This is a genomic window from Mesorhizobium sp. B2-3-10, from assembly GCF_006442275.1.
Taxonomy (GTDB): domain Bacteria; phylum Pseudomonadota; class Alphaproteobacteria; order Rhizobiales; family Rhizobiaceae; genus Mesorhizobium; species Mesorhizobium australicum.
Genome location: NZ_VFVT01000008.1, coordinates 1 through 109,162, shown reverse-complemented (window position 1 = coordinate 109,162; position 109,162 = coordinate 1). Strand labels below are relative to the sequence as shown.

Below are 109,162 nucleotides of genomic sequence, written 5' to 3'. Positions count from 1 at the left end.
CGGTGGCATAGATAAAGGCGGAGCTTGGATGCGTATGCGCCTCCGAATAGCCGCCCGGGCCATATTCGACGAGGATGCCCTTGATGCTCTTGCCGGGGGCATTCGGCAGTTCATGCTCATAGACGAGGGTGACCTTGGCGGCCTTCTCGCCGGCGCGATGGGCCTCCTTGGCTCCAACCGGGCCGGCCAGTGCCGCCGTCAGGGCGAGCGCGATGGCGATTGACTTGATCATTCGAAAACTCCTTTGTGTGTTGAGCTACGGCGCATCCTGGCGGTCATTTCCGCGCCGCGGTGGCGAACCATTGTTCGAAGGTGATGCGGCCAAGGCGCGGATTGTTGTCGGAGACGAGCGAAGTGTCGTTCAGCCTCGCGCCGAAGTAGAGCGCCTCCGGATCAGCCACGACCTCGCGGGGATCGCCGACAGCCTTGAGGTAGCGGGCGACGAGTTCGCTCATGCGCGCACGCTCCGGACCGGAAATCTCGATCATGCCGTTGATCGGCGCGCCGAGCGCGATCCCGGCCATCACATCGGCGACGTCGTCCGATGCGATAGGCTGCACATAGGCCGGCGACAGGTGCACGGCCTCGCCGACCGTGCCTGACTTGGCGATGCTGGCCAGGAATTCCATGAACTGCGTCGAATGAACGATGGTGTAGGGGATGCCGGAGGCCTTGATCAGCTCTTCCTGGACGAGCTTGGCGCGAAAATAGCCGCAGTCCTGCAGGCGTTCGGTCCCGACAACCGAGAGCGCGATGTGGTGCCTGACCCCGGCAATTTTGCCCGCGGCGAGCAGGTTGCGGCCTGAAGTGGTGAAGAAATCCACGGCGGGCTGGTCCTCGAACGAAGGTGAATTGGCGAGGTCGATGACGACCTCGGCGCCACCCAGCGCCACCTCCAGGCCTTCGCCCGTGATGGTGTTGACGCCGGTATTCGGGGCGGCGGCAACCACCTCGCAGCCCTGCTTGCGCAGCCGTTCGACCGTCTTGGAGCCGATAAGCCCGGTGCCCCCGATGATGACGATTTTCATGATAGTCTCCGTTCGCGGCCGCGCCGCGTCGTTGCTGGTTTCGTTGAGGGAGAGGTCAGTTCAGGCCGGCCTTGTCGAGGCCGTAGAGCTTGTCCGCGGAGCCGGGCACGGTCTTGAAGGCGACGCTGACACGGTTCCAGGCGTTGATGGCCATGATCGAGAAGGTGAGGTCGGAGATTTCCTTCTCCGAAAGCTGCCCGCGCACGCGTTCATAGAGCTCGTCCGGGATACCGCCTTCGGGGAGTTTGGTGACGGCTTCGGTCCAGGCAAGGGCGGCACGTTCTCGGGGAATGAATAGGATCGATTCGCGCCAGACGGCGAGATGGTACAGCCGCAGCTCGCTCTCGCCGTGGATCTTTGCTTCCTTGACGTGCATGTCGAGGCAGAAGGCGCAGCCATTGATCTGGGATGCCCTGACGTGGACCAGATCGCGGAGCTTCTCTTCGATCGCGCCATGTGTCTCGGCCATGCTGAAATCGAGGAGCTTCTTGAAGAGTTCAGGCGATTGCTGGGCGGCGTTCAGGCGCTGCGTCATGGCTTTTCCTTTTTTGGATATCTTGTGTCCTTAAGGACAATTAATATCCACAATGACTGGACAGTAAAGCGCCACACGCCTACGATGCGAACATAAGGCTTATGTCGAAAAGTATGAGGGCGAGGATGGACGTCGTATCGGCGTTGCGAACGTTCCTGCGGGTGGCGCAGACAAAATCCTTCTCAGCGGCCGCCATCGACCTCGATCTGACGCAGCCGGCTGTATCCCGGCAGGTCTCCGCGCTGGAATCGCATCTCAAGACGCGCCTCCTGCATCGCACGACGAGCGCGCTCGCCTTGACGGCGGAGGGTGAACGGATGCTGCCGATGGCGTTGCGCGTCATCGAAGCGGTCGAAGCGCTCGGCGAAGCCAGCGGCGCCGAAGCGGCAGCCATATCCGGAAAGGTTAGGCTCAGCCTGCCGACGCCCCTCGGCTTCTTCCTCAGCGACCGTCTGGCAGGGCTGTTGGAGCGCCATCCGGCACTTCAGGTCGAACTGCTCCTTCGGGATGAACCGTCGGACGTGGTCGCGAATGCGATCGATCTAGAGGTACGCCTCGGGCCGGTCTGTGACAGCAGCCTGATCTGCCGCCGGATCGGCTGGACAACAGCCTTTCTCGTGGCCTCGCCAGCCTACATCGAGGGGCGCGACACACCGCGAACGCCGCAAGACATCAAGGATCACTCCTGCATTTGCTACAGCCGTGGCGGGGACGGCCGGTCGTGGTCGTTCTCCAGTGGAGCGGAGGAAGTGGTTCTGCGGATTGAGCCCCGCCTCGTCGCCAACAATTCGATGGCCGTCCATCGCGCGACCCTGGCGGGAGCCGGGCTTGCGGTGCTTTCCCACATCCTCGCCGGATCGGACATCGAAGCGGGCAGGCTGGTCAAGCTGATGCCGGATTTTCCGCCGACGCGCCTGCCGATCAATGTCGTCTACCCGTCCCGCCGGAATATCCCGCTGCGTGTGACAACGGTGCTCGACTTTCTTATCCAGGCCGTCCGCGGCGATGTCTTGATGGCGTCGTCGGCGCCCGTGCGGACAATTCCCGGACCCTTGACCCACACTACCGCGTCTGAAGGCTGCTATTTCTTTCCCTGCGGATAGATCGTCTCGCCGCGCTTCAGCATCGCCACGAAGGCTTCGATCTTCTTCTTGCGCCCGGCTTCGGTCTTCATGTTGTGGGTGCGGAAGGCGAGCGAGAAGCGGTTCTGCGCGCTGAGCTTTTCCAACATCGCCTTGGCCGCCGGCTCGGCATCGATCGCCGCTTGCAGATCATCGGGGATTTTCATCTCCTTGCCGCTGCCATAGGCACGTGCCCAGCGCCCGTCGGCCTTGGCCGCCTCGACCTGTTTCAGCCCGTGCTCGGTCATGCGGCCCTCCTCGATGAGCCGCGCGACATTGTCGATGTTGATCTTGCTCCAGATGCTTTTTTTGCCGCGCGGCGTGTAGCGCTGCAGGAAACTGTTCTCGTCCAGCCCCTTGCGCACGGCGTCGATCCAGCCGAAGCACAGCGCGACGTCGATGGCTTCCTTCGGTGTGATCGACTTCAGTCCCGAGCCTACCTTGTGAACCTTGATCCACACTTCGGTTTCCGTGGCGTGGTGCTGGCCGAGCCAGGTATGGAAACTGGCCGCGTCGGGAAATTCCCTGACCTTTTCGGGATCGACCTTGACCGGAGCCATCAGCGGGCCTGCCGGTTCAGAATTGTTGTCGCTGGGGCCCCTGTCATCTTGCCTCCGTCATCCTGCGGTCTCGGCATCATGGCATCGCCCACTGTCAATTCCCGTCAGCAGTGGAGACGCTGTCATGAAGTTGGAAACACACCATGGATTGCCGCGTTGCGGCTGAAGCGCGCCCGACCAGATGGAGGAGCACGACGCTTCCCCACCGTGCTATAGGACCACAAATGCCACGCGGGGGGATATGCCGCAATGAAATCTCTGCTCTTCGGCCTTGCCTTGTTGCTGCCGGGCGTGGCGCTGGCCGAACCGATCGAAACCCGCAAGATCATCACCGCGCTGACCGGCGACTTCAACGGCGACGGCGCTCCCGACCTTGCCATGGTGGTCGAGACCGGCCCGACCGACCCGATGGACATCCATTTCTTCCTCGGGGACAAGGAGCACAATTACCTCAAGCCTGTCGAGATCGTGCGCGAACAGATCGGTGGCGAGTGGAACGGCTACGACCGGGCGGGCTACGAAAACTCCGACGCCGAGCCGGAGCTGACAATGCTGCCCAACGGGTCGATCAAATTCCATCTGCCGGCGCCGGAGATCGGCAGCGAGCGCACCAACCAGACGCTGACCGTGGCCTACCGCAACGGCGCCTTCATCGTTGCCGGCTTCGCCTACGATTCCGATGATTACCTGCAGGAGAATGCCGCCAGCGCCTGTGACTACAATGTGCTGACCGGCAAGGGCACCAGCTCGAAGCAGCAGCCGGACGGCAGCACGAAGCACAAGACCGTGTCGGCGGAAGGCAAGACCATCGCATTCCGGGACTGGAACTCGGGCGACGCCTTCGCTGCTTGCCAGGAATAATGGCTCGCTGGGCTTCGGCCGGCATCAGGCCGGTGGCGGCATTGCCGGCGTCAGGCCGTGACGGCGCATGATCTCCATCATCGCAGCTTTGTCGGGCGGCCCGCCGGCAGCGGCGTTAAGCAGACCGAATGCCTCGCGGAAATAGTCCGGACCAATTGCCGCCGGCGTGATGACGCACAGCGTCTTGGCATCCCGGGTGCCGTTATTGTCGAAGCGGTGGACGGCGCCGCGTGGAATGCACAGCGCCTCCCCCGGCCCAACCTCGATCGGCTTGCCGTTCACGGTCCAGGTCAAAACCCCGTCAATGCCGTAGATCGTTTCCTCGTAATGGTCGTGGCTGTGCGCCGGCGCGGGCAAGCGCTGCGCGCTTGGCACCATCAGTTCGAAAGCGGCGACGCTGCCGTTCGAATTTTCGCCCGACACCAGGAAACGGACCGACAGCCCCTTGGTGCCGATGGTTTCATCGGCTGGGTTGACCCCAGGATTCATGGATGACATTGCGCAAACCCCTCCGGTAAATTACATTTACTAGTCATCAGTAAACTCAATTTACCGGATCGTCAATGGCCACCTCCACCGAAGTTCTGCAGACCAAGACCGAGGACCTTTTGATCGGCGCCCTGCTGCGCGTGCCAGCCCAGGCGATCCAGCGCCGGCTGATCAGGGAGCTCAATGCCGCCGGCTTCGACGAACTGCGTCTGCCGCATATGGCCGTGCTGCAGTTTCCCGGCCCGGACGGCGCGCGGCCCGGCACGATCGCCGAGCGTGCCGGCATGAGCAAGCAGGCCATCAACCAGCTGCTCACCAGTCTGGAAGGCTACGGTTATCTCGTCCGCTCCGACGGCGAAGGCAGCGCGCGCGTGGTGCGGTCCACCGAGCGCGGCCACGCCGCTTTCTGGAAAATGCTCGACATATTGCGCGACATCGAGGAGGACTGGCGCACCGAACTTGGGCCGAAGCGCTTCGCCGAACTTAAGGCGCTCTTGTTCGCAGTCTGGGATAGCCCGCTGGCCCGTTGAGCAAGCTCCGGCCATCGAGGCAATCGGGTTTCCAAACCGCACCGCGTCGGGACCAATCGGCATCTCCGATAGCACCATCGGTTTCTTCCGTTTCCCCTCACCGCATCGAGCTGCCAATTCCCTGCCCTTGTCCAACCAACGAAGGCAGAGCGGAATGAGCATTTCGAACCAGAGAATCCTGATCGTCGGCGGCGGATCCGGCATGGGCCTCGCGCTTGCAAGGCGCTGCCTGGCAGCCGGGGCCGAAGTCATCATCGCCGGGCGCGGCGAGAACAGGCTGCGGCAGGCGCGTGAGGCGCTGGGCAATCCCGCAGGGCTGGGGATGGCCACTGTCGATATTGCGCGGGAAGACCAGGTCGGGGCGTTGTTCGCCGGGATCGGCGGCCTCGACCATATCGTCAGCACCGCCGCCGACATCGAAGGCGCCTACCGGCTGCTGCCGGAGCTCGGTCTCGAGGCGGCGCAACGCGTGGTCGACAGCAAGCTCTTCGGCCCGCTGCTGCTTGCCAAGCATGGTGCGCCACGGCTGGCAGCGGCTGGATCGATGACCTTCGTCTCCGGCATCGCCGCCTACCGGCCGGCCGCGCGCGGCTCGGTCGTCGCCGCTGTCAATGCCGCGCTCGAAGGGCTGGTGCGGGCGTTGGCCATAGAACTCGCGCCGCTCCGCGTCAACGCGGTGTCACCCGGCTGGGTCGATACCGAAATTTGGGCGCAAGTGGCGGGCGACAGGAAGGCAGACACGCTTGCGGCGATGGCCGAGCGGCTGCCGGTCGGCAGGATCGGCCAGCCCGAGGACATCGCCGACGCGATCGCCTTCCTCATCGGCAATGGCTTTGCCACCGGCACGACGCTCCACGTCGAGGGCGGACATCGTCTCGTCTAAAACGGACGGCTCTGCGAAATGCTGTTAAAGCAGGACCTTGGAGCGGCTTGAGGATTCAGCGTCTGAACTGGCTTTCGAGGATGCCGGCGCCTGCATGTCGCTCGCGGCGGTAAGCAGGCGGCGCAATGCCGGCGGCTGGACGCGCCGGCGCCGCCAGATCATCGTCAGCGGCGCCGCCGGTTCCGGGCCAGGCCAAGGCAGTTCGATCAGCTCACGACGCTTGAGCGCGTCGCTGACCGCCAGACGTGGAATGAGGCCCAGCCCCGCGCCGGCCGCCACCAGCCGGGCAATGGCACCGATGCTGCCGACTTCGGCGGCAAGTTCAGGCGTACCAGTGCCCGCCTCGGCAAAGGCGGTGTCGAACATGTGCCGGTAGATGCATCCAGGCTCCGTTGCCACGAAGCGCAGCGCGGCAAGGGCGGCCAGGTCGCACGGAACCGGCTTCTGCCCCGGCGCGGTGACCAGCGCCAGCGGTTCGGCCAAAATCGTGCGCCTGGCGAAGCGCTGATTGGCGCCGCCGTTGAACATATCGCGGCGCTCGAAACAGAAGGCGACATCGATGTCGCCCTCCTCCAGCAGGCGCAGCAGCGCGCCGCTATCAGTCACTTTCATGCGCACGGCGATATCAGGATAACTGGCCTGGAACCCCGGCAGCCAGGGCGCCAGCCGGGCCGAGGCGATCGTCTCCAGCGCGCCGATGGTCAGCGCTCCGCTGGTCTGTCCCGCCGCCGCGAGCACCGCCGCCCGCGCTTCGGCATCGAGCCGCAGCAGTTCCTCGGCGATGGGCTTCAACGCCAGTCCCGCCGAGGTCAGTTCCAGGCCCGACTTCAAGCGCGTGAACAAGACAGCGCCCAGCTCGGCCTCCAGCGACTGGATCTGGTCGCTCACACTCGACTGGGCGAGATGAACCGTCTCGGCGGCGCGCGTGACGGTACGGCAGCGCGCCACCACGAGGAAGGTCTTGAGCAGTCTTGGATGCATCGGCTGGCCGAAATCGCCCGGCCTACTGCAGCTGCGGCTTTTTCAGGAAACTGCCGCGGTCGGCGGATTTCACACGCAGCCACGTTTCGCGGCCATCGCGCACCACCCGCATCGGGATCTCGGCACCGGCCGAACCGCTTTCCCACAGCTTGCGATAGAAATCGGCGAGCCCGTCGACCGCGCCGTCACGGACCTCGGAGATGACGTCCCCTTCGCGCAGGCCGGCCTTGGCGGCCGGGCCGCCCTCGGTCACGCTCATCACCACCACCTTACCGTCGCTTTCGGCCGACAGCGCCCCGAGCCACGGGCGCGGCGGCTTGGCCACCTGGCCACGCGTCAGCAGGTCGTCGAGGATCGGCGGCAACAGGTCGATCGGCACCACCATGTTGATATCGGCCACCTCGCCGGCGCGGCTCATCTGCAGGCGCAGCGAACCGATGCCGAGCAGTGCGCCCTCGGCGCTGAACAAGGGCGCGCCGCCCCAGGACGGATGCGCCGGCGCGATGAAGATCGCCTCGTCGAGCAGATACTCCCAATAGCCGGCGAATTCCTGCTTGGTGACGATCTTGGCCTCGACTGCCCGGCCGATGCCGTCGGCAAGCACCACCGCGTCGCCGATCCTGGCCTTGCCGGCATCGCCCAGCGCCACGGCCGGCAGGCCCGTCGGAGCCAGCGCCTGGACGAGGCCAAAGCCTGATTCCTGGTCGTAGGCCAGCGCGTGCGCGGGGATGACACGGCCGTCATGCGAGGTCAGCCAGACCTCTTCCGCCTCGGTGATGAGATAGCCGATGGTCAGCACCAGCCCGTCATCGCGGATGACGACGCCGCTGCCTTCCCTGAGCGTGCCGAGGGCCCCGGCCGTGAAGGCATCCTCCGGAACGGTCGCCCGCACGGCAACCACGGAGCGCGGATTGGGATTGATGGTCATGATTTTGTCCTGCGGTGCGAATGCCTGGCGGCTTGTTGTATAGGTATGCCACGCGGGAGAAGGCGCAAGGGGTGAGAACGGTGAGCATGGACCACGAAGCCAATCACTTGGCCTTTCGAGTTTCGAACGCCCGGCAGGGCAATGCGGCGGCCCAAGATTAACATAGTTCAACACAAGTTGAACTTCCCCCTCCACGGCCCTACCTATAAACGCCTATCCATCCTTCCCACGACAAGAGGCCGTGCAATGACTGAATACACCCCGCCGAAAGTATGGACCTGGAACAAGGCCAATGGCGGCACCTTTGCCAGCATCAACCGGCCGATCGCCGGTCCGACGCATGACAAGGACCTGCCCGTCGGCAAGCACCCGCTGCAGCTTTATTCGCTGGCGACGCCGAACGGCGTCAAGGTGACGGTGATGCTGGAGGAGCTTCTGGCGCTTGGCCACAAGGGCGCCGAATACGACGCCTGGCTGATCCGGATCAACGATGGCGACCAGTTCGGCAGCGGCTTTGTCGAGGTCAATCCCAATTCCAAGATCCCCGCCCTGATGGATCGCAGCGGCAAGACCCCGTTGCGCGTCTTCGAATCCGGCTCGATCCTGGTCTATCTCGCCGAAAAATTCGGTGAATTCCTGCCCACCGAACAGCCGGACCGGGCGGAAGTGCTGTCCTGGCTGTTTTGGCAGATGGGTTCTGCGCCGTATCTCGGCGGCGGTTTTGGCCATTTCTACGCCTATGCGCCGGAGAAGTTCGAATACGCCATCGACCGCTTCTCGATGGAGGTGAAGCGGCAGATGGACGTGCTCGACCGCCGGCTGGCCGAGGTCGAGTATCTCGGTGGCAAGGATTATTCGGTCGCCGACATGGCGGTCTGGCCCTGGTATGGCGGGCTGGCGCTCGGCCGGATGTACAATGATTCCGCCGAATTCCTGTCGGTTCAGGATTACAAGCACGTTCAGCGCTGGGCAAAGGCGATCGACGAACGGCCCGCTGTCCAGCGTGGCCGCATGGTCAACCGCGCCTTTGGCGAACCGTCCATGCAACTGCACGAACGCCATGACGCCAGCGACTTCGACACCAGGACGCAGGACAAGCTGGCCGCCGAGTAAATTCTGGAGAACTGGCGGGCGACAAACAAAAGCCCATCACCGGATTAAATCGGTGATGGGCTTTTTGCTTGATGCATGAGACGGATCAGTGAAGAACTTCCACGATCTGACGGGTGTCCGGGTCGACCAGCACGGTCTGATCGTTGATCACCGCAACGCGATACTTGACGTTGGGGACCTCGCGCAGTTCGACCTTGTCCGGCACGGACGAGCCGAGCTTGAGCTCGACGCCCAGAAGGTTCACCGACGCCAGCGGCTCCTTCTTGATGTATTCGCGAACCACCGTCTCCTGTTCCGGCTGGACCACGATCGTGTCCGCCAGGGCCGCTCCGACGCCGCCCAGCAGGACGATGGCAGCCGCGGCGCTCGTAAGATAATGCTTCATAACAACCTCCATGATTGGGTATTTCGCTCCGCCTCAGGGGAAACTCTCACGCAACTGGGAGGTTCCATCCTTGTTTGTGAAATAAATGTGGCGCGCAACCAGAAACATGCCACATTTTATTATGCACACATGTGAAGATAAGCAATGGTATGCTTTGCTTTTCTGAAGAAACTTCTTCTAATTTGCGGAAATAGCAAAAGCATCGCGCGTTGCAGCGCAAGCAATGTCGCCTCTTTCTCGGATTACCCGCTCCTTAGGAACAACTAACGTATAGCGGAGAGTGTCGTTCCAAATGCTCTACCGGGCCTCCAAAAAAGGCCCGCCCTGCCGGGAGCAGAACGGGCCTTCAACGGACCGGTGGAGGTGGCGCCTCACCGATCGCGGCAGGAAAACGCACGCATCACAGCTTCGTTCCACCGGCCGCCGCGATTTGGCGGAAGGTGCGCAACGCTCGATACCGGAGCGGGAGCTCTTCGTCAGAATCGGACGCCGTCCCGATGGAGCGGCGGCACCGGGTTGACTGCATCCGGGCTCATCGCGACGTTTTGCGCGCGCCTGTAGATCAGCCCCACGACGAGCACGAAATAGCCGACCTGCAGGACGACCAGGACCACCACTGTCCAGCCAAGCGCCACCCAGAACGAACCGGTAGCAATATAGGTCCACACTGCGACAACGATCGTGGTCGCCGACATCCCGACGAGAAAAGACCCAAAATACATCGACCATCAAGATCGCCGAACCGATTCCGGTCCGGCGACTCCCTGCCCATCTCCACACCCGCGCACAGGCTTTCATTATTTTAGCAACTACGCAAGTATGGCGTCCGCCTAGGCATCCATGTAGAAGTTTGTTGCGGGGCGGCCCCGGCAGGAGCAGTTTGATGCTCACGGACCGCGATATCAGGGAAAAGAAGTCCGGTGGGGATTGGAAATGACGCTCAAGCTTATCGGCGCCGGTTTCGGCCGCACCGGCACATGGTCGACCTTTGCAGCGCTTAACAGGCTCGGCCTGCCCTGCTATCACATGCAGGAAGTGATCATGAACAAGGCCAATAAGGGCCATCTTGATTTCTGGCGCGCGGTGGCCAACAGCCCGCCCGGCACCCAGCACGACTGGAACCGCGTGTTCGCAAGCTATACGGCCACCGTCGACAATCCAGGCTGCTGCGTCTGGAAGGAATTGATGGCTGCCTACCCCGACGCCAAGGTGCTGCTGACATTACACCCACGCGGCGCCGAGGCCTGGTATGAAAGCACCATCGACACGATCTACTTCACCGAGAACCTGTGGCAGTTCAAGGTCCTGGAATGGCTCACACCGTTCGGCCGCAAGTTCGGCGACATGTCGCGCAAGCTCATCTGGGGCCGCACATTGGCCGGCGTCATGGGTGACCGCGACAAGGCGGTTGCCCGCTACGCCAGCTATGTCGACGAAGTGAGAGCAGCCGTGCCGCCGGAAAAGCTGCTGGTGTTCAACGTCAGCGAAGGCTGGGGGCCGCTCTGCCATTTCCTCGACGTCGCCCAGCCAAACGAAACCTTCCCCAACCTGAACGACCGCGAAACGATCAAGAAGATCATCCGCGACATCATCAAAGGCTCCTACATCATGCTGGGGCTGACGATGGCCGCCATCGCGGCGGTGATCGCGGCATTGTGGTGGTGGCTGGGGTAACGGCAAGCCCAGGCAGTTCGATCCCTTGCCTGCATGGAGCGGTCAAGTTTTTCGCTCCGAAACAAACGACCTCAAGAGCTACCCGCTTTCACGCGGGCAGGCTGGCTGACAGCGGCTCTCGCCGGAATTTTGCGCTTGTCTTTGCCTGCCGGGCAGCCACCAGCCCATGCCTGTCCGAGCAGGCTACCGTTCTTGAACCTGGCGGCGAGGCCGGGTGATCATATCTCGATTGGATAAAATAGCGGAACGTCCAATGGACATTGCCGGAACCGAACGGGGCCTCTCGGACTTTCGGGCGCACGAAACAAGACCTTGGTCCTACAAGGAAAACCGATCAGTTCGATCCGCAGGCCGCAGCCCATCGAGTCAGATAGCAACGCAACGTCCCCGGTCAATCCATGGACCAGCACTTTGCCATACTGCGTTACCGCCTCGCCAGCCGCCTGGGGTTGGCCGATCATGCCCGGCTAGAATGCCGGGTCTTGCAGCCCCTGCCTATTCCGCTTTCGCGGAAGTTTCCGACGTGTGGGCGATGTGCGATGGTGTTGTTGCGGCGGTACGAGCCGCCCTGGTTGGCGCGGGCGCCGAGCACACCCCAACAATGCGCCCCCCCGTCCGCGTCGACCATGGCAAGCGCCCCGATTACTTGACCAGCGTCCATGCCCCGGCCCAGCCTCTCCAGGCACTCACCCCGGCGCCCCTGCAAACAGCACGACGCCGTCACCACCGGCCGCCGGCCAATCCCTGATGGTGCGGTCGGAGCCGCCGGTCAGCACCGTGCCATCGGCGGCGAAGGCGACTGCGTAGATCGGTCCGGTCTGGCTGTCGAACATGGCGATCTGGTTGCCGCTTGCCATGTCCCACAGCCTTGCAGTGCCGTCGAGCGATCCGGACAGCAGGTGTTTGCCGTCGGCCGATAGCACCAGCGCGTAGACCGTGCCCTCGTGGCCCTCGAAGCGCTTCACCTCGCGGCCGCTGTCGACGTCCCAGACCTTGATCGTCAGGTCGCCGCTACCGGTGATCAGATGATGCCCGTCGGCGGTGAACACGGCGCCATAGGTGCCTTGCTCATGGCCGTGCCAGCTGCGCAACTGCTTGCCGCTGTCGATGTCCCAGAGTTTCAGCGTCCCGTCGATGCTGCCCGAGAGGGCCTGCTTGCCATCGGGCGAGACGGCGACCGCGCTGATCGACCAGTCGTGGCCGGTCAGCACATGCAGCACGGACCCGTTGACGAGGTCCCAGATGATGACGTTGCCGGTGTCGTGCCCGCTGACGGCGCGCCTGCCGTCCGGGCTGATCGCCAGCTTGTTGACGCCACCGTTCTGGCCGGATTGGAAGACGTGCAGCACCGCGCCGTCGGCGAGTTTTCGCTGCACGATCTCACCATCGTCGCCGGCCGTCAGCGCGCTGGTGCCGTCGGGCATGTAGAGCGCGGTACGCGCCATGTCCTTGTGAACGCCGAGATTGCGCATCAGGTGCTTGCCGCCCATGTCCCAGAGCTTGATCGTGTGGTCGGTGCTGGCGCTCATGATCGAACGCCCATCCGGCGCCACCGCCAGCCAGACGACCGCATCGCGATGGCCGTCGGGCTGCGTTGGTGCCGCCGGCGGCGACGGCGGCAACGGCGCCACCGTCGGCGGCGGAATGACCGCGACCTCCGGCGGCATCGGGGCCGTAGACGCCGGCGGAACAGCAGGCTCGGCCACCGGCGGAGCTGGTTGCACCGGCAAAGCCGGCGGGTTTGCAGCGGCTGGCGGCGTGGCCGCCTGCTCGGACGGCAGGGCCGGCGGCAAGGGCGGTGTCCGAGCAACCGGCGACGGCGATTCCGGCTTTGGCACGGATTCCATGGGCGGCGCGCTGGCGACATGCTCGCCACCCTCATGCGGCCGCCACGAGCCGAACCCGTCGCCAAGCAGCACCAGCAAGACAACCACTGGCAGCACCAGGAAAGTTTGGCGCAGGCGTGGGCGGCCCGCCGGCTCCAATTCGGCGTCCCTGCCGAACAGCGGCACCCCGGCCGCGTGCACGGGCCGGCCGGGCAATTGACCCGCCAGGAACAGCAACGCACCGATGAAACAGGCAAGTGCCGCCGCCGAATATGCCGCCGGCCGCAGCGTGGCAACGTCGAGCCCGGCAAGGCCACGCCCGGCCAGGATGTCGATCAGCGGATAGACCTGGGCCAGACAGGCAGCCGCGACCACAGCCAGGACAAGCGCCAGCGACCTGTCAGCCAACCTGTTCATCGCGCATCCTCCTCGCCTGGCCTTCAGGTCAGACTATCAGCGTCATGGGCGTATCGCAAAATGCCGCCGGGCATCGCGTGAGACGGACGCAGACAGCCGCGGTATAAGAAGATCTGCGGCGGCCCTGCTCAAGAAAACCCAGCTTGAGGTTGATTGCGCCGCCTCCGTCGTGGCCACGATCTCCGGTTCGACCAGACGACGCCGACAAAGGTTAGTGTTCAATTTACCACGGTCGCTGCCGATAGGAACTCAGCCATCCCCGGCGAAATATTGACAGCGGACGGAGTTATGACACACTCCGCCCGGGATATAGTGGAGAGCTTGCATCATGAAGAAGATTTATGAACGGCCCGTTTTGATCAGGAAGGGCAATCTGAAATTGATCACAGCCGCGACCAACGGGCCGATTGTGATCTCGATCACGAAGTAATCAGCTGGTCAGAACCAGGTCGTCTACAACCATTTGCCAGTGGTGTTTCGTCGAAAGGCGGACACGGGTGATCTCCCTGAGCATCGGGGCGTAGCGCAGCGGCGTGAGCGCCGACAGCACCATTTCATCGCTGGCGACCAACCGGTCGCCCGACCAGCTTTCGATCAGCGCCGTTTCCCCCTCCGCCTTCAGCCAGGCAGCGCTGAGCAGCACCGAGTGGAAGACAAATGGCGTCTCGCGGCTGAACTCGGCCGGATAGCCGCTGCTGGTGTATGCCACGTGGTCGCCTGAAACATTGCCGTTGACATAGCCCTCGCTGTCCTTGGTGTGGTCATTCGCCATGGCGTTCAGGTTGCGCCAGTCGAGCCCGGCGTGGCCGCATGGGATCTTGCGGAAGCCGCGCCCGGTGACGTCGTCGAAGCCGATCGTGCGCGCCGCCGCCTCATCCACCGGCGCCCGGGGCGAAAGCAACCCGAGATCGGTGGGGTAAGGCGACAGCACCAGCCGGCGGTCGAGCCCGCCGCCGGTGATCACCACAGTGTCGGCGTCGTCGGCAAGCTCGAACCGGAAGGCCGAAGCCGGCGCCAGCGTCCGGCTCTCCGTCACCTGCCCCCGCGCCATCACCGACAGGGTCGCGCTACCGCCTGCCGCCATCCTGCCGGCCAGGCTGCGCACCGGTGCCAGCCCGACCGGCCGCGGCAGGTCCTGCGATATCAGCCCGGCGGGCGAGCCGGGTGCCAGCCGGAACTCTATCGACTGCGTGTCGTTGGCGCTTGGCGAGCGCCAGCCCGGCGGCACTGAAACGGAGAACCGGTAGGCGGCCGGCACGCGGATCGCAGCCGTCAGCGCAGATGTCGACATGGCGAAATTGGCATAACCGCCATTGTTCGTCCTCGAGGACGCGACAAAGCCACCCTGCCCGTCGAACAGCCGCACCATGATGCCGGCCATGGGCCGGTCGGCCACGCCGTAGCTGCCGTCGCGGTCGACGTCGAAATAGACGAAGGACGAGTAGTTGACGGTGCCGGTGCTGCGGCTCCAGTCGGTGCGCACGGCGTAGTCGTTGGCAGGATTGGCCCGGCGCAGCGCCCGACGGCGCAGGCGCGCCTTGCGCAACAGCTGAATGGCGGCAACCGCGGCGGCAATGATCGCGAGCGCCGCCACAAGCAGGCCGACAAGAGCGAGGTCACTCATGGCAGACCGGCTTCGGTAGCCGCTCGCCATTGTCACAAATGCAATGCATCAACTATCCCCGCCGATCCTGTCCAGCTTAGCGCGAGAGACAACCCGCGGAAAAGGGTGCGTGCGCCGCTGACGGACGTGAAATCCCTCACCCCAATTCCACCCAGACCGGCGCGTGGTCGCTGGCGCCATCTTGCCCGCGCACGTCACGATCGATGCCTGCCGCCCTGAGCTTGCGCACCAGCGTCGTCGACAACAGGATGTGGTCGAGCCGCAGGCCCGCGTTGCGTGGCCAGCGGTTCCGTCGGTAATCCCAGAAGGTGTAGAGCGTCTCCTTCGGGTATTTCTTGCGCAACGCATCGGTCCAGCCTTGTTCGAGCAGCGCGGCGAAGGCAGCGCGGCTTTCCGGCTGCACCAGCGCGTTGTCGTCATAGGAGCGTGTGGCGTAGATGTCGCGCGGTTCGGGCACGATGTTGTAGTCGCCGGCCAGCACTACCGGCAGGCCGGTGTCGATGAGCTGTTCGGCATGCGCTTCGAGCCTTGCGTGCCAGGCGAGCTTGTAGGTGAATTTCGGCCCCGGTTGCGGGTTGCCGTTGGGCGCATAAAGGCAGGCGATGACGATGCCGTTGACCGCAGCCTCGATGTAGCGGCTCTGCCGGTCGGCATCGTCGCCGGGCAACACATCGCGGGTCAGCACCGGCTCGGCACCGCGCGCGAGTATGGCGACGCCGTTCCAGGTCGGCTCGCCTTTCCACACCGCGCCATAGCCGGCATCGGCAAGCGCGGTGCGCGGAAACTGCGTGTCGCGCGCCTTCAGTTCCTGCAGGCAGACGACATCGGGTTTTGCGGAGCCGAGCCACGCCAACAGGTTGTCCAGCCGGCTGTTGATGTTGTTGATGTTGAAGCTGGCGATCTTCATTGGGATCAGGGGGCGATCCTGCCCACCCAAGCCCTCACCGTCTCCGCCAGCGTCGTCAGATGATCCGTGGTCGAGAAACCCGAAATGCTCTTGCGCGGCTTCAAATCATGGTCGCCGTCCTCCAGCCAGATCACTTCGATGGCATCGGAAAGGTTGTAGGTCGCGACCTCGTCCTTGGTGCCGAACTCGTCGCGTGTGCCTTGGAAGATCAGCGTCGGCGTCTTCAGCCCGGTGAGATGTTTTGTCCGCAATTGCTCGGGCTTGCCAGGCGGATGGAAGGGATAGCCGAGGCAGACCAGTCCTAATATTTCGCCCTTGGAAAACATCTCGTCGGCGATCATCGACGCGACCCGCCCACCCATCGACTTGCCGCCGATGATGAGCTTGCCCGTCACGCCCTTCGCCCTGAGGTCGGCGATCGCGTTGATGTATTCCGGGTTCACCGTCTCGGCACGCGGCGGCGGCTTGCGCTGGCCGTAGCGGCGCGCGGCCATATAGTGGAACTCGAAGCGCACGATCTGGAAGCCAGCGGCGGCCAGCGCCTTTGCGGTGGCTGTCATGGAGGGAGAGTCCATTGAAGCGCCGGCGCCATGGGCAAGCAGGATGGTGACGGGAGCGGTCTCGTGGCCGTCGAAGAGGAAGCTGGTCATGATGTGACACCCCGCGCGACGGCGAAGCTGCCGATCTCCCCCCACGAAGCGAGAGATCGGCTGTCATCGCGGCCTTCGCCCACCATCGTCACCCCGCCGACTTCGCCAGCTGCATGTCCACGAACTGCACACCCCTGGCAGCCACCCCTGCCCATTCCGAGACCGCGTCGAGCTCCAGGTACCGCATCCACAACCGCCGCGCCTCGAGCAGATTGCCGGCGTCAAACTCCAGCCGCGCCAGATTGAACACCGGGTCGGCATAAGTCTTGTCGAGCGCGATCGCCTTCTGCAAATGCCTTCGCGCCGAAGCGTCGCGCCCTTGCTCGCTCATCAGCCCGGCCAAGTTGAACCAGGCTTCGACGAAGGCCGGATCGAGCTTGATCGCCCTGGCATAATCATGCGCGGCTTCCGCCACGCGCCCGGACCCGCGCAAACAGTTGGCGCGGTTGAAGGCGGCGATGGCGTCGGTGGGATCGATGGCGAGGCAGCGCTGATAGAGTGCGGCGGCCCCGTCATGGTCCCCGCCCTCCTCGGCGGCTTCCGCCTCGGCGAACAAATCTTCCAGCGTGTCGTCGCCTTGTGCCGCGGCACCGAGATCGAACAGCAGCTGCCCGTCGAGCTCGCTCTGGCCGCCTTCGAGGTAGATGGCGTCGGGGCGGCCGTGCTGCGAGCCGACATTGAGCGACTTGGCGGTCAGCGAAGCCACCGGGCCGGAGCGGTGGACGGAGCGCGCGATCGCGCCCCATGTCGCGCCCCCGGCGATCAGCCCCGCATATTTGCGCGCCAGAATCAGGTCGCGGAAGGAATAGGGCTCGCCATCATGCTCGAAGGCATCAAACAGGCTGAGCCTGTCGAGATCGGCGCCGGACAGCCTTGACTGGTCGATCAGCGATTGGCGCGACAGCGAAGAGGCCTCGGGCGCCTTCATCAGCCCGAGCAGCCGCAGGAAACCGTTCTCGCTCATGAGAATGCGCCCGGCCGCGCGCTCGGCGCCAACGCGACGTTCGATCTCGCTATCGCTATTTTTGCCGAGTCCGGCCTTGGTCAGTCCCGCCTTGACCAACAATGCGCGTCCGAACACGACATGCGTGGTGCGGCGGGTGACGCCGCGCCTGAGCTGGCCGTGCTGGCGCTCCACCTCGCGTGCGGCAAGCCTGAGCGGAAACGCCGCCAGTGCGCCGATCGTGCCAAAGACAGCGCCCGGAACGGCCGGAGCCGTCATTTCTTGCTCTTGCCGACCGCCTTGAGCAGGTTGGCCTTGAGCGGATTTTCAGGCGCACCACCCGCGGCCGCCTTCTTCGCGGCGGGCTTGGCGGGCTCGTCGGCCTTGCTCTTCGACTTGGCCGGCGGCTTCGACTGAGACAGGCTGGCCTTCAGCGCATCCATCAGGTTGATGACGTTGCCGCGCTCCGGTGCCGCCGCGATGATCGGCTTGTGGCCCTTCAGCTTCTCGCGGATCATCGTCATCAGCGCGACCTCGTAGCGGTCCTCGTAATTCTTCGGATCGAAGGTGGTTTCCTTCTGCTTGATCAGCGCTTCGGCAAGCTGCAGCATTTCCGGGTCAGGCTTGCCGGCTGGAATGTTGCCGAAATATTCAGCCGTCCCACGCACTTCGTTCGGGTTCCTCAACGTGCACACGAACATCCCGTTCTCGCGCGCGCCGATCGTCACCACGCGCTCGCGGCTGGACAGCACCAGCCTGGCGATGGCGAGCTTGCCGGATTTGCGCATCGCTTCGCGCAGCACGGCGAAAGTCTCTTCCGCCATCGCCCCGTCCGGCGCCATGTAATAGGGCGCGTCCTGGTAGATGACGTCGACCTCGTCCTCATCGACGAAGGCTTCGATGTTCATCGTGTGGTTGGATTCGATGCGCACCGCGTCGAGGTCGGCATCGTCGATGATGATGTACTGCTTGTCCTCGTACTCGTAGCCCTTGACCAGATCCGCCCGCTCGACGAGCCCCAGTTCAGGGTCGACCGGCTTCATGTTGATGCGGTTGTGGGTCTTCTTGTGCAGCTGGTTGAACGAGATGCGCTCGCTGGCGCTGGTGGCGGGGTATAGCCGCACCGGACAGCTGACGAGACTGAGTTTGAGGTAACCCTTCCAACTTGCCCTGGGCGCCATGATGAACTCCTACGCGGCCATGCACTGACTGTTGCTTCGCAGCGCTTCGTCCGAAGGACGAACAACGCTGCGCGAATCCTACACCGACCCCGCACAATACCGACAAATCCCTGACGAAATCTTCCCGCCGGGGCTGCGAGAGGACCGGCGACAAGATAATTCAAATTGTCGAAAGCGTCGATGGCGTTTGAGCCGACACGCCGGCGACCACAGCGAACGCTCCACGCTTCGTCATCCTAGGGTCTTCGCGACGGAGCTTCGCTCCTGCTTCGCCCTAGGATGACGAAGTTCAGGAGCCCTGGTCGTCGAAGGATGCCTCAAAGCCCGTTTACCTTTCCCGAGACCACCGGCAAATCCCTGGCGAAGTCGTCGATCTCAGCCCACGGATCGCCCGACGTCTCCAGCAACCCCGGCAGCGACGCATAATTTAAATCCTGCGGTGCATCGATCGCCTCCAGATCGGCCCAGCTCACCGGTGTCGAGGCCGGCAGGTTGGTGCGGGCGCGCAGCGAATAGGGGGCGGCGGAGGTGTGGCCGCGCGCGTTGCGGTGATAGTCGATGAAGATGCGCCGCTTGCGGTTTTCCTTGCCCATTGTGGTGGTGAAGGTGTCGGGCGCGGTGGCCGCTAGATGCGTTGATATGGCGCTGGTTGCCTGATGCAGCTTCTTCCAGTTCTGCTTTTGCGTCACCGGCACGGTGATGTGGATACCGCTGCCGCCGGAGGTTTTTGCGAACGGCACCAGGCCAAGCCCCTCCAGCTCGCCCTTGATGTGCACGGCGGCCTCCACCACCTCGCGCCAGGAAATCCCCTCGCCCGGGTCGAGGTCGAGGACGATCTGGTCGGGCTTGTCGAGGCTCGAGCGATGCGTGCCCCAGGTGTGGAACTCGACGACGCCGAACTGCGCCAGCGCCAGGTATCCTTTCGCGCCCTCGACCGAGAGATAGGACTTGGTCTCGCCCTCGGAATTGGTCGCCTGGAACGTCACCACCGAAGGCGGCATGCCGGTGAACGCATGACGCTGGAAGAAGCAGTCCTTGGGCAGGCCGGTCGGGCAGCGCACCAGCGACACCGGGCGGCCAAGGATGTGCGGCAGCATGAAGTCGCCGACCAGCGCGTAATAGACGGCGATGTCGAGCTTGGTCGGGCCGGTCTTGCCGAACAGCCGCCGCGTCGGGTTTGTCACCCAGATGGTGGCGAGATCGGTTTCGGCGATCAGGCGCTTGCGCGTCGAGGAGACCGGCGTCGACAGGCCGACATCCCTGAGGCCCCGGAACACACCGTGGCGCAACGAATTGTCCGCGGTTCGATTGGCGTAGTGGATGCGCGCCGAAAACAGCGGCTTGACCCAGTGCATCTCGCGCATGATTTCGCGCGGCACGCCTTCCGGCGGCGTGGCGCCGGATGTGAGCGGCTCAAGCCGGGCCAGCAGGTCGGCCGCGGTCCCGGCATCGAAGCCGGTGCCGACCTTGCCGCGATAGTGCAGTTCGCCGTCCACCCACTCGGCCATGCCGAGCGCGGCCAGCCCCTCGGCCGCGTCCGAAATGGTGTAGCCGGCGATGACGAAATCGTCCTTTTCGAGCGCCTTGGTCTTGGTCCAGCTCTTGGTGCGGCCGCTCTGATAGATCGCGGTGGCGCGTTTGGAGACCACGCCCTCCAGGCCGAGTTCCGTCACCTGGTCGTAAAGCGCTTGCCCGGAACCCTCGACATGGTCGGAGAACTGGATCGCGGAGTTGGCGCCAAGCCCGCCAAGCAGTTCGGCCAACAGCGCCTTGCGCCGGATGAGCGGCACCTTCATCAGGTCCCAGCCGTCGAGATGCAGCAGGTCGAAGGCGTAGAAATGCAGCTTGCTGCCGGCGCCCGCTGCCAGCGCGTCCTGCAACAGCGCAAAGCGGGAAATGCCCTTGGCATCGAGCACGACGATCTCACCGTCGACGATCGCCTCGCGGCACGGCAGCTTGGCGAACGCATGTGGCAAGTCGCCATAGCGTCTCGTCCAGTCGATGCCACCGCGCGTGATCAGCCGCACCTCCCCGTCGGAGATATGCGCCATGGTGCGGTAGCCGTCGAATTTGATCTCGTGCAGCCAGAGCTCGTTCGTATTCTCGGCAAGGCCTTCGCCGCCCGGCGGCTTCGGCACCTGGCTCGCCAGTTGCGGCTCGATGCGGCTCAGCGCTGGCGCCTTGGCCGCGCCCGGCAGGTCGCTCGGCTTCAGCGAACCGGGCTTTGGCGCGGACTTCGCGGCCGGCTTAGGTGGCGCTGCCAGCTCCTCGATGCGCAGGCCGGATTTCACGCTTTCCGGCCGCGCTTCGAGGATATTCAGCCCCGTGTCGGCGGCGAGGTCGCGCTCCTTGAACAGCAGCCAGTTCTTCTTGTTCTCGTCTTCGCCGGGCTTTGGCTTCAGCCGGGTCAACATCCAGCCGCCATTGAGCTTTTCGCCGGCCAGCCGGAACTTGAAGGCGCCGGTGCGCAGGCTTTTGTCGACATCGTCCATCGGCGCCCAGCTGCCGGTGTCCCAGACGATCATCGGCCCGCCGCCATATTCGCCTTCGGGGATGACGCCCTCGAAATCGATGTATTCGAGCGGATGGTCCTCGGTCTCCACCGCCAGCCTTTTGTCGGCTGGGTTGAGCGATGGCCCGCGCGGCACCGCCCAGCTTTTCAAGACATCGCCAACCTGCAGGCGCAGATCGTAGTGGTCCGCCGTGGCGTGATGCTTATGGATGACGAAGCGGTTGCCGCCCCCAGTCATCAGCCCGCCGGCCGGCTCCGGCGTCTTCGAGAATTCGCGCTTGGCGCGATAGGATCCGAGCTTGGCGGGCGGCATGTCAAAAGCCGAGCCTGGCGGAAACCAACAACCGCCTCGTTCCTTCGCGCCGTGGGGCGCTATCTTGGCACCGCTCGCGATTTATCACGTGGTCTCAGTCGTCCGTCGCCGGCGTCAGCTCCAGCTCGGCCGGCGACAAACCCTGCTGCAACTGGCTCAGCCGAAACTCATCCACCCAGTAGGCCTCGCCGTCGACCAGCACGCGCGCACTGTAGGTGCCGCCTGAGAAACGCTGCGCGGTGACGTAGACCTTGTGGCGGTCAAGTGCCTTGCGCACCGCGGCGCGCTTGGAGTTCTGGCCGTTCACGGCAGTGGACATGCGCTTCGCCCTCGGTCGCCTGACACGGAACTCGGCCGCTTTTGGCGGCCCGGCGACTGGCCCCAAGGATGGCGGAGACACGCGCGCCTGTCAATTTCGCGGGCGGCGTCCTTCAGGTCTTCAACCGCCGCAAACGGCGCATCACGCCCTGCACGGCCTTGTAAAGCCGCGGCTTGGAGCGCACGAACAGCTCGGCCTTGCAGCGCAGCCTGATATAGGCGGTCGAGCCCCTGCCCTTCAGCGTCATCGCCTCGCACAGTTCGGCCAGCACCGAGTTCGAGGCGCCGATATGCTGCTTGTATCCCTGTCCGCCGACCGAGAGGTCGAAATAGCCGAGCCCTTGCGCCCGTGCCCACACCATCAGCTTGCCGATCATCGTCAGGCCCGGCGCGACGTTGGCCACCGCGTCCTGGTCGATCCCGAGCAGCAGGGCGTGCAAGGTGCCCTTCATGACCAGCACGTACATGACAGCGAGATAGGCCTGGCCGACGCGCAGCCCGAACAGCCGCACCGAGCCGTCGGAAAGCCCCTGCAGGGCGGCGTTGCGGTAGAACTCCACGATCGGCGCCTGCGTCAAAAGGTCGAAGCGCCCGAGTTCGCGAAAGCGGTTGAGCCTGAGGTCGAGCAGTCTGCCGAACTGCTCCTCGATCATCTCAGGCGTCTCGGCTTCGACCAGTGCGAGGCCTCCGAGTTGTTCGAAGCGGCGGCAGTGCTTGTTGAAATTCTTGGTGAAGGAGGATTTGCAGATACGCTTGACCAGCGTCTCCGGCTCGCCATCCATGACGAGACCCGAGGCGATCTGAATGGAGTCGCGCGCCGCCGAAAGCAGCGCCAGCGGATTGGCCACGCCGTGGATTTCCCGCGAAATCCCCGCAATATGGATGCGGTCGGCGGGCGGCAGCACGGCGCGGACCGCGGCCCAGGCGGCGTCGGCGTTTTGCCTGGTCCAAGGCCTGGCATCGGCCAGCAGCGGCGCCGAATAATCGCACACGCCGCAGCTCAGCCATTCGATCACGGAGTGGCCGAGCGCCCGGCGCCGCATCAGCGGCAGCAGCATGACATGCAGGCCCGTGGCGGCATCATTGACCTCGACGACGAGCAGATCGGCGCTTTTGGGCATCAGCCGCCCGGCGATCCCTTCCACCCAGGCAAGGCCCTGGTGACCGGTGCACAAACCGGTCTCCTCAAGACGCTGCCAGAGCTGCCTTACGGTGTCGAAGCTCGTGTGCAGCCGCGCCGTATAGCGCGCGGTGGCGCCCATGCCTGCTCTAACCGGCGAAACCGGTTGAACCGGTGCATCCGCTGTCGCGACCAACCGCACTGCCTGGCTTGCCACATGCCTCTCCCATTCGTTCGGGGGCGCATGGGCATCATCCACGCAAGCGCCGAAAACCCCGCATCGTTCCCTGGACTGCGTTGAGCAGCCTTGGGCTGGAGCGTACGAAAGCCTCGGCCCGCCTGCGGAACTCGATGGCGGTGGTCGCCACATTGCCACGCATCGTGAACCCATGGCAGAGTTCGACCAATACCGAACCCTTGGCGCCCATATGTTCCTTGTAGCTCTGGTTGCCGACCGACAGGTCGAAATATCCAAAGCCTCGTTCGCGCGCCCAGCCGATCAACCTGCCCATGATTGCAAGCCCCGGCGAGACATTGGGCACGACGCCCTGGTCCATTGCTATCAGCAGAGCATGAACAGTCCCTTGATGCACGAGCAGATATTGTACCGCGATCAGAGCCTCGCCGACGAGCAGCCCGAAAAGCCGTACAGAGCCGTCCAACAGGCCCTGAATAGCCGCGTTCCGGTAGAAATCGACGATGTTCTCCTGGGTCAGCAGATCGAAGCGACCAAGCTCGCGAAAGCGGTCGAGCCGCATCCGCACCAGTTCGCCGAAGATACGGTCAACCTCGGCCGGTGCCCCGGCTTCGACCAGTTCCACGCCGCCAAGCCGTTCGAGGCGGCGCCAGTCCTTGCCGAATTCCTTGACGAAGGATGGCCTGCAGAGACGCTTGAGCACTGTTTCGGGATCGCCGTCGATGGCGAGGCCGAAAGTGGTCTGGATGGAATCGCGTGTGGCCGACAGCAAGGCCAGCGGATTGGCGACGCCCTGGATCTGTCGCGGAATCCCCACGATGTGGACGCGGTCCGCCGGCGGCAGCGCCGAGCGCACCGCCGCCCACGCAGCCTGCGCGGATTGCCGCGTCCACGGGCTGGCATCGGCCAGCAGCGGTGCCGAATAGTCGCAGACGCCGCAGCTCAACCACTCGACCACCCAATGATGGAAGGCCCTGCGCCGCATCAGCGGCACCAGCATCCTGGGTTCGCCAGTCGTGGCGTCGCCCACCTCGACGATGAGGAGTTCGGCGCCTTCCGGCAGCAGCCGCGTGGCGATCCCTTCCGCCCAGGCGTAATTCTGGTGGCCGGTGCACACACCGCTTTCCTGGAGGCGCAGCCAGAGTGGCCTGACCGCCTCGAGGCTGGTGTGCAGTTTTGCCGTATAGGCGTCGTTCGCCGCGACGGAGGTGGGATGCGAGACCTGCCCGCCAGGCAAGTCGGTCATCGCGGCAATTTGCACTGCGTGGCCTGTCACATCCTTCTCCTATCGCTTGACCGCGGCGAACGAAACCGCCCGTCGCCAGGAGCCCAGGCGGCTGTCGCGCTGCTGGTCCGGGTGTTCGATGTTCCACATGCGGTGATGCACGAAATACCATGATGCCACGAGCACGAAGATCTCGGAGACCGCCGAACCCAGCAGCGCCCATGGCGGGGAGGCGATCGACAGCAGGATGGCGATCAACGCCAGCCCGACGATGGCGCCGCCCAGGGTGATGAAGGCGACGATGCGGAAGTCACCCATTATCTCGAGCACGATGCGGGGCATGATGTAGAGCATGATCGGAACGAAATTCGCGATCACGAAAAACCCGATGAATCCCACCGACGCGTCCTGGAGAGCCTGGGACTTTATCATCGGCAGGACGAACAGGATGGCGCATCCATAGACAACCGCGCCAAGCCCCATGACAACGGCCCACAGCTTTGCCTGCGCCCAGACACGGCGCGTTTCGTTGTTGCGCATCAGCTTGGCGAGTTCGGGCTGCGTCATGTTCACAAAGGCAAGACTGCTGATGCGCAGCGGCGCGAACAGCACCAGCACCGCCGCCAGCGGCGCATAGGCGGCCGGCCCGGCAATGCCCGCGACCAGCAGCGCCAGGCATTGCCCCTGGATGTTGGTGGTGGTGGCGCTGAATGCCGACCAGCAGAGCTGGGACCACAGCCTCGCATAGCGCCGCCGTGTCGGCATGCGGAAGCTGATGCGCATCGTGCGGCGCGCCAGCCTGACCAGGACGAAGATGCCAAACACATTGGCCGCCGCGAGCGCATAGAACACAGTCTGCAGCGCGTCCTTGGCCAGCCAGATCGCCAGGCCGGCCATGACCGTGCCGGCGATCGTGAAGGCGGCATCGCTGACGGAAACGATCACCTGCTGGCGGCGCGCGAAGAAGGCCGTGCGCATGTGGCTGCGCAGCGACCATGCGCCGACGAAACAGCCCGCGGCAATTCCGCTGGGGTCGCCCAAGAGACGCATCACGATCGCCGTGCCGACGGCCATCAGCAAGGCAACGACCAGCGCCGCCGTCCCGAAGGCAACGTCATAGGCATCGACGCCGGCGCTGTTGGTGCTCTTGCCCATCCATATCGAGGCCGGAACGGCGGTGAGCGACCTGATGTAGGACAGGCCGACGCCGCCCATCACCATGCCGATGGCAAAGAGGCCGTAGCCTTGCGCCGAAAGCATGTGCAGCAGCGCGATGTTGAGGGCGAAGTGGAAGCCGCTCTGCATCGCCTCGCCGCCGATCATCAGCACGAGACGCCGCACCAGATGGCCAGGAAGTTTCACGGCCGTGTCTCCGCCTGGCGGGCGGTTGCCGCCCGCCCCGGCCTCGCTATGGGTGTCTTCAGCTTGTCGGCGGCTATCGCCGCGATCGCCGCCGCCGCGACCGGTTCGCTGAAGACCGCCTCGTAGCGCGCCCGCCCGGCAGCGACAAAGGAGCGCCAGGCCTCGGGCCGCAGGATGATCTCCTCGAGTTTGGCTGCAAGGGCGGCGGCATCGCCGGGCGGAACATGCCAGCCGGTCTCACCGTCGCTCACCACCTCGACCAGCCCGCCGATCGCCGACACCAGCGGCGGCCGGCCGTAGGCCATCGCCTCGATGGCGACGCGGCCGAGCGATTCGGGACGCCGCGAGGGCACGGTGACGATATCGGCCCAGCGATAATGCTCGGAGGGATCGGGGATGAAGGGCAGCACGCTGACGCGTCCGCCGAGCCCCATGCTGCCGACCAGTTCGGCGAGCGCGCGTTCGCGCTCGGTACTTTCGAAGGCGCCGCCGACCAGCCGCACCTCGATCCTCGACTTGAGTTCCGCCGGCAACGAGGCGATCGCCTCCAAAAGCACTTCCTGGCCCTTGATCCTGTTGATGCGGCCAAGCAGCAGCACCTTGAGCGGCCGCTTGCCGTCATAGGTCGTCGCTTCGGCCGCGGCCGGGCCGGCAACGCCGTTATAGACCACATGGGAGCGCGCGTATCTGGGCTCGCCGAACGCGGCGCGTGTGGCGCGCGAGTTGAAGATGAGATCGGCATGGCTCCAGTGCATCAGGCCGACTAGGATCCTGCGCATGGCGCCTTCGGGAATTTCGTGGATGTGCAGCACGGCCTTGTGCGGCAGCAGGCGCGCGGCAAGCGCATAGTCGGCCACGATCGAGGTGTTGACATAGGTGAGATCGCAATCCCGGAGCCGCCGCCAGGCCCTCAGCACCGCGACCGGCAGCCGCGCCATCTCGATGGTGGCAAGGCGCGCAATCGCCTGGCGCCTCAGCACCCAGAGCGGCTCGAAGACGATCCGGGTCGCATGCGGTTCGAGGATCCGCACGATCGGTCCGCTGCGCGGCAGGACGACCTCGATATCGGCTGAAGGAAACGCGGCGCGCAACGCGGCGACGCTCTCCGCGAAGCTGCGATCGGAACCATAGAGTTCATAGCCCTGATGGACGCATGCAATCCGCATATTCCCATGCATCTTTCTGCCAGGGGTAGTTTGACGATCCCGCCGCCTGACAGAACAGGCGACTGGAGACTTCAAGCCCAACACCCCTTTGGACTTCACTTGTTGCCGGCATGGTGACGAGCGGATGTAGAACCCGGATCACCATACCAAATGCTGCACGTCCTCCGCCGGTGTGGCGCACAGAAGTCCATGAGCAAGGATCATGCCGGCCCTGATTTCTCCGTCTGCAGGTCGCCCGGTCGCGGCATTGCCTTGTTTCGATACACATACGCTGGGATAGTTGACCGATAGTGAAACAACTCCGGCCGCTGGAAGAAATATTTTACACCCCGGTGCGATGATGGCTGGAACTGAGTCTGGCACGGATATCGCTGGGCTGTGGTTTCCAGAGGGGACGGCCGCGCATTGCGGAATCGAGCGGATTTGAAAGCGCCAGCAGCCATGAAACCTGAAATGCCCACCATCCTGATCCTCGGGACGCGCGGCATTCCAGCGGCCCATGGTGGCTTTGAAACCTTCGCCGAGAAGCTGGCGCTGTTTCTTGCCGGGCGCGGCTGGAAGGTCGGCGTCTATTGCCAGGAGGAGGTCGAGCGGGTCGACCAAAGGGTGCGTGTCGACACCTGGAACGGTATCGATCTCATCCACGTCCAGGTCGCCTCGAAAGGTCCCCGCGCGACGCTGGAATTCGACTGGCAATGCGCGCTCGACGCCGCCCGGCGGCCCGGCATCTGCCTGGTGCTCGGCTATAATGGCGCGGTCTTCCTGACCTGGCTGAGGCTGATGCGGCGCAAGATCATCACCAACATGGACGGCATCGAGTGGCGCCGGCCAAAATGGGGTATGGCTGCGCGCACATGGTTCTGGCTAAACGAATGGATCGGCGCCTGGGCCTCGCACCGCCTGGTCGCCGACCATCCGGTGATCGCGGATCACCTGGCGACGCGCCGGCCGCGCAGCGCCATCGCCACCATCACCTATGGCGCCGACCCGGTGACATCGGCACCGGAGGCGCCGGTGCGCGCGCTCGGCCTTGAGCCTGGCAACTACCTGATCTCGATCGCGCGTATCGAGCCCGACAACAACATTCTGCCCATGGTCGAAGCCTTCTGCAGCCAGAAGCGCGACATGAAGCTGGTGGTCCTGGGCACGCTTTCCCCCGATATCCCTTACCATGTCGCCGTCCGCAAGGCGGCGAACGCCTCGGTGGTGCTGCCCGGCGCCATCTACGACCAGGCGGCGGTGAAGGCGCTGCGTTTTCACGCGCGCGCCTATCTGCATGGCCACACCGTCGGCGGCACCAACCCGTCGCTGGTCGAGGCGTTGGCCGCCGGCAACATGGTGATCGCCCACGACAACCCCTATAACAGATGGACCGCCGGCGCGGCCGCCATCTATTTCACCGACCGGCAGAGTTGCGCCGAGCGGATGCGGCAGGCGATGGAGGATGACGCGCTGGTCAGGACCTGCGGCGCGGCCGCGAGAGCCCGCGCCAACGAAGCTTTCCGCTGGGACGATGTCCTGCTTGCCTATGAAACCGAAGCCTACCGGCTTCTGGGCGTGAGCGCCGCCGCAGCCCAGCCGGTCGACCGTCCCTCGCCCGGCGCCGTATGACGGGCTGGTCGCGACGGCGGCTGCTGAGGACCGCGCTGTCGACGGCGCTGGTGCCCGCAACGGCAGCACTCTCGTCCGCATCGCCCGCGCTGGCCGCCACCGGCGAATGGCGTTTTCGCCGCGGCGTCAACGCCTGGCCCTGGTTCGCGCTGACGCGTGAGTTTCCCGCGCCGCGCACCGACTATGACTGGCCGCCCTTCCAGTCGCAGCGGCCGGTGCCGACACCGGACGACCTTCGCCGGCTGCGCCGGACCGGGCTCGACTTCGTCCGCCTGCCGGTCGATCCCGGCCCGTTCCTGGCCGCCGATGCCGCCACGCGCGCAAAATTGCTGGCGATGCTGGACGATGCCGTCGCGGCAGTCATCGATGCGGATCTCGGCATCATCGTCAACGTGCAGGCCAACGGCGCCACTCATTACTGGAATCCCGACCGCATGGTCTCCAGCACAGCCGCGCCCGAATTCGAAGCCTATCGCGCGCTGGTCGGCACGCTTGCCGGCAGGCTGCAGCGGTTCCCGTCGGTGGCGCTGGAGCCGGTCAACGAACCGCCGCAATCCTGCTCCTCCAACGTCTGGTCGAACGTCCAGGCGGCCCTCCTGGCGGCGGCCAGGGCGTCATCCCAGACGTTGCCGTTGGTCGTCACCGGCGGCTGCGGCTCGATGGTGAGCGGGCTTGCCGCGCTCGATCCGGAACCGCTGGCGGCCTTCGAGCCGATCCTGTTCACCTTCCATTTCTACGAACCCTATCTGTTCAGCCATCAGGGCGCACCCTGGATGCGCGAGCCGGTCTACCGCGCGCTCAACAACGTGCCATGGCCAGCCTCCGCCGGTTCGCTCGAACGGACGCTGGCCTCGGTCAGGGCCCGCATGGCCGGGGACACCGAAACCTCGGAAGCGGACAAGCAGGCCGCCTATGCCGAGACCGAACGCGTGCTGAAGGTCTATTTCGACGCCAGGCCAGATCGCTGGTTCGTCGACAAATATATCGGCCAGGCGCGCGATTGGGCCGACAGCCACGGCATCGCCCCGACGCGCGTCATCATGGGCGAATTCGGCGCGCTGCGCACCGACGCCCGCTACGTCGCCGCCCCCAATCCCGACCGCGCCCGCTACATCGCCGATGTCAGGCAGAGCGCCGAGGCATCCGGCTTCCCCTGGGCCTTCTGGGACCTGTTCGACGGCATGGGCATGATGGACGACAAAACCCGCTCGCTCGACCCGGCGATGGTGGATGCACTCGGGTTGAGGATGCCGGAATAACCGCCTTCCAAATGCGGCCGAGTTCCTTGTCGCCGTAGAGCGCTACCTCGGCACCCCTTGTGCGCCCGGACGCCCCGCCGTCCGCGCTGGCCGCACCGGCCTGTAAAGCGCCAGCGCGATCACCACGAACTTGGTCATCAGCGTCGTCTTGGACGCCAGGCTTTCGGAGGTGTTGAGCAGGATCAGCCAGCCCAGCATCGGCAGCCAGATGCCGGGATGGCAGCGGCGTGCCACTTCGTGCATGAACAGCGCGAAGCCGAAAAACAACAGCAGGGTGAAGAAGGCGCCCTGATAGAGGAGCAGGCGGATGATCGGGTTCTCGATACCCTGTTCGAGGCCGTTGATGCGGCGCAGGCTTTCGATGAGATCGATGTCGGGCCCCACGATCAGGTCGCGCAGTTCGAAATGCTTGAACAACTCGAACATTTCGACGCGGGCATTGGCGCTGCCGCTGTCCGACACGAAGCGCTCCAGCAGCGCGTCGAAGAAGCCGTAGGAGAACAGCATGACCACCACGACCGGCAGCAGCGAGGCGAGCATGACGGCAAGGGCGGCACCCGGCAGGCTGATGCGTCCTCGCCGCAGATAAGCCACGCCACTGAAAAGCAGATAGATGCCGCCGAGCGCGATCGTCGTCACCATCGCCGAGCGCCCGCCAAATACCACCAGCGCCGCGCATTGCAGGCCGATCAGCCCGAGCCGCAGCGGCATGGACAGGGATTTCGAACCGGAGAGCAGCGCCAGCACATAGATCGAGGTGATCGTGGCGTTGGACAGAGGATGGCCCTGGAGCGCCGTCGAGCGCAGGTCGTTCATGAACACCTCGCCGTCGAGCCGGTAGGGAAAGACCAGCGTCTTGGTGGCGAACTCGAACAGCGCCAGCAGCGCGTTGACCGTCATCACCGCGTGCACCACGGTTTGCATGCGGGCGAACGTCTTTTCGTCGGCCTCGGCCAGCATCATCGCCAGCAGCGCCGCCGCCACGAACGTGTCGATCATGCCGGCCATGCCGGGGCGCTGCCTGACGATGACGACGACCAGCAGCATGATCGACATGACGGCTAGCAGCGCGCTGGCAGGCCGCCTGTCGGCGATGGCCAGCGTATAGCCTACCGGGTTGCCGAACGTGCAGGCGCGCCAGGCAAACATCAGCACGAGCAGATAGGTGGAAGGATGGATCTTGGTCGCCGGATTGCCGGTCAGGCCGTCGTAATTGTAGCCCACCAGCCACAGCATGCCGCCCGAAATGCTGAACAGCAGCGCCACCACCGCGACCAGGCCGTAGCCGGTCACCCAGTCGACGGAATTGCCGGTGCGGGGCGCGGTCGGGGCTTGACCCTGGCCAGCCCAGCCGGCCGCCGGGGTGGCGGACCGGGCGGCGCCCCGGATGGCAGCCATGTCAGGCCGCCTCGTCGACCAGCAAGGCGCCAGTCGGCAACCGCCCCATGACCGAAATGGCTTGCGAGGCCGCCGTGACGTCGCGCATCGGCGTCGCGTTCAGCGTGGCGACGAGCACGATCTCGTCGACCATGGCGACCAGCGGTGAGGCGTTGAGATTGTCGGCCAGCGCGCCGCCATCGACGACGACGAGTTCGAAATTGCGGCTCGCCTGGGCCAGCATATGCTGTGTGAAATAGACGCCCTGCGCCTCGGAAAAAGCAGCCTTCGGCCGACCCTTGCCCAGAAGCGCGACGTTGCTGCCGGGCGCGTACTGGCTGAGCGCTTCGAAGGCGTATTCGCCGCGCAGCACGTCGAGGAGACCTGGCTGCGGCTCCTTCTGGCTGCCGCCGGCATTGTTGGTGTCGATGAACAGGACACGGCTGCCCCTGGCAGCCGCCGCGTTGGCCAGCAGGCGCGCCACCCGGCCCCGCTGCGCGGCGTCCTCTGGCGCCGACGTCACCAGGATCGACGGTACCAGTGGCCAGTTCGGCGGACGCCGGCTGGAGGAGAACAGGCGTCTCAACGCCAGGCCGGCGACGGCGTCCATCTTCTGTCCGGCCGGCGCGGCGGCGCCGCCGAAAGGCCACCAGCGGCGGCGCGCTGATTTTGCCGGCAGCACGCCCACCACGGGCGCGTCGATGGCCGATTGCATCTGCGCGCTGGAAAGCACCGTTGGCGATGAATATTCCGCGATCAGCGCCATGCCGGTGCCGAGCCCCAGCCCGCCGAAGAACGCGCCGAACACCAGCAGCAACAGCGGCGGCCAGCTCTTCTTCAGGGCCGGCATGGCGTCGGAGATGATGCGCGCATTGGTGCTGTCGACATTGACCTGCTCGCGCGTTTCCTGCGCCCGTTGCAGATAAGTGGCATAGACGGAGCGCACCGCCTCGAGATCGCGTTGCAGTTCGCGCAGCTTGACCGAGGCCTGGTCGGTGTCGAGCGACTTGCTCTTCATGCCCGCGACCTTCGCTTCCAGCGCCTGCTGGTTGGCCAGCGCGCGCTCGTAGTCGGTTTCGGCGGCGGCGGCGATTCGACCGAGTTCGCGCGCGATGAGCGCGCGCGTGTCGCGCAATTGCTGCTGGGCCGCCATCATCGAAGGATGGCGCGGCCCGAGCTCCGTGCCGAGCTGCGAAACCTGGTCGACAAGTGTCGCCTCCTGCGCCCGCAGGCTCGAAATCACCGCCGAGCGCATCGCTTCCGAGGTCGCGTCCGGCGCGCCGCCGGACCGGCGCAACTGGTCGACCTGCGCCTTCAGCGTCGCGGTGCGGCTCTGCGCGGCGGCGAGCTGCGTGTTGATCTCGGTCAGTTCCTGGTCGCTGACCAGATTGCCGGCGGCCATGACCATGTTGTTGGCCGACCTGTAGGCCTCGACCGCATTCTCGGCCCGCTGGACGCGCTTGCGCTGCTCGTCCAGCCGCGCCGTGATCGAGTCGGAAGCATCCGTGGCCATCTTCGCGCGCGCGCTCGCCTGATCCGCCAGGTAAGCCTGCGCGATGGCATTGGCGAGCTTCGCCGCCTTGTCGGCGCTCTTGGCGGTAACGATCACGTCGAGGACCAGCACCTTGTCGGCCCGCTTGACCGCAAGCCGCCGGCGCAGCGCATCGAGCGTCTTGCCCGCCTTGTCGGTTTCGGCCGAGCCCGAGCCCAGCACGCCGCCGAGCAGGCGGCTCAACAACCCGCCCTGCCCGTTGAATTCCGGGTCCTCGGTCAGGTTGGTCGCCGCGATTGCCCTGAGCAGCACGCCGCTCGACTGGACGACGGCAACCTGGCTTTCCACCATGGTGATGCCGCCATCAGGCGGAACGCGGCTCGGATTGACGTCGTTGGTGACCACCTGCAGGTCCTGCGGATCGACGATGATCTCCGCCACCGAGCTGTAAAGCGCCGGCGTGAACAGTCCATAGAGCAGCGCCCCGAGGGTCAGCAGCGCGGCGGTGGCGAGGATCAGGAAACGGCGGCGCACCAGAATGCGCTTCAGGTCACCCAGCTCGACGGTCGAGGACGGATAGGACGCGGCCGGCGGTGGCTCCGGCGCATATTGCATCACCTCTGGAGCGTGTTGTTGCGGCAACGAGAGCAGGGATGATTGCAAAGGTCGCTCCGACAACACTCCATGTGCCCCAAAAGCTTAAATTGCGGCTTAAGCTTAGCTATTACTCCAACTGTTAAAACACTGTTAATTATGTTGGGAGCTCTTCTGATTTTTGGCACGGAGTTTGCGTAGCAGAGGCATGGGCCGTGTTGACAGGGCGCGAGCGAGCGGGAAACGAATGGAATGGAGCAACATCTTCCTCCAGTCCGACCGTCGCCCACCGATCGTGCCTAAAAATCGAACACCGGCCAATACCGAATATCAGAATTCTAGGGGTGCGACATGCAGGTGAGCCTGCGCCTGGACAGCGACTGCCTCCGTGCCTTTCACCTGCTGCTGCTGCAGCGCCTGGCCGCGCTCGCCGAGGTCGCGGTCAGCGTCGACGCACGCCCAGCCGGGAGCGGCATTCCAGGCAGCGTCGCGGCACTGTTCCAGCTTGAAACGGTCATCCATGGCTTGCCCGCGGACGGACTGGCCAAGCGCATGCCGTTGTCGGCGCTGGCACCCTACCGCACGCAGCCCGCCGCCGCGCCCGACCTCGTGCTCGACCTCTGCGGCGATGTGCGAATGGAAGGAACACGCGTCTGGCATGTGACCTATGACGGCGCCGGCGGCGAAGCGGCCCTGCTGGCGTCGATCCTCGATGGCCGGACCCCGCGGGCCGGCATCGAGGAGAACGGCGCCGTCGTCGCCGAAGGACGCCTGGGCACCGAATATGGCGGCATCGCGCTCGCCTCGTTCCAAGACATGCTGGCGCGCACGGCAAGCCTGATCCTGGCGGCGGTGACGGGCGCGGCGCGGGGCGCCCTGCCCGCCCTGCCCGAGCCGGAGGACGGCAGGGGGCCGCCATCGCTGCCCTCGGCCGGCAAGCTCGGCGTCAGGGCGGGCAAGGCATTGGCGCGCCGCGTCGTCCAGAAGATCTACCATCTCTGCTACAACGCCCCGCACTGGAAGGTCGGCTGGCGCCAGACCGGCGGGCGGGATCTGTTCGACCTGCGCGCGCATCCGGCCTCTGGCTGGCGAGAATTGCCCGACGACGGCAGCCGCTTCTACGCCGATCCGTTCCCGATCCTTCATCAGGGACAGGTAACCCTGTTCGTCGAGGACTATATCCACCGCCTGGGCCGAGCCATCATTTCCGCCGTGCCCTTTGGTCCGTCGGGGCCAATCGGCAGTCCGGAGCCGGTGCTCGATCTGCCCTACCATCTCTCCTACCCCTTCGTCTTCGAGCGTGACGGCGAGGTTTGGATGGTTCCCGAAAGCTGCGCCAACCGGACGGTGGATCTCTACCGCGCCACGGCCTTCCCGGGCGGATGGGTCAAGGAAGCGACGCTGCTGTCCGACATCGTCGCCAGCGACGCCACCTTGGTCGAGCATGGCGGCTCGTGGTGGCTGTTCGCCACCGTCCGGGACGGTGAAGGCAGCGCCCGGGGCGGCGGCGGCGCCTTCTCGGACGCGCTGCATCTGTGGTCGGCGCCGGACTTTCGCGGCCCCTGGACGCCGCATCCCAGGAATCCGGTGCTGATCGACATCGCCTCGGCGCGGCCGGCCGGACGCATGGTCGAACGTGACGGCCAGTTGCTGCGTCCGGTACAGGACTGCCGCAGGAGCTATGGCGGCGCCCTTGGCATCGCACGCGTCACTCACCTTGATTTGAACGGCATGGAGCAGCGTGTCGAGACGATCTTAACCCCCGGCGCGCTATGGAGTGGGCGTAAGCTGCACACGCTCAACGAGGCGGGCGGCCTGGAGTTCATCGACGGCTCGGCGATCGCGCCGCGCTGGAAAAGTGGTGACGGTGGTTAACCTAAGCGTTTGTTACTACCGGCCACCCGCGCTGGTTGCTTGAGGTTGATTATGGTCCGGAAGATATTTTCCACCACGGATTGTGGAGACAGAAGATGACCAGCATGAAGGGCAGCGAAATCACCCCCGCCGACGCTGGCCCCATCGAAGTCGACGTGGCGATCGTTGGCGCCGGAATGGCCGGCACCACGCTGGCAACCGTGTTGGCAAAAGCTGGCCGCAAGGTGGCACTGATCGATCCGCACCGCGTTCATCACGACGAGTTCCGGGCCGAGAAAATCGGTACCGATCAGATACGGCTGTTCGAGAAGCTCGGCCTCGACGAAACGGTCATGCGGCTCGTCACGCCGTTTGACGACATTCATGTGTTCCGCCTTGGCCAGCTGTTCGCGCGTGAGCGCAGGCCCGAATACGCATTTTCCTATGGAGCGTTGATCAACGGGCTGCGCGATGCCCTTCCCCCGCAAGTGCCGATAACGGTCGGCAAGGTCGCCGAGGTCTCGACCGGACCGGATCGGCAGCGCCTCGTGCTGAACGACGGCAGGGTCATCACGGCTCGCCTGCTGGTGGTCGCCACCGGTCATAGCGAAGCGGTGCGGCGCGCCATCGGCGTCGAGCGGGTCGAGCAATCGAAAGCTCATTCGCTCTCGATGGGTTTCGACCTCGCCATTCCGCCGCGCGAATGCGTCTACCAGGCCGTCACCTGCTACGGCAGGCGGGCCAGCGACCGCGTCGCCTACATCACCGTCTTTCCTCTCGGCGACAAGATGCGGGCCAACATGTTCGTCTATCGCACCGTGGCCGAGCAATGGACGAGGGATTTTCGGGCCGATCCGCAGAAGATGCTTTGCGAATTGATGCCTGAAATATCGGCGCAATGCGGCAACTTCGCTGTCTCAAGTCCCGTCGAGGTGCGGCAGATCAACCTGACCACGACGCAAGGCCATCGCCGCGACGGGGTCGTCTTCATCGGTGACGCGTTCTGGACGACATGCCCGACGCCGGGCGTCGGCATAGGGCGGGTCATGATCGACGTCGATCAGCTCCATTCCGTTCACATTCCACGCTGGCTGGAAACGCCAGGCATGGCGGCGGACAAGATCGCCGCTTTCTATGACGATCCGGTCAAGCTGGCCTCCGATGAGGCCGGCATGCGTGTGAGCGTCTACGCCAGGCGGATCACCACCGAAACCGGGCTGGAATGGCGCGCGCGGCGCCTGCGCAACAACACGGCACGCAGGCTGATGATCATCGGCCGCAAGGTGCGCCATTTGGGAATGCGGAGGGAGCCGGGCATGGCGTGAGGGGTCTCCCACCCTTCATCGTCATCGTGGTTCTGTCCTGAGGGCCGTACCTCTAACCTGGCTCCACCCCTCCCGGAGAAGGAAACCGCTGGAGCGCTTCACTGGGACAGCGACATCGCGCTCAAAAAGCAGATCCAGTGCCGTTCGGTGGGAACAAGCGGCTTGCCGACAGGTTATTCCCGCAGGAGATCCTGTCATGGTCAAGAATATCGACCGCGCGTTGCAGGATGCTATTCTGGCAATGCGCATTCTTCGCAAATCCATCATTGATCATGGGCATATGGAAGCCATGGCCGAATTTGACGGCTTGATGAGCGTGACCATATCGGAGGCCGAGCGCCAACTCACCAGTTGGCAGACTGGTCACCGCGCCGAGCGGCCGGACCACGCAGAATCCTGACGCGATCTCAAAGCCCGGACCCAAGGGAACCTTGCCGACCGGCGTTGGTTTCATGGAATGCGATACGCCGCCGGAGGACAAAGTGGCCCGATTGGTCGACAAGCATAAGCTTGAGAGAGCTGATCGCGAGTCGCGGCTTATTCTCGACGCCGAACGGCAGGCCCGCGACGCAAAGACCGAGCGCCTTCGCAAGCAGCGACTGTCCGCCGAGCCGAGCGGCGAGCGACAGAAGCCCGCACCGCCGAAGCGGCGTGGGTGACGGCCTGCTCGTTCGCAAAGGCAAAAGGCGCGATCGGTCGATCGCGCCTTTGTTCGACCGGCGAATGCACTAGCCCATTCAGAGCGTGGTCGGTAACCCTGAAGATCCGCTGAGAGCAGTGACGGCCGAAAGCCGTTCGCGCTTCTGCCAGGTTGGCTTCTCGTATTTCTTCACCAGCCATCTCCCCTTGTTGGAAACCGCAGAGAAGACCGGCTTCGCCGCCAATGTCAATCGTACCAGGACGGCCGTGGTGATTGTTCGAAACGCCCCGCGCCGGGTGAATTGGTCCACCGTGCTTTCAAATCCGCCGGCACGGGATAGATTTAGGATCGAGAAAGCGCCACAAGGCGCGTGGGAGGACCTTGCCAATGTCAGACACCGCCTTGCCGCTGGTGATCAGCGCGCCCGAGCCGCGCACGCTCGAACTGATCTTCACGCCGCCGCAGCTGGCGCGCCTCAAGGCGCATTATCGCATCGTCGAGACGACGCCCGACGGCGTGGCGCGGCTGCCGGCCCAGGTGCTGGCCGAGGCCCGCTACATCGTCGGCCAGCCGCCGATCTCCCCGCGGACGCTTGAAGCGATGAAGGCGCTGCGCTGCGTCTTCAATGTCGAGAGCAACCTCCTCGACAACATGCCCTACGAAACACTGTTCGCACGGGGTATCCATGTCGTCACGACGGGCCAGGTCTTCGCCGAGCCGGTAGCCGAGCTCGGCCTGGCCATGGCGCTCAACCTTGCCCGCGGCATCGTCGATGCCGACCTTGCTTTCCGCAAAGGCGAGGAACTGTGGGGCGGCGACGGCAACCAGACGGCGCGGCTGCTTTCGGGAGCCGATGTCGGCATCATCGGCTTTGGCGATCTCGGCCGCGCCCTCAACCGCCTGCTGTTGGGCTTCCGCACCCACACGAAGGTGTTCGACCCCTGGCTGCCGCCGTCGATCCTGAGGGAAAACGGCGTCGAGCCGGCCTCGCTGGACGAGGTGCTGTCATCAAGCGACTTCGTCTTCGTCGTCGCCTCGGTAACCTCCGAGAATCAAGGGTTTCTGGGCGCCGATGCTTTTGGCAAGATGCGCAAGGGAGCCGCCTTCATCCTGCTCAGCCGTGCCGGCGTGGTCGATTTCCCCGCCTTGATGGCGGCTGTGAGGAGCGGCCACATCCTTGCCGCCAGCGATGTCTTTCCCGAGGAGCCGCTGGCAGTCGACCATCCCGTGCGTGCGCTGCCCGGCTTCCTGCGCTCCGCCCATCGCGCCGGCGCCCTCAACATCGCCTTCAAACGCATGGGCGACATGGTGCTGGAGGACATGGACCTGATCGACCGTGGCCTGCCGCCGCTGCGCTCCAAACGCGCCGAGCGCGAGACGGTGTCGAGGATGCGCTCGAAGCCGTCCGACAGGAATTGAGCAACCGCGCGGGTGTGCTCAACCGCATAGGCGGGTTTTGTACCAAACCGTACGCTGAATCCCCTTTGAGATGCACCTTCGGAGGCGTAAAAAACAACCTCAGGGAGGTAGCGATGGTTGGAAGCCATATAGACGTGGCGCGGGCAGCTATCGAAGCCAGCTTCCTGCTACGACATCGTTCCATTGCTGGAAACATCGCCTTTCGCCGCGAAATGGACCATTCCAGGCGCGCGATCGCGCAATCGCGCGAGCTTCTGAAACGCCTTCGCCAACGCCAGCGCGATGGCAACAGTCGAGCCTGGGAAGCTACAGACCCGGTTCCCTTTGCCGTCTCAGCGTTCGATGCCGACATTCTGCGCGCTGTATTTCGAGATCTGGTCTCGCAAGCGAACGTGCCCGAGTGTCAATGGCGCGATCTGGCCAAAAGCCTGGTTCACGAGTTTACCGGCTGCGAGCTGGTCGAGACCGGCTTGATAGAATGGCTCATCCACAAATAGTGACCCGCAAAGGTCCGTGAGCCCGTCTCCCAGAGATGCCCGCGCTTCCTGATGGAACGATCGCGCCGCCGGCTGGTTTTGCAAATGGCCGGGCGGTGGGAAGCCCGGCGTACTCGGAAGGCCCGTCACGAGTCGCGTCGGTGGCGGGCCTTTCCATGTCCAGCAGCGATATTGGCCGAAGGTCCCATTCGTGGCCGTGCAGTGGGCGCCCTTCTCCGAACCGGTCCTGGTCGGCCAGGCCTTCGTGCTGACCGGAGCGGGGCCGGCCTGCCTGCCGGTCATCATGCGCCAGCAAGTCGGCAGGATCAGCCTGCGCCACGCGATGCGGATGTGCGGCGTCGTCAGCCTCGACCAGCTTGTGGCCAGCCTCGCGCGCGAACGCTAGAGTGGTCAGGGCCAATGACGATTTGGCCGGGCCAGCAAGAGGATCGCGATGCTCAACACGGTCGACTATGGCGGCAAGGAAGCCGATATCGTCCATGCGCTGGAGGAAGACATCATCTTTGGCCGGCTGGCGCCCGGCACGCGGCTGGTCGAGGACGTGCTGCTGGCCCGCTTCCCGGTCTCGCGCCACACCATCCGCCAGGCCCTCTACCAGCTGGAAAGGCTTGGCGTCGCCACGCGCGAGCGCAACAAGGGCGCCACGGTGCGCCGACTCGCGCCCGAGGAAGTCCGCCAGATATACGAGGTGCGCGAGATGCTGCAGCGCCAGGCCGCGCTGATGATCCGGCTGCCGGCGAGCGAGGCGCTGATCGCCGAGCTGATCGAGATCCACCGCGTCTACAGCACCCATGTCGACGCCGGCTACCTCAGAGGCATCCATGAGGCCAACGACCGCTTCCACCTCACCATGTTCTCGGCCTGCGGCAACGCCTATCTCGTGTCCTCGATCGAGCACTATATGCGCCTCAGCCTGCCGGTACGGGCGAATTCGCTGGCCGACCGGGACAAGCTCGAAATCTCGCGCCAGCATCATCTGATGATGATCGAGGCGCTGAAGCGCAGCGACAATTGGGTGCTGGCGCAGCTCTGCGTCGACCACCTGCAGCCGAGCAAGGCGTTTTATCTGAGGGAGGTCGAGATGGGACCGGTGGGCCGCGACGCCGGCCAAGGATGACGGGCAGTGCCGGGTACAGGTGACGCGCTGCCGCGCCATTCTATCTGACCTTGATGACGACCTTGCCTTTTGCCCGTCCGGTCCCGACATAGGTCAATGCTTCGTTGGTCTGTTCGAATGGGAAGACCCGATCGACGACGGGGCGTACGGCGCCGGATTCGATGAGCGACGTGATCTTGCCCAGCTGGTCGCCCTGCGCCCACATGAACAGGAACGAATAGTCGACACCGGCGCGTTTTGCCTTGCGGCGTATGCCACGGCTCAGCAGGCCCACGATCAGCCTCAGGACGATGTTGAGGCCTTGTTTCCTGGCAAAATCGGAATCCGGGGGACCGGAGATGGAGATCAGCTTGCCGCCCGGCTTCAGAACGCGCAGCGATTTTTCGAGCGTCTTGGCGTCCTGGCTGTTCAGGACAACGTCGCAGCCCTGCAGGACGTTTTCGAAATCATCCTTCTTGTAATCGACGACGATATCGGCGCCGAGACTTTTGACCAGATCGGTGCTCGCCGCGCTCGCTGTTGTCGCGACCGTCGCGCCGAGATGCTTCGCCAGCTGGATGGCGAAGGTCCCCACCCCGCCGGAACCGGCCTGGATGAAGACTTTCTGCCCCTTCCTCAGTTTGGCTTTCTCGACCAGCACCTGCCAGGCAGTCAGGCCGACGAGCGGGATCGAGGCGGCCTCTTCCATGCTGAGGTTTTTTGGCTTCAGGGCCACGTCGGCTTCGTTCATGGCTATGGATTGCGCGAATGTCCCGATCCGGCCATCGCGCGGCCGGGCATAGACTTCGTCGCCTGGCTTGAAGCCGCGGACTTTCGATCCGACCCGCACGACGATTCCTGCCACGTCGTGGCCCAGAATGAAGGGCGGGCGATAGGGCAGGATGGGTTTGAACTCTCCGTCCCGGACTTTGGCATCCAGGAGGTTCACGGCGGCGGCATGGATCTCGACCAGGACATCATCGTCCCGCGGATCCGGCTCTGGCATTTCGGCCAGCCGCAGGGCGCCCTTCTTCTGATATTTGTCGACGACAAAGGCTTTCATCATGGTCACTTTCTGAAAATCGTTTGCTCAGGCAGGCAAGCGGAACTGCTTGCGCAAGGTCTTGTCGAACATCCCGGCGGGCGCGAAGCGACGCAGCAGGCTGACCTGCCGGGCCGCCTTGCCCGCGGTGTAGCGCCGGCGCGGCTGGCTGGCGGTCGCCGCTTTGACGACCACATCCGCCACCACTTCCGGCCGATCGGCTTTGGGCATCACATCGGCAAGCAACGCCTTGAAGCCGGCTCGCGCCCGATCGTATTCCTTCAGCACGGAATCCGGTTCTATTCCATTCTGGTCGAAGACGGTGCGCACGAATGCCGGCTCGATGACCGAGACGCGAATATTGAAGGCACGAATCTCATGATCGAGCGATTCCGAATAACCTTCGAGCGCGTGCTTGACCGCGGAGTAATGCGCCGAATATGGCGCGGGTACCAATCCCAGGATCGAGCCGATATTTATGATGCGTCCTACGCCCTGCCGCCGCATCGACGGCAACACCGCATTGGTCACGCGCATGACGCCGAACAAATTGACGTCGAACAGCGCCTGCACCTGCGAGATCGAGGATTCTTCGGCTCCTCCAAACATGCCGACGCCGGCATTGTTGACCAGCAGATCGATGCGGCCGGTCCGCGCGTGTATGGTTGAAACGAGTGCATCGATGGCCTTGTCGTCGGTCACATCGCAAACCAGCATGGTTACTCCGTTCGGGCTGTCGCCGAGCTTGCGGCGGCTTGTGCCGAACACGGTAAATCCCGCTCGCGCCAGCGCTTCCGCGCTGGCGCGGCCGATGCCCGAGGAGGCTCCCGTGACGAGCGCGGTCTTTCCCGAATTCCTGTTCATTTGGTGCTCCAAAATCATGAGGGCTAGCTTTTTCTCCTCGCTAGAATTATGATCGTAATATCATATTACACTCATAATGCAATAGAAGAAAGGAATCGCAGCCATGCGCTATGAAAAAGGCCGGAAGGACGCCTCGCGCAGCCGGATCATGGAGGTTGCCGCCAACCGTTTTCGCGGTGACGGTATCGCCGCGTCCGGGCTCGCAACCATCATGAAAGACGCCGGCCTGACCAACGGGGCCTTCTATCCGCACTTTCAATCCAAGGCGGCGCTTGTCCGTGAAACCGTGGCAGCGGCCTTGGAGGATCAGTCGGACCAGATCCGCGAAGCTTTGGCTGCCGGCGGCCTGGATATGGCCATCGACGCTTATCTGTCGACGGCACACCGGGACAATCCGGGACAGGGCTGCGCGTCCGCCGCATTGCTGCCCGAGATCGCACGCGAGCCTTCCGAAACACGTCAACTCTATACCGAGCGCTTGCTGACCCAGGTGCGCCAGGTGGCGGCGGAACTGCCGCCGCGGACCCAGAATCGGGAAAGCGTTGCGCTGGGCATCTTTGCGACCCTTATCGGCGCCCTTCAGATGGCCCGCGCCGTGGACGGAACGGAACTCTCGGAACGCGTCCTCGCGGCAGGGGCAGACGCGGCGCGCACGCTGATCCAGCGGGATAGCGAGGCTTCCTCCTAGGTTCGAGCGAAGTTGTAGGCTCAGACGAAGTCTGCAAGGTGCCGGCGAAGCTGATCGTGGCTTTCATAGGAGAGGCGCTTGACGGTCGCTGGGCGCTGAAACTTTCCGCAAGCCGGCCTCGTTGCTGCGCAATCGCCTTCTGAGGCGATGACAAGACCCTCCATCAATGCCTCGCTGGCCGCGCCCGCGAGGCCTTTTTTGTGCGGCGACGAGGCCATCCTGCCGGAACCCGGAACCATCCGCGAACCGCGAAATTGTCCAGACAGCCGGAAGCCTGGCCGTCTCCAGCGTCAGCGGCGATGAGCGGCGACAGGGAAGGCTGCCCAAAACCAAGCAACCGCCTGGACGCCGTGGAGCGCGCTCAGCTATCGCAAAGGTGACAAAGGTTCGCCAGACCATATTCTGGCGAAGTTGGGGAATTTTGGTCTGATAAACCGGAACTTTCGGGCAAATTGTTTCGTTATAACCTTGATCGTTGCTTCGACGGTCGCAAAGCAACAGGGAAGGACCCAGTCATGAACATCAAGATGATCTGTCTTGGCGCGATGGCGCTTTCGATGGCCACCGGTTCGGCTCTCGCCGGAGCCAGCACGGGAACATCCGCTCTCGACGATCCTGCCAAGATGAAGCCGTTCTACACGGACTCCGGCATGAAGAAGATGGTCGGCAATGATGCCTTCGTCAAAGCCTGGAAGGCCCTCACGCCCGAGGACCAGACCGCCATGAAGACCGCTTGCGCCGACGAGGCCAAGAACGCCAACCCGACCAACACGCATCCGGAATTCTGCAGCAGTGTGAAGCTGAACGGCGGCAGTTGATAACGCGCCGCAGCCGTGAAAACAGCCCCGTTCGGGGCTGTTTTCGTGACCGCCGTGCTTTGCCTTGCCGTTGCTCATTCGATTCCCACTCCAGGTCCCTGACGCCACGAGTTTTGCCGTCGATCGACACATTTCCCGCGTTTTCAAGAAGAGGAAAAAACAGCGTCCTTGCTCTGGCCATGTTGCACTGCAAAATATATGCTGCATTGCAATATCGGCTCCCCGGCCGGACAGGGTGACGGCTGGGCGCAAACGAAGGAGCTGTCGTGGCGGCATCGTTTCGGCCTGACATACAGGGCTTGCGCGCGCTGGCGGTTGGCGGCGTCGTCGCCTACCATTTCGGCCTCACGGCGCTGCCTGGCGGCTTTGCCGGGGTCGACATCTTCTTTGTCATTTCCGGCTGGCTGATCACCACGCATCTGATGCAGGAGATCACCGAGACCGGCCGCCTCGACCTCTGGCGCTTCTATGCCAGGCGCGCACGGCGCCTTCTGCCGGCCGCCATCTTCGTCATCCTGGTTACGCTCGCCGTCGGCACCTTCATCATGGCGCCGCAGGAACAGGCGCTCTATTCGCGCGGCGCCATGTATGCCGCGGCCTACACCATCAATCTGTGGCTGCTGCGCTGGTCGTTCGACTATTTCGCCGCCGATGCTTTGAGCAATCCCTTCATCCACTTCTGGTCGCTGTCGGTGGAGGAACAGTTCTATCTCGTCTGGCCGGCACTGCTTGTCTTCGCCGCCTGGCTGCATCGGGGCCGACGCATGACGGTGGCCGTGATCGGTACCGTCGGCCTCGCCTCCTTCGCGGCTTGTCTCTGGCTCACCAGTCTCTCGCCGGCCTGGGCCTTCTATTTCTCGCCGCTGCGGGCCTGGGAATTCGCCGCCGGCGGCCTGGCGACCTTTGGCGCGCCAATCTTATGGCGGCATCAGTTCTGGCTGCGGGCGGCACAGGGATGGCTGGGCCTGGCGCTGATCGCCGTCGCCTATCTCTGTTTGAGCGAAGACCTGCCCTTCCCCGGCTGGTACGCGCTGCTGCCGGTTGCCGGCTCCGTGCTGGTACTGTTGAGCGGCGCCGGCGAACAGGGCGATGCCCCGGCCAGGACTCGCTGGCAGGCCTTGGCGCCCGCCGCCATGCTCTCGCTGGCGCCCTTGCAGTGGGTCGGCACGCTCTCCTATTCGCTCTATCTCTGGCATTGGCCCATCATCGTCTATGCCACCATGCTGGAGCCCGACCTCGGCGTGGCGCAGCGTATCGGCTGCGCCGTGCTGGCGCTGGCGCTGTCGGCGGCCACCTACCGGCTGATCGAAAACCCCGCGCGGCGCGGTGACTGGCTGGCGGCGACAGCCAGGGCCTTTCGCTTCGACGCCAGCCCGGCCGCAAGACCGCTTCGGCTTTTCCCCGGCCTTGCCCTCGCCCCGGCCCTCGTGCTGACCGCCGCCGGCGTGGCGGCGGCCTACGCCAACGCGCATCTGGCCACGCGCAACATCGACCCGACCCAGCGCGGCATCGAAGAGGCCGCCGAACAGCCGTCCATCGCGCGCGCCGTCGACAAGGACTGCCTGCTCGATTTTCACACGGTGGAGCCGAAGCCTTGCACCTTCGGGCCGGCCGACGCCGCCCACACCATTGTGCTGTTCGGCGATTCGCATGCCGACCACTGGTCGACGCCGCTGGTCGAGGCGGCAAAACGTAACGACACCAAAGTGGTCACCTACCTCAAATCCTCGTGCCGCGCTTCACGCCTGTCGACCTTCAACGCCGTGCTCAAGCGCGACTACACCGAATGCGACGCCTGGCGCGAACAGGCGATTTCAGACATTATCCGCAGCAAGCCGCGCCTGGTGGTGATCTCGGAATTCTCGATCGGCAATCTGACACGCGACATGTCCGCCGCCAGCCGCAAGGCCGAGATAGCTCGCTGGCAGGCTGGCCTGCGCTCCACCTTGGAGGCCTTCAGCCAGGCAGGCGTCGAGGCCGCCGTCATCCGCGACACGCCGATCGGCGACAGCTTCGCGAACGCCTGCGTCGCCCGCGCGCTGTGGTGGCGCGAGGCGCCGTCGCTGTGCGACACGCCGAGGGCCGAGGCCGCCAATGACGACGTGGCCGCCGCCGAGCGCGCGGTGGTGAAAAGCATCCCCGACACGCTCTATGTCGACCTCACCGACCGCTTCTGCGGCCCGACCGAATGCCACGTCTTCATCGATGGCAAACTCGCCTTCCGCGACAGGCATCATCTGGCGACGGCCTTTGCCGAGACACTGACAGCACCGCTGGAAAAGGCGCTGTTTTAGAGGGTTCCTTTCCCCTTGTGGGAAAAGGAAGAGCGCCCGCTTACTCGGCCCCCGTGGTCCAATCTCCCTTGGTGGTTGCATGCCTTGCTGGTTGCATCCAGGGGAAATGGACGGCGGCGGCCAAGGTTCAAAACGCGCCCCACCATGTTGACAGGTATGGCCAGGGCGGCATCGCCGGACAGGTCCTTTCGCCCCGGCAAACAGCTCGAACGATCGATCCACCGATTTATGGGAACAGGGCCGCGGCTGCAGCGTTTATTAGGCACACCTTAAGAAGGAGGTTGTCATGAAAAAGCTCTTGCTTGCATCCGTGATCGCGGTCGCTTCGGCGGTGGCGGTGATCGCTCCGGCAAATGCCGCCAGCATCACGCTCGGCATCGGGAACGGCTATGATGACGACTACTACGTTCCCAGACATCGCGACTATTACCGTCACTACTCCGACGATAGCGACTATTACGGTGGCTACTCCGACGATGGAGCCTATTACCGCCGTCACCACTATCGTTATGGCGTGTACGACGACGGCTACCGGCCGCGCTATTACGGCATGTACCATCGCCGCTGCCACACCGAGCTGGTGAAGCATTGGCGCCACCACCACCGTGTAATCGAGAGAGTGCGGGTCTGCGGCTACTGACCTTGGGATTTGGCCCGGCCGGCGTTAGCCGGCCGGTGGCTTGTTAACGGGCGGATAAAAGAGTGTGCCTCAAGATCAGTGCACGCCCGCGAACCGCTCTCGGTGGTGAGCCAAGAACGCCGGATGGGGCATCAATCGCGAATCCTTGGGCCAGTGCAAACCTTGGGATTCAGGGCGAAAGAGATTTCTCAATTCACTGGGGACCCGATTATGAGCGACCAGCAGCCGATGGTTCTCGTCTATCGAAATCAGGTGTCGGTCAAATAGCCAGTGCACGGTGGCTGATAGCGCGATGCCATTGCGCACAACATCGGGACCACCAGCCGCGACCGGCTTGATATGTGCGGCCTGAACCTCAGCTCGACCACCACCATTGATGATGCGCAAGCCGGTGACGGCGCAGGTATCCTCGTAGGCGCGACAGACCTCCAGCCGGAAAGTCGCGTCACGGACTTTGCGGTTTAGCAAAATCCGCTCGACCCGACGATCGACTGTCTCGGCAAAACCGGACTGTCCACCGAAACGAGGCTGCATCGACCATGGAACGTCGAGCGGAAGCATATCAGGGCTAAGTCTTCTGGCATTTGCGGGGTCGAGTGGTTCCCGCAAGCCAGCCAGGACGATCTCGTCGAAATCCTCCTGCGGGATCAACCGTATCGATCTGCCTTGTATCTCCCGACCAACGCGGCGCGGGTCACCGACATGGCGTAGCGCTGTCTCTGCGTAGCGGCCGTCCTTCTTGAAAGGCACAGGTGTCGGAAAGTCCAGGTAGTCCGTCACATTGGCATAGTAGTGGCCGGCCAATTCCAGATCCGGCTCAATATCGGCCACCCGAGCGACGGCAATATAAGCTTGGCTACCATTATTGCGTCGAGGTTCACGGTAAAGCACCCAATCGCCAACCGAATTTCGAGCCACTTCCAGATAGCGAGCCGGAAAGTGATAATGGCCTTGGCCATCCTTATAACCAGACCCCGATTTCAAATCGAAAATGGCTTTCACGATTCCCCTCGGCACTACACGGACTGGAATTTAGCCGCGTTTCGAACATCGTGCGAGATGGCTCCTTCCAACAATGCTTGCGCCTCTGGCCCTTCACTTTCGTGCCAAAACGCAACACCATCTTCCCGAATCATGAGACGATGAAAAGTGGACACCCTCTCGACCACCGAACGAAGTGAACGGATGGCGCGTATCCATGGCAGGGATACGAAGCCGGAGATGGTCGTGCGCCGGCTACTCCACGGGATGGGCTATCGTTACCGGCTCCACCGTGGCGACCTGCCTGGAAAACCGGACATTGTTTTTGGAAAACGCAAAAAAGCGATTTTCATTCATGGGTGCTTTTGGCATCGTCACGACGATCCGGCGTGCCGGCTCGCCCGTCTTCCAAAGTCCCGGTTGGACTTCTGGGAACCTAAATTGTCGGCGAACGCGGAGCGCGACGCGCTCAAACAGGATGCACTAAAGCGGCTCGGCTGGAACGTCCTGGTTGTCTGGGAATGCGAATTGCGGCAAAGTGAACAATTAGAGAACAAGCTGCGCCAATTCGTGGGGGAATAGCATGAAATCGATCGAGCTGTTCGCGGGCGCTGGCGGGCTTGGCATGGGTGTGAGCCGTGCCGGATTCACGCCGGAAGCCGTAATCGAGTGGGACCGGTGGTGCTGCGACACCATTCGCGAAAACCGGGCCGATGGCCTCGGCCTGGTTGGTGATTGGCCGGAGCCTATCGAGGGCGATGTTCGCGGCGTGGATTTTCGGGCACACGAGGGCAAGATAGATCTGGTGACAGGCGGCCCGCCCTGCCAACCATTCTCGTTGGGCGGCAAGCATCGCGCCCATCTGGATTCGCGTGATATGTGGCCGGAAGCGGTCCGGGCGGTTCGGGAAGCCAAGCCACGCGCCTTCATCTTCGAGAATGTCAAAGGGCTGACTCGCGAAACCTTCGCGACGTATTTTTCGCACATCGTGCTGCAAATGACCTACCCGGAGCTGGTCGCCGAATCCGACGAGGGTTGGGAAAGCCATCTGCGGCGGCTTGAAAAGCATCATACCGGCCGTCGTGGACCAAGAGGCCTTGAATATCGGGTTGTTCCACGATCGTTAAACGCGGCGAATTACGGTATCCCGCAGCGTCGGGAGCGGGTAATTTTCGTGGGCTTCCGAGCCGACCTCGACATCAAATGGGCTTTCCCGTTGGAGACGCACTCTCTCGAGGCCTTGCTGTGGGATCAGGAAAAAGGGGACTACTGGGATCGACACAAGGTCCGCAATGCTGATCGTAAGGTTGGCGATAGGCATTCCGAGCGCGCGGCACGACTCGACGTCAAACCAAAAACCGCGCCGTGGCGGACAACGCGAGACGCGATAGGCGATCTGCCCGATCCCGAGCATGAGTTGCGAAAAGCCGCGAACCATAACAACCACCGGTTCCAACCCGGAGCGCGATCCTATCCCGGGCACACCGGAAGCCCACTCGACGAACCGGCCAAGACGCTGAAAGCAGGTGTCCATGGCGTTCCGGGTGGCGAGAACATGCTGCTACGGCCAGATGGCAGCGTGCGCTACTTCACCGTGCGCGAAAGCGCGCGCTTGCAGACATTCCCGGATAATTTCCGTTTCCACGGCGCATGGTCCGAAACCATGCGTCAGCTCGGCAATGCTGTCCCGGTGGAACTGGCGAACATCGTCGCGCGCAGCGTGAAACGCCATCTCGACTTCGGTGGGTCGGATTTCTTGAAATGAAGGGTTATGTCGAATTCGAATTCGACCTTCCAGGCGCACTGTTGGCACGACTTATCGACGTGCTTGACAGGCTTGATACTGCCCCGCTCAACACCGCGAGCTTGCAGGCGGTCCCCGAGGAACAGGGCGTCTATCAACTCCTGCTTGATGGTCAGCTCGTCTATGTGGGCAAGACTGACGCCGAGGCCGGACTACAGAAGCGCCTGTCCCGCCATGCCCGCAAGATCATGCATCGGGTTGACCTGGATCCAGCGCGCGTTAGCTTCAAGGCCGTGCGCATTTTCGTGTTCACAGCCATGGATCTGGAGGCGAATCTCATACGCCACTATGGCGGCGTAAAGGCCATAGATTGGAATGGAAGCGGGTTCGGCTCCAACGATCCAGGCAGGCAGCGCGACACCACTAAGGTCAAATCCAAGAACTATGACGCTAAGTTCCCGATCGACATTGACCGGCAAATGGCGTTCGCCATCGACCATGGCGAGACCGCGTCAAGCGCCCTCGCTCGGCTCAAAGAGGCCTTGCCGTACACGTTCCGTTTCCAGAAAGCTGACTCGGATTTCGATGCAACCAAGCTGGCGGCGTTGAGCGGCCCTATAACTCCAAGGGCAGCGATCCGTCATATCGTGAATCCCTTGCCTCAAGGATGGCAGGCAACCGCCCTGCCCGGTTACATCATCCTCTACAAAGAGAAACGTGATTACCCCCAGGCTGAAGTAATCGCGGTTTCAAAGGGGTAGAAGGGCCTATCAAACAGCCGCGCCCTTCGCTGCTCACCGTCCCATCATCATCCCATAGTGCACGGCCAGCAGGTCGAGCCCTACCTTCAGCAGCCTCGTCACCACGTCGCGGCCTTCGCCATCCTGTTCGGCCACGGTCTTCACCGGCTGTTCCAGGCACACGACCTTATGCACGATTGCCGCCACATCCCAATGCCCGAGGGCCCGTGTCGCGGCGGCGTGCGCGCGGCCGGCGTTGAGCACGCTGTCGGCGATGCCGCCGCCGATGCGGCCGCCGTCGACGCGCTCCGTCCAGCGCATCGGCTTGATATCGGCCTGCTGGCTGCACCGGAAGTGCTCGCGGTAGCGCATGCCGGCCTCGCGCTGTTGGCGGGTCAGCGAGGTGATGCCCAGCAGCGGGTCGACATTGCGCACCCGCACGATGCCGCCGGTGGAAGTGTGGCCGTCATTCGACACCTCGTAGACGCGCCGCGCCTCGGCCGTGCCCGGTGTCAGCCGCTTGCGGCCGAAGGCATCGTCCTTCAGCGCGAAATCATGGCCGACCTCGCGGCGGATGCGCACCTGCTCGGCCTCGCCTCTCGGCAGTTTCGGCGCTTGCGGCCTGGCGGCCTTGGTTTTTTTGGGCATGGGTGGCTCCTTGGTTGTGTTCGAGTGGTGGCCAATTCTCAGTCGGCTCTGGCGTGGCCGAGGGCGTCCCCCTCTCCGTCCCGGCTTCGCCGGGCCACCTGCCCGCCGCTTCGCACAGGCGAGGAAACCAGGCCGACGCCCCTCCGCGCCAGCAACTCCCGCATCACCCGCCGCTCGCGCACTTCGATGCAGAGCTGCGCGCTCGAAGGACAGAACTGCGCGTTGCCGCTCCTCACCTCGCCGCGCACGAAGCGCTGGATGGCGGCCTGCAGGTCGCCTAGTTCGGCATCCCTGATCGCGCCGAGGTAGCCGCGCAGTTGCATCTCGACGTCAGTCAGGGCGGATTGCGGGAAGCAGGAGAACATTGCCGCCAGCGCCTTCGTTGCCTGCTGCAGTTCGGCCGTGGTCATATCCGCGGATCTCCTCGATGATGGCGTTGGCGGCGTCCCCGTGGGTTTTCGGCCTGGTCCAGCCCGGCGGCTTTTTGAGCCGGCCCGGTCTTTCGCGCCCTTCGCGCGCTGAAAAAGCCGAAGCTTTTTCCATCTGGTTTCTGGACTCTGGAGAATGCCGCGTCAAAACATCGGCATTTGCTTGGGTATGCGCCTTTGTTTTCAAGGCGGTGGCGGCTCCGCCGCGCGCGCCGGCGGCCGCTCTCGCCTCGCTCTTGAGCCGCGCCTTGCGCAGCTCCTTCGTCAGTCTCTTGTGTCCGATCTCGTCGCCCTCGCGCTCGAAGAAGGCGAGCAGCTCGGCGCTGATCGCCCGCCATCGCTTCAACGGCAGGCGCGCCACGCGCGCCAGCCTGGCGTCATCATCGGGCAGGCTTCCCCCGGCATTCCACATCGCCATCAGCAGCAGCATGTAGGCGCCGATCTGCTCGGTCGAGAGTTGCAGCGTGTCGCCGACGAAATCGGAGACGTAGAGCTGCATGAAGGGCCGTTCGCTCATGCCGTGCACCACCTCGTTCTTACAGCCGCGCTAATGGAACCCGCCGCCGGTCCGGACGTTGTGACGCGTCCATGCCCAAGGGAGGATTGCCCATGACGGCTTTCATGCCGGTGACCCTGCGTTTCTGCGACAACAAGACCATGCTGGTCGGCTCGGTGGCCGATGCGGCGACAGCGCTTCGTCACCAATGGCCCGACAAAACCGCGCCGGGCTATCTCGAGGCGGCACGGCTCGTCCGGCTCGCGGTCGAGGGTACTTGCTGTCCGCGGCCCGCCTTCGAGGCCTTCCGCGAGGCGGCCAGGCAACAAGGCATATTGGTGGCCAAGCCAAGAAGCCGCGCACATGAGTGGCTCGACGCGGCAGCGAGCCCCTGAGACGGCCGCGATGCAACCGGCGGCAGGCCTTGTGCGTTTATGAGCGTCGGCTCGAAAGCCGCGCCCGCACCGAAGGTGAATGCCGTGGGTACGATGAAGACCGGAGTGCCGCTCAAAGTCTGCCTGGACGGCCATGTCGAGGAGATCGAGACTGTCAGCGAGGCCGCCGATTTCCTGCAGCGCTGGCCGATCGAGCGGCGGGGCCACGTCTATCGCAGCGCCCTCAACGCCTGCAGCGCCGCCATCGCGGCGCAGATCTCGCAATCCGATGCGATGAAGGTGTTCACCGGCTTTGCCCGGGTTGCCGGCATTCTGGTTGCCGGCGGCGGCCCGGCGACGATGCTGGAGCGACGGGCGGTGCAGCCGCCCAAACAAGGGCGCCAGATGCCGAAATAGCGGTGCGGCGCGATAGGCGTTCACGGTAATTCTCCCGGTATTGGCGGCGATCGAAACTGGTGACGGCGGCGCGAGAAGCGCCTTTTCCTCCATTCAACGGGGAGAAGGGACCGAGCTTCACCCGGCTTCGCAAACAGGGCGGTGAAAGCGCGCCTGATGATAGCTGCAGTAGCTTTTCATCGCAGTGATGCGCATGCCGCAGCACAGCATGTCCTGGCCGGGCCGTCCGCCGGGCTGACCATTTTTAGCATCTTCCTCCGGCGCTAGGTCGAGCGGAGCACGGCAGCGGGTGAACAGGCAATCGATGAAGCGCATGGCCACGCCATGCGGCTGCCGGCCGATAGGACCGCGCGGCGACGCCGGCACCTTGAAGCGGTAGGTTTGCCCATCAGCGATCAGCACGCCCGCCTCGCGTTGGAAAAGCCGTGGCCGGACGGGCGAAGGGGCCTGCTTCGGCCGCACGGCCGGTGTGCTCCCCGGCTGCGGGATGGCGCCGGCACGGCTCGTTAGAGGTTCCGCCTTGGCGGCTCGGCTCGCCGCCTTGGCCATCGCCGTGCCGGCTGCCGACGGGCCCTTGCCATTGGCGAAGCCGATCGCGCCCAGCATGGCATTGCGATGGACGATGCCGATAATGGCGTTGCGCGATACTGGGCTGCCGCGCTGTGCGCTGAACGCCGCCGCGATCCTGGAGGCCGAAAGCCCATCCCCGAGCCAGGCGGCAATCGCCTGCAATTCGCTGTCACTGTAGCTTGCCATGTCCGTCTCCATTGCGCGGCCAGCGGCCGCCGTGGACGGCGCCGTCAGGCAAGCGTCGGTTTGCCCGCGGCCGTCATGGGCGCTGTCGGGCCTGGTCGGCCTGTCGGCCGCTGGGATTGCTGTGGACGAGCCGGCTCTCAGCCTCGCCGGGCGACCTGCGGCGAGGCGCGCAAGCCGCGCCCGCGCCAGGTCTCTATCGGGGGCCGAACCAGCCCTGCCCGTCATCGGCTCGTACAGGATCTACGGTGCCGTTCTGCGGGCGACAGGCAACACCCGCGGCCGGGTCGAATGGGGGGCCGGAGCCGCGGGGAGCGGCGGCTCCGGCCGTTCCGGCCGCCGGGAACGGGCGGACCGGACGCAAGGCCGATGCACCAACGCAATCGGCTTCGCGCTTCGCCCCGGCCGGGGAGGAGGCGGCCGGGGCGGAAGGGAAAGGGCAGGCCGGCAAGGCCGGTCTGGAGGTGCTGTCGACTCTGAGAGGGTTGAGCTTTTGCATGAGTTGATATAAGCATAACTCAAAAATTGATGCAAGCCATTCTTTCATGGACGAAAGCAGGACTTGCCGCTCACATGAGGCCATGGTGAAAACGCAACTGTCGATCAGGGTCGGGGCCGCGATCCGCCAGGCACGCAAGCAGCGTGGCCTGGTCATGCGCCACATCGCCGAGCACAACGATACCGATGTCGCCGCCGTCGGCAACTGGGAAACCGGGCGCAACCTGCCCAAGACCGAAAACTTGCTGAAGACCGCCGCCTTCCTGCGCGTCGACCCCGTGGCGCTGGGCCAAGGGCAGGTTGTCTTCCTCGACGATGCCGGCCCGGTGGCGGACGCCGAGATCGTCACCGACGCCGGCCCGCTGCCGGCCGGAGCGATGGACATTCCGGTGCTGGGCGCCGCCGTCGGCGGCGACGACGGCGACTTCACCTTCAACGGCGAGCCGGCAGGATACGTGCAGCGTCCGCCAGGGGTCCGCAACCTGCCGAGAGTATTCGCGCTCCATGTCCTCTCGGATTCCATGGTGCCGCGCTACGAACCCGGCGACATGATCTATTGCGGCGGCCGCGACGCGGTGCCGGGCGACCATGTGGTGATCGAGACCTTTCCCGACGAGAACGAGAAGAACGGCAAGGCCTTCATCAAGAAACTGGTCCGGCGCACGGCGGGCGAGCTGGTGGTCGAGCAGTACAATCCGCCCAAGACGCTGACCTTCAATCGCTACGCCATCAAGCACGTCTGGCGGGTGATTCCGCTGAAGGAACTGCTGGGATACTAGACCGGGCCTGCGTGGCGTGGGCTATCGCCCGCGAGCCACGATAGCATTCAGCGTCAAGGACAACACCGTGACGGTCTTGCAAGCCTTTCACGGCGGGCGAGACGTTGCCCTCTTCGACGAAGACGACGTCTGCTGACGCCTTAGGCAGCCGGCGCCCTCAAGCCCGCCTCGACCCCTCCAGCGGCACGTCGCGGCCGCTCAGCATGCGCGCTTCCGAGCGCACGCGCTGGCGCTCGTCGATGAAAGCGGCCTGGATCGAGATCGCCGTGCCAGGCAGACCGTCGGCCCGGCAGGCCGAGCAGACAATGCGGCCCGACAGCGCGGCCAGCGGCGTGCTCCCATTCACACCGAAGCGCTTCAACTGATCGGGCCGCCACCACCTGTTGCGGCCGCAATCGGCGCACTCGACCGACAGCGAGGCGACCTGCGCGATCACTGCTTCCCTGCCTGGCAACGCCATCACTTCTCCGTCCTTTTGTTCGTGCTTTGTTCCTATCTTCCCGTGTTTCGAAGCAGGAGTCGAGTCGCAGTTTCCAAACTCCTCCAAAAGTCTCCCTTCTATGTATGTTTGAGTTATGCTTATATCATACTTGCAAATGTGAGTCGGCGCGGGATCACCTCGCGCCAGATCCGGGAGCAAGAATGGATGCCGCCGATTTCGCCCGCGCCTGCGGCTACACCGGCGACAGTCCCGCCTTGCTCGAAGCCTTCGAGGCGATCCGCCGCACCGGCATCGCGCAGGCCCGCCTGGATCATTTCAGGCGCAAGGCCGTCATCGACGAGTTGAAGCGCGCCGAGCCGCTGTTCCTGGCCGCGATCGGCCCGGCGCTGTCGGCGCACGAAGCTGTCGAGGATACAGCCCGTTTTATCGCCGGCTGGCGCAACATGCCGCGCTGGCGCCAGGAACGGCGCCTGGCCGATCTCGCCAGGGCGAAGCAGCAGCGGCTCGTGGCGCGCTTCTTCCGCCGTTTCGGCCATCGTCTTTGGGCACTTGAAGCAGCCTGAGGCCCGAGCACGGCTGGACCGAGCCATTTGCGGGTTTCAATCCCTGATTTTTCTTTCTAGATTGCGCCCGGGGTGCCTGTTCGTTCGACGCGCATAATTTGGAATGTTCAAGACTGCCCGCTCAAAAGTTCAGACCTGGATAACGGCCGGCGCGGGAACCATTGCCGCCTTGTTCGTCGCCGGCCTGATGGGGGCATTCGGCGCCCTGCCCGCCCATGGTCCACCACAATTGCCGCCAGATGCCGTCATCGAGGCCGGCCGCTGGCGCCTGCAGCCGGTGCGCGCCTATGTCGGCCATGCCAGGGTCCACGGCGTGCCGCTGAAGCCGGGCCAGAAGGCGCTGGTGCTGGAAGTCGACATGACCAACCGCACCGCGCAATCCGACAAGGGCTATTTCAACGTCTTCGCGCCGGACGGCGTCATCCTGTCCGATCCCGTGCCGATGATCGTGTTGACACGCGATTCCACGATGACGCCGGAACTGCATCCCGGCATGACCGAGCGCATGGCCTATGTCTGGCCGCTTGCCGGGGACGCCGCCGTGCCGGCAAGCCTCGCCTTCGGCGTCACCGCCGAGATCTTCAAGCCGCGCGACAATCTCTATGGCACACCAGGCTGGTACAACCCCTACCGGCTCGGCACCGTCACCTTGCCGGTCGCCGACCTGCCGGCGGCCGGGCAGTCGCAGAGTGGGCAGTCTCAGAGTGGGCAGCCGGAAAGCGGCCCATGAGGATACGCGTGCTTGGCAATCTCGCGATCCTTTGCGCCACCGTGGTGCTGAGCTACGGCATGCAGATGACGAAGCCGCATTATGCCGACCTCACCGCACCTATCCCCATCGATGGTTCGATGCATGACACGGTGCGCGCGCGCAGCTTCGCTGTCAGCTTGGACAAGGTGATCTTCGCGCGCCAGCTCAAGACCAATCAGTTCGGTCAGGAAAAGCTTTTGACGACCAGCGGCCTATGGGCGGTGGTAACAACAAACCTCACCGCGACCAGCACCTCCACGGCGGTCGCCGACGGCTTCTGGCAAGGCCCGACCGGGCTGCGATATCACCAGACGGAGCGGCTGGGCTACCGCCCCGACATGCCGCCGCACGGCGTCGATCCGGGCCTGGACAACCATGGCCTGTTCGTCTTCGAGGTACCACCGGACCAGATCCGCGGCGCCAGGCTGCTGATATCGGCGCGCCAGTTCGGCCCGCTCGACGCGCAGGCCCGCATCAGCCTCGACGCGCTGCCGACCGGCGCTGACGGCCAGCCGGCCGACATCCTGCCGGAATTCGACCTCGACGCGGCGCCGGGCCTGACACCGCAGGACAAGACACCGCAGGGCAAGACATGAGCGCCGTTTCGACAGACACCCCGACCGTGGACCGGCAATCCGAGCGACGATGGCGCCGGCGCGGCTTGATGGCGCTCGCCATCCTGCTGCCGCTGACATTGGCCGAGACCAGCCATGACAGCGTCCGCGAATGGCTGCATGGCGAGGACCTTGTCGCCAGGGATGTCGAGTTCGGCCAATCCGTGCCGTTCGGCGGCAGCGGCTGGAAACTGGCCGATTTGCGCGGCGGCAAGGCCGGCCGCCTGCCCAACCACGCCTTCGCCGTCATCGCTACCTTCACCGTGACCATTGGCGACCCAGACCTGCAGAAACAATGGCTGGGCTGCAAGCTGATGCTGACCGACGCCGCCGGGCGCCGATGGCTGCCCGATTTCATCAGCGGCGTCAGCCTGCCCGACGGCGTGATGAATTGCGCTTCGGCCATCTTCTCCGGCGCCAAAAAAGGCGATGTCATCACCGTCGGCGACACCTTCATCGTGCCCGAGGACGCGGTGAAAACCATTCGCCCCGCCGTCGGGCTGGGCAGCGAACGGCCGTGGTATCTGCGTTTCCAGCGGCCGCCGAAGTGACAGCGCCCCAGGCTCGGCTCTGCAAGGCCGGCGCCAACAAATCCTCTACTTCCGCGCTTCGACAGTCTCGGTCACCCGCTTGGGCAGCGAGAACGCCGTCTCCAGCACGGCGGCGAGAAAACATATCCTGATCGGCTCGATCAAAATGCCGGTGGAGGAATCCTGGAACGGGCTGCCGAACAGCAGCGTCAGTCCATGGGAGAAAATCTGCCAGACATCGAGCTCGTGCGGGCCAATCAGCCGCGTCGCGCCAAGCCACAGCCAGGCCGCGCCCCAGTCGAGCAGGCGGTAGCCGACGATCAGCGTGCACAAAAGCACCAGGCTGGAACTCACCGTCAGCCGCACGCCATTGGCGATTGGCAGATAGCGCGAACGGTAGCCGGCGATGAAATGCTCGACGAAATCGCGCAGGAATTTCGGCAGTCCGGCATAGCGCCGGCCGAACCGCTCGACGCGGCTGTCGACCCGCATCAACGCCGCGTCGTCGCGCACGTCATAGCCATAGATCAGCGCCGCCATCACCAGCCAGATCAGCGGCAAAAGCATGTAGAAAAACAGATTGACCGCCACCGTCGAGGGCGCGATCGAGGTGATCTCGACCGTCACCACAGGTGCGGCGCTCGTCGCCGTCACCGGGCTCGCCAGCCCGTCGATGGACGCCTGCAGCACGGACCAGAAATTGCGGCTCATCAGCCAGTGCAGCGCGCTGTCCTTCCAGCGGCTGATGACGTAGAGACCGACGAAGATCCAGTTGGTCTCGCAGATCACCACCACGATCTGCCAGAACGACGTTGCCGTCGTCTTCGTCTGCATGAACTTGGCCAACCGGCGGATCAGCCATGACACGGCGACGGAAATCAGCAGCCAGCGCGAATCGAGCACGTCGAGCACATTGCCGCTCTGGCCGAAATCGGCCTGTTCGAGCGAGGCGCGCGAATATTGGCGCACGATATCGCCGAGGAACCCCCAGGCGGCGTAATAGGCAAAGAACGGCAGCAGCGCGATGGTGATCATGCGCACCAGCCGCGAGCCGTGCCGGTCAGTACCTCTCGCCTCCTTGCCAGCGACTTCGCTCTCGGAGGCCGCGGCCTTGTCCGCGCCGCGCTGCGCGGCCAGCACATTGGGCAGGCCTGGCCGCAGCACATGGAACATCGCAACCGTCACCACCAGCTGCGCCAGCGCCACCAGCGTCAGCATGGCAAGCCCGGCGAAATGGTTGGCGAGCGCCACCCTGGCAGCCAGCTGCAGCAGGAGATCGCCGGCCAGCACCCCGGCCAGCACCAGCGCCACGAGCTGCGGCCAGAAGCGCCGCAGCAGCGAAAAACTCAAGCTGATCGGCCCGATGATGTCGGCAACCATGAGATTCTTTCACGCTGCCCCGCGCGAAGCCTTTCTAGCAAGGCGCGGATGTTTTGCAAGAAATGGGGCAGCTTCCTGGCAAATGGCTAGGGTGAGCGCACAACCTCTCGCTCCTATCGCCTCACCCGCGACTTCAGCCAGCGGTCGAACGCCACCGCCAGGATCAGGATCAGCCCGATGACGATGCTTTGCGTGTAGGACGAGACGTTGTTGAACTGCAGGCCGTTCTGCAGCACCCCGATCAGGGCAGCCCCCACCACCGTGCCGCCGACCGAGCCGATGCCGCCGAACAGCGAGGTGCCGCCGATGACGACGGCGGAGATCACCGTCAATTCGTAGCCGATGCCGGCGACCGCTTCGGAAGAATTCAGCCTGGCCGACAGCACGAAGGCGGCAAGCCCGGCGAAGAAGCCGACGATGACATAGACCGAGACCAGGATACGGTCGACGCGCAGGCCCGACAGCCGCGCGGCCTCGGCATTGCCGCCGACGGCATAGACGGCGCGGCCATAGCGGGTGTAGCGCAGCACGATATGGCACAGGATGGCGGCGATGGCGAAGATGATCGCCGGCACCGGCACCGGACCGATCAGCCCCGTGCCGAACCAGCGCATCGAGGCGTCGAAGCCGGAGATCGGGCCGCCGTTGGAAATGGTCAGCGTCAGCCCGCGGAACACCGTCAGCCCACCCAGCGTGACGACGAAGGGCGGCACTTTCAGCCTTGTGATGGCGTACCCCTGCACGCCGCCGGCGAGCGCACCGACCACGACAGCGGCCAGCAGGGCGGCGAACCAGCCAAAACCCTGCGTGCCTGACGTCGACAGCGACAGCGTGTTGGCGGTGCCGCCCTTGGCGACCACGGCCGCCACCATGCCACAGAAGGCGAGCAGCGAGCCGACCGAAAGATCGATGCCGGCGGTGAGGATGACGAAGGTCATGCCGAGCGCGATCAGCCCGGTGATCGAGATCTGCCTGGTGATGTTGAACAGGTTGATCGGGTCGATGAAGCTCGGCTTCAGCACGGTGAAGACGATGACCAGCGCCGCCAGGAACAGCAGCGGCCCAAAGCTCATCAAAAGCCGCGCGATCGTCACGCCGCCGCGCTGGCTCTGTTCCTCGGCGATGCTCATCGTGCCTGCCCCTCCGCATCCTGTGCCGCCGCATCCTGCCTGTCGAGCGCCATCAGTTCCATCAATCTTTCCTCGTTTGCCTCGACGCCCGGCATTTCGCCGGTGATGCGCCCCTTGCGCATGGTGACGATGCGGTCCGACACCGCCAGCACCTCGGGCAGCTCGGACGAGATCATCATCACCGCGATGCCGCGCGCCGCCAGCTGCACCAGGATCTGGTGCACCTCCGCCTTGGCGCCGACATCGACGCCGCGCGTCGGCTCGTCGACGATCAGCACTTTCGGGTCGCGCGCCAGCCAGCGCGCCAGGATCACCTTCTGCTGGTTGCCGCCCGACAGGCCCTCGATCGCCTGCTCGGCCGAAGCCATGCGGATCGACAGCATCTTCCTGAACCCCGACAGCGCGTCGCGCTCGCGCCGCTCGGCCATGAAGCCGAAGCCGTTGCTGAAGCGCCCGAGGGAGGCGACGGAGAAATTCGGCAGGATACCAAGGGCTGCAAAGATCGCCTGGTGCTTGCGGTCTTCCGGCACCAGCCCAATGCCGAGCGCGATGGCGTCGGCCGGCGATGCGGGCGCGATCTGCTTGCCGTCGAGCGTGATCGTTCCCGCCGCGATGCGGTCGGCGCCGAAAATGGCGCGCGCCAGTTCCGTGCGGCCGGAGCCGACAAGACCGGCGACGCCGAGGATCTCGCCCGCCTTGAGGTCGATATCGACACCGTCGAGCACGATGGCGTGCGGCGCTTCGGGATCGCGCACGGTGCGCAAGCCCCGAACCGACAGCACCACATCGCCGGCCGCCGCGCGATGCGCCGGACGGGCGTAAAGTTCGGAAGCGGCGCGGCCGACCATCTTTTCGATGATGGCGGGCAATTTGATGGGCCCGCCCTGACGCTCGAGATGCCCCGCCAGCCTGCCGTCGCGCAGCACCGTCATGCGGTCGCAGATGGCGGATGCCTCGTCCAGCCGGTGGGTGACGAACATGATGGCAACATGGTCCTTGCGCAGCCGGTCCATGATCGACAGCAGCCTCTGCACCTCCGTCTCGGTCAGCGCCGAGGTCGGCTCGTCCATGATGATCAGCCGGCTTTTCAAGGACAACGCGCGGGCGATCTCGACCAACTGCTGCTCGGCCACCGACAGCGCCGAAACCGGCGTCATCGGATCGATGGTAAGGCCGACACGGGCAATGATGGCGCGGGAATCCTGTTCCATCTTGCGCCAGCTCACCAGCCCAAGCCGGCCGATCGGCGCGCGGCCGATGAAAATGTTCTCCGCCACGGTCAGCGTCGGGATCAGGCTGAGTTCCTGGTAGATGGTGACGATGCCCAGCCGCTTGGCCTCCTGCGGGCTCGCCGGCTGGTAGTCGGCGCCGTCGAAGGTGATGCGGCCGCCGGACGGTGGCATGACGCCCGACAGGATTTTCAGAAGCGTCGATTTCCCCGCGCCGTTTTCGCCAAGCAGGCCGAGGATTTCGCCGGCGCGGGCATCGAGCGAGACATCGCTCAGCGCGGTCACCCCGGCGAAATGCTTGGTGACGCCCTCGACGGCAAGCAGGATGGGGGATGCGGCTTCAGATGGAGACAAGGAGTGCTCCTTGATGCGGTTCAGGCTGTGCTTGAACACCCCCCTCTGGCCTGCCGGCCATCTCCCCCGCAAGGGGGGAGATCACCAGTGTCTCTGACCGCGCTTTTCCTGCAACGTTTGAGGTTGGCGAAAGGAGACGAACAGTCAATCTCCCCCCTTGCGGGGGAGATGTCCGGCAGGACAGAGGGGGGTGCTGTCCCGCCCGCCTCGCCAATCGGCCGATGTCCACCCGCCCCTACTTCGTCTCGTTCAGCCTCTCCGCCTTGTCGAGATTGTCCTTGCCGATGACGATAGGCGTGAGCAGCACCAGCTTCTCCTTCGGCTCCGTCTTGTCCTTGGCGTAGGCGACCGCGATCTGCACGGCGGTGCGCGACTGCTTGCCTGGGAACTGTTCGACCGTGCCGGCGAGCTTGCCGTCGCGCACGGCCACCAGCGCTTCCGGCAGCGCGTCGAAGCCGTAGATCTTGACGTCGCTGAAATTGCGCGCGGCACACGCTTCGAGCGCGCCGAGCGCCATGTCGTCATTGGCGCAGATGATGGCGTCCGGCTTGCCGTTGGCGGCAAGGCCGGCTTCCGTCACCGTCAGCGCCTCGGCGCGGGCGAAGTTGGCGGTCTGCTCGTAGACGATCTGGTACTTGTCCTTCAGCGGATCGAGCACATTGTGCACGCCCTTGTTGCGGTCGATCGCGGGACCCGCGCCCGGCTGGCCTTGCAGGTGGAACAACTTGGCGCCATTGGGGAACGCGGCCACCACGGCCTGGGCTTCCGCCTCGCCGCCCTTGACATTGTCGGCGCCGACATGGGCCAGAATGCCCTGGACACCGTCGACGCGGCGGTCGATCGTCACCACGGGAACGCCGGCCTTCACCGCTTCCTCGATGGCTGGCGCCAGCGCGTTGACGTCGAGCGGCGAGATGACGATGGCGTTGACCTTCTGCACCAGCGCCGCCTCGATGTCGGCGGTCTGCTTGGTGGCCGAGTTCTGGCCGTCGCTCTCGGTCAGGTTGACGCCTTGCGCCTGCGCTTCGGCCTTGATCTCGTTCAGCATGTGCACGAAGAACGGAAAGCCGAGACTGGGCACCGAGCCCAGTATGGTGAGTTTGTCCTCGGCGAAAGCCGAGCGTGCGGCGAGCATCATGGCGCCCGCGGCCACGGACGTCATCAGGAATTCGCGTCTGTTCATGGGTTCCTCCTCCACAGAAGCGCACGGCCCCTAAAAACCGGGACCGGTTTCAGGAAGGATCATGCGCCGGTTAAAGTGTTGGAGCATCCTCCTTGCGCCAAGAACGCATGCCGCTCCAGCTGACAGCCGCCTAAATTCCTCCGATCGGCGTCAACAAGAGGATGCTAACCCAGGGTCAACCATTTGTGCAACATCGATATAACAGCCAGGACAGCAACTTGTCGGAATTGTCTGAATTTTGGACTCTTCGGTCCGAAGGCCTTCTACGTCAGGAACGCCAAGGAGCGGCTCCAGAGCTGCGCGGCCGCCGTTGCATTGTAATCGGACAGTGCCGGGTCGGAAAAATAATGTCCCGCGTTTGGATAGCGGAAAACCTGCACATCCGCTCTCGCTGCCTCCGCGCTTTCCTGCCAGGCAGTGACGTCGGGCTCGGGGAACAGTGGATCGGTGTCCGCGACATGCAGTTGGATGGGCAAGCCGGGTCGTGTGTTGGCAGGCACGGTCGCCAAACCATGCAGCAGCAGAACACCCGCTGCCAGCGGCCGCGACTCCCAGAATTCCGCCACCACGCCGGCTCCCATCGAGATACCCGCCAGCACCGCATCCCCCGGCGTCGAGGCCAGAGCCTCTCGCGCCTTCAGGCAGATGGCACCCCAGCCGATCCGCGCCTTGATCGCGAAACCTTCATCCAGATCATCCGTCGCCGCACCCTGATAAAGATCTGGCAGTGCGACCGCATGGCCGCAGACGCGAAGGCATTCCGCAAGATGACGCTCGATCGGGCGAAGGCCAAGAACCGAGTGAAACAGGATGATGTCCGTCATGCACCGGCCCCTAGGTCGCGCAGATCCAGTCATTTTTACCTGCCGGGGCGTGCAGCCTCAAGGCACACCGCATCGGCTTCCATTTTCCCGGTGCGCCACTACCTTTGGGACGGCCAGGCCGACGAAATGGAGACACCATATGAAGCCGCGCATCATCTGCCACATGCTTGCCTCGCTCGACGGCAGCCTTCATCCGAGCCGCTATACTGAAAGCCCCGACGGCAGCCGGGCGGAGTGGTCGGGCCTCTATGAAAAGATCCACAACGACCTCGAAGGTGACGCCTGGATCGTCGGCCGCGTCACCATGGCCGAGATGAGCAAGGCCGCCGCGCATCCGCCCGAGCATGTGGGCAAGGTCGATCGGCCGCATCATTTCGCGCGGCGCGACGCGGGCAGCTTTGCCGTGGCGCTCGATGCCTCGGGCAAGCTGCACTTCGCCAAACCCGATATCGGCGGCGACCATGTCGTGGTGCTGCTCGGGTATGATGTGGCCGACAGCCATCTGGCCGAGCTCGCCACTGACGGCGTGTCTTATATCGTGTCGCAAACGCCCGGCATCGATCTCGCCGCCATGCTGGACGTGCTTGCCCGTGAGCTCGGCATCCGCCGTCTGCTGCTCGAAGGCGGCGCCGGCATCAACGGCTCCTTCCTGGCGGCGGGGCTGGTCGATGAACTCAGCCTTCTCATTGCCCCCGCGCTCGACGCGCGGGCGGCAAACCAGGGCTTTGTCGAGTTCGGTGAAAGCGGCCTTGCCGACAAGGTGCGGTTGTCGCTCAAGGATTGCAAAGCCCTCGCGCATGGGCTCGTCCATTTGCGCTATGCCGTCACCCCGGGCTAAGGCCGCCTCTTACGCGCCTCAGTATCGCATCGCGTCCAGATCGGCGATCAGCGTCGGGCCGGTCGGACGCCAGCCGAGCCGCGCCTGGGTCAGCGCGCTGGAGGCCGGCAGGTCCATGGGGGCGAACATCGCCATCCAGCCGAAATGCTCCGCCGCCTTTTCCGGCGCGATCGAAACCACCGGCAGGTTCAGTCCCCGGCCAAGCGCCTCGGCGATCGCGCGTACCTCGACGCCTTCCTCGCCGACGGCGTGATAGCGCGCGCCGGGCTGCCGCTTCTCCACCGCGAGCCGGTAAAGACGCGCGGCGTCCGCGACATGGCCGGCCGAATAGCGGTTGCGGCCCTCGCCGACATAGGCCGAGGTGCCCTTCTGGCGCGCGATCTCGATGAGCGGCGAAATCAGCCCCTGCTTAAGCGTGTTGTGGACCTGCGGCAGGCGCATCACCGACAGGTTGATGCCCGCCTCCAGCAACGCATTCCCGGCGAGTTCCGAGGCGATGCGCGGATTGGGGTGATCGGGGTTGAAGACATCCTCGACGGCCAGTTGGCCGTGGCCGGGACTGCCCATGCCGACGCCCGAGGTGATCACCAGCGGCCGGTCGGAGCCGGCGAGTGCCTGGCCGAGCGCGGCGATGACACGGCTGTCCTTTTCGCAATTCTCGGCGAACCGCGAAAAATCATGGTCGAACGCGGTGTGGATCACGGCTTCCGCCTCCGCCGCGCCGTCGCGCAGGCCTTGGGGATTCTCGAGGGTTCCCCGATACACCTCGGCGCCGGCGGCGGCCAACGCCTCGGCACCGGCATCGGAGCGGGTGACGCCGACGACCTGATGGCCGGCCTGAAGAAGTTCGGGAACGATGGCCGAACCGATGAAACCGGTCGCGCCGGTTAAAAAGATACGCATGCAAAATCTCCTGCACAGTTGCCTGCGTACTATCGCTGCTCTATTATTCCATTAAAGTAGTGATCTTATCATGGTATAATGGCTAACAGGATGTCCAACACTTCCGCCGGTTCGCTCGCAGCATTCCTGAAAGACAGACGCACCCGGCTCGACCCCTCATCGTTCGGCTTTTCCGGGCGCAGGCGCACGCCGGGACTGCGCCGGGAAGAGGTCGCGCAACGCGCCAACATCAGCCCGACCTGGTACACATGGCTGGAACAGGGACGCGGCGGCGCGCCTTCGGCCGACGTGCTGAACCGGATCGCCAAGGGCCTGCTGCTGACCGAGGCCGAGCGCGAACATCTTTTCATGCTGGGGCTCGGGCGCCCGCCCGAGGTCCGCTACATCGGCGCCGACGGCGTCAGCCCCAGGCTGCAGCGCCTTATCGACACGCTCGAGGCAAGCCCGGCCCTGATCAAGACGGCGACCTGGGATGTCGTCGCCTGGAACCGCGCCGCGCAAGTCGTGATGACCGATTACAGCACCTTGCCCGCTGGCCAGCGCAACATCCTGCGGTTTATGTTCCTGAGCCCCACCATCCGCGCCAAGCAGCACGATTGGGAGAACCTCGCCCGTTTCGTGGTCGGCGCGTTCCGGGCCGATGCGGCGCGCGCCGGCGCGGTGTCAGAGGTCGCCCAACTGGTGGAGGAGCTTTGCAGCGCCAGCCCGGAATTCGACGCGCTGTGGCGGGAAAACGACGTGCTCAGCCATGGCGACGGGACAAAGCGCCTGAAGCATCCCGAACTCGGCGACATCGAGCTGGAATATTCAGCCTTCGCGGTGGATGGCCGGCCGGATCTGAGCCTGACCGTCTACAATCCGGTGGACAGCAAGGTCGCCGATCGGATCCGCGATCTCGCCCGGCGGCACCAGGAGCGAGAGCTGGACCTGTCGCGTTGACTCTGGATCCCATTCAAGGCGGCGTTCGCACACCCGTTCAGCTTGCGCAAGGCCGGCATCCACTCACACAAATTCTGATTGTCAGGCAACGCATTTGCACGGTTGGCCCGCCGCCAGCCGGCAGCGGGCCAGGCGCCGCTACTGGATGATCTTGACGATCTTGCGGGTGCTTGGATCCACGATCACGGTCCGGTCGTCGACGACGGTGTAGCGATACTTGACGTTGGGGACTTCGTGAAGCTCGACGGTATCGGGCAAGGCCGTGCCGACGTTGAGTTCCACGCCGGGAACCTTGACCGAAGCCAGCGGCTGCTTATGCACATACTCCTTGATCACTGTTTCCTGCTCGGGCTGGATGACGACGTCCTCGGCAGCGGCTGCGCCGACACCTGCGAGCAAGAGAACGGCGGCTACGGCGGCAAGATCTTTTTTCATGAGTACCTCCATCTGAAACCTGCACAGCACAACATTGTCACCGCGCTGCCGGATCGAACTTCAGGCATGATTGAATGTTCCAGGCTTGGGCTTCGGTCCGGCCAGCACCGGACTTAGGTCCCATCGAAAAACGCAATAGTCCTGCCGGCGCCGCCGCCGGGAACGGCCGTCTTTCGCGCTCGTTGTTCGCTGCAAGTTCATCGCGGATACCTGACGGATGTCGGGCAGCACTGCGGGTGTGTTTTTTGCGAATTGGCGCAGCTACGTCCCTTCCTGCGCCAATAGGGTTCGCTCACTGCTTCAGGCGGTGAGCGAACCCTAAACCCTCGGCGTCAGCCGATAAGTGAGGAGGTTTAATGTTCAGCGACAAGGAAACCCGCCTTATGGAGGCGGCGCTGGTGATGGCGGTCCCGTTGTCGGCCTTGATCGCCGTCCTGCTCGTCAGCCTTACTTTGAACTGGTAGCAGCCCTGCTGCCTTTACCGCCAATCGTGGGGTCGAGTTGAGGCCATGGGACAACAGATCCGTCCATACAATCCCAACCTGACCATGCTGGCCCGATCTGACCATGCTAGCCGCCAAAGGGAGGAGAATCGCGCCTTTGTCGCCGTGGAGCAAGGCGGACGGAACCGGCGCGCTTTCCGCTTTCGAGAAAGGAGCCCGGCCTGCTTTGGCGGAGGGCTCGGCACGTTGCGAGCAGGCCGGGCTATGCTCCGGCTGCCACACTTGGCGGAGGCTCGGGCCGGTGCAAAGGCAGGTTGTGCGTTTATCGCTCGACCCGCAACTCGGACTGAAGTCCTGCGAACCAGGCGCATTGGTCCCAAACATTGAACATAGTTTGCTGGCGCTCGTTGCCGAGAGGGACGCGTGAATTGGAGAAGAGCAATGCGGCTTGGTGAGATCATCGCCAACACCTTGGCCATCCTCTTGCTGGTCTGTTTTCTCGCCAGCACATTCTTCCTTTTCGGGAAGCCATTGTGGCCGGAGCAGCATGCCCGCATGATCATCATCGTGCCGGTTGACGCGATGGCGACAGCCTCGACCAGCCGCAGTGGCCCACCCGCGCTGCCAGGCACCTTCGACACCGGCCTTGCCCATCCAAGGCCGTCCTGATGGGCATCGGCGATGGGGGAGCCGACGCTGGCCGGTGCGACGGAGCGCTGCTTGCGGCAAGCCTGCAAGCCTAGTCGAGCTTCTGGATGCGCCCTTTGTCGAGACGGAACACGCCATCGTTGCCGCCTTGTTGCTCGAAGTCGGTCTGCAGCTCATCCCAGATACCAAGATATCTGCCGCACTCGGCGCAACTGATCCGCGTCGATGGTGTCGCATCGGCCGGGATTTGCAGGCGGATGGTGCCGCAAAAAGGGCACTCCAATCGGTGATCGAGATATTCGCCAGGGCGCGTCTGTAGTAGCCTGCGCACAGCTTCCTCCTGGATTTGGGTGGAAGCAGGATGATCGCTCCCAAGCGCCCACGTGTCTTCGCGTCGCGGACGGCCTTTGACAAGTTACGCCAGCCATTGGCGGGGTCAATAAACAAAGACATGACTGCCAATCACCAGCCCAATCCTGGAAGCGTGGCGGCCGCCGCATCTCCAGGCAGGCGCCTGACCCCGGCAGCGAATACAGCTTCACGAACGGCCCGGAACCAAACCACCCGGCAGCGGTTTCCCAATGGAAGGGACCGCAAACCACGGAAGCAGCAATGGAACTTTTGACCTTGGAACTTGCCAGGGCGAGGCAGCGACTTAACCGGGCGGAACTCGCCCTTGAACGCGCAAACGCGATGCTGGACGAAGACTGTGGCGTCGGTATCAATCTGCGGCTTTGTGACAGGATAAGATCCGCGCAACAACGCGTCGGCGAAGCGAAGGCTCGTCTTGTGAAGCTCGATCGCGCCAGCACGGATTCAGTTCACTCCGGCTGAAGCTTACGCGCCACCGAGAGAGCTTCCCGCCCGGACCCTCGTTCAGGCAATCGCAAGCTCAGCCTTGATCCAAATCCACCGGCAGTGGCCTTGCAAGTCTCATATCTTGCGCCGGGAACCGGTCGAGCGTTGGTCGCTGAGATGCGGGCGCCAGCCATGCACCCGGTCCCGCCCGGCGGCCTTGGCGCCGTAAAGCGCCTCGTCGGCGCGTCTCAGAAGATCGGCAATCTCCATCGCGGCGCCGTCCGCATCGAGGGTGCTCACCCCAATGCTGACCGTGACGATACCCTTTTCGCTGCCGGCATGCGCCATGGCAAGGTCGCGCACCTTGCTCCTGAGGGTCTCGGCGATGACGAAGGCGCCCCGGGCGTCGGTCTCCGGCAGGATGAGCGCGAACTCCTCGCCGCCGTAGCGGGCCGCCGCGTCGGCCGGACGGCGGGCAGTCGCCTGGATGCAGCGGCTCACGGCACGCAGGCAATCATCGCCCGCCGGATGGCCGTAATGGTCGTTGAACCGCTTAAACCAGTCGACATCGATGATCACCAGGCTGAGCGGCGCCGCATTGCGCCTGGCGCGCGAGAATTCGCGCGCCAGCGCTTCATCGAAGGCGCGGCGCGTCCACAGTTCGGTCAGCCCGTCGCGGTGCGCCAGAAGGTTCAGCTTCTCGTTGACGGCCAGCAGTTCGGCCTCGACCTGCTTGGCCTCGGTGATGTCGGAAAAGACGCTGAGGCTGCCGCCGTCGCCTGTCGGCCGGGTGCGTACGTCGAGCCAGCGGCCGTCGGCGAGCCGGACCTGGCGGTGGCTGACAAGCTTCTGCGAGGCCATGATGCCGTCGATCCAGCCCTCGACCGCGTCTGGCGGTGTGGTCCCCTCGCCGCGCGCCGCCGAGGCGCGCAGGATGTCGCGATAGTCGGCGCCGGGCACCCTCATCTCAGCCGTCTTAGGAAACATGGCGCGATACTGGTCGTTGCACAGCACCAGCCTGCCGTCCGGGTCGAACATCACCAGACCGTCGGCCATGTGTGTCAAGGCGTCTCCGAGCCGGACCCGACTTTCCGCCAGCTCGGTCTCGAGCTGCTTGCGCGCCGTGATGTCGCGATTGTGCGTGATCAGGCCGACGACGGCCCCGCTCCTGTCGCGAAAGGGCGCCTTCAAGGTCGCCAGCCAGCCTTCGGTTCCATCCTCGTGATGAAGGTGCTGTTCGATGGTGGACGAGACGCCCGACGCCAGCACGGCAAGCTCGTCCTCGCGGAAACCTTTCGCCGTCTCGCGCGGATAGAAGTCGAAGTCCGTCTTGCCGATCAGCGCCTTGGCGTCTGGCGCCTGCATCAGTTCGGCCGTTGCCGGATTGGCCGCGATGAACCGCCCGTCGAGGTCCTTGACGTTCAGGCAATCCGGCAGCGTCTCCACCACGGCCTTGTAGATGCGCCGCGACTGCAGCGCCTCGAGGCGCCGCCGCTCCTGGTAAAGCGTAAGCCCCGACAGCACCACCGAGACGAAGATGAGCAGGGAGGAAGGCAGCGCAACCTTCGGCAGGACTGTTTGCAGTACATCCCGCGGCAGGACGCTGAGGCCAAGCAGCGACGCCGCCGCTGCCGCCGCGCCGAGGGTCATGATGTCGACCATGGTGGGCCGGCGGCCCCTAAGGGCAAGGTTTCCGGCAACACCGACCAGCATGGCGGCCGCGATCCCCACCGCGCCGGCGAAGGCGCCGATGCCACCCTCGAAAGTCCGGAACGCACCGGCCATAACCCCGGCGACGACGCCGGCGACGGGACCGCCGAAGAAGCCGGCAACGGCAATCATCGTCGCCCTGAGATCGGCGAGCACGCCAGGCTGCAGCTGCATTGGTGTGAGCATCAGGATGATGGCTCCGGCGCCCATCAGCAGGCCGAAGGTCGCCGCCTTTGCGGCGGGCGCCCAGCGGTCCAGCCACACATGGGTGTGGATCCAGACCGACACGAACATCGCCACGACCGCCAGATTGGCCAGCAATTCGGACCAGGGCGAACCCATTGGGCGCCTTTCCTGTTACCGGGCTTTCGCCGTACCGCCTCCTCGATAGACCCTCAATGACAACAAAGTGTTACATCAGGGATTGCCTTTGGTCGAAGGAGCCAGGCCGTCGCGCCCCCCCTCACCACCGCATCCCGTCGACAAAATCGATGAATGCCCGCAGCGGCGCTGGCGTCAGGCGGCGGCCGGGGTAGTAAAGGAACGGACCCGAGAATTCCTGCCACCAAGGCTCCAGCACGGGCTCGAGCCTGCCATCGTCGAAATAGGGGCGCAGCCAGTCCTCGAACAATGAGACGATACCGCCGCCGTCGACCGCCACGCTGACAGCGAGGTCCATCGCCGTGCCGGTGCTGACCAGCAGCGGGCCGGTCGGGTCGACGCTCACCGTCTCGCCGTTGCGTTCGAAGTCCCAGGGCGGCATGGAGCCGCTGGCGAAGCGGCCGCGCAGGCAGGCGTGATCGAGCAGGTCGCGTGGATGGCCGGGCCGGCCGCGCCGATCGAGATAGGCCGGTGCGGCGGCGGTGGCGAAGCGCTGCCGGCGCGGGCCGATCGGCACCGCGATCATGTCCTGCTCCAGCCGTTCGTCATAGCGGATGCCGGCATCGCAGCCGCTCGCCAGTATGTCGACGAAACTGTCCTCGGCGGTCACTTCGACGCGGATGTCGGGATAGGCCGCGAGGAAGGGCGGCAGAAGGCGCGGCAGCACCAGTTTCGCCGCCACCACCGGCACGTTGAGCCGTAGCGTGCCGGCCGGACGGCCGCGAAACCCGTTGACCACGTCGAGCGCGGCCTCGACCTCGCCGAGCGCGGGACCGAGCCGCTCCAGCAGGCGCGCGCCGGCTTCGGTGGGGGCGACGCTGCGCGTGGTACGGTTGAGGAGCCGCACGCCAAGCCCCGTTTCCAGCCGTCGCACCGTCTCGCTCAGGCTGGAGGCGCTGAAGCCGGTCGTCCGCGCCGCCTGCCGAAACCCGCCGGCGCGCGCCACCACCATGAATGCCTGGAGGTCACCCAGATCCGTCGCCATTGTTCTCCTTTCCGCACAGCCTGTGCCGACTGCGCCATATTATCGCGCGTGCGGGGACTGTCTATATCGAGCCGATCCAAAGGAGATCGAGACCCATGACCGACATCAGCAAGGCCGGAACTTTCAAGCTCGGCGACCGCACCGTGAAGCGCCTGGGCTATGGCGCCATGCAACTGGCCGGACCCGGCGTCTTCGGCCCGCCGAAGGACCGCGATGCGGCGATCGCCGTGCTGCGCGAGGCCGTTGCCAGCGGCGTCGACCATATCGACACATCGGATTTCTATGGTCCGCACGTCACCAACCAGATCATCCGCGAGGCGCTGCACCCCTATCCCGCGGACCTCACCATCGTCACCAAGATCAGTGCGCGGCGCGGCGAGGATGCCTCGTGGATCCCGGCGATGTCGCCACAGGAACTGACGCAGGCCGTGCACGACAATCTGCGCAATCTCGGGCTGGACGTGATCGAGGTCGTGAACCTGCGCTCCATGCATGGCATCCACGGGCCCGCCGAAGGCTCGCTCGAGCCGCAACTCGAAACGCTCGCCGAACTGCAGCGCCAGGGGCTTGTGCGCCATATTGGCTTGAGCAATGTCACCCGCAAGCAGATCGCGCAGGGACGCGGCATGGCCGACATCGTCTGCGTGCAGAACCAATACAACATCGCCCATCGCCAGGACGACGCGCTGATCGGCGAGCTTGCCGCCGACGGCATCGCCTATGTGCCGTTCTTCCCGCTCGGCGGCTTCACGCCGCTGCAGTCGAGCACGCTTGCCGACGTCGCGCAAAAGCTCGGCGCTACCCCCATGCAGGTGGCGCTCGCCTGGCTGTTGCAGCGCTCGCCCAACATCCTGCTCATCCCCGGCACCTCGTCGGTCGGGCATCTTAGGGAGAACCTGGCGGCGGCCGAGCTTAAGCTGCCGGCGGATGCCGTCCAGGTCTTGAACGGCATAGCAGGCGAGACCGAGCAGGCTGCTTGACGCGTCGAAAGGCCCTTGCCGGATATTACCATTGCTGTTTGGCCGGCCTGCCGCCGAGGCCTCGATGCGGCCTCGGCGGCAGCTTGCCAAGCTGACGCTGCCCATGGCATCTGTCCGATACCACGGATCGACCCCAAGCAGCATGGCAGCACGACCACCACCGCCCGGGAGGCCGCCACCCGGCAAGCCACGCAGCGCCGGCCCTCCCGGCGTCAGCCTGAACCGAGCGCTCTCAAAACTCGGCCTGTGCTCGCGCACGCAGGGCGAGGCGCTGATCGCGCAAGGCCGCGTGCGCGTCGGCGGCAAGGTGGTGCGCGATGCCGCGCTGCGCGTCGACATGAACCGCGACAGGATCGTCGTCGATGGCGTCGAGGTGGTTGCCGAGCGCAAGGTCTATCTGATGGTGAACAAGCCGCGTGGGCTGGTCACCACTCGCCACGACCCGCTCGAGCGCGACACCGTCTATGCCTGTCTCGAAGGGCTCGACCTGCCCTTCGTTTCGCCGGTCGGCCGGCTGGACAAGGCCAGCGAAGGCCTGCTGCTGATGACCAACGACACACGCTTCGCCAACCGGCTGATGGACCCGGCCTCGCATCTGCCCAAGACCTATCACGTGCAGGTCGCCACGGTGCCGGATGAAACGCTGCTGGACAAACTCCGCGCGGGCGCCACCATCGACGGCGAGGCCTTGGCGGCCAATTCGATCGAATTCCTGCGCAGCGGCGGTCGCACGGCCTGGCTGGAGATCGTGCTCGACGAAGGCAAGAACCGCCACATCCGCCGCCTGCTCGCCGCTCACGGCATCGAGGTCAAGCGCCTGATCCGCGTCGCCATCGGCCGCCTGCCCCTCGGCGACCTCGCCAAGGGCGCCGCGCGGCACCTCACGCCGGAGGAACTGGCGCTGCTGGCGCAGTGAGCGAAGCCCCAAGGCAGCGTTATCTTGCGTCTGGCTTTCGCGGACAAATGCCTCGAAAAAAAACGCCACCACCGATGATTTTCCCCCACCCGCTTTGTCCTGATCTACAGGCGCCGGAATGGTCCGCCGCCGGAAGAGCGAGGTGATCCATGGATCGTTGCAAGATCAAAATGTCGTCGTGGTCGGAGGCAGCCGGGGCGTCGGCCGCTCGATCGTGGAAGCTGCGCTGCGCGAGGGCGCGACCATGCTTGCCGCCGCTCTGGTCCGAACCGGAAGCCTGGTCATCGCAACCCGTCTCCTGACAGAAAGCTGTCAGGAGGCCTGCTTTATAGATTGGTCGAAAGCCCGGCCCGGGCTTCAGCGACCAAGGAACCTAAGCGATGAATTTCGTCTCAGTCCGCATCATCACATCGGATGTCCAGCGCCTCGTGCGCTTCTACGGTGAGGTCACCGGCATGCCGGTGACGGTCTATACCGAAGACTTCGCCGAACTGGCGACGCCGGCCTGCACGCTGGCGATCGGCAGCACGCGCACCTTGATGCTGTTCGGCGGCGACATCGCCCGCCCCGCCGACAACCACACGGCCATCCTCGAATTCCGCGTCGGCGACGTCGATGCCGAATTCGCCCGGCTGTCGGACCTCATCAAGAACACGACCGTGCAGCAGCCGACCACCATGCCCTGGGGAAACCGCTCGCTGCTGTTCCGCGACCCCGACGGCAATCTGGTGAATTTCTTCCAGCCCGTCACCGCCGAGGCGATCCGGAAGTTCGACAGATAGAGACGGTCGGGATTGGCTAGGGTTTGGGAATTGCCGAAGCCTCCCCGCGTTCGTCATCCCAGGGCGGAGCAGCCGCGAAAGCGGCGTCGCGGAGACCCTGGGATCCATGCCGCGATGCTGGCCGTGGAGTGCAGCGGAGCAGATTCCGCACCGTGGCCGCGCTCGGAGGTCGCGGCATGGATCCTCGGGTCTGCGCCGCGTCGCTACGCTCCTTGCTCCGCCCGTGGATGACGAAAAGACAGCGCTTCCGCGCCGAGCCGGTGCCCGCCCTACTTCCCGTTCCACTTGCGCACGACCGGCTCACCGAAATCATGCTCGTAGCCGAGCACGCTGATGCTGGCCGTGTCGAGCACGAACAGCGCCCCGCCTTCCGGCGGCAGGCCGAGCCAGCGGGCGGCCAGCACGCGCAGGAAGTGCGCGCTGGAAAAGATCAGTATGTCGGCATTGGCCTTGCGCAGGCGCTCGATGATCCTGTCGGCGCGGGTGCCGACATCGGCCGCCACCTCACCTTGCGGACAGCCGTCGCGAAACACTGTCCAGCCCGGCCGCTCGGCCAGGATCTCTTTCGTCGTGCGCCCTTCATAGGCGCCGTAGTCCCACTCCTGCAGATCGTCCATCTTGACGCTTGTCGCGCCAAAGCCGGCAAGCACGCTGGTGTTGTAGGCGCGCTGCGAGGGGCTCGACCAGACGGCTGAGAAAGGTAGGCCTTTCAACCGCTCCGCAACACCCCGCGCGGCCGCCTCGCCGGCCGGCGTCAGCGGCATGTCGGTGCGCCCGGTATGCTGCCCCGAAAGGCTCCATGCCGTCTCGCCATGCCGGACCAGATGGATTTGGGGGAACGCACTGCTCATGGGGTACCTTTCGATGTCGGCGGCACCTTAGAGGACGATGCGGCAAAGGGGAATCCGGGGTACTGGCGAAACCTCGCCTGGCCCTGATTCCCGCCGCATTGGCACAATGATTGAGCGTGCGGCATAACTATCTCTGCTGGATAGTCATCAGGCACGACAGGCAACACCATCATGTACAAACATCTGCTCATCGCCACCGACGGTTCTGACCTGGCCGGCAAGGGTGTCGCCCAGGGCCTCACACTGGCCAAGGGCATCGGCGCCGCCGTCACCTTCGTTACCGTCTCGGAACAATTCCCGATCTTCGCCTGGGGCGGCGCCATGGCCGGCTATGCCGCCGGCGACGAACTGGTCACCTATCAGGAGGAAGCGCGCCGCTATGGCAAGGAAGTGCTCGACAAGTGCAAGGCATCCGCCGACGCCGCCGGCGTGTCCGCCACGCTGGTCCATGTCGAGGACAAAAGGCCGGCCGAAGCGATCCTGGAACTGTCGCGGGGGCAAGGCTGCGACCTGATTGTCATGGCCTCGCACGGCCGCCGTGGCCTCGGCAGGCTGCTTCTGGGCAGCCAGACGGCGGAAGTGCTGTCCTACACCGAGATCCCGGTGCTGGTGGTGCGGTAGCGGCCGCAACCCGATATTTTCAAGCTGGCGCCATCGGTCAGCGCGGTTTCACCGGTGCGGCTTCATTCGTCAGGGCATATTCAACCCGTGGCGGATGCCCGAAGAGCTGTTTGTAGGCGCGGCTGAAGGCGGCTTCGGACTCGTAGCCGATGCGCAAGCCGATCTCACCCACGCGTGCGTCTCGCCTGGCCAGCAGATCGCGAGCCAGGCCCAGCCGCCATTCATTCTGGTAGCGCAGCGGCGAGCGCCCGACGAGCGCGGCGAAACGCTCGCAGAAGCTGGAACGGGACATGCCGGCCTTGTCGGCCAGTTCATTGATGCTCCACCGCTGCAGCGGCCTTTCGTGAATGGCTTTCAGGGAACGGGCGATGCGTGCATCCGAAAGCCCGCCGAGCCAGCCCGTGGCGCGTCCTTCGTGGACCCAACTGCGCAACGTGCGGATGACCATGAGATCGATGATGCGGGAAATCATCAAAGCCGCCCCGGGCTGGGCGTCGCTGGTTTCGACCATCAGGAAAGGCAGCATTCCATCGACCCACCCTGCCCCCTGGGCACGCTCGATATGGATGCATCGCGGCAAGGCGAAGATCATTCCCCGCAGGCTGTCAGGATCGAACCAGAAGCGGCAGGCGACGATCGCCACCTGCGGATGCGACGCCACCAGCCGCAACGCGCCGGGACCACGAGGCAGGAGCACGAGGTCGCCGGCCTCCATGACGACAGGGGCCTGATCCCCACTCTCCATGCGCAGCGCGCCGACGGTCACCACGACGATATGGGCTTGGCCCTCGTCGAGATCGAGTTGCTCCGCCTGTGCCAGCGTGCGTGAAAAAACCTCGTCGCCGGTAAGCCTGATCTGCGCCAGCACATGCGAGAGAAGGTCCCCGGAGACACCGGCACGCGGCCCTCCATCCGGAAGAATGGTCAAATTTTCAGGCGATTCCATCATGGATGCGACCGGCCGGCTCCCCTACATTCCTCACGACGATAGCGCATTTTCGTGCTGATTATGCGCCGTTTTTTCCTTGGATCAAAACCATTCCCGCAGCCAAGGCTGCGAGAACGGGCTGTTCCAATCATCCAACCCGGCGGGGCGTGATTCCAAATCGATCAAGCGGATCAATCACCGTCCAACAACAAGACAGGAAATTCCAATGAGCACTCAAACCATCCAGGCGCCCGGCGCCGCATCGCAGTGGCTGAAATCCTATTATTTCCTCCGGGCCGGCTTTTCGGTCGCCTGGGTGGCGGCGGCCTTCACCCTTGGCAAAAGCGTGCCGCCGGTCGCGGCGCTACTCCTGGTCGCCTATCCCTTGTGGGACGCTGTCGCCAATATTCTGGACGCGCAGCGCAGCGGCGGCCTGAAAGCCAATCCCAGCCAGGCGCTCAACGCGGTGGTCAGCACGATCACTGCCATTGCCGTCGTCATCGCACTCGGACAGGGCCCGCACGCGGTTCTGGCGGTGTTCGGTGCGTGGGCGGTTCTCGCCGGCCTGTTCCAGCTTGCGACCGGCGTGCGCCGTTGGCGGGCAGGCGCGCAATGGGCGATGGTGCTGAGCGGTGCGCAGTCAGCGCTGGCCGGTGGCTTCTTCATCAAACAGGCAATCGGCACCGCGACGCCTGGCATCACCGACATCGCGCCCTATGCCGCGTTCGGCGCCTTCTATTTCCTCGTCTCGGCCGTATGGCTGGCCGTCACGCAGGCACGCAAGCCCACGTAAAGGCCTGGGACTGGTTGCCGCGGCGGCCTTCGCTCAAACCACTTCCAGCACCTTGCCCGTGTCGTGCTGGCGCACGAAATCGACGCGGCCGCCGTCCCAGTGGTAGCTGTAGTGGCGGCCCTGAACCGGGACACCGATGGCGTCGGGCCAGAAGATGCCGATGCACTCCCCATCGGGCATGCGCACGCTGTTCCACACCAGCCCGTCGCTGCCGGCGGCCCGCAGCGCCCGCCCTTCCGCCTGCGACGCCGTGTAGTCGTCGGGATCGAGCACGCCGGGCACGGCGTTGACGTCGTCGAGGTCGCGATCGACGCTGCCGATCAGCACGCGGAAATCGGCCGTCCAGCCGGGCGCCTCGTTGGTGGCGCGCATGAATTTCTGGTGATGGTGGATGGTTTCGGCCAGCGCCACGTCCTCGCTGTCGCCGGCATAGTAGATGCCGTAGCTGCCGTCCGAAAACCGGCCGGGCCGAAGGACGGAACAATGCACGAAAGGCGCCATGACGAAACTGGCCCCGGGACCGGAAACCCGCCTTGCGGCCGGCACCTTGCCGAGATCGCCAAGCTCCAGCCGGATGCGCGGGTTGGTCTTCTCCTCGACGGCGGCGAGCGCCTCCCAGTCGCGCGGATCGGCGATGTCTTCGAAGAGATCGATCGGCGGATGGATGGAGCGGATGATGCGATAGGTCTGGGGCCAGTGGACGCGGCGCCGGACCGCGAGCCCACTCACCATGCACCACGCTCCGCGTCGAGCCATTCGCGCATCGCCGCGAGATCGGAAATGTCGCCGCGCAGCATCACGTCGAGCGCCGACTGCCCGCCGAAGGTGGCATTGGGCTTGCGTATCCAGGCATAGCCGCGCGCCGGCTCGGTGAAGAGGTAGCGCAGCCCCTTGTGGATGCCCATCAGATGCGCCATGCGGGTGCGCAGGTCGCGGTCGATCCGGCCGATGCCGCCCTCCTTCCACCGCGCCCAGGTGCGCGCCGAAATGCCGCCAAGCAGGACGCAGGCCTCGAAGTCGGTGAGGTTCCAGGCCTTGAACAGGTTGACCGTGGTGCGCGCCAAAGCGCCTGCCTCTTCATCCGAAATGGCTGAGCCGACCGTGGCCGGTGTGGCGGTGATGGCTTGAAGCTGCATGTTTAGACCTCGCTAATTGGCAGATATATAGCATGTATATGCCAATTGGCAAGGCGGGGAGCCATTGCCAGTGAAGACCGCACTGATGGCGATTAGATGGTCCGAACAATGTTGCATCAACAATTACGGTCGAATTTCCCGGTAGTTGGATTCCAACTAAGGTCGCGCGTGCCCCTAAACGGTCCTTGGCGCGGTTCCGCGACCCGTGACAAACCGCAAGATCGGTCGAGCGCGTCATGTCCGCATACGCTTTAGCTGGTGCTGCCACGGAGAACGGAATGATGAAGGCGGCGCTTCAAAACTACCATGCCCGGATGCAGAGAGTGTTGGATCATATCGACCAGCATTTGAACGGCAATCTGGACCTGGATGCTTTGAGCGGCATCGCGGCATTTTCCAAATACCATTTCCACCGGCAGTTTACGGCGACCTTCGGGCTGTCCGTTCATCGCTATGTCCAGCTTGCCCGCATGAAGCGCGCTTCATACCGGCTGGCCTTCAGGGATGCCGAAAGCGTCACTGACATAGCGATGGATGCCGGTTACGATGCACCGGACGCCTTCGCCCGCGCCTTTCGGCAACGGTTCGGGCAGTCTCCTTCATCGTTCCGGAAGTCGCCCGACTGGGCACCGTGGCTTGCGGCCTTCGGGCCTATGGACAATGCAAGGAGCAAGCTCATGCACATTACCTATGACCACGACGACGTGACGATCCGCGATGTGCCCCCGACGCCGGTGGCGATCATGGAACATCGAGGCGACCGGGCGACACTCGGCGACACCATCCAGCGGTTCATCGCCTGGCGCAAGGCCGCCGGCCTGTCACCGGAGACGAGCCCGACCTTCAACGTCTTCCGTTCCGAGAGGATTCCCGCCAACCCAGCCGATTACAGCATGGACCTGTGTGTCGGGACTGACCTGCCGATCGACGATGATAAGCAGATGAAGGCTGGCGTGATCCCCGGCGGACGCTGCGCCGTGTTGCGCGTCGTCCACAATACCAACAATTTGGAGCCAGCCGCGCTCTACCTTTATCGCGACTGGCTTCCTGCCAGCGGCGAGGAAGCGCGTGACTTCCCGATCTATTGCCAACGGCACTTTTCGATGTTCCCGAATGTGCCGGTGCCTGATGTGATCTGCGAATTGTTTCTGCCGCTGAAATAGAGCCTTTCAACGGGACCTGTCGCTTCTGACGGGCCCGAGTTGCGCCGGCCCGAAAGTCCTGCACTACTCCGCCGCTTCGTATCCCGCGATGCCCTTGATCTCGAGGAAATCCTCCAGCCCGTATTCGGCGTATTCGCGGCCGTTGCCCGACTGCTTGTAGCCGCCGAAGGGCAGGCCGGCGTCCCATTGGGGATAGTTGATGTAGACATTGCCCGAGCGCATGCGGGCCGCGACCTCGCGCGCCTTCTGTAGGTCCTTGGCCTGGATGTAGGAGGCAAGGCCGTAGACGGTGTCGTTGGCCTGCTCGACAGCCTGCTCGACCGTGTCGTAGGGCAGGATCGCCAACACCGGCCCGAAAACCTCCTCGCGCGCGATGCGCATGTCGTGGGTGACGTCGGCGAACACGGTCGGCCTGACATAGTAGCCGCGATTGAGTTCGGCAGGGCGGCCGGGGCCGCCGGCGACCAGCGTGGCACCCTCGTCGATGCCGCTCTGGATCAGGTCCTGGATCTTGTCGAACTGGACCTGGCTGACGACGGGGCCGAGCTTGGTGTTGGCGCCGTCGGCTGGACCGACCGTGAACTTTTCCGCCGCCGTCCTGGCATATCCCGCGGCCTCGTCGTGGCGGTCGCGCGGCACGAACATGCGCGTCGGCGCGTTGCAGGACTGGCCGCTGTTGCTGAAGCAGCCGGCGACGCCCTTGCTGACGGCGGTGGCGAGGTCGACATCCGGGAACAGGATGTTGGCCGACTTGCCGCCAAGCTCCTGATGCACGCGCTTGACGGTGTCGGCGGCGGCCTTGGCCACCAATATGCCGGCTCGCGTCGAACCGGTGAACGACATCATGTCGATGTCGGGATGGCTGGACAGCGCCTGGCCGACGCCAGGGCCGTCGCCATTGACGAGGTTGAACACGCCCTTCGGCACACCGGCCTCGTCGATGATCTCGGCGAAGATGATGGCATCGAGCGGCGCGATTTCCGACGGCTTCAGCACCATGGTGCAGCCGGCGGCGAGTGCCGGACCGACCTTGCAGGTGATCTGGTTCAGCGGCCAGTTCCAGGGCGTGATCAGGCCGACGACGCCGATCGGCTCCTTGACCACGAGATGGTTGCCCTTGACGTGGCGGAACTGGAAATTCTTCAGCGTCTCGGCCATTTTGGCCAGATGCGCCAGGCCGATGCCGACCTGGCTGTCGAGCGCCATCTGGCGCGGCGCGCCCATCTCGCGCGACACGGCGACCGCCAGGTCCTTGCTGCGCTTCTTGTAGACCTCGATGACGCGGTTGAGGATGTCGAGGCGCTCCTCGACCGAGGTGAAGCCATATGTGTTGAAGGCGCGCTTGGCGGCGGCTACCGCCTTATCGACATCGGCCCTGGAGCCGAGCGAAATCCGCGCGAAAGCATCCTCGTTCGATGGATCGATAACGTCGAGCGTGTTGGGCACGACAGGATCGACCCACGCGCCATCGATGTAGAACTGCAGATCGTGTGACATGGTCTCTCCTTGGGGTGCCGCATGGCCGGTCAGGCCGTGATATCTGGCTAGAAATAACGATGCGCGAACGGCGCTGTCAAACGCAATCCCCGAACCGGTTGAGCCAGCGCGGCAGTGGTTGAGCCAGACGGCTGGACCAGCGAAGGGCGGACTATAGCAGCGTATGCCCGGCTTCGCCCAGCAGCCGTGTTGCCGCCGGCCGGTCCTTGTCCTTCACCAGCAGGTGGTCGCCATCGAAGGTCGATACCAGGAAGATGCCCAGCCCGTTTTCCGACAGCGGCCTGATGACGGACAGCACGATGCCGGTTTCGTCGAACGCGAACGGCCCCTGCAATTTGAAGGCGACCCAGTCGCGGTCATGCTTGACGGCATCGGGCACGCGATCCTGAAGGCAGGTGATCGAGAGCTCGTCGTCGGTCCTGGTGATGCTGACGAAACCTGGTCCGTCCGCCCAGCCAGGAATACCGTCAGCGGCTTGAAGCCGCGAAATCGCGTAGAGCCCGGACAGTTGCTTCAGCGTTATCCTCGCAGCCATCGTCGCGCTCTGATCGTCATGTCAACCTCTTGCTCATATAGACCGTCACCCCATTCATGAACGGCCCTTCCCGGTCGACCGTATAGCCGTGCCGCTTGTAGAGCGACACGTTGGCTTCGAAGGCGCCGTTGGTCAACAGGCGAAGCTCGTTGCGGCCCGCCTCGCGCGCCTTGATTTCCGCACGCTCCAGCAGGAGGCGGCCGATACCCCTGCCCTGCGCTTCCGGCGCGACGCAGACGTTCTCGATCCACAGGTGATCGTCGGCCAGCGTGGTCTCGATCATGCCGACGATGCGGCCGTCCTCGACGGCGAGGTCGAACGGATGCTCGGCGACGGCCTTTTCGTAGTCGGCGCGCATCGGCAGCGGCTCGCGGCCGATCACCGGCACCCATTTGGCATAGGCGGCACGCACAATGTCGCGGATGGCGGCGGCATCGGCGGGTTCGGCCGGCCGAAACCGGATGGCAGACTCGATGATCATGACAGTGCTCCAGGCATGAAAAACCCCGCCGGCTGTTGTCGCGGGCGGGGCTGGAAACGAGCGAAGCGGATTTATCCTGCCGGCCTTTGTCGTCGCGCAATCAGCGTGCCGCTCCACGCTGGGCGGAAGCGGCGTCGCTTGGCGATGACGGGCGCGGGAACGAACATCGCGGCAAGCTGGAGCAGCAACGGTCCCGCGTCAAGACACCGCCTCGGCCTGTCATTGGGCCAAACCGTCGGCAACGCCTTGGCCTGATACGGCTGGGACCCTCAGCGATCGATCCTCGCCGCCTGTTGCGGGGAGTATCGTTCTCCCTGGACGGCAATCGCCGAGACCGCGTTCTCGATATCGCGAAGATCGTCCGCGGTCAGGGCAACGGCGAGAGATCCGATGTTTTCCTCAAGGCGGTTTAGCTTGGTCGTGCCTGGGATGGGAACGATCCAGGGCTTGCGCGCCAGCAGCCAGGCAAGCGCGACCTGTGCCGATGTCGCGTTCTTGTCAGCCGCGATCGCGACGATGGCGTCGACCAGTGCCTGGTTTGCCTGGCGGGCTTCCTCCGTGAACCGCGGAACGCTGTTGCGGAAATCGTTGGCATCGAATGTCGTCCCGGCGTTGATGGCGCCGGTGAGGAAACCCTTGCCCAGCGGACTGAAAGGCACAAAGCCGATTCCCAGTTCCTCGAGGACCGGCAGGATCGCCTCCTCGGGTTCACGCCACCAGAGTGAATATTCGCTCTGAAGCGCGGCGACCGGCTGCACCGCATGAGCGCGGCGGATGGTGCGCACGCCCGCTTCCGAGAGGCCGAAATGCTTCACCTTGCCTTGGCTGATCAAGTCCTTCACCACGCCAGCCACCTCTTCGATCGGCACGACCGGATCGACACGATGCTGGTAGAGAAGATCGATGTAGTCCGTCCTCAGCCGCTTGAGAGAGGCCTCGACGACGTCGCGAATATGCTGCGGCCGGCTGTCCATGCCCTGGTGTCCGGCCGCACCGGCGATGTCGATGCCGAATTTGGTGGCGATCACCACCTGGTCGCGGATTGGCTGCAACGCCTCGCCGACGACCTCTTCGTTCCTGAACGGTCCGTAGACCTCCGCCGTGTCGAAGAAGGTGACCCCGCGCTCGAATGCCGCCCGGATCAGACGGACTGCATCCGGCGTCTCCATCGGCTGCCCATATGACTGGCTCATGCCCATGCAGCCAAGGCCGATGGCCGAGACTTCGAGGCCGCTGTTTCCAAGTGCGCGCTTTTGCATCGTCACTGTCCCTTCTTCTCGGCGTCGGCCTGTTCGAAGACCTTGCGGGCGATGCCGATCGCGGTGCTTGCCGGCGGCCATCCAGCATAGAAGGCAAGATGCGTGATGGCCTCGATGAGCTCGTCATGGGTTACGCCATTCTCGAGCGCCCGCTTCATGTGGAACGGCATCTCGTTGATCCGGTATCCCGAGACCAGGCTGGCGACGGTGACGAGGCTGCGGTCGCGCGGCGAGAGGCCGGGGCGTTTCCAGACGTCGCCGAAAAGCACCTCGTCGGTATAGGTGCCGAGTGCTGGAGCGATGTCGGAAAACGGGCTTTTGGGAGGCGCTGGGGCATGGGTCATGAGGATCTCCTTCTTGTGTCGTCGGTGGGCGAGGCCTGGTGGTCAAATCCCGTATTGTTCGTCGGTGACATGCTCCATCCAGTCGACGACCTTGCCGTCGAGCGCTTCGGCAATGGCGATATGGCTCATCGCCGTTGTCGGCGACGCCCCATGCCAATGCTTTTCGCCCGGCGCGAACCAGATGATGTCGCCGGGACGGATCTGTTGGATCGGGCCGCCTTCGCATTGCACCAGACCGGCGCCCGACAGAACGATAAGCGTCTGGCCGAGCGGGTGCGTGTGCCAGGCCGTGCGCGCGCCGGGCTCGAAGGTCACGGTGGCCCCGCCGACGCGCGCGGGGTCGCTGCCCTTGAAGGGTGCATCGATGCGCACCGCCCCGGTGAAATATTCGGCGGGCCCCTTCGCCGAGGGCTGCGAGCCGCTTCGTGTGATCTCCACGTTTTCCGTCCTTTCGTGATGCCTGGAGGACATTGCCGCCAGGCCAGGAGCGCCGGCTTGTCCGGCCGATTGCAATCTATTTAGGGGCTGCGAGGTCATGAGTAGCTGCTATATCCGGCATGTACTTATGAGAGAAATTCATCAATGCCACGCGACAATCTGAATGAGTTGACCGCCTTCCTCGCCGTCGCGCGCGAGAAGAGCTTCACCAGGGCGGCGGCCAAGCTTGGCGTATCCCAATCGGCGCTCAGCCATGCCTTGCGCACGTTGGAAGAGCGGCTGGGCGTCCGGCTTTTGACCCGCACCACGCGCAGTGTCTCGCCGACCGAAGCCGGCGAACGCCTGGCCCGCACCGTCGGACCGAGGCTCGACGAGATCGAAAGTGAGCTCGCCGCCTTGAGCGCATTGCGAGAAAAGCCCGCGGGGACCATCCGCATCACCGCCGGCGAACATTCGGCCGACACGGTCCTATGGCCGGCCATTGCCCGGCTGTTGCCGCAATATCCCGACATCCGGATCGAGATCGTCGTCGACTACGGCCTGACCGACATCGTCGCCGGGCGTTACGACGCCGGTGTACGGCTGGGCGAACAGGTGGCGCGAGACATGATCGCGGTGCGCATCGGGCCGGACATGCGCATGGCGGTGGTCGGATCTCCGGCCTATTTCGCAAGCCGGCCGAAGCCGCGCACGCCGCAGGACCTGACCGATCACAATTGCATCAACCTGCGCCTGCCGACCCATGGCGGGCTCTATGCCTGGGAATTCGAGAAGGCCGGACGCGAGCTGAAGGTGCGCGTCGACGGCCAGTTGATCTTCAACACGGCGGGGCTGCGCATGAATGCCGTGTTGGCCGGCGTCGGCCTCGCCTATCTCCCGGAGGATCAAGTGACGGCGCATCTCGCCGATGGCCGTTTGTTGCGGCTCATGGCCGACTGGTGCCCGCCGTTTCCCGGCTACCACCTCTACTATCCCAGCCGCCGCCAGGCGACGCCCGCCTTTACGCTGCTGGTCGATGCGCTGCGTTATCGCGGCTAGCTTACGGGTCCAGGAACCAATTCAGCCGGACAGCGTTCACGGTGGTTAAATGGAACCTTGCGCATGACGGACCTGTCGAACAGTTCGACACTCGATCTATCCCATCAAATCCTCGATAATCTTCCTGTCGCCATCTACACGACCGATAGCGAAGGCAGGATCACCTATTTCAACCGGGCCGCGGCCGATTTTGCCGGGCGCGAGCCCGAGCTCGGAAAAGACCAGTGGTGCGTAACGCACAAGCTGTTCACGACCGACGGGCAGGTGTTGCCGCACGACCAATGCCCGATGGCCGTTGCGTTGCGGGAGAACCGGCCGGTCAGAAACCAGTCGGCCATCTCGCAGCGTCCCGACGGCACGCGCGTGCCCTTCCTTCCCTATCCCACGCCGCTCCATGACGACCAAGGCAGGCTGGTCGGGGCCGTCAACATGCTGTTCGACCTCACCGACCGGCATCTTGCCGACGAGGCCAGGCATCATCTGTCGGCCATCGTGGAATCCTCCTTCGATGCAATCGTCAGCAAGGATTTGAACGGCGTCATCAAGAGCTGGAACTCAGGCGCCCAGCGCCTGTTCGGCTACACCGCCGACGAAGCGGTCGGCAGGTCCGTGACGATGCTGATACCCGATGACCACCTGGACGAGGAGCCGCGCATATTGGAGCGCATCCGCAAAGGCGAGCGGGTCGAGACCTACGAGACCATCCGCCGCCGCAAGGACGGCAGCCTAGTGCCCGTATCCCTGACGATCTCGCCCGTACGCAATGCCGTCGGCCGGATCATCGGCGCCTCCAAGATCGCCCGCGACATCTCGATAGCCAAGGAGAGCGAATATCGCATCCGCATGCTGATGCGCGAGGTCAACCATCGGGTCAAGAACCAGTATTCCGTCATCATCTCTATGATCCGCGAGACCAGCAAGAGGTCCTCGACACCGGCGGAGTTCGAACGCCAGGTGCGCGAGCGCATCATGGCGCTGTCGCTCTCGCACGACCTGCTGGTGTCCGGCGACTGGCGAGGCGCGACGATTTTCGAGCTGCTCCTGGCACAAGCCAAACCGTTCGGCAACGAGGAACGGATTTCCATGGCTGGCCCTTCCCTGACGCTGAACCCCAATGCCGTCCAGTATCTCGGCATCGCCTTTCATGAACTGGCGACCAACTCCGCCAAATATGGCGTGCTTTCGGCCGCCGAGGGAACGATATCGGTGCAATGGAAGGTGAGCCAGGCAGGCGCCCTGAAACGGTTCCAGCTGATCTGGAAAGAGCGCGATGGTCCTCAGGTGCAGAACATCGGCCATGGCGGTTTCGGCACCGTCGTGCTCCAGCGCGTCGCTCCAGCAGCTGTAAGTGGCACCGGCGTTCTCGAATATGACAGCCACGGCGTCACCTGGACCCTTGAAGCCCCCTTGTCGCAGCTCGAAGCCTCGGTCGACAGCGAGCACGTCGACCCACAGGCGATCGACGAGGTGATCGGCGGACCGGAATTCGAAGTCCTTCCCTGATGCCGCACTCGCATTCCGGCATCGCCGCTCTATGTCTTCCCCGAACAAGCATTTCTCGCCGTCCGGAACAGTCGTGGAAGACATGCGGTTGGCAAAGCACCGGAGCATGCTATGACCGATGAAGATCTTGCCAATAGCTATCGTGGTTACATCGCCTGCCTCAACGCCCAGGACTGGCGGAGCCTAGACCGCTTCGTACACCAGGAGGTGCACTACAATGGCGACCGGGTCGGCCTGTCGGGTTACCACGACATGCTGGAGCGGGATTTTCGCGAAATTCCCGATCTCTATTTCGACATCCAGCTGCTGATCGCCGATACGCCTTTCATAGCGAGCCGCCTTCAATTCAACTGCACGCCGAAGGAAACTTTTCTCGGCCTGCCGGTCAACGGCAGGAAAGTGTCCTTCAGCGAGAACGTCTTCTACGAGTTTCTCGACGGCAGGATCAGGCACGTCTGGTCGGTGATCGACAAGGCGGCGATCGAAGCGCAGCTGTAGGCCGGCCCTTCACCGCTCGTCTGCTTTTCGAAGCGCGCCTAAGACCGTTCATAAAAATCGATCATTCTAACGAAAATAATTCGTTGGAAAGATTAGTCTTGGAATGACATTTCTCCGGCAGGCCTGCACGGAGAATTGCATTGTCGTCCCTGACTCCCATCGCAAACGGTATTCCGAAAGGCCTGATTTCCGCCGATCTGGCCCAAGGTCGCAAGCGCCTCGATTCCCTGGGAAACGGCATCATTCCCGGCATCGTGCTGGTGGCGATGATCACGGCCGTCGCCTTCTCGGCCCGCAATGTCTCCGGTTTTGCCCTGTTCAGCCCGATGATCCTGGCCGTCGTCGCCGGGATGGTCTATTCCAACGTGCTCGGCACACCGGTGCACGCCAAGGCGGGCATCGCTTTTTCGCAAAAGCGCCTGCTGCGCTTCGCCATCGTGCTGCTCGGCTTCCAGCTGACGCTTGGCCAGGTCGTCTCGATCGGCGCCGGCGGCGTCGGCATCGTCGCGCTGACCCTTGGCGCCACCTTCGTCTTCACCATCACGCTCGGTCGGCTGATCGGCGTCGACGCCAAGCTCACCCAGTTGATTGCCGCCGGCACCTCGATCTGCGGTGCCTCGGCGATCGTCGCCACCAACATCGTCACCGATGCGCGCGACGAGGACGTCACCTATGCCGTCGCCTCGATCACCTTGTTCGGCACCATCGCCATGCTCGGCTTCCCGCTGCTGGCGCCGCTGCTCGGCCTCGACCAGCACGCCTTCGGACTGTGGGCCGGCGCCTCCATCCATGAGGTGGCGCAGGTCATCGGCGCCGGTTTCCAGAACGGCACCCAGTCCGGCGAGATCGCCACCGTCGCCAAGCTGACCCGCGTCGCCATGCTGGCGCCGATGGTCGTTGCGCTCGGCCTGATGGCACGCCGCAAAAGTGACGACCAGTCGGCTGCACGCCCGCCCATGCCATGGTTCGTCGCCGCCTTTGTCGCCGTCGTGGCAATGAACAGCCTGGTTGCGATACCAGCCGAAGTGAAGCAGGCGGTAGTGCTGGCCACCACCATCATGCTCACCATGGGGCTGGCCGCCATGGGCCTGCAGGCAGACATTTCGCAACTGCGCTCGCGCGGCCTGCGCCCGCTGGCGCTCGCCTTGTGCGCCTTCATGTTCATCGGCGGCTTCAGCCTGATGCTGGTGAAGGTCTCAGGCTAACTAATCCTGGAACGAGCTCGCCGCGACATAGATCGCCGCCAGCGCCTCGATGCCGGTCTGGTCGGCACTGTCGAAGCGGCCGGGCAGCGGGCTGTCGAGATCGAGCACGCCGAACACGCCCTCCTCGTCCTCAAGCAGCACGACCAGTTCGGAGCGCGAGGCTGCGTCACAGGCGATGTGGCCAGGGAAATCATGCACGTCCTTGATCAGCATCGACGTGCCGAGCTCGACCGCCGTTCCGCATACGCCCTGGCCGACGGCGATGCGCACGCAGGCCGGCTTGCCCTGAAAGGGCCCCAGCACCAACTCTTCGTCCGATGCCAGGAAATAGAAGCCGGCCCAGTTGAGGTCGGGGACCATCTGGAAGATCAGCGCCGCGGTGTTGGCGGCGTTGGCGATCGAATCGTGCTCGCCCTCGAGCAGCGCCTTCAATTGCTTGGCAAGGTCGCGGTAGAACGCGGCCTTGTCTGAGATATCGATGGCCTGGGCCGCGAACATGACTTGTCTCCAAACTGGGAATCGCGGTTCCGTTTCCGCAAACCCTGCACCAAACGACCACCGGACCATCCTAGGCAATTCCAGGAAAATGCGAAACGGTTTTCCGTTCGAAATTCTGTCCGTTGGCGCCTTGGCGCTATCTCCTTTCCCGGCGCAAGATTTGATTCCGGCGGGAGAAAAATTTCAAAAGTATTATTTCGAAGCGCGGTCTCCTGACGCCGACAAGGAGGCCAAATTATTCGAAAGATTGAATTTTTCCTTCCGGGCGCCTATTTATCGAGAAGTTCATTTTCACGATTTCACGCGCGAAGGAGATTTCTTCAATGGCCGACGGCAATCAGACGATCATGCAAAAAGCTGAAGCCCGCTTTGTCGACAAGCAGAAGAAAACCGCGGAGCGCAATAAGGCAACCGCCGAATACATGTCCGAGGCGAGGGCCAGGGAGATCAAGACGGCAAGGCTGAGGGAATTGCGCCTGGCCAAGGAAGAAGCCGATCGCGTGGCGGAAGCGCTGAACCCGGCGCCGAAAAAGAAGCGTGTGGCCAAGAAGGCATAGAGTAACTCCAAGGACGTGAGCGGTCTCCCGCTGGGCTTGCACCAAGTCGAGGAATGCGGCGGCTCCATGCAAGGATCCTGCCGACCAAGGGCAAGAGCGTCCAGCTCCACACCGCGGCGCGTTCCCTTTTACCTGCCTTTCGGCCTCGAAGATGCGAAACGTCGCGGCCGCGCGCGAAATAGCGGATGGTAGCGAGGAACCCTGATCTGGCCATTTTCCTCTTGATCGGTCCCCCGATCTGGCCTAGCCTTCAAGTTGAGAAAAGGTTTTTCCAGACAGTCCCGATGGGGTTCGGCCGTTAGCCGGGCTTTATTCCGGCCGGTAAGGGAAAACCTTTTTCCAACCAAGGATTTCTGCCGCGATGGCATCGGACGACCAGCCAGTTCCGGTCTTTCCCAAACCCGTCACCTTGCGCGACGTGGCCGCGCAGGCCGGCGTCAGCGTTGCCACTGCATCCAAGGCGCTCAACGATCAGGGGCGCATGACCGCCGAGACCCGCGAGCGCATTCGCGAGACGGCGCGCAACCTGGGCTTCCGGCCTAACAGCCTGGCGCAGAGCCTGCTGAGGCGCCGCTCCTTTACTGTCGGCCTGCTCACCAACGACACCTATGGCCGTTTCTCGCTGCCGCTGATGTCGGGCATTTCGGATGCGCTGGTCGATGCCGGCGTCTCGGTATTCCTGTGCAATGTCGAGGAGGATCCCCGTCTCGGCCAGCTCCATGTCGAGGCCATGCTCGACAAGCGCGTCGACGGCATCATCGCCACCGGCAAGCGCATCGACCGCCATCTGCCGATCGATCTCGCCAATTTGCGCATCCCCGTGATCTACGCCTTCACTCAGCCCGATCCCGACGCCGTCGCCTTCGTTTCCGACGATGCCGGGGGGGCGCGGCTGGCCGTCGACCATTTCTGCCGGCTCGGCCGCAAGCGCATCGCCCATGTCACCGGCCCGGCCAGTTTTGCCGTGGTGCATGAACGGGCGCAGGCCTATCGCGCCGCGCTGATCGAGAACGGCCTGTCCGTCATCGAACCCCTGCTCGGCGCCTGGTCGGAAGCCTGGGGGCATGAGGCGGTGACGTTCCTTTTCGATGGCGGGGGAGAAAAGCCGGACGCCGTCTTCTGCGGCAACGACCAGATCGCGCGCGGCGTCATCGATGCTCTGCGCGAGCGTGGCTTGAGCGTTCCCGGCGATGTCGGCGTCATCGGCTTCGACAATTGGGAGATCGTGGCCGAGGCGACCCGCCCGCCGCTGACCTCGGTCGACATGAACCTGACAGCGCTCGGCCGCGAGGCCGGGCTGACCCTGCTTTCCCTGGTCGGCGGCAAGCCCGCCGCGCCGGGCATCAGAAAACTGCCGTGCCGGCTGGTGGTGCGGCAGTCCTGCGGCCGCCTGCCCGACGGCTGAAAAGACGGCTGAGAAACGAAGCGCCGCGATCGGCGGCAAGCCGCGCATCGCGGCCAAATGAGGAGGAGGAGAACATGAGGACTTTGATTGCCAAACTGGCCCCGACCAAATTGGCCCTGACCAAATTGACGTTGACGGCTGCCGTTCTGGGTTGCGGCTTGCAATTTGCCGCCGCCGAAACCGCCAACATCTGGGTACGCGCCGACGGCTCGAACTTCATGCCGAGGATCGTCGACGCCTTCAACAAGGCGAACAAGGACCAGGTCAAGCTCGACATCATTCCCAATGCCGAGATCATCCCGAAATATGGCGCGGCCGCGGCCGGCGGCACGGCGCCCGACGCGCTGTCGCTCGATCTGATCTACACGCCCTCCTTCGCGGCCGCCGGCCAGTTGGAGGACATCACCGACTGGGCGAAATCGCTCCCCTATTTCGCCAGCCTGTCGCCCGCGCATGTGAAGACCGGCACCTACAAGGATCGCATTTACGGCCTGCCCTTCTCGGCCGACGCCTCGGTGCTGATCTGGAACAAGAAGCTGTTCAAGCAGGCAGGCCTCGACCCTGAAAAAGGCCCGGCCAACTGGGCCGAGATCGAAGCCGACGCCGAGAAGGTCAACGCTCTTGGCGGCAACATCAAGGGCTTCTACTTCTCCGGCAATTGCGGTGGCTGCAACATCTTCACCTTCACGCCGCTGATCTGGGCCTCGGGCGGCGACATCCTGTCGGAGGACGGCTCCAAGGCGACGCTGGACAGCCCGCAATTGCGCGGCGCCATCGATCTCTACCGCTCGATGGTCAAGAAGGATTTGGTGCCGGCGGGCGCGCAGACCGACACCGGCGCCAATTTCTTTGCCGCCTTCGCCGCCGGCAATATCGGCATCTCGCCCTCCGGCGCCTTCGCCATCGGCGCGCTCAACACGCAATATCCTGATGTCGACTACGGCGTCACCTTCCTGCCGGGCAAGGATGGCAACTGGTCGTCCTTTGCCGGCGGCGACAATTTCGTCGTCACCAAGGGCACCAAGAAACTCGCCGTGGTGAAGGAGTTCCTGGACTTCGCCTATTCGCTCGAAGGCCAGACGATCCTCGCCAAATACGGCAGCCTGCCGGTGCGCGGCGACATCGCCAAGGACGCGCTGAAGGAGCTCGACCCGCGCTACCAGATCGCCGCCGAGGCGATGGCCAAGGGCAAGACGCCGTATTCGGTGGTGTTCAACGACCTGATCAACTCCGCCAACGGCCCGTGGACGCAGATGATCAACGAGGTGTTCTTCGGCGACGACGTCGATGGCGCCATAGCAAACGCGCAGGAGACCATGCAGTCGATCATCGACCAGGCGCCGCAGAAGTAGCGCCGCCTCCACCTCCCCCTTGAGGGGAGGTCGGACCGCAGGTCCGGGTGGGTCGTCTCGGCAGTGCTCCGACGTTCCTTGATGTCGGCGCGCTTGGCGGAGGACCCCACCCCCGGCCTTCGGCCGGACCCTCCCCTCGAGGAGGAGGGGACGCAGCGCCAGGGAAACAGCCATGACCACCATCACCGCAACCACCGCCCCACCCCGCGTCCGCAAACGCGTTGGCGCCGGGCGCCGGCAATGGATTGGCCTGCTCTATGTCGCGCCGGCGGTGGCGCTGGTCATGCTGTTCTTCGTCATTCCGCTCGGCATGACGGCCTGGATGTCGCTGCACAACTGGCCCTTGATGGGCGAGCACTCCTTCATCGGCCTCGGTAATTACTGGGCAATCCTGCGCGACACCAGGTTCTGGAACGCGCTGAGATTCACCGGCTACTACACGCTGATCGTCACCATCGCGATCTTCGCCGTCGCCTTTCCGCTGGCGATCTTCATCGAGCGGCCGCGCCCATTCACCAACCTCTACCGCACCATGTTCTTCATGCCGGCGGTGGTCGGCTTTGCCTCGGCGAGCCTTTTGTGGTCGTGGCTGCTCAACGTCGATTCCGGCCTGTTCAGCCCCGCCGCCTACGATCTCGGCCTGATCGACAAGAAGTTCAACCTGCTCGCCACCTTCCAACCGGCCTTCTGGTCGATCATCGCCATGGTGGTGTGGAAGGTCGCTGGCTTCACCATGATCATCCTGATGACCGGCCTGCAGTCGATCCCGCAGGATCTGCAGGAGGCCGCCGTCATCGACGGCGCCGGGCCGTTCGCCAGGTTCCGGGCGATCACCTTGCCGCTGATGCGCCGCACCCTGGCGCTGGCGCTGATCCTGTCGGTCGCGGGCTCCATCCTTGCCTTCGACCAGTTCTACATCATCCTGCGCGGCGGCCCGCGCAACCAGACGCTGACGGCGGTGTACTGGATCTTCAACCAGTCCTTCGTCTCGTTCAAGCTCGGCTATGGCGCGGCACTCTCGATGGTGCTGCTGGTCATCCTGGTGGCGCTCAGCCTCGTCCAGCTCTGGTTGCTGCGCAAACCCGAGGGGCTCGACTGATGGCGCAGGCGATATCGGGCACAGGCAAGCTTGCCGCACGCTTGGCCAGGCATTCCACCGGCATCGTCGCCTCGGTGCTGTTCGTGGCGCCGATCGTGTGGACGGTGCTGTCGGCCTTCAAGCCGGCACAGGAGGCGCGCCTGCCGCCGCTGCCGCCCTGGCCGACGACAGGCTTCTCGCTGGAGAACTATCAAACGCTGAACAGTTTCGGCGACGGCCTGTGGGCCTCGGCGCAGAACAGCATCTATGTCTCGGTGATGACGGTCATGCTGTCGGTCATCGTCAGCGTGCTCGCCGGCTACGGCTTTTCGCGGTTTCGGTTCCCGTTCAAGGACTTGTTCTTCGTCCTCATCCTGTCGACGATCATGATCCCGTTCCAGTCGATCCTGACGCCGATCTTCCTGGTGCTGACCAAGCTTGGCCTGCACAACACGCTGACCGGCCTGGTCGGCGTCTATGTGACGCTGCAGCTGCCGTTCTCGATCTTCATGATGCGCAACGCCTTCGATGCGGTGCCGCGCGAGATCGAGGAAGCCGCGCGCATGGACGGCGCCGGCAACGCCACCATGCTCATAAAGGTCATGCTGCCGCTGGTCTGGCCTGGTGTCGTCACCATCGCGCTGTTTGCCTTCCTCGGCGCCTGGAACGAATTCCTCGCTGCCCTGGTGCTGATGACCGACCAGTCCAAGTTCACGCTGCCGGTGATGATGACCGCACTTCAGTCCGGCCGCTTCGGCGCCATCGACTGGGGCGCGGTGCAGGCGGGCGTCACCGTGATGATGGTGCCGTGCCTGATCCTGTTCCTGGCTTTGCAGCGCTTCTACATCCGCGGCCTGATGGCCGGGGCCGTCAAATAGAGCATGATCCCGAAAAGTGGGAACCGGTTTTCGGAAAGATCATGCTCCAACAAAGAGATAGACGTCAGATCGAATGGAGTGAGTTCATGACCGCATCGCCATCCCCCCGCCACGCCACCCCAAATAAATCGCAGGAGACGGGCAAGCCGAAGCTCGCCTTCCGCCCGCTGCCGGTGCCGCAGGTCGACGTGCGCGGCTTCTGGGGCGACCGCGCCGAGGCGGTTGCCACGCGCACCGCCGACATCCTTTACGACCGCTGCGTGGCGGCGCGCATGCTGGAGCAGATCGATCCGGACCAGCCCTCGCCAGGCGTCGTCATTCCGTTCCACTCGCCCTCGCCCGACGAGGCGGCCTCCGCCGGCTTCACCGGCTCGACGGTGACCACGCAGATGTTCTGGGATTCCGATCTCGGCAAGACGATCGAGACCGCGGCCTATTCGCTCTACCGGCGTAAGAATCCCGAACTGGAGAAGAAGATCGACGCCGTCATCGACATGTATGGCAGGCTGCAGCAGGAGGACGGCTATCTCTCCAGCTGGTACCAGCGCATCCAGCCGGGCAAGCGCTGGACCAATCTGCGCGACTGCCATGAGCTTTATTGCGCCGGCCACCTCATCGAGGGCGCGGTCGCCTACTACCAGGCGACGGGCAAGCGCAAGCTGCTCGAGATCATGTGCCGCTATGCCGACCACATCGCTTCGGTGCTGGGGCCCGAGCCCGGCAAGAAAAAGGGCTATTGCGGCCATGAGGAGATCGAGCTGGCGCTGGTCAAGCTGGCGCGGGTGACGGGCGAACAAAAGTACATGGAATTGGCCAAATACTTCATCGACCAGCGCGGGCAGCAGCCGCACTATTTCGACGAGGAGGCGCGCGCCCGTGGCGCCGACCCGAAGGCTTATCATTTCAAGACCTACGAATACAGCCAGTCGCACATACCGGTGCGCGAGCAGGACAAGGTCGTCGGCCACGCGGTGCGGGCCATGTACCTTTATTCGGGGATGGCCGACATCGCGACCGAATATGGCGACGACACGTTGCGGGTGGCGCTCGACCGGCTGTGGGACGACCTCACCACCAAGAACCTCTACATCACCGGCGGGCTCGGCCCGTCGGCGCACAATGAGGGCTTCACCAGCGACTACGACCTGCCCAACGAAACCGCCTATGCCGAGACCTGTGCATCGGTCGGGCTGGTGTTCTGGGCGAGCCGCATGCTCGGCATGGGGCCGAACGCGCGCTACGCCGACATGATGGAGCGCGCGCTCTACAATGGTTCCATTTCCGGCCTGTCGCTCGACGGCTCGCTGTTCTTCTACGAGAATCCGCTGGAAAGCCGGGGCAAGCATAACCGCTGGAAATGGCACCGCTGCCCTTGCTGCCCGCCCAATATCGGGCGCATGGTCGCCTCGATCGGCAGCTATTTCTACAGCCTGGCGGACGACGCGCTGGCGGTTCATCTCTATGGCGACTCCACCGCCCGCTTCGACATTGCAGACACACCGGTCACGCTGACGCAGGCGAGCCGCTATCCCTGGGATGGTGCCGTCGAGATTACCGTTGAGCCGCAGGCGCCGGTAGAGTTCACGCTGCACCTGCGTGTGCCGGCCTGGAGCGGCAACGCCGGCCTGGCCGTCAATGGCGAGACGGTCGACCTCGAGGATTTGACCAGTGACGGCTACGCCGCGATCCGGCGCAGGTGGCAGAAGGGCGACCGTGTCCGGCTCGATCTCGAAATGCCGATCGAGCGGCTCTATGCCAATCCCGAGGTGAGGCAGGATGCCGGCCGCGTCGCACTGTCGCGCGGGCCGCTGATCTACTGCGTCGAGGCGACCGACAATGACAGTCGCCTGCATCGCCTGACCCTGCCGCGCACGGCCGGCATCGAGGCGCATGACGAACCGGATCTGCTCGGCGGTGTGGTGACGCTTTCAGCCACGGCACAAGCCGATGCCGGGGATGGCTGGCAGGACGGCCTTTATCGCTCCGAGCCGCCGGCCAAGGTCGAGACCCGCCTGACCGCCGTCCCCTATTTCGCCTGGGACAACCGCGAGCCGGGCGAGATGCTGGTCTGGCTGCGCGATGGTTGAGGTCGGCCGTAACGCCATGGGGCGGCCGGTTATGTCCGGCTCGACTGGGCGGCGGCGGTCAGCGGCTTTTTCGGCGCTGTTTTCGCGGCGCTGCCGTCAATATGCGCCCAGGCCGGCCGCTCGAACAGGAACATGCCGAAGCCGATGCGCTGGACAATGAAGTAAAGCACGACGGGGCTGACGATCGAGACCAGCAGCACCGCCAGGCTGAGCAAGCCCGTGTCGGTCAGCAGGCCGCTTGCCAGTGCGGCGCCGCGGAACAGCGACATCGGAATGGTGAAGGCGACATAGACGACCAGCGAATGTTCGCCGAGCCAGCGCAGCCATTCCATGGCGGGAAATTTCGACAGGAAACCGCCAAGCACGCAAAGCGCCACGGCACCGGCGACGGCCAGGACGAGATGCAGCGGCGGCCATGCCGCCAGGCCCATCTGCATGCCGACCGGCTGCATGGCATAACCCGGCGAATAGACCAGCAGGCCATTGACGACAGCCCACAGGACGAGCCCGGCGACAGCCACCGCCGGGCGGGCTTGCGTCCATTCGACGAGCCGGAACACCAGCGGCGCCATGACGAAGCCAACGTAGAAAAAGACGAAGTAGGCGGCGAATTGTTCGACCGCGTAGCTGTCGGGATGCGGCGCCCACATCTGCAGACCGGCGGCGATCGGGATGACGATCCAGGCGGGCACGGCAAGCTGCCGCAGCAGTTTCGCGGCAAGACCGAACACCGCCAGCATGTAGATGAACCACAGGACGCCATAGGGCTGGACGACGGCCATTGCCAGGTCGTGCAGCATGCCGGCGGGATCCCGGCTGAAGATGCCGATCTTCAGCCCGATCGAGATGATCGCCCACAGCACGTAGAAATAGAGGTAATGGACGACGCGCCGGTCGATATAGCGCAGCCACGGCCGGTCGATCACCTGCGACAGGAACAGCCCCGAGATCAGGAAGAATTCCGGCATCCGAAACGGCGTCGCGAAGCCGATGACATAGTGGAGAAAGCCGACGCCGCCTGTATACTCGCCGGTGTTGTAGGCCGAGTACATCATGACCACGAGGATGATCGAGAGACCTTTGGCCGTGTCCACCCAGGGCATGCGCATCGGGCTGCTGTTCATGGCGGCGAATCCAAACCGGCCGGCCCGGCTGGCCAGCCATCATCCCGCAATGTCTAGCACCATCAAGCTTCCCAGATCGTAAACGCGGCTGTCTTGCGGTGAGGCTGGCAGGTCCGCGGGCCGCCGTGTTGAAGCCGTTGGCAATCATCTGCCGTCCGCGCTGCCCCTCGCCTGCCTGCCGGCATCATCTCCCCGTAAACGGGGCGAGGGACGCCGTTCTCGCCGATTTCGCCAATCGCCGGCGTTGCGGAAAGAGCGTCGGCCTCGCGGTAGCCCTCTCGCCCCGTTTACGGGGAGATGTCCGGCAGGACAGTGAGGGGCAGCGCCGACCGTGACCTTTATGCGCAATGAACGATTACTTTCGGGACTTGGATTTGTTCAAAGCCACCGCCGCGCGTACCAGCGCCTTGAAGGCCTCCTGGTCGACCTCCTCGCCTTTCTGGAAATCGATGGCGCGCCGTGTGTTGCCTTCGAGGCTGGAATTGAACAGGCGCGCGGGATCGGGCAGCGCGGCACCCTTGGCGAAGGTCAGCTTGACGACGGCCTTGTAGGTCTCGCCGGTGCAGATTATGCCGGCATCCTCCCACACCGGCACGCCGCGCCATTTCCACGTCTCGACCACGTCGGGATCGGCTTGATGGATCAGCGTGCGCAGCCGCCCCAGCATCTCGCCGCGCCAGTCGCCCAAGTCCTTGATCCTGCCGTCGATCAGCTCGGAGGGAGATTTGCTGTCCTGGGTGGTCGTCATGCCGTTTCTCCTTCGAATGCTAGATAGGGCACTCACATGCGCTCGCCAGGCAAGAGGCTCGCCTGCTTCACCCAGGCGCTGAACTGCGCTTCGTCGAACGCGTCGTCCTCATGAATGTCGAGGTAGCGCGTGTCCTGGTTCCTGGATTCGCCCGGCGGCACCGGATCCAGCGACATGCCGCGAAAGAAGGCCACCTTGATGTATCTGGTGAAGCAATGGAAGCTGAGGAACCAGCCTTCGCCCTCGACGCCGTAGAAAGGCGAGTTCCATTTCACCGCCTTGTTCACCCCGGGCACGGCGCGCTCGATGAGCGCGTCGAGCCGCCCGCCCATCTCGCGCTTCCAGCCCGGCATTGCCGCGATATAGGCCTGCACCGGAGCGTCGCCATAATCCTTGGCGATCTGCGGGTTGCCGCCGGAAAGCAGCTTCGGCTCAGCCTTGGCCGGGTCGCCTTGGCCATGCGCTTTCCTCCTATCCATTGGCCCGCTGTGCGCTGCGTCCTTTCGCGACATAGGGCAGCACGAACATATAGAGGCCGCTGAACAGCATAAGGAAGAGCGGCGGCAGTGGCGAATAGACCACCCAGGCCGGCGGCTGTCCAAACGCCATGGTGACGAAATTGGCGACGACGGTCGCCGTGAAGATGATCGACAGCCAGCGATGCGCTTGCCGCATCCATTTGCTCCAGTCCAATTCTGCCTCCTCTTGCGCTATGCGTTGAAACCCGGCGCCCTACCAGCGCGCCAGTTCGGTGATCTGGATGAGATTGCCGCAGCCATCCTCCAACTTGGCGATGGTCGAGCCGGTCACGTCGGTAGGCGCCATGGCAAAGGCACCGCCCTTCGCCTTGATGCGCTCATGGTCGCCCTTGATGTCGTCGGTGAAGAGCATCAGCGCCGGCTGGCCCTGCTTGAAGATCGCCTGCTGGTAGGCCTTTGCCGCCGGGTTGTCGTTCAGCGCCAGCTGCAATTCGGTGCCGTCGGGCTCTTCGGCCGAGACGACCGTCAGCCAACGGAACGGCCCATTGCTGAAATCGGCTTTTTTGGTGAAGCCCAGCACGCCGGTGTAGAAGGCAAGCGCCTTTTCCTGATCGTCGACATAGATGCTGGTCAGTTTGATCTTCATCGCTTTTTCTCCATGGTTTTGCCGGCGGGAAACCCGCCCTCTAATATTTCTGTGTGGCTTTCAGTTCGGCCGAGAGGCCTCAGTCCGTCCGCGCCAGAAGCTCTTCCAGCTTTTCCAGGAATTGCGGCCAACCCACCTTGGCGCCGCCATAGGCCCGCTTCTGGTCGGGCCGGAAACCGGCCTGCTCCATGCGCAAATGGGTTCCCGTTGGCGTCGGGGTGAGCGTGAAAGTCACCACGCTCCTGAGATCGAACGCTGGGTCCTGATGCGCGAGGTTCCAGCTGTAGGACAACCTCTTGTGCGGCTCCACGGCAAGCACCTCGCAGTCCAGCACGCCGCCCCAGTCGGCGCTGATGTTGAAGCGATGGCCCACGGCGGGTTTGAAATCGTTCTTCATCAGCCACTCCTCGATCAGATGCGGTTGCGTCAACGCGCGCCAGAGTTTTTCGGGCGGATGGGAGATCTCCCGCTCGACGACGACAGTGCGGGTTTGCTGTGCACTGTCGTTCACTGGTCCATCCTTTTGAGCAAATCCTCGAGGTCGTCGAACCGGCTTTCCCAGAACCCCGCCATATGGCGTGTCCAGTCCATCAGCGGCGCCAGCGCGGCAAGCTGGGCGCTGTAATGCGTCTGGCGGCCTTGATGGCGGTCGCGCACCAGCCCGGCCTGCTTCAGCACGCCGAGATGCTTCGACACCGCCGGCTGCGAGACGCCGGACTGGCTGGTCAGCGCCCCGACCGTCTGCTCTCCCTGGCGGCACAGCCGCTCGAAGATCGCCCGCCGTGTCGGGTCGGCGAGGGTCCTGAAGAGCGTGTCATGAGCGTCTGGCATCTCTAATCGATAACCCGTTGGCTATTGGTTGGCGTATAACCACAGGGATATATGTTCGTCAAGCGAAAGATTGCAGCGTCCTGAATACGGTGGTGGCTAGACGGCGACGTGGCTGCGACCGATCTCGCGCGCCACCAGTTCCTGCAGTTGCCACAGATTGCGGTCGCGTATGCCGCAGGCGTCGAGATGGCGGATGGTCTCGAACAGATATTGCGCGCCCGAGCCCCAATGGCCGACGGCGTTCGCCAGCGTCGCCGCGACCGCGGGCTTGTCCAGTTTGCCGGCATAGCGCGGGTTGGCGGGATCGACGACGAAGCCGAGCGCCAGGCACGGCCCGCTTTCGGTGCTGACCCGCAGCCAGCGCGGCACGTTGACGGCGGGCAGGATGGTCATTTCGCGGCGCAGCAGCGCTTCCAGATTTTCGGCTACCGGTTCGGCGATCTCGAACACCATGCCCTGGCACTGGCCGCCACGGTCGAGCGCCATCATCAGCCCGGGCTGCTCGAGCGTGCCGCGAAAGCGCTGCACCGTGAAGCAGAACGACCGGTGCCAGCCCCGCGCCACCGCCCGCTCACCGCCCCTCACCTCGCCCGCCGGCTTCCACAACAATGAGCCATAGGCGAACAGCTTCAGCGGCCCGGGTGGTGCCGAGGCCAGGATCTCGTCGCGAAACCGCGCATAGTCGTCATCGATCATCGGGATCATGCCCGGCACCGGCCCGGCATCCTCGACCACGCGCAAGGTGCGCGCCACCAGCGCCTCGGTCAGCGCCATCGGCGCCTTGCGTGGCAGTGATTTGCGCGGTGCGGCGGAAATCGGCTTGCTCATTGTCGTGCCTCGGCCATGGCAGCCATGTTGCTGAAGGCTAGGGGATTCTCAAGAGCCAGAACCGTTCGAAACCTGGAATCCATACCTGAGCCATCCCGTGCAGCAGCTTGATCAGATTCAACAAAATCGGGCGACGTTCGGCGTGCCTATGACACCAGCGGCATCGGCAGCTTGAGCCCATCGATCAGCGCATCGCGGAACAGCGCGATGGGGCGCCCCAGCCGCCCGGCAGGCGGGCGGTGCAGCAGCCAGGCGCGCACTTGCGGCTTGAAGTCGGGGCAGTCGATCACCTCGACGGCATCGCGCCAGCGACTGTCGGCGAAGGCGCCCGGCGTGACGATGCCGATGCCATGGCCGCGCGCCACCAGCGACATTCTGAGATCGACGCTGAGCGCTTCGACGCCGACCTGGAAAGGCAGCCTCGCGGCCTCGAAGCTCTGACGGATGAAGGCGCGAAAACCGCAGCCGTTTTCGTTCATCACCCAGGCAAAGCGCGATAGATCGGCAAGCTTCGCCTGCTTCGGCACGCGAAGGCCGGGAGACGCGACCAGCAGCACCGATTGTACGCCGAGATCGTCGCAGACCAGTTCGTCCGGTGGCGCCAGGCCTTCGGCGAGGCACACCGCCACCGCGTCGACCTCGCTGCGCGCCACCTGCTCGACCAGCCTTGGCGACCAGCCCGACGTGATGCGCAGCGTCAATTGCGGGAAGGCGGCGCGCAGGCCATCGAGCGGCAGCGCCAGCGCCGCATCCGAGAGATAGGGCATGATGCCCAGGCGGAATTCGCCCCTGACCTCGCCTTGCGGCGACACGCCTGCCTTCAGGTCCTCCAGCGAACGCAGCACGCGCCGGCCATGCTCATAAGCCTCGCGTCCCGAGGCGGTCGGCTTCAGCGGCTTCGACTGGCGGTCGAGCAATGCTGTCGCCAACCCATCCTCGAGGTTCTGGATGCGGCGCGTGACGCCCGGCTGGGTGAGATTGAGCCTGGCCGAGGCGCCGACGATCGAGCCAGTTTCCACCACGGCGACGAAAGCTTCGAGATCATGGATATTCATGCGCATCTCGCATAATCATTATCGATTTGATTGAATTGTAGCATGATAAAACTTCGGCATAAAGTCCTCACGGGACATGCAACTTCATTGAGGATTTCATGCTCGATACCAATGATGGTCAATTGGCCGGACGGCTGCCGGCTCGAACCATCACCGGCCCGCAGACGCTGCTTTTTGCAGCCTCTACCGGCATTATCGTCACCAATCTGTTCGCGCCGCAGACACTGGTCGGCCTGATCGGCCCGTCGCTCGGCGCCGGCGCCGCGAGCGTCGGTCTGGTCGCCATGGCGACGCTACTCGGCTATGCCGCCGGCCTGTTCTTCCTGGTGCCGATGGCCGATCTCGGCGAAAACCGCACCCTGATCCTGCGCATGCTGGGCGCGGCGGCTCTTGCGGCCGGCATCGCCGCGCTGGCGCCCACCATCGCCTCGCTGCTGATCGTCCTGTTCGTGCTCGGCGCCGCCTGTTCGGCGATCCAGATACTGGTGCCAATCGCCGCCTCGATGGCGCCGCCCGGCGAGGCCGGCCGCGTCATCGGCGATGTGATGAGCGGACTGATGATCGGCATCCTGCTCGCACGGCCGCTGGCCAGCCTCGTCGCCGATGCCTGGGGCTGGCGCGCCTTCTATGGCCTCAGCGCCGCCGCCCTGACGCTGCTCGCCATCGTGCTCGCCTTCACCCTGCCGCGACGGCGGCCGGAGGTGAAATCGTCCTATGGCGCGCTGATTGCTTCACTGTTCCATCTGCTGCGCCAAGAGCCGGTGCTGCGGCGCCGCGCCTTGACCGCGGCGCTGGTGATGGCGGCGTTCAGTCTGTTCTGGACGGCGGTGGCCCTGCGCCTGGCGCAGCCGCCTTTCGGCCTCGGGCAACGCGGCATCGCGCTTTTCGCGCTCGTCGGCGCCGGCGGTGCCGTGGTTACGCCGCTGTTCGGTCGCGCCGGCGACCGTGGCTGGACGCGGGCGGCGACGATCTTCTGCCATCTCGTGCTGATCGGCGCGCTGGTGCTCGCGGCCTGGGCCGGCTCCTTTCAGTCCGGAGTGTCATGGACACCGCTCGCGCTGATGGGCGTCAGCGCCGTGCTGCTCGACATCGGCGTCACCGGCGACCAGACGCTCGGCCGCCGCGCCATCAACCTGCTGCGTCCCGAGGCGCGCGGCCGCCTCAACGGCCTGTTCGTCGGCATCTTCTTCATCGGCGGCGCAATCGGCTCCTTGCTGGCCGGCATCGGCTGGACCCTGGGCGGCTGGCCCTGTCTCTGCGCCATCGGCGCCGCCTTTGGTCTCGCTGCCCTGCTGGTCGACTGGACCGGCGGGCCCGAATGACCGCTGGCCGGAACGACATTGCCTCATAAGCGTTGTCGGCGGGGAGGAAGTCATGAACGATGCGCCGGCAACGCCCGTCGGCAGGCCGCTTTCGCCTGGCGAGCTGGTCACCGTGATGTCCCATTTCCATCGCGCCGAGATCGCCCGCATGGCGGGCTGGCGCGACCGCCTCGACCGCACCAGCAATTGGGCGATCACCGTTGTCGCGGCGATGCTGTCGGTGTCGCTGTCGACGGCCAGCGCCCATCACGGCGTGCTGCTGTTCGCCATGCTGCTGGTGCTGCTCTTGTTGTGGATCGAGGCGCGCCGCTACCGCTTCTTCGATGTCTACCGCGCCCGCGTGCGCCAGTTCGAGCGCCATTATTTCGCGCAGATCTTCTCGCCGCAGCCCGACTTTGCCTCCGACTGGCTGCTGATCCTCGGTGAGAGCCTGCGCACGCCCAAATTCCTGGTCTCGCAGCGCGTGGCGCTGGCGCGCCGCTTGCGCCGCAACTACCTGCACATGATGCTGATCCTGCTGCTCGCCTGGATCCTCAAACTGTCGACCCCGAGCCTGATCGACCAAGGCGTGCCGGTCGGCTTTGTCGGCACGATGCGCGAAGCTGTCGGCGCCGCGGCGCTCGGTCCCATTCCGGGCGTGGTCATCGTCGCCGTGGTTGCCCTCCTCTATGCCGTCCTGCTGGCAGCCGCCTTCCTGACACCGGGCGACGACGGCGAACTCTCCTTCGGCGACGTCCACGTCTGAGTTCGATACCTCGTGATGGATGGCTGCAACGCAAACCCCGGCCGCGCGTTGTGATGGTCAGTCCGCGGCGGCGTCTTGAAGGGACCCATGATCCACCCACTGGCAACAAGGTCGCACGGCACCGCGGCCGCCCTTTCGCTGGCGATTGTCGCCCTCGCCCCGGCAAGCCAGGCGCTGGCCGCGCAGCCGGCCGGCCACGCCTCGGGCATGGGCGGCTCGGCGGAGGGCCTGTTCGTCGCCGAGATCGTGCTTCTGCTTCTGGTCGGCCGCGGCCTTGGCGAGATCTTCCAGCGCTACCGGCAGCCGGCGATCATGGGCCAGCTGATCGGCGGCATCCTGCTCGGGCCGTCGCTGTTCGGCTGGCTCTGGCCCGGCGCCCAGCATCTTATCTTCTCCACCGATCCGGCGCAGAAAGGCATGATCGATGCCGTCTCGCAGCTCGGCATCCTGCTGCTCCTGCTGCTGACCGGCATGGAGACGGATCTGCGGCTCGTGCGGCGGGTGGGCGCGGCCTGTTTTTCGATCTCGATCACCGGCGTCGTCCTGCCCTTTGCCTGCGGTTTCGCGCTGGCGCAGGTGCTGCCGGATACGCTTCTGCCCGAGCCGAGCGAGCGCATCGTCGCCGGGCTGTTCCTCGGCACGGCGCTGTCGATCTCCTCGGTCAAAATCGTCGCCATGGTGGTGCGCGAGATGAATTTCATGCGCCGCAACCTCGGCCAGGTCATCGTCTCCTCGGCCATCATCGAGGACACGATCGGCTGGCTGATCATCGCCGTCACGTTCGGCATCGCCACCAATGGCAGCCTGCAGGTGCTGCCGCTGGTGCTGACGGTGGCCGAAGTGGCGCTGTTCATGGTGTTCTCCTTCACCATAGGCCGCCGCCTGGTGTTCACCCTGATCCGCTGGAGCAACGATTCCTTCCGCAGCGAATACGCCGTCATCACCGTTATCCTCATCATCATGGGCGTGATGGCGCTGATCACCAACCTGATCGGCGTCCACACCGTGCTCGGCGCCTTCGTCGCGGGCATACTGGTCGGGGAATCGCCGATCCTGTCGGACCACATCGAGGGCCAGTTGCGCGGCGTCATCACGGCGCTGTTCATGCCGGTGTTCTTCGGCATGGCCGGCCTGTCCGCGGACCTCACCGTGCTTGCCGACCCGACGCTGGCGCTGCTGACGCTGGCGCTGGTGGCGATCGCCAGCATCGGCAAGTTCTCGGGCGCCTTCCTCGGCGGCCGGCTGGCCGGCATGTCGCTGAAGGAGTCCACTGCCGTCGGCAGCGCCATGAACGCACGCGGCTCGACAGAGGTCATCGTCGCTTCGATCGGCCTGTCGATGAACATCCTCTCCCACAATCTGTTCACCATGATCGTCACCATGGCCGTCATCACCACGCTGGCCATGCCGCCGATGTTGCGCTGGGCGCTCGGCCGGCTGCCGGTCGGCGACACCGAAAAGCAGCGCGTCGACCGCGAACTGCTCGACGAGCGCGGCTTCGTCTCCAAGCTGGAGCGGTTGCTGCTGCTTGTCGACGACAGCCCGGTCGGCAAATTCACCGCCTATCTCGCCGGTCTCGTCGGCGGGGGCAGCGGCATGCCGACCACGCTGCTCCACCTCGAGGATGGCAAATTGTCCGGCCCGGCCCGCGACAAAGGTCCCGAGCGGGCCTCCAAGCAGGTCAAGAGGGGGGCGGCCAGAAGCGCCAGGGCTGTCAGGAAGGCCGAGGATACGCCCGTCGACAAGGTCCACCTCACGGCCCGCACCGAGCTTGAAGCCACCGCCGAGACGATCGCCGCGGAAGCCCGCAAGGGCTACGGCCTGCTGCTGGTCGGGCTGGACAACGCGCTGGCCGAAGGCACCTTCAGCGGCACGCTGAACGCCATCACCAGCGGCTTCGACGGCCCGCTCTGCCTGGTGCTGAATGGCGCCAAGGCCGATGGCAAGATGCCGATGCTGCGCGCCGGCGCGACCATCCTGGTTCCCGTCAACGGCACCGAGGTGGCGCGGCGCGCGGCCGATTTCGCGCTCGCCTTGGCGCGGCCGCACCGGGCGCGCGTGAAAGTCCTTTATGTCTCGCAGGCCCGCAAGGGCAGCCGGCCGAGCTCGGTTTCGCACCGCCGCGAGGAGGCCGTGCTCAAGGATGTCGCCGATCTCGCCGACCGCTATGGCGTCGCCGTCGACACAGCGATCAGGACGCGCGCCACGCCCGACAGGGCGATCGCCAGGGAAGCAGCCAAGGGCGCCGCCATGGTGGTGATGGGCGTCACGCAGCGGCCAGGCGACGAGCTGTTCTTCGGCGACACGGCGAGCGCGGTTCTGGCCGCCGCCGCCTGCCCGGTCGTGCTTCTGGCCAGCGACCGCGTGCGGCGAACCGAAGCCGCCGCCGAGGAGGCGGCAGCCGAGACTGGGGCTTGATGCCTGTCGGCCTTGCCGGAGGACGCGATTCCCCCGGGGAAGCGCTACGCGCTGTTCCTGGAATTGCGCCTACAGGCCGAGGAATTGCCGTCCGATCATGTAGCCCAGCGCCGCCGCGACGAGCGGAAACAGCGCCGGCGCGACCTTGCCGAACAAGGAGACGCTTGTGTCCTTGGGCGGCACATAGCGTCCATTGCCAAGATTCTTGGTCATTGCGTACCCCACGCCATCGGATAATTAGCAGATGCTTATTGACGCATGGCCGCATTAACGGGTTGCAAAGAAATTCGATCGAAAGCCGGCCATTCGACTGGATGACTGGCGAATGCGCCTTGGCTTGGCCTGGATCTCGGAAGCGGGTTTGCCCGCGGCCTCGCGCAGCCGCCGGGCACCCGTCGTCGCGGCTGAGCGCTAAATCCGGCAGACCGCCATGACGAAGAACTCGCGGTAGCAGAAATCGGGATCGTCGAGCAGGCGATCCGGCCGCTGCTTGAGCTCCCGCCAATAGGCCTGGTCGGCGTCAGGCAGGGCGTAGCCCGGCGCGACGCTGGCAAAATAGGCCAGCAGGTCGCGAACATAGTCGCGCGTGAAGCGAGGCGCCGGCGCCCAGCGCTCGACCAGCCAGCCCTTGCGGCTGACGACCTCCAGGCCCGCCTGCCGCAGGCGTGCCGGAAGCGTCGAACCGCAATCGGTGCCGAGCACGCCCCGGTCGCGGAACCCCTGCAGCCTGGCGGCCATGAAGCGCGCCAGCAGGGCCCGGTCCATGGGCAGGATCTGCAGGATGGTCGAATCGAAATCCTTGACCGCCAGGATGCCGCCCGGCTTCAGCACGCGCCTGGCCTCGCCGACGGCAAGCTCGAACTCGGCCGGCGTCAGATACTGCATGACATTGCCGGACCAGACGCAATCGAACGATGCGTCGGCGAAGGGCAGCGACAGGATGCTGCCGACATGCGTGGCGACTTCCGGCGGCTCGGGCAGCGTGCCCGCGAGCGCCTCGACCCGGTCGATGTTTTCGGGCGCGAGGTCGAGCGCGGCGATGAAGCCGGAGGAGCCGACGGCGCTCGCGATGAGCGGCAGGAAGCCGCCGCTGCCGCAACCGGCGTCGAGCACGCGCCAGCCCGGGCGGATGCCGGCGTCGAGCAAGGCCGCCTCGTATTCGGGCCGCGACGATTCGAAATGAAGATCGAGCCAGCCGGCCTCGCTCGCTTCGTGACCGGTGGACGTTTGGTTCCTGCCAGACAAATGATGACCCCCCATGGCGCGGCAGGGATAGAAGCGCACCCAACGGCATCGCGCAATGCCCTGCGCTGCGTGGAACCGACGCCGGTCTACGCCGGCAGGGACGGCTCGGTGTTGGGTTCCAGCGCCTCTTCCGCCTCATGGTCGTCCGGAAGCACGTCGCCATGCACCGCCAGCGGCCGGCCGATCCAGATGGGATCGACCAGATGGTCGCGCTTGGGATTGCTCGTGTTCGGGTGGACGAGGATGCTCAGCCCGCCATGGTTCAGCATCAGCCACGGAACCAGCGCGCCGAAGATCCCGGTCGCGAAGGAGACCTGGTACATGGCCTTGTCATGCGGCCCGACCTGTCTGTCGTGCCAATTGCCCAGGCGCACGCGGAAACGCTCGCCGATGCGAAGACGCAGCCATTCGGCATGCTGCCGCTCGGCCTGCCCGTCGAAATAGACATGCGCGTGATAGCTGGCGATCTCGGCAAGTGGCCGTGGACTGTCCTGGCTCATCTCGATGCCCTCCTCCTCCCGCCATTCAGCCCGAGAGCGCGGTCTTAAGCAAGGTCACCGACTGCCGCTCCACCCGCCGGGAAGATCGGCACCCGCTGGACGCGGTTCCCGCCTCCCAGGCATGCCGTCAGGCCGCCGGCCGCGAGGCTTTCGGCCCCGCGCACATCGTGTAGTCTGATCGTCCCCTTGGAAAGTGACAAGATGAACACCGCCGAAACCCTGCCCTATCTGTCATCCCAGCTGCTCGACCGCCTGTCGATCTCGACAGTCGACATGGTCGACGAGATCGAACGCCAGATCGTCGGCCAGCGGCGCGGCGAGGTCTGGTGCGCGCCGAAGGCGGTCGTGCTGCCGGGCGACGACCGCTACATCATGGCGACGCTGGGCGTCGCCTCCACGCCGCCCGTGCTGGCGACGAAATCGCTGGTCGTCAATCCGCGCAACGCCGGGCGCGGGCTGCCGACGCTCAATTCGCTGATCACGCTGCTCGACGCCGAAACCGGCCTGCCGCTTGCCCTGGTCGACGGCAATTGGGTGACGGAGAAACGCACCGCCGCCTTGAGCGCCGTCGCCGCCAGGCGCATGGCGCGCGGCGATGCGTCATCCCTGGCCTTCATCGGCTGCGGGGTGCAAGCGCGTGGCCACCTCGAAGCCTTCGCCGACCTCTTCCCCTTGCGCGAAATCCGCGCCTTCGGCCGCGGCACCGCCAACCGCGACGCGCTGTGCCAAATGGCACAATCGCGCGGACTGGACGCCGTGCCCTGCGACACGGCAAGGGAAGCGGTCGAAGGCGCCGACATGGTGGTGACGACAGTGACCCTGGTGCCCAAGCCCGAACCCTTCCTCGACGCCAACTGGCTGAAGCCTGGAAGCTTCACCGTGATGACCGACCAGGCCCTGCCCTGGCTGCGAGAGACCATGCCCCGCTTCGACCGCATCATCGTGGATGATCTGGAGCAGGAGAGAACCATGGCCAAGCCGATGGTCGACCCGGCGCTGGTTGCCGGAGATTTGACCGGGCTGGTTTGCGGGGACTTTGCGGGGCGGGAGAGGCCGCGCGAGACCACGGCGTTCGTGTTCCGGGGGCTGGCGGTGGGGGATC

At 64.5% G+C, this 109,162-nt stretch carries 119 protein-coding genes (1 of these 119 cut by a window edge); 55 read left to right on the top strand and 64 right to left on the bottom strand.

What is annotated here, in order from left to right; translation table 11 throughout:
* The 3 genes in view from FJ943_RS22900 to FJ943_RS22890 are tightly spaced (at most 55 nt apart) and all read right to left on the bottom strand, a layout consistent with a single transcriptional unit that may run on beyond the window.
* Positions 1 to 232 carry the 5' portion of a cupin domain-containing protein gene (locus tag FJ943_RS22900; RefSeq protein ID WP_140725130.1) on the bottom strand. It extends 197 nt beyond the left edge of the window, so the window shows 232 of its 429 coding nt (coding positions 1-232); it begins with the start codon at positions 230 to 232; the stop codon falls past the left edge of the window.
* Between the two features lie 43 nt (positions 233 to 275).
* Positions 276 to 1,028 carry an SDR family oxidoreductase gene (locus tag FJ943_RS22895; protein WP_140725127.1) on the bottom strand — a complete coding sequence of 251 codons (753 nt, stop codon included), beginning with the start codon at positions 1,026 to 1,028 and terminating at the stop codon, positions 276 to 278.
* Between the two features lie 55 nt (positions 1,029 to 1,083).
* Positions 1,084 to 1,563 carry a carboxymuconolactone decarboxylase family protein gene (locus FJ943_RS22890; RefSeq protein ID WP_015316865.1) on the bottom strand — a complete coding sequence of 160 codons (480 nt, stop codon included), beginning with the start codon at positions 1,561 to 1,563 and terminating at the stop codon, positions 1,084 to 1,086.
* A 125-nt stretch (positions 1,564 to 1,688) separates the two neighbouring features.
* On the opposite strand from FJ943_RS22890, the gene FJ943_RS22885 reads away from it, so the two are divergent.
* Entirely contained in the window at positions 1,689 to 2,666 is a 978-nt protein-coding gene (locus FJ943_RS22885; protein ID WP_140725124.1) for a LysR family transcriptional regulator, read from the top strand.
* On the opposite strand, the gene FJ943_RS22880 is transcribed toward FJ943_RS22885, so the two are convergent.
* On the bottom strand, positions 2,645 to 3,244 hold the full coding sequence (locus FJ943_RS22880) for a YdeI family protein (RefSeq protein WP_140725121.1): 600 nt from the start codon (positions 3,242 to 3,244) through the stop codon (positions 2,645 to 2,647). The two genes, FJ943_RS22885 and FJ943_RS22880, sit on opposite strands and share 22 nt — an antisense overlap.
* Before the next feature lie 249 nt (positions 3,245 to 3,493).
* Between FJ943_RS22880 and FJ943_RS22875 the strand changes: the two genes are divergently transcribed.
* Positions 3,494 to 4,105, top strand: coding sequence for a hypothetical protein (locus FJ943_RS22875; protein ID WP_015316862.1), 612 nt, complete (start codon positions 3,494 to 3,496; stop codon positions 4,103 to 4,105).
* Between the two features lie 24 nt (positions 4,106 to 4,129).
* On the opposite strand, the gene FJ943_RS22870 is transcribed toward FJ943_RS22875, so the two are convergent.
* Positions 4,130 to 4,603 (bottom strand): cupin domain-containing protein, encoded by a 474-nt coding sequence (locus FJ943_RS22870; RefSeq protein ID WP_140617937.1) that lies wholly within the window; start codon positions 4,601 to 4,603, stop codon positions 4,130 to 4,132.
* A gap of 65 nt (positions 4,604 to 4,668) precedes the next feature.
* Between FJ943_RS22870 and FJ943_RS22865 the strand changes: the two genes are divergently transcribed.
* Both FJ943_RS22865 and FJ943_RS22860 read left to right on the top strand, forming a co-directional pair.
* Complete coding sequence (locus FJ943_RS22865) at positions 4,669 to 5,124, top strand: MarR family transcriptional regulator (protein ID WP_140725119.1); 456 nt, start codon at positions 4,669 to 4,671, stop codon at positions 5,122 to 5,124.
* 154 nt (positions 5,125 to 5,278) lie between these two features.
* Positions 5,279 to 6,007 carry an SDR family oxidoreductase gene (locus FJ943_RS22860; RefSeq protein ID WP_140725117.1) on the top strand — a complete coding sequence of 243 codons (729 nt, stop codon included), beginning with the start codon at positions 5,279 to 5,281 and terminating at the stop codon, positions 6,005 to 6,007.
* Between the two features lie 24 nt (positions 6,008 to 6,031).
* Here the strand turns inward: FJ943_RS22860 and FJ943_RS22855 are convergent, their stop codons facing one another.
* Both FJ943_RS22855 and FJ943_RS22850 read right to left on the bottom strand, forming a co-directional pair.
* On the bottom strand, positions 6,032 to 6,988 hold the full coding sequence (locus tag FJ943_RS22855; RefSeq protein ID WP_015316858.1) for a LysR family transcriptional regulator: 957 nt from the start codon (positions 6,986 to 6,988) through the stop codon (positions 6,032 to 6,034).
* Between the two features lie 22 nt (positions 6,989 to 7,010).
* Entirely contained in the window at positions 7,011 to 7,916 is a 906-nt protein-coding gene (locus tag FJ943_RS22850) for a S1C family serine protease (protein WP_023775064.1), read from the bottom strand.
* 246 nt (positions 7,917 to 8,162) lie between these two features.
* Between FJ943_RS22850 and yghU the strand changes: the two genes are divergently transcribed.
* The gene (yghU, locus tag FJ943_RS22845) at positions 8,163 to 9,029 is read left to right on the top strand and encodes a glutathione-dependent disulfide-bond oxidoreductase (protein ID WP_140617934.1); all 867 of its coding nucleotides are present in this window, start codon (positions 8,163 to 8,165) and stop codon (positions 9,027 to 9,029) included.
* Positions 9,030 to 9,114: 85 nt separating this feature from the next.
* Here the strand turns inward: yghU and FJ943_RS22840 are convergent, their stop codons facing one another.
* Both FJ943_RS22840 and FJ943_RS22835 read right to left on the bottom strand, forming a co-directional pair.
* Positions 9,115 to 9,414, bottom strand: coding sequence for a DUF1236 domain-containing protein (locus FJ943_RS22840; protein ID WP_015316855.1), 300 nt, complete (start codon positions 9,412 to 9,414; stop codon positions 9,115 to 9,117).
* Positions 9,415 to 9,890: 476 nt separating this feature from the next.
* Positions 9,891 to 10,136, bottom strand: coding sequence for a hypothetical protein (locus FJ943_RS22835; RefSeq protein WP_015316854.1), 246 nt, complete (start codon positions 10,134 to 10,136; stop codon positions 9,891 to 9,893).
* Positions 10,137 to 10,347: 211 nt separating this feature from the next.
* Between FJ943_RS22835 and FJ943_RS22830 the strand changes: the two genes are divergently transcribed.
* A complete protein-coding gene (locus FJ943_RS22830; RefSeq protein WP_140617933.1) occupies positions 10,348 to 11,088 on the top strand; it encodes a sulfotransferase family protein in 741 nt (246 codons plus the stop codon).
* Positions 11,089 to 11,774: 686 nt separating this feature from the next.
* Here the strand turns inward: FJ943_RS22830 and FJ943_RS30180 are convergent.
* The gene (locus tag FJ943_RS30180; protein ID WP_140725114.1) at positions 11,775 to 13,331 is read right to left on the bottom strand and encodes a WD40 repeat domain-containing protein; all 1,557 of its coding nucleotides are present in this window, start codon (positions 13,329 to 13,331) and stop codon (positions 11,775 to 11,777) included.
* A 328-nt stretch (positions 13,332 to 13,659) separates the two neighbouring features.
* Between FJ943_RS30180 and FJ943_RS29830 the strand changes: the two genes are divergently transcribed.
* Positions 13,660 to 13,761: a hypothetical protein gene (locus FJ943_RS29830; protein ID WP_015316851.1), complete on the top strand. Its 102-nt coding sequence runs from the start codon at positions 13,660 to 13,662 to the stop codon at positions 13,759 to 13,761.
* On the opposite strand, the gene FJ943_RS22820 is transcribed toward FJ943_RS29830, so the two are convergent.
* From FJ943_RS22820 to FJ943_RS22770, 11 genes are all read right to left on the bottom strand, one after another.
* Complete coding sequence (locus FJ943_RS22820; protein ID WP_015316850.1) at positions 13,762 to 14,955, bottom strand: hypothetical protein; 1,194 nt, start codon at positions 14,953 to 14,955, stop codon at positions 13,762 to 13,764. It lies immediately after the preceding gene.
* Positions 14,956 to 15,091: 136 nt separating this feature from the next.
* Positions 15,092 to 15,862, bottom strand: coding sequence for an exodeoxyribonuclease III (locus FJ943_RS22815; protein WP_140725111.1), 771 nt, complete (start codon positions 15,860 to 15,862; stop codon positions 15,092 to 15,094).
* 5 nt (positions 15,863 to 15,867) lie between these two features.
* Positions 15,868 to 16,512, bottom strand: coding sequence for an alpha/beta family hydrolase (locus FJ943_RS22810; protein WP_140725108.1), 645 nt, complete (start codon positions 16,510 to 16,512; stop codon positions 15,868 to 15,870).
* A gap of 88 nt (positions 16,513 to 16,600) precedes the next feature.
* Positions 16,601 to 17,734, bottom strand: coding sequence for a tetratricopeptide repeat protein (locus FJ943_RS22805; protein ID WP_140725105.1), 1,134 nt, complete (start codon positions 17,732 to 17,734; stop codon positions 16,601 to 16,603).
* A complete protein-coding gene (locus FJ943_RS22800) occupies positions 17,731 to 18,636 on the bottom strand; it encodes a Ku protein (protein ID WP_015316846.1) in 906 nt (301 codons plus the stop codon). Before FJ943_RS22800 ends, FJ943_RS22805 begins: the two co-directional genes overlap by 4 nt.
* Before the next feature lie 317 nt (positions 18,637 to 18,953).
* Positions 18,954 to 21,461, bottom strand: a complete 2,508-nt coding sequence (gene ligD, locus FJ943_RS22795) for a DNA ligase D (RefSeq protein ID WP_140725102.1) — start codon at positions 21,459 to 21,461, stop codon at positions 18,954 to 18,956.
* A gap of 94 nt (positions 21,462 to 21,555) precedes the next feature.
* A complete protein-coding gene (locus tag FJ943_RS22790; protein WP_015316844.1) occupies positions 21,556 to 21,780 on the bottom strand; it encodes a hypothetical protein in 225 nt (74 codons plus the stop codon).
* A 112-nt stretch (positions 21,781 to 21,892) separates the two neighbouring features.
* Entirely contained in the window at positions 21,893 to 23,041 is a 1,149-nt protein-coding gene (locus FJ943_RS22785; protein WP_246671922.1) for a GNAT family N-acetyltransferase, read from the bottom strand.
* A gap of 109 nt (positions 23,042 to 23,150) precedes the next feature.
* Complete coding sequence (locus FJ943_RS22780; RefSeq protein WP_140725096.1) at positions 23,151 to 24,371, bottom strand: GNAT family N-acetyltransferase; 1,221 nt, start codon at positions 24,369 to 24,371, stop codon at positions 23,151 to 23,153.
* A 9-nt stretch (positions 24,372 to 24,380) separates the two neighbouring features.
* On the bottom strand, positions 24,381 to 25,682 hold the full coding sequence (locus FJ943_RS22775) for a hypothetical protein (RefSeq protein WP_015316841.1): 1,302 nt from the start codon (positions 25,680 to 25,682) through the stop codon (positions 24,381 to 24,383).
* On the bottom strand, positions 25,679 to 26,848 hold the full coding sequence (locus FJ943_RS22770) for a glycosyltransferase family 4 protein (protein WP_140716461.1): 1,170 nt from the start codon (positions 26,846 to 26,848) through the stop codon (positions 25,679 to 25,681). The genes FJ943_RS22775 and FJ943_RS22770 overlap by 4 nt, the downstream gene beginning before the upstream one ends.
* 441 nt (positions 26,849 to 27,289) lie before the next feature.
* Between FJ943_RS22770 and FJ943_RS22765 the strand changes: the two genes are divergently transcribed.
* Together FJ943_RS22765 and FJ943_RS22760 are read left to right on the top strand one after the other, a co-directional pair.
* The gene (locus tag FJ943_RS22765) at positions 27,290 to 28,459 is read left to right on the top strand and encodes a DUF1972 domain-containing protein (protein WP_140725093.1); all 1,170 of its coding nucleotides are present in this window, start codon (positions 27,290 to 27,292) and stop codon (positions 28,457 to 28,459) included.
* Positions 28,456 to 29,718, top strand: coding sequence for a cellulase family glycosylhydrolase (locus FJ943_RS22760; RefSeq protein ID WP_140725090.1), 1,263 nt, complete (start codon positions 28,456 to 28,458; stop codon positions 29,716 to 29,718). The genes FJ943_RS22765 and FJ943_RS22760 overlap by 4 nt, the downstream gene beginning before the upstream one ends.
* Before the next feature lie 42 nt (positions 29,719 to 29,760).
* Here the strand turns inward: FJ943_RS22760 and FJ943_RS22755 are convergent, their stop codons facing one another.
* Positions 29,761 to 31,116: a VpsF family polysaccharide biosynthesis protein gene (locus tag FJ943_RS22755; RefSeq protein WP_181166487.1), complete on the bottom strand. Its 1,356-nt coding sequence runs from the start codon at positions 31,114 to 31,116 to the stop codon at positions 29,761 to 29,763.
* Between the two features lies 1 nt (position 31,117).
* Positions 31,118 to 33,250 (bottom strand): Wzz/FepE/Etk N-terminal domain-containing protein, encoded by a 2,133-nt coding sequence (locus FJ943_RS22750; RefSeq protein ID WP_140617920.1) that lies wholly within the window; start codon positions 33,248 to 33,250, stop codon positions 31,118 to 31,120.
* 282 nt (positions 33,251 to 33,532) lie between these two features.
* Here FJ943_RS22750 and FJ943_RS22745 point away from each other — a divergent pair, with 282 nt between their 5' ends.
* The 8 genes from FJ943_RS22745 (at position 33,533) to FJ943_RS22710 (ending at position 40,033) form a co-directional block, all read left to right on the top strand.
* Positions 33,533 to 35,056, top strand: a complete 1,524-nt coding sequence (locus FJ943_RS22745; protein WP_140725088.1) for a formyl transferase — start codon at positions 33,533 to 33,535, stop codon at positions 35,054 to 35,056.
* A 95-nt stretch (positions 35,057 to 35,151) separates the two neighbouring features.
* Positions 35,152 to 36,360, top strand: a complete 1,209-nt coding sequence (locus FJ943_RS22740; RefSeq protein ID WP_181174610.1) for an NAD(P)/FAD-dependent oxidoreductase — start codon at positions 35,152 to 35,154, stop codon at positions 36,358 to 36,360.
* Positions 36,361 to 36,556: 196 nt separating this feature from the next.
* Entirely contained in the window at positions 36,557 to 36,760 is a 204-nt protein-coding gene (locus FJ943_RS22735; RefSeq protein ID WP_140725085.1) for a hypothetical protein, read from the top strand.
* Between the two features lie 31 nt (positions 36,761 to 36,791).
* Entirely contained in the window at positions 36,792 to 37,019 is a 228-nt protein-coding gene (locus FJ943_RS22730; RefSeq protein ID WP_246671921.1) for a hypothetical protein, read from the top strand.
* Positions 37,020 to 37,387: 368 nt separating this feature from the next.
* Complete coding sequence (locus FJ943_RS22725; protein WP_140725082.1) at positions 37,388 to 38,419, top strand: hydroxyacid dehydrogenase; 1,032 nt, start codon at positions 37,388 to 37,390, stop codon at positions 38,417 to 38,419.
* Positions 38,420 to 38,532: 113 nt separating this feature from the next.
* Positions 38,533 to 38,916 (top strand): hypothetical protein, encoded by a 384-nt coding sequence (locus FJ943_RS22720; RefSeq protein WP_140725079.1) that lies wholly within the window; start codon positions 38,533 to 38,535, stop codon positions 38,914 to 38,916.
* A 190-nt stretch (positions 38,917 to 39,106) separates the two neighbouring features.
* Complete coding sequence (locus FJ943_RS22715; RefSeq protein ID WP_348642097.1) at positions 39,107 to 39,301, top strand: hypothetical protein; 195 nt, start codon at positions 39,107 to 39,109, stop codon at positions 39,299 to 39,301.
* A gap of 48 nt (positions 39,302 to 39,349) precedes the next feature.
* The gene (locus FJ943_RS22710; RefSeq protein WP_140725075.1) at positions 39,350 to 40,033 is read left to right on the top strand and encodes a GntR family transcriptional regulator; all 684 of its coding nucleotides are present in this window, start codon (positions 39,350 to 39,352) and stop codon (positions 40,031 to 40,033) included.
* A 40-nt stretch (positions 40,034 to 40,073) separates the two neighbouring features.
* Here the strand turns inward: FJ943_RS22710 and FJ943_RS22705 are convergent, their stop codons facing one another.
* Both FJ943_RS22705 and FJ943_RS22700 read right to left on the bottom strand, forming a co-directional pair.
* On the bottom strand, positions 40,074 to 41,075 hold the full coding sequence (locus tag FJ943_RS22705; protein WP_140725515.1) for an NADP-dependent oxidoreductase: 1,002 nt from the start codon (positions 41,073 to 41,075) through the stop codon (positions 40,074 to 40,076).
* Between the two features lie 27 nt (positions 41,076 to 41,102).
* Positions 41,103 to 41,918, bottom strand: a complete 816-nt coding sequence (locus FJ943_RS22700; protein WP_140725072.1) for an oxidoreductase — start codon at positions 41,916 to 41,918, stop codon at positions 41,103 to 41,105.
* A 103-nt stretch (positions 41,919 to 42,021) separates the two neighbouring features.
* Between FJ943_RS22700 and FJ943_RS22695 the strand changes: the two genes are divergently transcribed.
* The 4 genes from FJ943_RS22695 (at position 42,022) to FJ943_RS22675 (ending at position 46,358) form a co-directional block, all read left to right on the top strand.
* A complete protein-coding gene (locus FJ943_RS22695) occupies positions 42,022 to 42,606 on the top strand; it encodes a TetR/AcrR family transcriptional regulator (protein ID WP_140725069.1) in 585 nt (194 codons plus the stop codon).
* A gap of 515 nt (positions 42,607 to 43,121) precedes the next feature.
* Positions 43,122 to 43,424 carry a hypothetical protein gene (locus FJ943_RS22685; protein WP_140725062.1) on the top strand — a complete coding sequence of 101 codons (303 nt, stop codon included), beginning with the start codon at positions 43,122 to 43,124 and terminating at the stop codon, positions 43,422 to 43,424.
* A 266-nt stretch (positions 43,425 to 43,690) separates the two neighbouring features.
* Complete coding sequence (locus FJ943_RS22680; protein WP_140725059.1) at positions 43,691 to 45,718, top strand: acyltransferase family protein; 2,028 nt, start codon at positions 43,691 to 43,693, stop codon at positions 45,716 to 45,718.
* 298 nt (positions 45,719 to 46,016) lie between these two features.
* Entirely contained in the window at positions 46,017 to 46,358 is a 342-nt protein-coding gene (locus FJ943_RS22675) for a hypothetical protein (protein WP_348642096.1), read from the top strand.
* A gap of 75 nt (positions 46,359 to 46,433) precedes the next feature.
* On the opposite strand, the gene FJ943_RS22670 is transcribed toward FJ943_RS22675, so the two are convergent.
* Positions 46,434 to 47,360, bottom strand: a complete 927-nt coding sequence (locus FJ943_RS22670; protein ID WP_140725052.1) for an HNH endonuclease — start codon at positions 47,358 to 47,360, stop codon at positions 46,434 to 46,436.
* Between the two features lie 147 nt (positions 47,361 to 47,507).
* Here FJ943_RS22670 and vsr point away from each other — a divergent pair, with 147 nt between their 5' ends.
* Genes vsr through FJ943_RS22655 form a run of 3 tightly spaced genes read left to right on the top strand, consistent with a single transcriptional unit; the run spans position 47,508 to position 49,844 of the window.
* Positions 47,508 to 47,921, top strand: a complete 414-nt coding sequence (gene vsr / locus FJ943_RS22665) for a DNA mismatch endonuclease Vsr (RefSeq protein ID WP_140725049.1) — start codon at positions 47,508 to 47,510, stop codon at positions 47,919 to 47,921.
* A gap of 1 nt (position 47,922) precedes the next feature.
* Positions 47,923 to 49,104, top strand: a complete 1,182-nt coding sequence (locus FJ943_RS22660; protein WP_140725046.1) for a DNA cytosine methyltransferase — start codon at positions 47,923 to 47,925, stop codon at positions 49,102 to 49,104.
* Entirely contained in the window at positions 49,101 to 49,844 is a 744-nt protein-coding gene (locus FJ943_RS22655; RefSeq protein ID WP_140725043.1) for a GIY-YIG nuclease family protein, read from the top strand. Before FJ943_RS22660 ends, FJ943_RS22655 begins: the two co-directional genes overlap by 4 nt.
* Before the next feature lie 33 nt (positions 49,845 to 49,877).
* On the opposite strand, the gene FJ943_RS22650 is transcribed toward FJ943_RS22655, so the two are convergent.
* From FJ943_RS22650 to FJ943_RS22640, 3 genes are read right to left on the bottom strand one after another with little or no spacing between them, the layout of a single operon-like run.
* Positions 49,878 to 50,471, bottom strand: coding sequence for a DUF6456 domain-containing protein (locus FJ943_RS22650; RefSeq protein WP_140725040.1), 594 nt, complete (start codon positions 50,469 to 50,471; stop codon positions 49,878 to 49,880).
* A gap of 38 nt (positions 50,472 to 50,509) precedes the next feature.
* On the bottom strand, positions 50,510 to 50,881 hold the full coding sequence (locus tag FJ943_RS22645) for a hypothetical protein (RefSeq protein WP_140725037.1): 372 nt from the start codon (positions 50,879 to 50,881) through the stop codon (positions 50,510 to 50,512).
* Positions 50,802 to 51,416 (bottom strand): DUF1376 domain-containing protein, encoded by a 615-nt coding sequence (locus tag FJ943_RS22640; protein WP_140716485.1) that lies wholly within the window; start codon positions 51,414 to 51,416, stop codon positions 50,802 to 50,804. The genes FJ943_RS22645 and FJ943_RS22640 overlap by 80 nt, the downstream gene beginning before the upstream one ends.
* A 92-nt stretch (positions 51,417 to 51,508) precedes the next feature.
* Between FJ943_RS22640 and FJ943_RS22635 the strand changes: the two genes are divergently transcribed.
* Positions 51,509 to 51,790: a DUF982 domain-containing protein gene (locus tag FJ943_RS22635; RefSeq protein WP_140617911.1), complete on the top strand. Its 282-nt coding sequence runs from the start codon at positions 51,509 to 51,511 to the stop codon at positions 51,788 to 51,790.
* A 93-nt stretch (positions 51,791 to 51,883) separates the two neighbouring features.
* Entirely contained in the window at positions 51,884 to 52,186 is a 303-nt protein-coding gene (locus FJ943_RS22630; protein WP_041163778.1) for a DUF982 domain-containing protein, read from the top strand.
* A gap of 117 nt (positions 52,187 to 52,303) precedes the next feature.
* On the opposite strand, the gene FJ943_RS22625 is transcribed toward FJ943_RS22630, so the two are convergent.
* Entirely contained in the window at positions 52,304 to 52,942 is a 639-nt protein-coding gene (locus FJ943_RS22625) for a GcrA family cell cycle regulator (protein ID WP_140725512.1), read from the bottom strand.
* Between the two features lie 578 nt (positions 52,943 to 53,520).
* Between FJ943_RS22625 and FJ943_RS22615 the strand changes: the two genes are divergently transcribed.
* Complete coding sequence (locus FJ943_RS22615; RefSeq protein WP_181166485.1) at positions 53,521 to 54,216, top strand: helix-turn-helix transcriptional regulator; 696 nt, start codon at positions 53,521 to 53,523, stop codon at positions 54,214 to 54,216.
* 157 nt (positions 54,217 to 54,373) lie between these two features.
* On the opposite strand, the gene FJ943_RS22610 is transcribed toward FJ943_RS22615, so the two are convergent.
* Positions 54,374 to 54,676, bottom strand: coding sequence for a hypothetical protein (locus FJ943_RS22610; RefSeq protein ID WP_015316815.1), 303 nt, complete (start codon positions 54,674 to 54,676; stop codon positions 54,374 to 54,376).
* A 182-nt stretch (positions 54,677 to 54,858) separates the two neighbouring features.
* Here FJ943_RS22610 and FJ943_RS22605 point away from each other — a divergent pair, with 182 nt between their 5' ends.
* From FJ943_RS22605 to FJ943_RS22590, 4 genes are all read left to right on the top strand, one after another.
* Positions 54,859 to 55,221: a hypothetical protein gene (locus FJ943_RS22605; RefSeq protein ID WP_140725034.1), complete on the top strand. Its 363-nt coding sequence runs from the start codon at positions 54,859 to 54,861 to the stop codon at positions 55,219 to 55,221.
* Positions 55,222 to 55,324: 103 nt separating this feature from the next.
* On the top strand, positions 55,325 to 55,951 hold the full coding sequence (locus FJ943_RS22600; protein WP_140725032.1) for a hypothetical protein: 627 nt from the start codon (positions 55,325 to 55,327) through the stop codon (positions 55,949 to 55,951).
* Entirely contained in the window at positions 55,948 to 56,568 is a 621-nt protein-coding gene (locus tag FJ943_RS22595) for a hypothetical protein (RefSeq protein WP_140617905.1), read from the top strand. The genes FJ943_RS22600 and FJ943_RS22595 overlap by 4 nt, the downstream gene beginning before the upstream one ends.
* On the top strand, positions 56,565 to 57,137 hold the full coding sequence (locus FJ943_RS22590; protein ID WP_140725029.1) for a hypothetical protein: 573 nt from the start codon (positions 56,565 to 56,567) through the stop codon (positions 57,135 to 57,137). The genes FJ943_RS22595 and FJ943_RS22590 overlap by 4 nt, the downstream gene beginning before the upstream one ends.
* Positions 57,138 to 57,182: 45 nt before the next feature.
* Here the strand turns inward: FJ943_RS22590 and FJ943_RS22585 are convergent, their stop codons facing one another.
* From FJ943_RS22585 to FJ943_RS22560, 5 genes are all read right to left on the bottom strand, one after another.
* Positions 57,183 to 58,496, bottom strand: coding sequence for a hypothetical protein (locus tag FJ943_RS22585; protein WP_140725027.1), 1,314 nt, complete (start codon positions 58,494 to 58,496; stop codon positions 57,183 to 57,185).
* Positions 58,497 to 58,609: 113 nt separating this feature from the next.
* Positions 58,610 to 59,626 (bottom strand): ABC transporter permease, encoded by a 1,017-nt coding sequence (locus tag FJ943_RS22580; RefSeq protein ID WP_140725024.1) that lies wholly within the window; start codon positions 59,624 to 59,626, stop codon positions 58,610 to 58,612.
* The gene (locus tag FJ943_RS22575; protein ID WP_181174618.1) at positions 59,623 to 61,224 is read right to left on the bottom strand and encodes a sugar ABC transporter ATP-binding protein; all 1,602 of its coding nucleotides are present in this window, start codon (positions 61,222 to 61,224) and stop codon (positions 59,623 to 59,625) included. Before FJ943_RS22575 ends, FJ943_RS22580 begins: the two co-directional genes overlap by 4 nt.
* 220 nt (positions 61,225 to 61,444) lie before the next feature.
* Complete coding sequence (locus FJ943_RS22565) at positions 61,445 to 62,392, bottom strand: substrate-binding domain-containing protein (protein WP_140663528.1); 948 nt, start codon at positions 62,390 to 62,392, stop codon at positions 61,445 to 61,447.
* Positions 62,393 to 62,655: 263 nt separating this feature from the next.
* Positions 62,656 to 63,216: a dienelactone hydrolase family protein gene (locus FJ943_RS22560; RefSeq protein ID WP_015316807.1), complete on the bottom strand. Its 561-nt coding sequence runs from the start codon at positions 63,214 to 63,216 to the stop codon at positions 62,656 to 62,658.
* 139 nt (positions 63,217 to 63,355) lie between these two features.
* Here FJ943_RS22560 and FJ943_RS22555 point away from each other — a divergent pair, with 139 nt between their 5' ends.
* Complete coding sequence (locus FJ943_RS22555; RefSeq protein ID WP_140725018.1) at positions 63,356 to 64,054, top strand: RibD family protein; 699 nt, start codon at positions 63,356 to 63,358, stop codon at positions 64,052 to 64,054.
* An 18-nt stretch (positions 64,055 to 64,072) separates the two neighbouring features.
* Here FJ943_RS22555 and FJ943_RS22550 read toward each other — a convergent pair whose 3' ends face one another.
* Positions 64,073 to 64,957, bottom strand: coding sequence for an SDR family oxidoreductase (locus FJ943_RS22550; RefSeq protein ID WP_140663534.1), 885 nt, complete (start codon positions 64,955 to 64,957; stop codon positions 64,073 to 64,075).
* Between the two features lie 90 nt (positions 64,958 to 65,047).
* Between FJ943_RS22550 and FJ943_RS22545 the strand changes: the two genes are divergently transcribed.
* Positions 65,048 to 65,896, top strand: coding sequence for a helix-turn-helix transcriptional regulator (locus FJ943_RS22545; protein ID WP_224527304.1), 849 nt, complete (start codon positions 65,048 to 65,050; stop codon positions 65,894 to 65,896).
* A 138-nt stretch (positions 65,897 to 66,034) separates the two neighbouring features.
* On the opposite strand, the gene FJ943_RS22540 is transcribed toward FJ943_RS22545, so the two are convergent.
* Complete coding sequence (locus FJ943_RS22540) at positions 66,035 to 66,331, bottom strand: DUF1236 domain-containing protein (RefSeq protein WP_015316803.1); 297 nt, start codon at positions 66,329 to 66,331, stop codon at positions 66,035 to 66,037.
* An 884-nt stretch (positions 66,332 to 67,215) separates the two neighbouring features.
* On the opposite strand from FJ943_RS22540, the gene FJ943_RS22535 reads away from it, so the two are divergent.
* Complete coding sequence (locus FJ943_RS22535) at positions 67,216 to 67,443, top strand: polymerase (protein WP_140725012.1); 228 nt, start codon at positions 67,216 to 67,218, stop codon at positions 67,441 to 67,443.
* 70 nt (positions 67,444 to 67,513) lie between these two features.
* Here FJ943_RS22535 and FJ943_RS22530 read toward each other — a convergent pair whose 3' ends face one another.
* Positions 67,514 to 67,753 carry a hypothetical protein gene (locus FJ943_RS22530; RefSeq protein WP_015316799.1) on the bottom strand — a complete coding sequence of 80 codons (240 nt, stop codon included), beginning with the start codon at positions 67,751 to 67,753 and terminating at the stop codon, positions 67,514 to 67,516.
* Positions 67,754 to 68,034: 281 nt separating this feature from the next.
* On the opposite strand from FJ943_RS22530, the gene FJ943_RS22525 reads away from it, so the two are divergent.
* Positions 68,035 to 68,256, top strand: coding sequence for a hypothetical protein (locus FJ943_RS22525; protein WP_015316798.1), 222 nt, complete (start codon positions 68,035 to 68,037; stop codon positions 68,254 to 68,256).
* A gap of 99 nt (positions 68,257 to 68,355) precedes the next feature.
* Here the strand turns inward: FJ943_RS22525 and FJ943_RS22520 are convergent, their stop codons facing one another.
* Positions 68,356 to 70,272, bottom strand: a complete 1,917-nt coding sequence (locus tag FJ943_RS22520; protein ID WP_140725009.1) for a diguanylate cyclase — start codon at positions 70,270 to 70,272, stop codon at positions 68,356 to 68,358.
* Between the two features lie 121 nt (positions 70,273 to 70,393).
* Positions 70,394 to 71,296 carry a LysR family transcriptional regulator gene (locus tag FJ943_RS22515; RefSeq protein ID WP_140725006.1) on the bottom strand — a complete coding sequence of 301 codons (903 nt, stop codon included), beginning with the start codon at positions 71,294 to 71,296 and terminating at the stop codon, positions 70,394 to 70,396.
* A gap of 95 nt (positions 71,297 to 71,391) precedes the next feature.
* On the opposite strand from FJ943_RS22515, the gene FJ943_RS22510 reads away from it, so the two are divergent.
* The 3 genes from FJ943_RS22510 to FJ943_RS22495 all read left to right on the top strand — a co-directional run bounded on the left by FJ943_RS22510 (position 71,392) and on the right by FJ943_RS22495 (position 73,974).
* A complete protein-coding gene (locus FJ943_RS22510; protein ID WP_140725003.1) occupies positions 71,392 to 72,276 on the top strand; it encodes an aldo/keto reductase family oxidoreductase in 885 nt (294 codons plus the stop codon).
* A gap of 142 nt (positions 72,277 to 72,418) precedes the next feature.
* Positions 72,419 to 73,192 carry a pseudouridine synthase gene (locus tag FJ943_RS22505; protein WP_015316794.1) on the top strand — a complete coding sequence of 258 codons (774 nt, stop codon included), beginning with the start codon at positions 72,419 to 72,421 and terminating at the stop codon, positions 73,190 to 73,192.
* Between the two features lie 380 nt (positions 73,193 to 73,572).
* The gene (locus FJ943_RS22495; protein WP_140724997.1) at positions 73,573 to 73,974 is read left to right on the top strand and encodes a VOC family protein; all 402 of its coding nucleotides are present in this window, start codon (positions 73,573 to 73,575) and stop codon (positions 73,972 to 73,974) included.
* A gap of 269 nt (positions 73,975 to 74,243) precedes the next feature.
* Here FJ943_RS22495 and FJ943_RS22485 read toward each other — a convergent pair whose 3' ends face one another.
* Positions 74,244 to 74,825, bottom strand: coding sequence for a histidine phosphatase family protein (locus tag FJ943_RS22485; RefSeq protein WP_140724992.1), 582 nt, complete (start codon positions 74,823 to 74,825; stop codon positions 74,244 to 74,246).
* Between the two features lie 171 nt (positions 74,826 to 74,996).
* Here FJ943_RS22485 and FJ943_RS22480 point away from each other — a divergent pair, with 171 nt between their 5' ends.
* A complete protein-coding gene (locus tag FJ943_RS22480; RefSeq protein ID WP_140724989.1) occupies positions 74,997 to 75,446 on the top strand; it encodes a universal stress protein in 450 nt (149 codons plus the stop codon).
* 37 nt (positions 75,447 to 75,483) lie between these two features.
* On the opposite strand, the gene FJ943_RS22475 is transcribed toward FJ943_RS22480, so the two are convergent.
* A complete protein-coding gene (locus tag FJ943_RS22475) occupies positions 75,484 to 76,395 on the bottom strand; it encodes an AraC family transcriptional regulator (protein ID WP_140724986.1) in 912 nt (303 codons plus the stop codon).
* Positions 76,396 to 76,600: 205 nt separating this feature from the next.
* On the opposite strand from FJ943_RS22475, the gene FJ943_RS22470 reads away from it, so the two are divergent.
* Positions 76,601 to 77,167, top strand: a complete 567-nt coding sequence (locus tag FJ943_RS22470) for a DUF308 domain-containing protein (protein ID WP_140724984.1) — start codon at positions 76,601 to 76,603, stop codon at positions 77,165 to 77,167.
* 33 nt (positions 77,168 to 77,200) lie between these two features.
* Here the strand turns inward: FJ943_RS22470 and FJ943_RS22465 are convergent, their stop codons facing one another.
* Positions 77,201 to 77,899 (bottom strand): RES family NAD+ phosphorylase, encoded by a 699-nt coding sequence (locus FJ943_RS22465; protein WP_140663555.1) that lies wholly within the window; start codon positions 77,897 to 77,899, stop codon positions 77,201 to 77,203.
* Positions 77,893 to 78,303, bottom strand: a complete 411-nt coding sequence (locus FJ943_RS22460) for an MbcA/ParS/Xre antitoxin family protein (protein ID WP_015316785.1) — start codon at positions 78,301 to 78,303, stop codon at positions 77,893 to 77,895. Before FJ943_RS22460 ends, FJ943_RS22465 begins: the two co-directional genes overlap by 7 nt.
* A 281-nt stretch (positions 78,304 to 78,584) precedes the next feature.
* Here FJ943_RS22460 and FJ943_RS22455 point away from each other — a divergent pair, with 281 nt between their 5' ends.
* Positions 78,585 to 79,466: an AraC family transcriptional regulator gene (locus FJ943_RS22455; protein ID WP_140725509.1), complete on the top strand. Its 882-nt coding sequence runs from the start codon at positions 78,585 to 78,587 to the stop codon at positions 79,464 to 79,466.
* A 63-nt stretch (positions 79,467 to 79,529) separates the two neighbouring features.
* Here FJ943_RS22455 and FJ943_RS22450 read toward each other — a convergent pair whose 3' ends face one another.
* The 6 genes from FJ943_RS22450 to FJ943_RS22425 form a co-directional block, all read right to left on the bottom strand.
* On the bottom strand, positions 79,530 to 80,963 hold the full coding sequence (locus FJ943_RS22450) for an aldehyde dehydrogenase family protein (protein ID WP_140724981.1): 1,434 nt from the start codon (positions 80,961 to 80,963) through the stop codon (positions 79,530 to 79,532).
* 151 nt (positions 80,964 to 81,114) lie between these two features.
* Positions 81,115 to 81,498 (bottom strand): ACT domain-containing protein, encoded by a 384-nt coding sequence (locus FJ943_RS22445; RefSeq protein WP_015316782.1) that lies wholly within the window; start codon positions 81,496 to 81,498, stop codon positions 81,115 to 81,117.
* 16 nt (positions 81,499 to 81,514) lie between these two features.
* Positions 81,515 to 81,979 (bottom strand): GNAT family N-acetyltransferase, encoded by a 465-nt coding sequence (locus FJ943_RS22440; protein WP_140724978.1) that lies wholly within the window; start codon positions 81,977 to 81,979, stop codon positions 81,515 to 81,517.
* Between the two features lie 269 nt (positions 81,980 to 82,248).
* Entirely contained in the window at positions 82,249 to 83,238 is a 990-nt protein-coding gene (locus FJ943_RS22435) for an aldo/keto reductase (RefSeq protein WP_140724975.1), read from the bottom strand.
* A 2-nt stretch (positions 83,239 to 83,240) separates the two neighbouring features.
* Complete coding sequence (locus FJ943_RS22430) at positions 83,241 to 83,582, bottom strand: carboxymuconolactone decarboxylase family protein (protein ID WP_140724972.1); 342 nt, start codon at positions 83,580 to 83,582, stop codon at positions 83,241 to 83,243.
* Between the two features lie 42 nt (positions 83,583 to 83,624).
* Positions 83,625 to 84,020, bottom strand: coding sequence for a cupin domain-containing protein (locus FJ943_RS22425; RefSeq protein WP_140617883.1), 396 nt, complete (start codon positions 84,018 to 84,020; stop codon positions 83,625 to 83,627).
* Between the two features lie 144 nt (positions 84,021 to 84,164).
* Between FJ943_RS22425 and FJ943_RS22420 the strand changes: the two genes are divergently transcribed.
* The 4 genes from FJ943_RS22420 (at position 84,165) to FJ943_RS22405 (ending at position 88,264) form a co-directional block, all read left to right on the top strand.
* On the top strand, positions 84,165 to 85,058 hold the full coding sequence (locus FJ943_RS22420; RefSeq protein WP_140724969.1) for a LysR family transcriptional regulator: 894 nt from the start codon (positions 84,165 to 84,167) through the stop codon (positions 85,056 to 85,058).
* 63 nt (positions 85,059 to 85,121) lie between these two features.
* Complete coding sequence (locus FJ943_RS22415) at positions 85,122 to 86,561, top strand: PAS domain S-box protein (RefSeq protein WP_140724967.1); 1,440 nt, start codon at positions 85,122 to 85,124, stop codon at positions 86,559 to 86,561.
* 111 nt (positions 86,562 to 86,672) lie between these two features.
* Entirely contained in the window at positions 86,673 to 87,059 is a 387-nt protein-coding gene (locus FJ943_RS22410) for an ester cyclase (RefSeq protein WP_140724965.1), read from the top strand.
* Positions 87,060 to 87,199: 140 nt separating this feature from the next.
* Positions 87,200 to 88,264 (top strand): YeiH family protein, encoded by a 1,065-nt coding sequence (locus FJ943_RS22405; RefSeq protein WP_140724962.1) that lies wholly within the window; start codon positions 87,200 to 87,202, stop codon positions 88,262 to 88,264.
* Here FJ943_RS22405 and FJ943_RS22400 read toward each other — a convergent pair whose 3' ends face one another.
* On the bottom strand, positions 88,265 to 88,762 hold the full coding sequence (locus FJ943_RS22400; RefSeq protein WP_140724959.1) for a GAF domain-containing protein: 498 nt from the start codon (positions 88,760 to 88,762) through the stop codon (positions 88,265 to 88,267).
* 323 nt (positions 88,763 to 89,085) lie between these two features.
* Here FJ943_RS22400 and FJ943_RS22390 point away from each other — a divergent pair, with 323 nt between their 5' ends.
* The 6 genes from FJ943_RS22390 to FJ943_RS22365 all read left to right on the top strand — a co-directional run bounded on the left by FJ943_RS22390 (position 89,086) and on the right by FJ943_RS22365 (position 96,119).
* Entirely contained in the window at positions 89,086 to 89,319 is a 234-nt protein-coding gene (locus FJ943_RS22390; RefSeq protein WP_015316770.1) for a hypothetical protein, read from the top strand.
* Between the two features lie 361 nt (positions 89,320 to 89,680).
* Positions 89,681 to 90,724, top strand: coding sequence for a LacI family DNA-binding transcriptional regulator (locus tag FJ943_RS22385; RefSeq protein ID WP_140724953.1), 1,044 nt, complete (start codon positions 89,681 to 89,683; stop codon positions 90,722 to 90,724).
* A gap of 74 nt (positions 90,725 to 90,798) precedes the next feature.
* Entirely contained in the window at positions 90,799 to 92,076 is a 1,278-nt protein-coding gene (locus tag FJ943_RS22380; protein ID WP_140716548.1) for a sugar ABC transporter substrate-binding protein, read from the top strand.
* A gap of 172 nt (positions 92,077 to 92,248) precedes the next feature.
* Complete coding sequence (locus tag FJ943_RS22375) at positions 92,249 to 93,175, top strand: sugar ABC transporter permease (RefSeq protein ID WP_140724950.1); 927 nt, start codon at positions 92,249 to 92,251, stop codon at positions 93,173 to 93,175.
* Positions 93,175 to 94,032: a carbohydrate ABC transporter permease gene (locus tag FJ943_RS22370; protein WP_140617877.1), complete on the top strand. Its 858-nt coding sequence runs from the start codon at positions 93,175 to 93,177 to the stop codon at positions 94,030 to 94,032. The genes FJ943_RS22375 and FJ943_RS22370 overlap by 1 nt, the downstream gene beginning before the upstream one ends.
* Before the next feature lie 86 nt (positions 94,033 to 94,118).
* Complete coding sequence (locus FJ943_RS22365) at positions 94,119 to 96,119, top strand: glycoside hydrolase family 127 protein (protein WP_140724947.1); 2,001 nt, start codon at positions 94,119 to 94,121, stop codon at positions 96,117 to 96,119.
* Positions 96,120 to 96,148: 29 nt separating this feature from the next.
* On the opposite strand, the gene FJ943_RS22360 is transcribed toward FJ943_RS22365, so the two are convergent.
* From FJ943_RS22360 to FJ943_RS22320, 9 genes are all read right to left on the bottom strand, one after another.
* Positions 96,149 to 97,243 carry an acyltransferase family protein gene (locus tag FJ943_RS22360; RefSeq protein ID WP_140724945.1) on the bottom strand — a complete coding sequence of 365 codons (1,095 nt, stop codon included), beginning with the start codon at positions 97,241 to 97,243 and terminating at the stop codon, positions 96,149 to 96,151.
* A 355-nt stretch (positions 97,244 to 97,598) separates the two neighbouring features.
* Positions 97,599 to 97,991 carry a DUF1801 domain-containing protein gene (locus FJ943_RS22355; RefSeq protein ID WP_140724942.1) on the bottom strand — a complete coding sequence of 131 codons (393 nt, stop codon included), beginning with the start codon at positions 97,989 to 97,991 and terminating at the stop codon, positions 97,599 to 97,601.
* Between the two features lie 32 nt (positions 97,992 to 98,023).
* Positions 98,024 to 98,470: a DUF1801 domain-containing protein gene (locus FJ943_RS22350; protein ID WP_140724939.1), complete on the bottom strand. Its 447-nt coding sequence runs from the start codon at positions 98,468 to 98,470 to the stop codon at positions 98,024 to 98,026.
* Positions 98,463 to 98,684, bottom strand: coding sequence for a hypothetical protein (locus tag FJ943_RS22345; RefSeq protein WP_015316761.1), 222 nt, complete (start codon positions 98,682 to 98,684; stop codon positions 98,463 to 98,465). Before FJ943_RS22345 ends, FJ943_RS22350 begins: the two co-directional genes overlap by 8 nt.
* A gap of 39 nt (positions 98,685 to 98,723) precedes the next feature.
* The gene (locus tag FJ943_RS22340; protein WP_140663587.1) at positions 98,724 to 99,116 is read right to left on the bottom strand and encodes a VOC family protein; all 393 of its coding nucleotides are present in this window, start codon (positions 99,114 to 99,116) and stop codon (positions 98,724 to 98,726) included.
* Positions 99,117 to 99,195: 79 nt separating this feature from the next.
* Positions 99,196 to 99,627 (bottom strand): SRPBCC domain-containing protein, encoded by a 432-nt coding sequence (locus tag FJ943_RS22335; protein ID WP_015316759.1) that lies wholly within the window; start codon positions 99,625 to 99,627, stop codon positions 99,196 to 99,198.
* On the bottom strand, positions 99,624 to 99,947 hold the full coding sequence (locus FJ943_RS22330) for a metalloregulator ArsR/SmtB family transcription factor (RefSeq protein ID WP_140617871.1): 324 nt from the start codon (positions 99,945 to 99,947) through the stop codon (positions 99,624 to 99,626). Before FJ943_RS22330 ends, FJ943_RS22335 begins: the two co-directional genes overlap by 4 nt.
* Positions 99,948 to 100,043: 96 nt before the next feature.
* Complete coding sequence (locus tag FJ943_RS22325; RefSeq protein WP_140724934.1) at positions 100,044 to 100,775, bottom strand: gamma-glutamylcyclotransferase; 732 nt, start codon at positions 100,773 to 100,775, stop codon at positions 100,044 to 100,046.
* Positions 100,776 to 100,921: 146 nt separating this feature from the next.
* On the bottom strand, positions 100,922 to 101,830 hold the full coding sequence (locus tag FJ943_RS22320; protein ID WP_140724931.1) for a LysR family transcriptional regulator: 909 nt from the start codon (positions 101,828 to 101,830) through the stop codon (positions 100,922 to 100,924).
* A gap of 98 nt (positions 101,831 to 101,928) precedes the next feature.
* On the opposite strand from FJ943_RS22320, the gene FJ943_RS22315 reads away from it, so the two are divergent.
* The 3 genes from FJ943_RS22315 to FJ943_RS22305 all read left to right on the top strand — a co-directional run bounded on the left by FJ943_RS22315 (position 101,929) and on the right by FJ943_RS22305 (position 106,315).
* Positions 101,929 to 103,152: an MFS transporter gene (locus FJ943_RS22315; protein WP_140724928.1), complete on the top strand. Its 1,224-nt coding sequence runs from the start codon at positions 101,929 to 101,931 to the stop codon at positions 103,150 to 103,152.
* Positions 103,153 to 103,204: 52 nt separating this feature from the next.
* Complete coding sequence (locus tag FJ943_RS22310) at positions 103,205 to 103,897, top strand: DUF2270 domain-containing protein (protein WP_140724925.1); 693 nt, start codon at positions 103,205 to 103,207, stop codon at positions 103,895 to 103,897.
* A gap of 87 nt (positions 103,898 to 103,984) precedes the next feature.
* Positions 103,985 to 106,315 carry a cation:proton antiporter gene (locus FJ943_RS22305; protein ID WP_246671920.1) on the top strand — a complete coding sequence of 777 codons (2,331 nt, stop codon included), beginning with the start codon at positions 103,985 to 103,987 and terminating at the stop codon, positions 106,313 to 106,315.
* A 69-nt stretch (positions 106,316 to 106,384) separates the two neighbouring features.
* Here FJ943_RS22305 and FJ943_RS29705 read toward each other — a convergent pair whose 3' ends face one another.
* The 3 genes from FJ943_RS29705 to FJ943_RS22295 form a co-directional block, all read right to left on the bottom strand.
* Positions 106,385 to 106,528 carry a hypothetical protein gene (locus FJ943_RS29705; RefSeq protein WP_181171316.1) on the bottom strand — a complete coding sequence of 48 codons (144 nt, stop codon included), beginning with the start codon at positions 106,526 to 106,528 and terminating at the stop codon, positions 106,385 to 106,387.
* A 198-nt stretch (positions 106,529 to 106,726) separates the two neighbouring features.
* Positions 106,727 to 107,560, bottom strand: coding sequence for a methyltransferase domain-containing protein (locus FJ943_RS22300; RefSeq protein WP_246671919.1), 834 nt, complete (start codon positions 107,558 to 107,560; stop codon positions 106,727 to 106,729).
* Between the two features lie 86 nt (positions 107,561 to 107,646).
* A complete protein-coding gene (locus FJ943_RS22295) occupies positions 107,647 to 108,060 on the bottom strand; it encodes a DOPA 4,5-dioxygenase family protein (protein WP_140724923.1) in 414 nt (137 codons plus the stop codon).
* 201 nt (positions 108,061 to 108,261) lie between these two features.
* Between FJ943_RS22295 and FJ943_RS22290 the strand changes: the two genes are divergently transcribed.
* The coding region (locus FJ943_RS22290; RefSeq protein ID WP_140724920.1) for an ornithine cyclodeaminase family protein at positions 108,262 to 109,162 on the top strand (901 nt) is incomplete at its 3' end.

Coding starts and splice junctions, on each gene's coding strand:
- FJ943_RS22895 (WP_140725127.1), bottom strand. CDS start 1,028: ATGAAAATCGTCATCATCGGGGGCACCGGGCTTATCGGCTCCAAGACG.
- FJ943_RS22890 (WP_015316865.1), bottom strand. CDS start 1,563: ATGACGCAGCGCCTGAACGCCGCCCAGCAATCGCCTGAACTCTTCAAG.
- FJ943_RS22885 (WP_140725124.1), top strand. CDS start 1,689: ATGGACGTCGTATCGGCGTTGCGAACGTTCCTGCGGGTGGCGCAGACA.
- FJ943_RS22880 (WP_140725121.1), bottom strand. CDS start 3,244: ATGGCTCCGGTCAAGGTCGATCCCGAAAAGGTCAGGGAATTTCCCGAC.
- FJ943_RS22875 (WP_015316862.1), top strand. CDS start 3,494: ATGAAATCTCTGCTCTTCGGCCTTGCCTTGTTGCTGCCGGGCGTGGCG.
- FJ943_RS22870 (WP_140617937.1), bottom strand. CDS start 4,603: ATGTCATCCATGAATCCTGGGGTCAACCCAGCCGATGAAACCATCGGC.
- FJ943_RS22865 (WP_140725119.1), top strand. CDS start 4,669: ATGGCCACCTCCACCGAAGTTCTGCAGACCAAGACCGAGGACCTTTTG.
- FJ943_RS22860 (WP_140725117.1), top strand. CDS start 5,279: ATGAGCATTTCGAACCAGAGAATCCTGATCGTCGGCGGCGGATCCGGC.
- FJ943_RS22855 (WP_015316858.1), bottom strand. CDS start 6,988: ATGCATCCAAGACTGCTCAAGACCTTCCTCGTGGTGGCGCGCTGCCGT.
- FJ943_RS22850 (WP_023775064.1), bottom strand. CDS start 7,916: ATGACCATCAATCCCAATCCGCGCTCCGTGGTTGCCGTGCGGGCGACC.
- yghU (WP_140617934.1), top strand. CDS start 8,163: ATGACTGAATACACCCCGCCGAAAGTATGGACCTGGAACAAGGCCAAT.
- FJ943_RS22840 (WP_015316855.1), bottom strand. CDS start 9,414: ATGAAGCATTATCTTACGAGCGCCGCGGCTGCCATCGTCCTGCTGGGC.
- FJ943_RS22835 (WP_015316854.1), bottom strand. CDS start 10,136: ATGTATTTTGGGTCTTTTCTCGTCGGGATGTCGGCGACCACGATCGTT.
- FJ943_RS22830 (WP_140617933.1), top strand. CDS start 10,348: ATGACGCTCAAGCTTATCGGCGCCGGTTTCGGCCGCACCGGCACATGG.
- FJ943_RS30180 (WP_140725114.1), bottom strand. CDS start 13,331: ATGAACAGGTTGGCTGACAGGTCGCTGGCGCTTGTCCTGGCTGTGGTC.
- FJ943_RS29830 (WP_015316851.1), top strand. CDS start 13,660: ATGAAGAAGATTTATGAACGGCCCGTTTTGATCAGGAAGGGCAATCTG.
- FJ943_RS22820 (WP_015316850.1), bottom strand. CDS start 14,955: ATGAGTGACCTCGCTCTTGTCGGCCTGCTTGTGGCGGCGCTCGCGATC.
- FJ943_RS22815 (WP_140725111.1), bottom strand. CDS start 15,862: ATGAAGATCGCCAGCTTCAACATCAACAACATCAACAGCCGGCTGGAC.
- FJ943_RS22810 (WP_140725108.1), bottom strand. CDS start 16,512: ATGACCAGCTTCCTCTTCGACGGCCACGAGACCGCTCCCGTCACCATC.
- FJ943_RS22805 (WP_140725105.1), bottom strand. CDS start 17,734: ATGACGGCTCCGGCCGTTCCGGGCGCTGTCTTTGGCACGATCGGCGCA.
- FJ943_RS22800 (WP_015316846.1), bottom strand. CDS start 18,636: ATGGCGCCCAGGGCAAGTTGGAAGGGTTACCTCAAACTCAGTCTCGTC.
- ligD (WP_140725102.1), bottom strand. CDS start 21,461: ATGCCGCCCGCCAAGCTCGGATCCTATCGCGCCAAGCGCGAATTCTCG.
- FJ943_RS22790 (WP_015316844.1), bottom strand. CDS start 21,780: ATGTCCACTGCCGTGAACGGCCAGAACTCCAAGCGCGCCGCGGTGCGC.
- FJ943_RS22785 (WP_246671922.1), bottom strand. CDS start 23,041: ATGGGCGCCACCGCGCGCTATACGGCGCGGCTGCACACGAGCTTCGAC.
- FJ943_RS22770 (WP_140716461.1), bottom strand. CDS start 26,848: ATGCGGATTGCATGCGTCCATCAGGGCTATGAACTCTATGGTTCCGAT.
- FJ943_RS22765 (WP_140725093.1), top strand. CDS start 27,290: ATGAAACCTGAAATGCCCACCATCCTGATCCTCGGGACGCGCGGCATT.
- FJ943_RS22760 (WP_140725090.1), top strand. CDS start 28,456: ATGACGGGCTGGTCGCGACGGCGGCTGCTGAGGACCGCGCTGTCGACG.
- FJ943_RS22755 (WP_181166487.1), bottom strand. CDS start 31,116: ATGGCTGCCATCCGGGGCGCCGCCCGGTCCGCCACCCCGGCGGCCGGC.
- FJ943_RS22745 (WP_140725088.1), top strand. CDS start 33,533: ATGCAGGTGAGCCTGCGCCTGGACAGCGACTGCCTCCGTGCCTTTCAC.
- FJ943_RS22740 (WP_181174610.1), top strand. CDS start 35,152: ATGACCAGCATGAAGGGCAGCGAAATCACCCCCGCCGACGCTGGCCCC.
- FJ943_RS22735 (WP_140725085.1), top strand. CDS start 36,557: ATGGTCAAGAATATCGACCGCGCGTTGCAGGATGCTATTCTGGCAATG.
- FJ943_RS22725 (WP_140725082.1), top strand. CDS start 37,388: ATGTCAGACACCGCCTTGCCGCTGGTGATCAGCGCGCCCGAGCCGCGC.
- FJ943_RS22720 (WP_140725079.1), top strand. CDS start 38,533: ATGGTTGGAAGCCATATAGACGTGGCGCGGGCAGCTATCGAAGCCAGC.
- FJ943_RS22710 (WP_140725075.1), top strand. CDS start 39,350: ATGCTCAACACGGTCGACTATGGCGGCAAGGAAGCCGATATCGTCCAT.
- FJ943_RS22705 (WP_140725515.1), bottom strand. CDS start 41,075: ATGAAAGCCTTTGTCGTCGACAAATATCAGAAGAAGGGCGCCCTGCGG.
- FJ943_RS22700 (WP_140725072.1), bottom strand. CDS start 41,918: ATGAACAGGAATTCGGGAAAGACCGCGCTCGTCACGGGAGCCTCCTCG.
- FJ943_RS22695 (WP_140725069.1), top strand. CDS start 42,022: ATGCGCTATGAAAAAGGCCGGAAGGACGCCTCGCGCAGCCGGATCATG.
- FJ943_RS22685 (WP_140725062.1), top strand. CDS start 43,122: ATGAACATCAAGATGATCTGTCTTGGCGCGATGGCGCTTTCGATGGCC.
- FJ943_RS22660 (WP_140725046.1), top strand. CDS start 47,923: ATGAAATCGATCGAGCTGTTCGCGGGCGCTGGCGGGCTTGGCATGGGT.
- FJ943_RS22655 (WP_140725043.1), top strand. CDS start 49,101: ATGAAGGGTTATGTCGAATTCGAATTCGACCTTCCAGGCGCACTGTTG.
- FJ943_RS22650 (WP_140725040.1), bottom strand. CDS start 50,471: ATGCCCAAAAAAACCAAGGCCGCCAGGCCGCAAGCGCCGAAACTGCCG.
- FJ943_RS22645 (WP_140725037.1), bottom strand. CDS start 50,881: ATGACCACGGCCGAACTGCAGCAGGCAACGAAGGCGCTGGCGGCAATG.
- FJ943_RS22640 (WP_140716485.1), bottom strand. CDS start 51,416: ATGAGCGAACGGCCCTTCATGCAGCTCTACGTCTCCGATTTCGTCGGC.
- FJ943_RS22635 (WP_140617911.1), top strand. CDS start 51,509: ATGACGGCTTTCATGCCGGTGACCCTGCGTTTCTGCGACAACAAGACC.
- FJ943_RS22630 (WP_041163778.1), top strand. CDS start 51,884: ATGAAGACCGGAGTGCCGCTCAAAGTCTGCCTGGACGGCCATGTCGAG.
- FJ943_RS22625 (WP_140725512.1), bottom strand. CDS start 52,942: ATGGCAAGCTACAGTGACAGCGAATTGCAGGCGATTGCCGCCTGGCTC.
- FJ943_RS22615 (WP_181166485.1), top strand. CDS start 53,521: ATGGTGAAAACGCAACTGTCGATCAGGGTCGGGGCCGCGATCCGCCAG.
- FJ943_RS22610 (WP_015316815.1), bottom strand. CDS start 54,676: ATGGCGTTGCCAGGCAGGGAAGCAGTGATCGCGCAGGTCGCCTCGCTG.
- FJ943_RS22605 (WP_140725034.1), top strand. CDS start 54,859: ATGGATGCCGCCGATTTCGCCCGCGCCTGCGGCTACACCGGCGACAGT.
- FJ943_RS22600 (WP_140725032.1), top strand. CDS start 55,325: ATGTTCAAGACTGCCCGCTCAAAAGTTCAGACCTGGATAACGGCCGGC.
- FJ943_RS22595 (WP_140617905.1), top strand. CDS start 55,948: ATGAGGATACGCGTGCTTGGCAATCTCGCGATCCTTTGCGCCACCGTG.
- FJ943_RS22590 (WP_140725029.1), top strand. CDS start 56,565: ATGAGCGCCGTTTCGACAGACACCCCGACCGTGGACCGGCAATCCGAG.
- FJ943_RS22585 (WP_140725027.1), bottom strand. CDS start 58,496: ATGGTTGCCGACATCATCGGGCCGATCAGCTTGAGTTTTTCGCTGCTG.
- FJ943_RS22580 (WP_140725024.1), bottom strand. CDS start 59,626: ATGAGCATCGCCGAGGAACAGAGCCAGCGCGGCGGCGTGACGATCGCG.
- FJ943_RS22565 (WP_140663528.1), bottom strand. CDS start 62,392: ATGAACAGACGCGAATTCCTGATGACGTCCGTGGCCGCGGGCGCCATG.
- FJ943_RS22560 (WP_015316807.1), bottom strand. CDS start 63,216: ATGACGGACATCATCCTGTTTCACTCGGTTCTTGGCCTTCGCCCGATC.
- FJ943_RS22555 (WP_140725018.1), top strand. CDS start 63,356: ATGAAGCCGCGCATCATCTGCCACATGCTTGCCTCGCTCGACGGCAGC.
- FJ943_RS22550 (WP_140663534.1), bottom strand. CDS start 64,957: ATGCGTATCTTTTTAACCGGCGCGACCGGTTTCATCGGTTCGGCCATC.
- FJ943_RS22545 (WP_224527304.1), top strand. CDS start 65,048: ATGTCCAACACTTCCGCCGGTTCGCTCGCAGCATTCCTGAAAGACAGA.
- FJ943_RS22540 (WP_015316803.1), bottom strand. CDS start 66,331: ATGAAAAAAGATCTTGCCGCCGTAGCCGCCGTTCTCTTGCTCGCAGGT.
- FJ943_RS22535 (WP_140725012.1), top strand. CDS start 67,216: ATGCGGCTTGGTGAGATCATCGCCAACACCTTGGCCATCCTCTTGCTG.
- FJ943_RS22525 (WP_015316798.1), top strand. CDS start 68,035: ATGGAACTTTTGACCTTGGAACTTGCCAGGGCGAGGCAGCGACTTAAC.
- FJ943_RS22520 (WP_140725009.1), bottom strand. CDS start 70,272: ATGGGTTCGCCCTGGTCCGAATTGCTGGCCAATCTGGCGGTCGTGGCG.
- FJ943_RS22515 (WP_140725006.1), bottom strand. CDS start 71,296: ATGGCGACGGATCTGGGTGACCTCCAGGCATTCATGGTGGTGGCGCGC.
- FJ943_RS22510 (WP_140725003.1), top strand. CDS start 71,392: ATGACCGACATCAGCAAGGCCGGAACTTTCAAGCTCGGCGACCGCACC.
- FJ943_RS22505 (WP_015316794.1), top strand. CDS start 72,419: ATGGCAGCACGACCACCACCGCCCGGGAGGCCGCCACCCGGCAAGCCA.
- FJ943_RS22495 (WP_140724997.1), top strand. CDS start 73,573: ATGAATTTCGTCTCAGTCCGCATCATCACATCGGATGTCCAGCGCCTC.
- FJ943_RS22485 (WP_140724992.1), bottom strand. CDS start 74,825: ATGAGCAGTGCGTTCCCCCAAATCCATCTGGTCCGGCATGGCGAGACG.
- FJ943_RS22480 (WP_140724989.1), top strand. CDS start 74,997: ATGTACAAACATCTGCTCATCGCCACCGACGGTTCTGACCTGGCCGGC.
- FJ943_RS22475 (WP_140724986.1), bottom strand. CDS start 76,395: ATGATGGAATCGCCTGAAAATTTGACCATTCTTCCGGATGGAGGGCCG.
- FJ943_RS22470 (WP_140724984.1), top strand. CDS start 76,601: ATGAGCACTCAAACCATCCAGGCGCCCGGCGCCGCATCGCAGTGGCTG.
- FJ943_RS22465 (WP_140663555.1), bottom strand. CDS start 77,899: ATGGTGAGTGGGCTCGCGGTCCGGCGCCGCGTCCACTGGCCCCAGACC.
- FJ943_RS22460 (WP_015316785.1), bottom strand. CDS start 78,303: ATGCAGCTTCAAGCCATCACCGCCACACCGGCCACGGTCGGCTCAGCC.
- FJ943_RS22455 (WP_140725509.1), top strand. CDS start 78,585: ATGAAGGCGGCGCTTCAAAACTACCATGCCCGGATGCAGAGAGTGTTG.
- FJ943_RS22450 (WP_140724981.1), bottom strand. CDS start 80,963: ATGTCACACGATCTGCAGTTCTACATCGATGGCGCGTGGGTCGATCCT.
- FJ943_RS22445 (WP_015316782.1), bottom strand. CDS start 81,498: ATGGCTGCGAGGATAACGCTGAAGCAACTGTCCGGGCTCTACGCGATT.
- FJ943_RS22440 (WP_140724978.1), bottom strand. CDS start 81,979: ATGATCATCGAGTCTGCCATCCGGTTTCGGCCGGCCGAACCCGCCGAT.
- FJ943_RS22435 (WP_140724975.1), bottom strand. CDS start 83,238: ATGCAAAAGCGCGCACTTGGAAACAGCGGCCTCGAAGTCTCGGCCATC.
- FJ943_RS22430 (WP_140724972.1), bottom strand. CDS start 83,582: ATGACCCATGCCCCAGCGCCTCCCAAAAGCCCGTTTTCCGACATCGCT.
- FJ943_RS22420 (WP_140724969.1), top strand. CDS start 84,165: ATGCCACGCGACAATCTGAATGAGTTGACCGCCTTCCTCGCCGTCGCG.
- FJ943_RS22415 (WP_140724967.1), top strand. CDS start 85,122: ATGACGGACCTGTCGAACAGTTCGACACTCGATCTATCCCATCAAATC.
- FJ943_RS22410 (WP_140724965.1), top strand. CDS start 86,673: ATGACCGATGAAGATCTTGCCAATAGCTATCGTGGTTACATCGCCTGC.
- FJ943_RS22400 (WP_140724959.1), bottom strand. CDS start 88,762: ATGTTCGCGGCCCAGGCCATCGATATCTCAGACAAGGCCGCGTTCTAC.
- FJ943_RS22390 (WP_015316770.1), top strand. CDS start 89,086: ATGGCCGACGGCAATCAGACGATCATGCAAAAAGCTGAAGCCCGCTTT.
- FJ943_RS22385 (WP_140724953.1), top strand. CDS start 89,681: ATGGCATCGGACGACCAGCCAGTTCCGGTCTTTCCCAAACCCGTCACC.
- FJ943_RS22380 (WP_140716548.1), top strand. CDS start 90,799: ATGAGGACTTTGATTGCCAAACTGGCCCCGACCAAATTGGCCCTGACC.
- FJ943_RS22375 (WP_140724950.1), top strand. CDS start 92,249: ATGACCACCATCACCGCAACCACCGCCCCACCCCGCGTCCGCAAACGC.
- FJ943_RS22370 (WP_140617877.1), top strand. CDS start 93,175: ATGGCGCAGGCGATATCGGGCACAGGCAAGCTTGCCGCACGCTTGGCC.
- FJ943_RS22365 (WP_140724947.1), top strand. CDS start 94,119: ATGACCGCATCGCCATCCCCCCGCCACGCCACCCCAAATAAATCGCAG.
- FJ943_RS22360 (WP_140724945.1), bottom strand. CDS start 97,243: ATGAACAGCAGCCCGATGCGCATGCCCTGGGTGGACACGGCCAAAGGT.
- FJ943_RS22355 (WP_140724942.1), bottom strand. CDS start 97,991: ATGACGACCACCCAGGACAGCAAATCTCCCTCCGAGCTGATCGACGGC.
- FJ943_RS22350 (WP_140724939.1), bottom strand. CDS start 98,470: ATGGATAGGAGGAAAGCGCATGGCCAAGGCGACCCGGCCAAGGCTGAG.
- FJ943_RS22340 (WP_140663587.1), bottom strand. CDS start 99,116: ATGAAGATCAAACTGACCAGCATCTATGTCGACGATCAGGAAAAGGCG.
- FJ943_RS22330 (WP_140617871.1), bottom strand. CDS start 99,947: ATGCCAGACGCTCATGACACGCTCTTCAGGACCCTCGCCGACCCGACA.
- FJ943_RS22325 (WP_140724934.1), bottom strand. CDS start 100,775: ATGAGCAAGCCGATTTCCGCCGCACCGCGCAAATCACTGCCACGCAAG.
- FJ943_RS22320 (WP_140724931.1), bottom strand. CDS start 101,830: ATGAATATCCATGATCTCGAAGCTTTCGTCGCCGTGGTGGAAACTGGC.
- FJ943_RS22315 (WP_140724928.1), top strand. CDS start 101,929: ATGCTCGATACCAATGATGGTCAATTGGCCGGACGGCTGCCGGCTCGA.
- FJ943_RS22310 (WP_140724925.1), top strand. CDS start 103,205: ATGAACGATGCGCCGGCAACGCCCGTCGGCAGGCCGCTTTCGCCTGGC.
- FJ943_RS22305 (WP_246671920.1), top strand. CDS start 103,985: ATGATCCACCCACTGGCAACAAGGTCGCACGGCACCGCGGCCGCCCTT.
- FJ943_RS29705 (WP_181171316.1), bottom strand. CDS start 106,528: ATGACCAAGAATCTTGGCAATGGACGCTATGTGCCGCCCAAGGACACA.
- FJ943_RS22295 (WP_140724923.1), bottom strand. CDS start 108,060: ATGAGCCAGGACAGTCCACGGCCACTTGCCGAGATCGCCAGCTATCAC.